93 protein-coding genes and 2 pseudogenes (1 of these 95 cut by a window edge) are annotated in these 115,144 nt (G+C 51.3%); 40 read left to right on the plus strand and 55 right to left on the minus strand.

Annotated features, from left to right (window positions below; all coding sequences use genetic code 11):
- The 3 genes in view from sufB to IPH75_14400 are tightly spaced (at most 35 nt apart) and all read right to left on the minus strand, a layout consistent with a single transcriptional unit that may run on beyond the window.
- Nucleotides 1-137 carry the 5' end (the start) of a Fe-S cluster assembly protein SufB gene (sufB, locus tag IPH75_14390; GenBank protein ID MBK7143259.1) on the minus strand. Its footprint begins 1,300 nt before the window's first position, so the window shows 137 of its 1,437 coding nt (coding positions 1-137); it begins with the start codon at nucleotides 135-137; its stop codon lies beyond the left edge, outside the window.
- Nucleotides 138-140: 3 nt separating this feature from the next.
- Nucleotides 141-911, minus strand: coding sequence for a Fe-S cluster assembly ATPase SufC (sufC, locus tag IPH75_14395; protein MBK7143260.1), 771 nt, complete (start codon nucleotides 909-911; stop codon nucleotides 141-143).
- A 35-nt stretch (nucleotides 912-946) separates the two neighbouring features.
- Nucleotides 947-1,462 carry an Rrf2 family transcriptional regulator gene (locus tag IPH75_14400; GenBank protein ID MBK7143261.1) on the minus strand — a complete coding sequence of 172 codons (516 nt, stop codon included), beginning with the start codon at nucleotides 1,460-1,462 and terminating at the stop codon, nucleotides 947-949.
- Nucleotides 1,463-1,689: 227 nt separating this feature from the next.
- Here IPH75_14400 and IPH75_14405 point away from each other — a divergent pair, with 227 nt between their 5' ends.
- From IPH75_14405 to IPH75_14415, 3 genes are all read left to right on the plus strand, one after another.
- Nucleotides 1,690-2,235 (plus strand): manganese efflux pump, encoded by a 546-nt coding sequence (locus IPH75_14405; protein ID MBK7143262.1) that lies wholly within the window; start codon nucleotides 1,690-1,692, stop codon nucleotides 2,233-2,235.
- A 109-nt stretch (nucleotides 2,236-2,344) separates the two neighbouring features.
- The gene (locus tag IPH75_14410) at nucleotides 2,345-2,872 is read left to right on the plus strand and encodes a hypothetical protein (protein MBK7143263.1); all 528 of its coding nucleotides are present in this window, start codon (nucleotides 2,345-2,347) and stop codon (nucleotides 2,870-2,872) included.
- Nucleotides 2,873-2,969: 97 nt separating this feature from the next.
- The gene (locus tag IPH75_14415; protein ID MBK7143264.1) at nucleotides 2,970-3,242 is read left to right on the plus strand and encodes a hypothetical protein; all 273 of its coding nucleotides are present in this window, start codon (nucleotides 2,970-2,972) and stop codon (nucleotides 3,240-3,242) included.
- Nucleotides 3,243-3,387: 145 nt separating this feature from the next.
- Here the strand turns inward: IPH75_14415 and aceK are convergent, their stop codons facing one another.
- The 3 genes from aceK to IPH75_14430 all read right to left on the minus strand — a co-directional run bounded on the left by aceK (nucleotide 3,388) and on the right by IPH75_14430 (nucleotide 5,927).
- Nucleotides 3,388-5,169, minus strand: coding sequence for a bifunctional isocitrate dehydrogenase kinase/phosphatase (aceK, locus tag IPH75_14420; protein MBK7143265.1), 1,782 nt, complete (start codon nucleotides 5,167-5,169; stop codon nucleotides 3,388-3,390).
- A gap of 90 nt (nucleotides 5,170-5,259) precedes the next feature.
- Nucleotides 5,260-5,595, minus strand: a complete 336-nt coding sequence (locus tag IPH75_14425; GenBank protein MBK7143266.1) for a hypothetical protein — start codon at nucleotides 5,593-5,595, stop codon at nucleotides 5,260-5,262.
- Nucleotides 5,592-5,927: a hypothetical protein gene (locus IPH75_14430; protein ID MBK7143267.1), complete on the minus strand. Its 336-nt coding sequence runs from the start codon at nucleotides 5,925-5,927 to the stop codon at nucleotides 5,592-5,594. The genes IPH75_14425 and IPH75_14430 overlap by 4 nt, the downstream gene beginning before the upstream one ends.
- A gap of 236 nt (nucleotides 5,928-6,163) precedes the next feature.
- Here IPH75_14430 and IPH75_14435 point away from each other — a divergent pair, with 236 nt between their 5' ends.
- Nucleotides 6,164-6,721 carry a hypothetical protein gene (locus tag IPH75_14435; protein ID MBK7143268.1) on the plus strand — a complete coding sequence of 186 codons (558 nt, stop codon included), beginning with the start codon at nucleotides 6,164-6,166 and terminating at the stop codon, nucleotides 6,719-6,721.
- Here IPH75_14435 and IPH75_14440 read toward each other — a convergent pair whose 3' ends face one another.
- The 5 genes from IPH75_14440 to smpB are packed head-to-tail and all read right to left on the minus strand — an operon-like array spanning nucleotide 6,722 to nucleotide 10,841.
- Nucleotides 6,722-7,324: an XTP/dITP diphosphatase gene (locus IPH75_14440; protein ID MBK7143269.1), complete on the minus strand. Its 603-nt coding sequence runs from the start codon at nucleotides 7,322-7,324 to the stop codon at nucleotides 6,722-6,724. It lies immediately after the preceding gene.
- 8 nt (nucleotides 7,325-7,332) lie between these two features.
- Nucleotides 7,333-7,956 (minus strand): YiiX family permuted papain-like enzyme, encoded by a 624-nt coding sequence (locus IPH75_14445; protein MBK7143270.1) that lies wholly within the window; start codon nucleotides 7,954-7,956, stop codon nucleotides 7,333-7,335.
- Nucleotides 7,957-7,966: 10 nt separating this feature from the next.
- Nucleotides 7,967-8,785, minus strand: a complete 819-nt coding sequence (locus tag IPH75_14450; GenBank protein MBK7143271.1) for a glutamate racemase — start codon at nucleotides 8,783-8,785, stop codon at nucleotides 7,967-7,969.
- Between the two features lie 8 nt (nucleotides 8,786-8,793).
- Nucleotides 8,794-10,365, minus strand: coding sequence for an N-acetylmuramoyl-L-alanine amidase (locus IPH75_14455; protein MBK7143272.1), 1,572 nt, complete (start codon nucleotides 10,363-10,365; stop codon nucleotides 8,794-8,796).
- Nucleotides 10,362-10,841: an SsrA-binding protein SmpB gene (gene smpB / locus IPH75_14460; protein MBK7143273.1), complete on the minus strand. Its 480-nt coding sequence runs from the start codon at nucleotides 10,839-10,841 to the stop codon at nucleotides 10,362-10,364. The genes IPH75_14455 and smpB overlap by 4 nt, the downstream gene beginning before the upstream one ends.
- A 185-nt stretch (nucleotides 10,842-11,026) precedes the next feature.
- Between smpB and IPH75_14465 the strand changes: the two genes are divergently transcribed.
- Together IPH75_14465 and IPH75_14470 are read left to right on the plus strand one after the other, a co-directional pair.
- Nucleotides 11,027-11,404 carry a response regulator gene (locus IPH75_14465; protein ID MBK7143274.1) on the plus strand — a complete coding sequence of 126 codons (378 nt, stop codon included), beginning with the start codon at nucleotides 11,027-11,029 and terminating at the stop codon, nucleotides 11,402-11,404.
- A gap of 82 nt (nucleotides 11,405-11,486) precedes the next feature.
- Nucleotides 11,487-11,888, plus strand: a complete 402-nt coding sequence (locus IPH75_14470) for a response regulator (protein MBK7143275.1) — start codon at nucleotides 11,487-11,489, stop codon at nucleotides 11,886-11,888.
- A gap of 31 nt (nucleotides 11,889-11,919) precedes the next feature.
- Here IPH75_14470 and IPH75_14475 read toward each other — a convergent pair whose 3' ends face one another.
- On the minus strand, nucleotides 11,920-12,921 hold the full coding sequence (locus IPH75_14475) for a DUF1858 domain-containing protein (GenBank protein MBK7143276.1): 1,002 nt from the start codon (nucleotides 12,919-12,921) through the stop codon (nucleotides 11,920-11,922).
- A 257-nt stretch (nucleotides 12,922-13,178) separates the two neighbouring features.
- On the opposite strand from IPH75_14475, the gene IPH75_14480 reads away from it, so the two are divergent.
- Nucleotides 13,179-13,667: a hypothetical protein gene (locus IPH75_14480; protein ID MBK7143277.1), complete on the plus strand. Its 489-nt coding sequence runs from the start codon at nucleotides 13,179-13,181 to the stop codon at nucleotides 13,665-13,667.
- A gap of 162 nt (nucleotides 13,668-13,829) precedes the next feature.
- Here IPH75_14480 and IPH75_14485 read toward each other — a convergent pair whose 3' ends face one another.
- From IPH75_14485 to IPH75_14525, 9 genes are all read right to left on the minus strand, one after another.
- The gene (locus tag IPH75_14485) at nucleotides 13,830-14,273 is read right to left on the minus strand and encodes a 4Fe-4S dicluster domain-containing protein (protein ID MBK7143278.1); all 444 of its coding nucleotides are present in this window, start codon (nucleotides 14,271-14,273) and stop codon (nucleotides 13,830-13,832) included.
- Nucleotides 14,270-15,058: a (2Fe-2S)-binding protein gene (locus tag IPH75_14490; protein MBK7143279.1), complete on the minus strand. Its 789-nt coding sequence runs from the start codon at nucleotides 15,056-15,058 to the stop codon at nucleotides 14,270-14,272. Before IPH75_14490 ends, IPH75_14485 begins: the two co-directional genes overlap by 4 nt.
- Nucleotides 15,055-16,914 (minus strand): NAD(P)H-dependent oxidoreductase subunit E, encoded by a 1,860-nt coding sequence (locus IPH75_14495; GenBank protein MBK7143280.1) that lies wholly within the window; start codon nucleotides 16,912-16,914, stop codon nucleotides 15,055-15,057. Before IPH75_14495 ends, IPH75_14490 begins: the two co-directional genes overlap by 4 nt.
- Before the next feature lies 1 nt (nucleotide 16,915).
- A complete protein-coding gene (locus IPH75_14500; GenBank protein ID MBK7143281.1) occupies nucleotides 16,916-17,302 on the minus strand; it encodes an NAD(P)H-dependent oxidoreductase subunit E in 387 nt (128 codons plus the stop codon).
- 80 nt (nucleotides 17,303-17,382) lie between these two features.
- Nucleotides 17,383-17,925 carry a 2-oxoacid:acceptor oxidoreductase family protein gene (locus tag IPH75_14505; protein MBK7143282.1) on the minus strand — a complete coding sequence of 181 codons (543 nt, stop codon included), beginning with the start codon at nucleotides 17,923-17,925 and terminating at the stop codon, nucleotides 17,383-17,385.
- Between the two features lie 17 nt (nucleotides 17,926-17,942).
- The gene (locus tag IPH75_14510) at nucleotides 17,943-18,689 is read right to left on the minus strand and encodes a 2-oxoglutarate oxidoreductase (protein ID MBK7143283.1); all 747 of its coding nucleotides are present in this window, start codon (nucleotides 18,687-18,689) and stop codon (nucleotides 17,943-17,945) included.
- A gap of 13 nt (nucleotides 18,690-18,702) precedes the next feature.
- Nucleotides 18,703-19,791 (minus strand): 3-methyl-2-oxobutanoate dehydrogenase subunit VorB, encoded by a 1,089-nt coding sequence (gene vorB / locus IPH75_14515; GenBank protein ID MBK7143284.1) that lies wholly within the window; start codon nucleotides 19,789-19,791, stop codon nucleotides 18,703-18,705.
- A gap of 12 nt (nucleotides 19,792-19,803) precedes the next feature.
- Nucleotides 19,804-20,037: a 4Fe-4S binding protein gene (locus IPH75_14520; GenBank protein ID MBK7143285.1), complete on the minus strand. Its 234-nt coding sequence runs from the start codon at nucleotides 20,035-20,037 to the stop codon at nucleotides 19,804-19,806.
- The gene (locus tag IPH75_14525; GenBank protein ID MBK7143286.1) at nucleotides 20,037-20,804 is read right to left on the minus strand and encodes a cobalamin biosynthesis protein CbiA; all 768 of its coding nucleotides are present in this window, start codon (nucleotides 20,802-20,804) and stop codon (nucleotides 20,037-20,039) included. Before IPH75_14525 ends, IPH75_14520 begins: the two co-directional genes overlap by 1 nt.
- 237 nt (nucleotides 20,805-21,041) lie before the next feature.
- Between IPH75_14525 and IPH75_14530 the strand changes: the two genes are divergently transcribed.
- The 6 genes from IPH75_14530 (at nucleotide 21,042) to IPH75_14555 (ending at nucleotide 29,911) form a co-directional block, all read left to right on the plus strand.
- On the plus strand, nucleotides 21,042-21,896 hold the full coding sequence (locus IPH75_14530; GenBank protein ID MBK7143287.1) for a hypothetical protein: 855 nt from the start codon (nucleotides 21,042-21,044) through the stop codon (nucleotides 21,894-21,896).
- A gap of 52 nt (nucleotides 21,897-21,948) precedes the next feature.
- On the plus strand, nucleotides 21,949-22,719 hold the full coding sequence (locus IPH75_14535) for a citryl-CoA lyase (protein MBK7143288.1): 771 nt from the start codon (nucleotides 21,949-21,951) through the stop codon (nucleotides 22,717-22,719).
- A 97-nt stretch (nucleotides 22,720-22,816) separates the two neighbouring features.
- Nucleotides 22,817-24,874, plus strand: a complete 2,058-nt coding sequence (locus IPH75_14540; protein MBK7143289.1) for a tetratricopeptide repeat protein — start codon at nucleotides 22,817-22,819, stop codon at nucleotides 24,872-24,874.
- A gap of 6 nt (nucleotides 24,875-24,880) precedes the next feature.
- Entirely contained in the window at nucleotides 24,881-26,971 is a 2,091-nt protein-coding gene (locus IPH75_14545) for a hypothetical protein (GenBank protein ID MBK7143290.1), read from the plus strand.
- Between the two features lie 30 nt (nucleotides 26,972-27,001).
- Nucleotides 27,002-29,071, plus strand: coding sequence for a hypothetical protein (locus tag IPH75_14550; GenBank protein ID MBK7143291.1), 2,070 nt, complete (start codon nucleotides 27,002-27,004; stop codon nucleotides 29,069-29,071).
- 3 nt (nucleotides 29,072-29,074) lie between these two features.
- Complete coding sequence (locus tag IPH75_14555; protein ID MBK7143292.1) at nucleotides 29,075-29,911, plus strand: fibronectin type III domain-containing protein; 837 nt, start codon at nucleotides 29,075-29,077, stop codon at nucleotides 29,909-29,911.
- A 5-nt stretch (nucleotides 29,912-29,916) separates the two neighbouring features.
- Here the strand turns inward: IPH75_14555 and IPH75_14560 are convergent, their stop codons facing one another.
- Both IPH75_14560 and IPH75_14565 read right to left on the minus strand, forming a co-directional pair.
- A complete protein-coding gene (locus IPH75_14560; protein ID MBK7143293.1) occupies nucleotides 29,917-31,098 on the minus strand; it encodes an aminotransferase class V-fold PLP-dependent enzyme in 1,182 nt (393 codons plus the stop codon).
- Between the two features lie 119 nt (nucleotides 31,099-31,217).
- Nucleotides 31,218-34,361 (minus strand): T9SS type A sorting domain-containing protein, encoded by a 3,144-nt coding sequence (locus IPH75_14565; GenBank protein MBK7143294.1) that lies wholly within the window; start codon nucleotides 34,359-34,361, stop codon nucleotides 31,218-31,220.
- Between the two features lie 227 nt (nucleotides 34,362-34,588).
- Here IPH75_14565 and IPH75_14570 point away from each other — a divergent pair, with 227 nt between their 5' ends.
- Nucleotides 34,589-35,686: a hypothetical protein gene (locus IPH75_14570; protein ID MBK7143295.1), complete on the plus strand. Its 1,098-nt coding sequence runs from the start codon at nucleotides 34,589-34,591 to the stop codon at nucleotides 35,684-35,686.
- Between the two features lie 48 nt (nucleotides 35,687-35,734).
- Nucleotides 35,735-35,902, plus strand: a complete 168-nt coding sequence (locus IPH75_14575; GenBank protein MBK7143296.1) for a hypothetical protein — start codon at nucleotides 35,735-35,737, stop codon at nucleotides 35,900-35,902.
- 71 nt (nucleotides 35,903-35,973) lie between these two features.
- On the opposite strand, the gene IPH75_14580 is transcribed toward IPH75_14575, so the two are convergent.
- The 7 genes from IPH75_14580 to IPH75_14610 all read right to left on the minus strand — a co-directional run bounded on the left by IPH75_14580 (nucleotide 35,974) and on the right by IPH75_14610 (nucleotide 43,257).
- The gene (locus IPH75_14580; GenBank protein ID MBK7143297.1) at nucleotides 35,974-37,014 is read right to left on the minus strand and encodes a nitronate monooxygenase; all 1,041 of its coding nucleotides are present in this window, start codon (nucleotides 37,012-37,014) and stop codon (nucleotides 35,974-35,976) included.
- A 690-nt stretch (nucleotides 37,015-37,704) separates the two neighbouring features.
- Nucleotides 37,705-38,118, minus strand: a complete 414-nt coding sequence (locus tag IPH75_14585) for a GNAT family N-acetyltransferase (GenBank protein MBK7143298.1) — start codon at nucleotides 38,116-38,118, stop codon at nucleotides 37,705-37,707.
- A 6-nt stretch (nucleotides 38,119-38,124) separates the two neighbouring features.
- The gene (locus tag IPH75_14590) at nucleotides 38,125-39,354 is read right to left on the minus strand and encodes a right-handed parallel beta-helix repeat-containing protein (GenBank protein ID MBK7143299.1); all 1,230 of its coding nucleotides are present in this window, start codon (nucleotides 39,352-39,354) and stop codon (nucleotides 38,125-38,127) included.
- Between the two features lie 109 nt (nucleotides 39,355-39,463).
- A complete protein-coding gene (locus tag IPH75_14595; GenBank protein ID MBK7143300.1) occupies nucleotides 39,464-39,658 on the minus strand; it encodes a hypothetical protein in 195 nt (64 codons plus the stop codon).
- Between the two features lie 57 nt (nucleotides 39,659-39,715).
- On the minus strand, nucleotides 39,716-40,432 hold the full coding sequence (locus tag IPH75_14600) for a queuosine precursor transporter (GenBank protein ID MBK7143301.1): 717 nt from the start codon (nucleotides 40,430-40,432) through the stop codon (nucleotides 39,716-39,718).
- A 106-nt stretch (nucleotides 40,433-40,538) separates the two neighbouring features.
- Nucleotides 40,539-42,578, minus strand: a complete 2,040-nt coding sequence (locus IPH75_14605; protein MBK7143302.1) for a M13 family metallopeptidase — start codon at nucleotides 42,576-42,578, stop codon at nucleotides 40,539-40,541.
- A gap of 235 nt (nucleotides 42,579-42,813) precedes the next feature.
- On the minus strand, nucleotides 42,814-43,257 hold the full coding sequence (locus tag IPH75_14610; GenBank protein ID MBK7143303.1) for a CoA-binding protein: 444 nt from the start codon (nucleotides 43,255-43,257) through the stop codon (nucleotides 42,814-42,816).
- Between the two features lie 188 nt (nucleotides 43,258-43,445).
- On the opposite strand from IPH75_14610, the gene IPH75_14615 reads away from it, so the two are divergent.
- The 3 genes from IPH75_14615 to IPH75_14625 all read left to right on the plus strand — a co-directional run bounded on the left by IPH75_14615 (nucleotide 43,446) and on the right by IPH75_14625 (nucleotide 48,758).
- A complete protein-coding gene (locus tag IPH75_14615; GenBank protein MBK7143304.1) occupies nucleotides 43,446-47,582 on the plus strand; it encodes a sigma 54-interacting transcriptional regulator in 4,137 nt (1,378 codons plus the stop codon).
- A 261-nt stretch (nucleotides 47,583-47,843) separates the two neighbouring features.
- Nucleotides 47,844-48,092 (plus strand): hypothetical protein, encoded by a 249-nt coding sequence (locus IPH75_14620; GenBank protein ID MBK7143305.1) that lies wholly within the window; start codon nucleotides 47,844-47,846, stop codon nucleotides 48,090-48,092.
- A gap of 48 nt (nucleotides 48,093-48,140) precedes the next feature.
- On the plus strand, nucleotides 48,141-48,758 hold the full coding sequence (locus IPH75_14625) for a hypothetical protein (protein ID MBK7143306.1): 618 nt from the start codon (nucleotides 48,141-48,143) through the stop codon (nucleotides 48,756-48,758).
- Nucleotides 48,759-48,792: 34 nt separating this feature from the next.
- On the opposite strand, the gene IPH75_14630 is transcribed toward IPH75_14625, so the two are convergent.
- A complete protein-coding gene (locus tag IPH75_14630; protein ID MBK7143307.1) occupies nucleotides 48,793-49,917 on the minus strand; it encodes a hypothetical protein in 1,125 nt (374 codons plus the stop codon).
- Nucleotides 49,918-50,120: 203 nt separating this feature from the next.
- Between IPH75_14630 and IPH75_14635 the strand changes: the two genes are divergently transcribed.
- The 3 genes from IPH75_14635 (at nucleotide 50,121) to IPH75_14645 (ending at nucleotide 53,245) form a co-directional block, all read left to right on the plus strand.
- Entirely contained in the window at nucleotides 50,121-50,834 is a 714-nt protein-coding gene (locus IPH75_14635) for a VCBS repeat-containing protein (protein MBK7143308.1), read from the plus strand.
- Between the two features lie 21 nt (nucleotides 50,835-50,855).
- Nucleotides 50,856-51,674 (plus strand): T9SS type A sorting domain-containing protein, encoded by an 819-nt coding sequence (locus IPH75_14640; protein ID MBK7143309.1) that lies wholly within the window; start codon nucleotides 50,856-50,858, stop codon nucleotides 51,672-51,674.
- Nucleotides 51,675-52,486: 812 nt separating this feature from the next.
- Nucleotides 52,487-53,245: a hypothetical protein gene (locus IPH75_14645; protein ID MBK7143310.1), complete on the plus strand. Its 759-nt coding sequence runs from the start codon at nucleotides 52,487-52,489 to the stop codon at nucleotides 53,243-53,245.
- Between the two features lie 65 nt (nucleotides 53,246-53,310).
- Here IPH75_14645 and IPH75_14650 read toward each other — a convergent pair whose 3' ends face one another.
- Nucleotides 53,311-53,784: a hypothetical protein gene (locus tag IPH75_14650; protein MBK7143311.1), complete on the minus strand. Its 474-nt coding sequence runs from the start codon at nucleotides 53,782-53,784 to the stop codon at nucleotides 53,311-53,313.
- 749 nt (nucleotides 53,785-54,533) lie between these two features.
- Here IPH75_14650 and IPH75_14655 point away from each other — a divergent pair.
- On the plus strand, nucleotides 54,534-56,948 hold the full coding sequence (locus tag IPH75_14655) for an SBBP repeat-containing protein (protein ID MBK7143312.1): 2,415 nt from the start codon (nucleotides 54,534-54,536) through the stop codon (nucleotides 56,946-56,948).
- A gap of 112 nt (nucleotides 56,949-57,060) precedes the next feature.
- Nucleotides 57,061-65,100, plus strand: a complete 8,040-nt coding sequence (locus IPH75_14660) for an RHS repeat-associated core domain-containing protein (GenBank protein ID MBK7143313.1) — start codon at nucleotides 57,061-57,063, stop codon at nucleotides 65,098-65,100.
- A gap of 1,130 nt (nucleotides 65,101-66,230) precedes the next feature.
- On the opposite strand, the gene IPH75_14665 is transcribed toward IPH75_14660, so the two are convergent.
- The 9 genes from IPH75_14665 to IPH75_14705 form a co-directional block, all read right to left on the minus strand.
- On the minus strand, nucleotides 66,231-66,710 hold the full coding sequence (locus IPH75_14665; GenBank protein MBK7143314.1) for a prepilin-type N-terminal cleavage/methylation domain-containing protein: 480 nt from the start codon (nucleotides 66,708-66,710) through the stop codon (nucleotides 66,231-66,233).
- Nucleotides 66,682-67,200 carry a prepilin-type N-terminal cleavage/methylation domain-containing protein gene (locus IPH75_14670; protein MBK7143315.1) on the minus strand — a complete coding sequence of 173 codons (519 nt, stop codon included), beginning with the start codon at nucleotides 67,198-67,200 and terminating at the stop codon, nucleotides 66,682-66,684. The genes IPH75_14665 and IPH75_14670 overlap by 29 nt, the downstream gene beginning before the upstream one ends.
- Entirely contained in the window at nucleotides 67,178-67,513 is a 336-nt protein-coding gene (locus IPH75_14675) for a hypothetical protein (protein ID MBK7143316.1), read from the minus strand. Before IPH75_14675 ends, IPH75_14670 begins: the two co-directional genes overlap by 23 nt.
- Nucleotides 67,514-67,548: 35 nt before the next feature.
- Nucleotides 67,549-68,922, minus strand: a complete 1,374-nt coding sequence (locus IPH75_14680; protein ID MBK7143317.1) for a hypothetical protein — start codon at nucleotides 68,920-68,922, stop codon at nucleotides 67,549-67,551.
- On the minus strand, nucleotides 68,885-69,358 hold the full coding sequence (locus tag IPH75_14685) for a hypothetical protein (GenBank protein MBK7143318.1): 474 nt from the start codon (nucleotides 69,356-69,358) through the stop codon (nucleotides 68,885-68,887). Before IPH75_14685 ends, IPH75_14680 begins: the two co-directional genes overlap by 38 nt.
- The gene (locus IPH75_14690) at nucleotides 69,355-69,855 is read right to left on the minus strand and encodes a hypothetical protein (GenBank protein MBK7143319.1); all 501 of its coding nucleotides are present in this window, start codon (nucleotides 69,853-69,855) and stop codon (nucleotides 69,355-69,357) included. The genes IPH75_14685 and IPH75_14690 overlap by 4 nt, the downstream gene beginning before the upstream one ends.
- On the minus strand, nucleotides 69,852-71,009 hold the full coding sequence (locus IPH75_14695) for a hypothetical protein (GenBank protein MBK7143320.1): 1,158 nt from the start codon (nucleotides 71,007-71,009) through the stop codon (nucleotides 69,852-69,854). Before IPH75_14695 ends, IPH75_14690 begins: the two co-directional genes overlap by 4 nt.
- 161 nt (nucleotides 71,010-71,170) lie before the next feature.
- The gene (locus IPH75_14700) at nucleotides 71,171-73,078 is read right to left on the minus strand and encodes a hypothetical protein (protein MBK7143321.1); all 1,908 of its coding nucleotides are present in this window, start codon (nucleotides 73,076-73,078) and stop codon (nucleotides 71,171-71,173) included.
- 13 nt (nucleotides 73,079-73,091) lie between these two features.
- Nucleotides 73,092-74,483, minus strand: coding sequence for a type II/IV secretion system protein (locus IPH75_14705; GenBank protein ID MBK7143322.1), 1,392 nt, complete (start codon nucleotides 74,481-74,483; stop codon nucleotides 73,092-73,094).
- 104 nt (nucleotides 74,484-74,587) lie between these two features.
- On the opposite strand from IPH75_14705, the gene IPH75_14710 reads away from it, so the two are divergent.
- From IPH75_14710 to IPH75_14730, 5 genes are all read left to right on the plus strand, one after another.
- Nucleotides 74,588-75,787 (plus strand): type II secretion system F family protein, encoded by a 1,200-nt coding sequence (locus IPH75_14710; GenBank protein ID MBK7143323.1) that lies wholly within the window; start codon nucleotides 74,588-74,590, stop codon nucleotides 75,785-75,787.
- A 1,989-nt stretch (nucleotides 75,788-77,776) separates the two neighbouring features.
- Entirely contained in the window at nucleotides 77,777-79,894 is a 2,118-nt protein-coding gene (locus tag IPH75_14715; protein MBK7143324.1) for a protein kinase, read from the plus strand.
- Nucleotides 79,895-80,475: 581 nt separating this feature from the next.
- Nucleotides 80,476-81,120, plus strand: a complete 645-nt coding sequence (locus IPH75_14720) for a GAF domain-containing protein (GenBank protein MBK7143325.1) — start codon at nucleotides 80,476-80,478, stop codon at nucleotides 81,118-81,120.
- Entirely contained in the window at nucleotides 81,110-81,889 is a 780-nt protein-coding gene (locus IPH75_14725) for a sigma-54-dependent Fis family transcriptional regulator (protein MBK7143326.1), read from the plus strand. The genes IPH75_14720 and IPH75_14725 overlap by 11 nt, the downstream gene beginning before the upstream one ends.
- A gap of 611 nt (nucleotides 81,890-82,500) precedes the next feature.
- Nucleotides 82,501-82,743 carry a hypothetical protein gene (locus IPH75_14730; protein MBK7143327.1) on the plus strand — a complete coding sequence of 81 codons (243 nt, stop codon included), beginning with the start codon at nucleotides 82,501-82,503 and terminating at the stop codon, nucleotides 82,741-82,743.
- A 472-nt stretch (nucleotides 82,744-83,215) separates the two neighbouring features.
- Here the strand turns inward: IPH75_14730 and IPH75_14735 are convergent, their stop codons facing one another.
- The 11 genes from IPH75_14735 to IPH75_14785 form a co-directional block, all read right to left on the minus strand.
- Nucleotides 83,216-84,229 carry a hypothetical protein gene (locus tag IPH75_14735; protein ID MBK7143328.1) on the minus strand — a complete coding sequence of 338 codons (1,014 nt, stop codon included), beginning with the start codon at nucleotides 84,227-84,229 and terminating at the stop codon, nucleotides 83,216-83,218.
- An 839-nt stretch (nucleotides 84,230-85,068) separates the two neighbouring features.
- Nucleotides 85,069-86,013 (minus strand): hypothetical protein, encoded by a 945-nt coding sequence (locus IPH75_14740; GenBank protein ID MBK7143329.1) that lies wholly within the window; start codon nucleotides 86,011-86,013, stop codon nucleotides 85,069-85,071.
- 108 nt (nucleotides 86,014-86,121) lie between these two features.
- A complete protein-coding gene (locus tag IPH75_14745; protein MBK7143330.1) occupies nucleotides 86,122-88,272 on the minus strand; it encodes an AAA family ATPase in 2,151 nt (716 codons plus the stop codon).
- A 124-nt stretch (nucleotides 88,273-88,396) separates the two neighbouring features.
- A complete protein-coding gene (locus tag IPH75_14750) occupies nucleotides 88,397-89,164 on the minus strand; it encodes a carboxymuconolactone decarboxylase family protein (GenBank protein ID MBK7143331.1) in 768 nt (255 codons plus the stop codon).
- 1,061 nt (nucleotides 89,165-90,225) lie between these two features.
- Complete coding sequence (locus IPH75_14755) at nucleotides 90,226-90,996, minus strand: hypothetical protein (protein ID MBK7143332.1); 771 nt, start codon at nucleotides 90,994-90,996, stop codon at nucleotides 90,226-90,228.
- A gap of 198 nt (nucleotides 90,997-91,194) precedes the next feature.
- Nucleotides 91,195-91,629: a hypothetical protein gene (locus tag IPH75_14760; protein ID MBK7143333.1), complete on the minus strand. Its 435-nt coding sequence runs from the start codon at nucleotides 91,627-91,629 to the stop codon at nucleotides 91,195-91,197.
- A 220-nt stretch (nucleotides 91,630-91,849) separates the two neighbouring features.
- Nucleotides 91,850-92,605 carry a hypothetical protein gene (locus tag IPH75_14765; GenBank protein MBK7143334.1) on the minus strand — a complete coding sequence of 252 codons (756 nt, stop codon included), beginning with the start codon at nucleotides 92,603-92,605 and terminating at the stop codon, nucleotides 91,850-91,852.
- A gap of 571 nt (nucleotides 92,606-93,176) precedes the next feature.
- Nucleotides 93,177-95,666: a hypothetical protein gene (locus IPH75_14770; GenBank protein ID MBK7143335.1), complete on the minus strand. Its 2,490-nt coding sequence runs from the start codon at nucleotides 95,664-95,666 to the stop codon at nucleotides 93,177-93,179.
- Nucleotides 95,667-95,671: 5 nt separating this feature from the next.
- Nucleotides 95,672-96,139 (minus strand): hypothetical protein, encoded by a 468-nt coding sequence (locus IPH75_14775; protein MBK7143336.1) that lies wholly within the window; start codon nucleotides 96,137-96,139, stop codon nucleotides 95,672-95,674.
- A 51-nt stretch (nucleotides 96,140-96,190) separates the two neighbouring features.
- Entirely contained in the window at nucleotides 96,191-96,538 is a 348-nt protein-coding gene (locus tag IPH75_14780; GenBank protein ID MBK7143337.1) for a hypothetical protein, read from the minus strand.
- A 187-nt stretch (nucleotides 96,539-96,725) separates the two neighbouring features.
- Nucleotides 96,726-97,718, minus strand: a complete 993-nt coding sequence (locus IPH75_14785) for a hypothetical protein (GenBank protein ID MBK7143338.1) — start codon at nucleotides 97,716-97,718, stop codon at nucleotides 96,726-96,728.
- An 842-nt stretch (nucleotides 97,719-98,560) separates the two neighbouring features.
- Here IPH75_14785 and IPH75_14790 point away from each other — a divergent pair.
- A complete protein-coding gene (locus tag IPH75_14790; protein MBK7143339.1) occupies nucleotides 98,561-99,184 on the plus strand; it encodes a hypothetical protein in 624 nt (207 codons plus the stop codon).
- 208 nt (nucleotides 99,185-99,392) lie between these two features.
- On the opposite strand, the pseudogene IPH75_14795 reads toward IPH75_14790, so the two are convergent.
- Nucleotides 99,393-100,468 (minus strand): annotated as a pseudogene (locus tag IPH75_14795) (IS3 family transposase).
- A gap of 618 nt (nucleotides 100,469-101,086) precedes the next feature.
- Between IPH75_14795 and IPH75_14800 the strand changes: the two are divergent.
- Complete coding sequence (locus IPH75_14800) at nucleotides 101,087-101,698, plus strand: redoxin family protein (GenBank protein ID MBK7143340.1); 612 nt, start codon at nucleotides 101,087-101,089, stop codon at nucleotides 101,696-101,698.
- 633 nt (nucleotides 101,699-102,331) lie between these two features.
- On the opposite strand, the pseudogene IPH75_14805 reads toward IPH75_14800, so the two are convergent.
- A pseudogene (locus IPH75_14805) lies at nucleotides 102,332-102,535 on the minus strand (MipA/OmpV family protein).
- Nucleotides 102,536-103,069: 534 nt separating this feature from the next.
- Here IPH75_14805 and IPH75_14810 point away from each other — a divergent pair.
- Complete coding sequence (locus IPH75_14810; GenBank protein MBK7143341.1) at nucleotides 103,070-104,710, plus strand: hypothetical protein; 1,641 nt, start codon at nucleotides 103,070-103,072, stop codon at nucleotides 104,708-104,710.
- A gap of 218 nt (nucleotides 104,711-104,928) precedes the next feature.
- Here the strand turns inward: IPH75_14810 and IPH75_14815 are convergent, their stop codons facing one another.
- Nucleotides 104,929-106,206, minus strand: a complete 1,278-nt coding sequence (locus tag IPH75_14815; GenBank protein MBK7143342.1) for a type IV secretion system DNA-binding domain-containing protein — start codon at nucleotides 106,204-106,206, stop codon at nucleotides 104,929-104,931.
- A gap of 359 nt (nucleotides 106,207-106,565) precedes the next feature.
- Here IPH75_14815 and IPH75_14820 point away from each other — a divergent pair, with 359 nt between their 5' ends.
- The 9 genes from IPH75_14820 (at nucleotide 106,566) to IPH75_14860 (ending at nucleotide 114,565) form a co-directional block, all read left to right on the plus strand.
- Nucleotides 106,566-107,180, plus strand: a complete 615-nt coding sequence (locus tag IPH75_14820; GenBank protein ID MBK7143343.1) for a hypothetical protein — start codon at nucleotides 106,566-106,568, stop codon at nucleotides 107,178-107,180.
- A gap of 342 nt (nucleotides 107,181-107,522) precedes the next feature.
- Nucleotides 107,523-108,113, plus strand: a complete 591-nt coding sequence (locus IPH75_14825) for a hypothetical protein (protein ID MBK7143344.1) — start codon at nucleotides 107,523-107,525, stop codon at nucleotides 108,111-108,113.
- 226 nt (nucleotides 108,114-108,339) lie between these two features.
- A complete protein-coding gene (locus IPH75_14830; protein MBK7143345.1) occupies nucleotides 108,340-108,576 on the plus strand; it encodes a hypothetical protein in 237 nt (78 codons plus the stop codon).
- Between the two features lie 342 nt (nucleotides 108,577-108,918).
- Nucleotides 108,919-109,512 carry a hypothetical protein gene (locus tag IPH75_14835; GenBank protein MBK7143346.1) on the plus strand — a complete coding sequence of 198 codons (594 nt, stop codon included), beginning with the start codon at nucleotides 108,919-108,921 and terminating at the stop codon, nucleotides 109,510-109,512.
- A gap of 431 nt (nucleotides 109,513-109,943) precedes the next feature.
- On the plus strand, nucleotides 109,944-111,377 hold the full coding sequence (locus tag IPH75_14840; protein MBK7143347.1) for an HAD family phosphatase: 1,434 nt from the start codon (nucleotides 109,944-109,946) through the stop codon (nucleotides 111,375-111,377).
- Nucleotides 111,374-112,075 carry a hypothetical protein gene (locus IPH75_14845; GenBank protein ID MBK7143348.1) on the plus strand — a complete coding sequence of 234 codons (702 nt, stop codon included), beginning with the start codon at nucleotides 111,374-111,376 and terminating at the stop codon, nucleotides 112,073-112,075. Before IPH75_14840 ends, IPH75_14845 begins: the two co-directional genes overlap by 4 nt.
- A 333-nt stretch (nucleotides 112,076-112,408) precedes the next feature.
- Nucleotides 112,409-113,011 (plus strand): hypothetical protein, encoded by a 603-nt coding sequence (locus IPH75_14850; protein MBK7143349.1) that lies wholly within the window; start codon nucleotides 112,409-112,411, stop codon nucleotides 113,009-113,011.
- Nucleotides 113,012-113,035: 24 nt separating this feature from the next.
- Nucleotides 113,036-114,037: a hypothetical protein gene (locus IPH75_14855; GenBank protein MBK7143350.1), complete on the plus strand. Its 1,002-nt coding sequence runs from the start codon at nucleotides 113,036-113,038 to the stop codon at nucleotides 114,035-114,037.
- 156 nt (nucleotides 114,038-114,193) lie between these two features.
- Nucleotides 114,194-114,565 (plus strand): hypothetical protein, encoded by a 372-nt coding sequence (locus IPH75_14860; GenBank protein ID MBK7143351.1) that lies wholly within the window; start codon nucleotides 114,194-114,196, stop codon nucleotides 114,563-114,565.
- The last annotated feature ends 579 nt before the right edge of the window (nucleotides 114,566-115,144 follow it).

Raw genomic sequence — 115,144 nt, forward strand, 5'->3', positions numbered from 1 at the left:
TCGACGACTTCATGATTCAGGCCGCGCGCTCCCTTGTGGAAGTAGTCGACCGGATCGTGAAAACCGTACTTGGTCGCGTAATCCGCATTAAGCGACGAGAGATCCTGTTTTTGCTGGTCTATATTCAGATCAGACATTCGTCAAACACCTGCTTTCTGAGCAACTTCCGCCTCGACCCAGTCGTACCCCTGGTCCTCGAGCTTGAGCGCGAGATCCGCGCCGCCCGACTTCACCAGTTTGCCGGCCATCATCACATGGACAAAATCCGGCTTGATGTAGTTCAAGAGGCGCTGATAGTGAGTCACCATCAGGACACCGTTGGCGTCCGAGTGGTACTTGTTGATCCCTTCGGCGACGGTCTTGAGCGCGTCGATATCGAGCCCAGAGTCGGTTTCGTCGAGAATCGCCATTTTGGGATTCAGGACCGACATCTGGAGGATCTCGATCCGTTTCTTTTCACCGCCGGAGAATCCTTCGTTGAGATAGCGGGTGGCGAAGACCTCATCGATCTCGAGGTCGGCCATTTTGGCCCGCATCAATTTTCTGAAGTCCGACATTTCGGCATCTTTGCCGCGATGGGCCTGCAGTGCAGAGCGGAGGAAATTGGCGACGGTGACGCCCGGGATGGCCAGCGGATACTGGAAGGCGAGAAAGAGACCGGCACGCGAACGCTCATCAGCTTCCATCTCGAGAATATCCACACCATTCAATTTCGCCCAACCTTTGGTGATCTGATAGTTGGGGTGCCCCATCAGGGCGTTGGAGAGGGAAGACTTGCCGGAACCATTCGGTCCCATGATCGCGTGTACCTCGCCGGCGTTGATGGTCAGGGTGACGCCATTGACCACCTGCTTGCCATCGACCACTACATGTATGTCGCCACATTCGAACAGCGGCTGTTGAGATGCCATTGAAACTCTATCCTTTCGAATCCCGATATTGTTCACTATTCCAGAAAGATGCGGCCACTCGGCTGGTTGAGTTCTTCCTCAAGTGCCGCCTGGCCGACTCGTATATGTTCCTGATTGAGGCGGAGCATCTTGGCCTTTTCGGAGGTCAACAGATCCGCGAGAGTTGTTTGTCCCAGGAATGACTGCACATAGCCGGCCACTCCGCCGAGGACATCCGAGATGGAGCACGTGCCCAGATGGACACACTCTTTTGCATGGCCAGTATACTTCTGGCAATGCTGTGGATCGATCAGTGGTCCGCCAAGTGCGGTCATCACTTCATACAGATTGATCTCACCGGGATCGCGTGCGATGGAGAAGCCGCCGCCACGTCCGCGTTCAGCAGTGACCAGACCTGCTCGACGCAAAATCGCGAGGAGTTTGGATGCATAGGGGACCGACAGTCCTTCTGCCTCGGCGATATCTGAGATCGACAATTGCCCGGAGGTTCCGACCCGAGCGAGTGCCAGAAGGCATCGCAGGCCATACTCTTCAACTGCTGATATTCTCATAGTCTCACAACGAATTAAGGTTTTAATACTCCGTTTTAACCGTCCAAGTATACCTAATCTGTACGGTTCTGTAAACTATCATTTTTAACTCCACTTTAGGTTATTGGTTCCTCTGAAAAGCGAGTTGGGCAAAATAGTCTTTTTTTCGCTTCTCACTTGCGGTTGGGAGTGCCGAACGGTATTCTGTCGTTGAATCTATAGGCTTGAAGGACAATCGTTTACCGACTATGCAACTTCATGATATGCTGGCTTTGGCCTTTGCGCTGGCGCTCGACGCTTTTGCGGTCGCGGCGGCCGTCGGAATAAAGCTTGGGAAGATCGACCGGTGGGTTGTCTTCAGGCTCTCCTGGCACTTTGGGTTTGCCCAGTTTGGGATGCCAATTGTCGGCTGGCTGGCGGGAGAACAGATCTACAAGTATGTCGGATCGTTGGGGAATTGGATCGCCGCGGTCGTATTGCTCATCATCGGCGTGCGACTGATCTGGGAGCAAAGCAAGCCGGAGGAACGGGCATGGCAGGGGGACCCCACACGCGGAGCGTCGCTTTTAGTTTTGATGTTTGCTACTTCGATTGATGCACTGGCGGCGGGGTTGTCACTCGCGTTGATCGGAGTTGAGATATTGCAGCCATCTCTGATCATCGGTGTGGTGGCGGCGGTGATGACGATTGTTGGTCTGGCATCGGGGAGACAGGTAGGGGCGAAGTTCGGGAAAGTGGCGGGGATAATCGGGGGATTGATCTTGATCGGATTGGCGGTGAAGGCGGTAGTGTAGGAATCAGGCAGACGGTGACGTTTGCCGAGCAAGCATTGGAGGGATAGGCATGTCTTCGATTTTCCGTGGTTCTTGCATTGTAGTCGGAGGTTTCTGTCTCTTCATATTGATGAACTGCACTGCAAGCAGAAAGCAGAAGGCCGAAAGCGCAGGCGTTCCGATCGCGCTCATGGAGATTCCGCGATGGTCTGTTGAGATTGCGCCGCCATCAAAGGGCGCAGGAGGAGATTCTGCCGCCGTTTTGTACTCCGGCGCGATCAAGAAAACTTATCCTTCAGATGTGCAGAACTATCTCGAGCATGTTAAGGACCGGTTGATCAGCAAACATAAAGTCGATCTCTCCGAGAATTTTCCGGAACATGGGTACATTGTGATAGAGCTCAAAGGTTCTGAGATCCAATACACTCGGACGGCCGAAGAGCTGGTACTGCATGAGATCGATCCACCAGATGGCGCAGGTCATACACCTCATCGGGAGGCAAACACTACCAAGATGCGGTCCAAGAATCACACTGCAGTAGTTTCTTTCTATGACATGGCGGGAAGGGGAATCTGGCAGTTGACGGTATTTGACGCTAAGAAACCGGGCAAACTGGCTGATCAAATAGCCAAGTGTCTGAAACGGCCCGGCAAATGAGAATTCCGTTTGACGATCAGGGAACTTTGAATAATCCTGTTCATTCATAGTACTACCAGATATGCAAAACGCGAATTTCAGAGTCTTTACTTCTCGCATGACGCCGAAAAACAAACTTCTGGCGGCGTTTGTTATCATTTTCGTTCTCCTGGCGGCGCTCGCCATGCTACTGGTGGTGACGGTCGGGGGGGCGGTTGCGGCGATCGCCAACGGTCTGATCGGTTCGGTCAGGCGGCTGTTCGGATTTGGGCAGAAGAATCCCGAAGTAGGGCAGAGTCAGCAACAGACTCCATACACGAGCCAGCGTCGATCTTCACAGGCGTACGAAGGGTTGGATCCGGAGAAGCGGATCGACCAGCCGCGGGAATAGAGCGTGATTAAGTAATCGCACTTCGACTTCGCTCAGTGCGATTGCTGTGCTGTGTTGCGCGGCAGAGCTCCCGCTCTGCCCGAGCTGTTGACTGAAGAAGGGCAGACGGGGACGTCTGCCGCTCAGTCGCCGCGGGGATAATCAGCTAGACTGTCAGCAGACGGTTCTCGAATTTCTTGCGGCGGTCATAGGGAGTGATATCCGCCAACTCACCCCGTCTGACCCGACGTTTCATCTCTTTCCAGAAATCTGCCGTATAGAGGTCGCCGTGAATTCGGCGGAATATCCCCTTGAGTGGAAAAGGAATCCCGGAATACCGCTCGGTTTCATCGAGGAAGAAATCGTTTGGCATGGCGGCGATCCGGTCGGAATCATCCTCTAACTCTTCCAGTTCGTTTTTCGGCGGCGGTTTGTGCCGGAAATTGACCTGTTCCAGGGGGCAGACATCATCGTAATCAAACAGCACCACTCTGCCGCGTCTCGTCACGCCGTAGTTCCAGATATTAAAGAGGTCTGACGGGAAGATCCCGATCGATGCGAGGTCTTTCAGGAAGTAACCGAAATCGATGACCACCCGCCGGATCGATTCTGCGTCCTGCTCTTCCATCAAATAGATAGGGAGTGGTGTCACTTTGCGTTGCAGGTAGAGATGGTGGATGACAACGTATTCCCGCTCAATACTGACTGCTCCGGACGCAGCGGTGGCGAATTCGTGCAGCAGGTCGGCGGAAAAGCGTTTCCGTTTGAAGCGGAGATTCTCGAACTCCTGGGTGTCGACCAGACGACCGACACGGTCGCGGTGACAAACAAATTCGTACTGTCTGACGATCTCTTCGCGAGTCGTGCGCTTGCTGGTGGTTTCTTCGCTCCGGAGAAAGCACGGGCGGTCCTTGATGATCTTAAAGACATAGCCCAAGTCGGGGAGGGTGAAGCCGATCATGACCGCGCCTTCTTTGCCGGGAGCGATAACAAACTTCTCCCGCGACTCATGCACGAACGAGTGCAGCATGCGATAGAACTCGGTTTTCCCATGTTTGGTGTAGCCTAGCGAAAAATAGAGATCTGAGAGAGGTTTGGACGGGAGGATCGAACGAAGAAACTCAATCAGTTCATGATGCCATTTGACCTGAACATGGAAGTAGCTGAAGGCAAAGCTGAAAACGATGGAAGCATCGACCTCATCCAACAGGGCGGTATCGACATAAATGCCATCGAGACTATTATAGAGCGGGAGGATAAGGGGGAGCAAGTGACCATCAGCACGAATCCGTCCGACAAGATAGGCGACCTTGTTGCGGAAAAACGGCGCCTTGATCATATCGATCTCAAACCCACCGCGATAGTGCATGATCGGCCAGACCCGCAGGTTGATTTCCTGGGAGACAAGTGTTGCATCGGCCTCAAGATCTCTGAATCTGGCCTCGAAGCCGAATTGCCGGAGAATATCCGCGATGACCTTTTCTGTCGGGCCGTTCACGTGGTAGGTGCGGAATATCCGCCTGGACGGGTTCTTCTTGGGATTTGGGGTGCGCTGACTGAAGAACTCAACATCGCGGTTGATACCGACAGTCTGGAGGATCTTGCGGGTGGTGGAATTGAAGTAGGTTTCGGCGAGGTCGCGGTCGTAGCGTCCCCGGATCGCCGAGCGAAAACGTGATTTGATGAGACGCCAGACCTGCGGGTCACGGAGTGAATCACCCAGGCATTGACTGAGCATCTGCTCGGCCAGATCGAGCGAGTTTTCGTAGAGGTCGAGGCGCATGGTGGCGATCCGCTGGCGTTCTTTCCAGTCGCGTTGCTCGAATGTGAGGCGGGACATTCCGGTCAAGCGCTCGAAATCGGCACGATGTTCCTCATGCATGGCGAGGATAAGATGTGCGGCATGGGAGACGGTGGTTGTGGACGGAAACTGCGTTGAGCGCGCCATACGACCTCCTCGACATGGTCAGAAGTGTCCATATTTAATATAGGTCGTTAAGTGTTGCTCAGCAATAGGACTGTGTGAAGAGGGGGCGGGTTAGCGACTTCGTTCCGGGTCCGGGAAATCACGGTAGAGGGCTGCCTGGGTCCGACTACAGGCGGCATACACCGGGATATGGAGCCGTTCGATCTCGCCGGTTCGACTGGCAACGGTGCCGAAGGCGGCATCCAGTTGAGCCAGATCGCGGGTTGCGACGACTATATGAAACTCCCCAAGCGTTTCCGGGCCAAAGCCGAATTTCCGGCGAGTGAGGGTGAAAGACTCGATCTGGCCACGCTTTTGCAGATTTCCGAGGTAAGCGTCGACCGCATCGCAGAACTCGAGGTCTTTGTGGCTCTCTTTGAGGTCGGCCCAGATATGGAGGTAGTTCATCGGACTCTCTCCTTGTCCGGGAAATCACGGTAGAGGGCAGACCGGAAATCGGTCACGGCGCTATAGACCTTGCGGTGCAGGTCCTCAATCTCTCCCGTGCGACGGGCCACTACGGAGAAGGCGGATTCCAGTTGGGGGAGGTCACGAACTTGGATCACAATATGGAACTCTCCGAGATCCGATGGTCCAAAGCCAAACTTGCGCCGGGTGATAGTATATCCCTCGATGGCCTGCTGTGATCTCAGCGCCCCCAGATAGCCATGCACATTGTCGCAGAACTCAAGGTCGCGATGGCTGTCCTTCAGATTGACCCAGATATGGTAGTAGTTCACCTTGTCCTCTGTCGGTAGTGTGTGAGGAGGGAATATGCGATAAAGAGGGGAGGTTCGTCCAGTGGTTTCAACGACAGATTTAATCTTGATTGGGCAAGGGGGTTGCGCCAGGTCCGCGGATGTGTATCTTGTAGGTGCAATATCTTCGCACGCAAAACGTAACGGCTCAGGCCGCTTGATATAGAAGGTTCGGGCGCAGGAAAGCGCCAGATTGGACAGATACTGGGAGGTATCCGATGCGTGCGTTCTCCATTCTGCTCTTTATGTTTGCTCTGTTGATGGTTTGCGCCTGCCAGCCATCGCTCCTGCCATTTTTCTCCACCCTTGATGAGGTCGGCATCCCCAGCATGGTCGGATCATGGGTGGAGGTTGGTGACGATGCACCACCGACGGTCTGGTCGATTGTGGGGGATTCCAACGGATATCAAGTGACCGCGATCGAGGACAGTACACAGAAGGAGTATGAGATCCACGCCTTCAAGTTGGGGGATCTCTATTTTCTGGATATCGTGCAGGAGATGACCTGGTCGCAGGATGCGCTCAATGGTGATCTCTTTTTGCAGCAGCATCTGGTCGCCCGGGTTATTCCGTTTGCTGACAGCATGCAGATCGGCATTTTGAATAGCGAGTGGTGCGCGGAGATGATCGACGAGGAGGAGATACGCGTCCCGTTTGTGGTGATGGAATCAGGCTATCTGTTGACCGCTAGTGCTGAGCAGATTCGTCCGATGCTGATCAAATATGGGGATGATCCGGATGCATTTCCGCTGGTGACTATGTATCGCCAGCCGTGATCAGCTCTGCTGATTGAGTCGTGCGATGATCAGATCGCGGGCCGCCTGGAGGGCCCGTCCGCGATGTGAAACCTGGTTCTTTTCGTCGAGAGACATTTCCGAAAAGCACTTATTGAGCGGGGGATAGAAGAAGACAGGGTCATATCCAAACCCTCTGTCGCCAATCACGGTAGTCGTGATGAGTCCTTCCGCGACTCCTTCGACTGTGTCGACTGAACCATCTTCCCAGATTATGGCAATAACGCAGCGGAAGCGGGCTGTCCGCTTTTCCTGTGGGACGCCAGCCAGTTCAAGCAGCAGTTTGGTGTAATTATCTTTGTACGTAACGTTTTCGCCGGCGTAGCGGGAGGAGTAGACGCCGGGGGCGCCATTGAGCGCGTCAACTTCAAGACCGCTGTCATCGGCCAGAGCCGGAAGTTCGCAGAATTCGGCGATAGCGCGCGCTTTGAGAATGGCGTTTTCAATTAGCGTGCTGCCGGTCTCTTCGGGGTCAGGAAAATCAAGGAAATCGTCAGCGGTCAGGATTGTGACCGGAAGCTCTTCCAGCAGATGTTTGATCTCTTTGACTTTGTCGCGATTGTTGGTGGCGAGGACTAGCTGCATATCACTTTTCAGCGTTGAGTGACGATCGTGAGAGTTGGCAGGTCAAAGATATCCGATGGGGCGATGACTGGTTCTTCAAGTGGGACGTTGTCGCCATAGCGACGTCTGAGCTGTTCTTTGACGATCGGATGGTCGAACTTGTATTCTTTCAGTTTACGCAGTGTGCCGAGATCGATCCCGACCGCATGATAGATCTTCCAGACCAGCTCCGAGCAATACAACTGGTCATCGGACCAGTTGAACTGACCATCGTAATTCCGTCCAACAAATCTATCGGCGGCGACGCGCATGCTGTCGATCTTCGCCCTGGTCAAAATCGAGTCTGCACTTGCAAGACGTTTGACGACGAACTTTTGCTCAGCGCCCCGGGCGATGAACTCTTCGTAGGTTGAATAGCGGACTGTCCCGCCCGCCTCGATCACCCACGGTTTGCCATCGCGAATAAAGATCAGCCCCATGTGGGTGATCTCCGAGCCGGTGACCAGTGAGATCGCCTGACTCAAATTGGAGAGCGAACGGTGGAAAACGATATCACCATCACGAAGAACCGCTGTTGAGTCAGCGGCCGAACCGGATACAACGAGAGAGAGGAGAAGCAGGAGAGAGAAAAGGGAAAGTCTGCAGTGTTTCATCTAGGCGTCCCTAGTACCTGCTGATATCCACGCGGGTGATATTGTCGACTACTTCGCCAAGGAAACGGGTCGCTACAGAAGAGAATTTCTCGGGGACATCGGAGACGAAAAACTTGTGCTCGCCCGGAAGGTTGTGCCCTTTGTCTGTGGCGGCATTAAGCAGATGTTCACTCTGCATCAAGTCGCGGGCAACGCGGGCGGTCTCCTCGCCGGAGTCGATCAGCATCACTCGATCCCCCATAACATCGGCGATCACATGCTTGAGCAGTGGATAATGGGTACAGCCAAGGATCAGGGTGTCGACATCAACATCCTTCATAGTTTTGAGATAATCTCTGGCGATCAGGTAGGTTGCTTCTTTGTTGATATACCCTTCCTCGACCAGCGGGACGAAGAGGGGACAGGCGAGGGAGAAGACCTTGATCTTGGGGTCGATCTCATGAATGGTCCGTGCATATGAATTGGAGCTGATCGTGGCGACCGTGCCGATAACGCCGATCCGCCCGGACTGAGTTCGCGCGACTGCCGCTTTTGCGCCCGGTTCGATCACGCCGATCATCTGAACATCGGAGCCCTTGCGGACTTCGTCGAGGGCGACCGCAGAGGCGGTATTGCAGGCACAGATGATGAACTTTACATGGTGCTCCATCAGGAAGGCGACATCCTGATGCGTGAAGCTGGTGATGATCTCTTTGGAACGTCCACCATAGGGGGCCCTGCCAACATCGCCAAAGTAGATGACATCCTCATGCGGGAGGATCTTGAAGAGTTCGCGGGCAACCGTCAGGCCGCCGACGCCGGAATCAAAAACACCAATTGGTAGTTCCATCTGGTCACTTACTCTTTGTCTGCGGGGCCGTTATATTTGGCGGCAAATTCCTTGATTGCCTCGAAAACTCCGGTCGCGACTTTCTTTTGGTAGGCCGGGCTTTTCAGTAGTTTGACCTCGGCTCGATTTGAAATGAAGGCTGACTCCACCAGCACGGACGGCGTGAAGACTTTGTTCAGAACGAAAAATCCAGCCTGGTCAACGCCGCGTGCAGGAGTCTCCAACGATTTGCGGAACTGGCGGTCGATCATCAGGGCGAATTCGTGTGATTCGGCCTGGAATTCGGTCATCAGCATTTCATTAAGGATCCCCATGATTGGATCCTCGAGCGACATTCCGCTATCCATCTCTTCGGCTTCTTCATTCTCTTGCGATTCTTCGCCAGGGGTAGCCTGCATTTCACGAACGAAATAGCTGTTTTCCAGTTGTTCGACTGCCCGCGCGGAGTCGTTTTTCGCCGGCGCGAGGAAAAAGACATTCCAGCCATTCGCTTTGCGACTGGGAGAGGCATTCGCGTGGATAGAAATAAACAGGTCAGCACCCGCGCGATTGGCGATATCAGCACGTTCCTGAAGAGTCAGATAGGTATCGGAGTTGCGGGTCATAATCACTTTGAAACGACCATCGGCGCGGATCAGATCGGCTAGTTGGCGGGCGATCGCCAGAGCAACATCTTTTTCCCGCGTTTTGTCCGGACCGATCGCGCCATAATCTTTGCCGCCATGTCCGGCATCAACCACGATGACGTCAATTGTATTGTCGATAGTGGGAGTTTTCGGTTGTCCTGATCCGCCCGGAGCTTTGGTGGAATCGATCTGGAAAGTGACATCCGGAACGGATATCTGGATGCGGGTCGGCTCCTGGACCAGTTTGTGATGGGTCGTTTTGACTTGTTGCAGACCCTGGCGAACCTGGAAGCTGATCTGGGCGACGCCGTCTTCCTGGATCGCCTGAAGCTTGACCAGCAGGCGCGAGTCGAGGCGGGATTCGATCTTTCCGATATTCAGCTTTCCATTGCGGATCGAGACATTGATCCAGTTTCCTTCGGTCACAAAGACGCTATAGGCGAGTGGGTCGCTCAGCATGATCTCGATCAGCAGTCCGTTCGCTTTCGCCGAGAAAGCAATATCAGTGATATTGTATTTCCCCTTTTCCAGACTGACTTTGGAGTCCTTTTTGTCGAAGCGGATCCGTTCGGCAGAGATGCGATCGACAAACGGCATAAAAGTCTCGGCAGGGAGGTAGATATCTCCCTCCTTATATTCTGTGGCGTAGATCAGGTTGAAGAGGGAATCGTTCAGCCGAAAATAGGGAGAACCGATGAGAAAGGCGAAGCGGTAGCTTCCGACGACATAGCCGACCTCGTGTCCGGGGATCTCCCAGTCGACCACTCCGGAAATGACTCGCGACAACGAGACCAGGGAGAGGTATTCGACGCCGTCATGATTGTACGAGGCGATCTCAACCTCGCCTTCGGCAGACGCAATCTTGATCTTGGCAGAAAGCGATACTGTCAGCAAGAGGATGACGAGCAACGTGACCAGTGGCAGGGTCAGGCGTAAGCGAGAGGGGATTATCATTCGGGTCGTTTCAAATTCCTGAGAGTTGCGCGGTTGATCCTGCGCTTGGCATCGGCTTCAGCGATCGCCTGGCGCTTGTCATACGTTTTACGTCCAATCCCAAGGCCAAGTTCAACTTTGGCGTGCTTTCCCTTGAAGTAGAGGGAAAGGGGGACTAGGGTCATCCCTTTCTGTTCGGTGCGGGCGAACAGCTTGCGGATCTCTTTCTTGTGCAGCAGCAACCGTCGTGGCCGGAGGGGGTCGATCTCCTGGTGGGTGGACATTTTGTATGGGTTGATGTGCATACTGATCAGCATAACAGACCCGTTCTGGACGATGGCGTAGGCCTCGTTTAGGCTGACTTTGCCCTCACGAATCGACTTAACCTCGCTCCCCCGAAGCTCGATCCCGGCCTCGTAGGTATCGACTATCTCGTACTCGTGCCGTGCTTTACGGTTACGGGTGACGATCTGGATGTCATCCTTGTCGGTCTGCATAGCGGCAAGAATACCGGGCAGGCAGGCCATTGGCAACGAAAAAGACCAGAACCGACAAGATGGGGTATCCCACTGTCGTTTGGGAAAATAGGGGATGGTGGCTTCAAAAAACCGGACAAACTGACGACATTAATAGTACCGGGCGAACAGAAACGCCTTTTGGTAAAGGGGTATGGAGGAGACGCATGACTACCGGTTCAGGGAAAAAGATCCTGGTGGTAGATGACGATCCGGCAATCAGTGGATTGATTTCCGCGATTCTTGGCAAGGATGGATATTCGGTGATAGTCGCGAATTGCGGCTCCGATGGGGTCCGCAAAGCAGGCGAAGAGCATCCGAAACTGGTTTTGATGGATATCACGATGCCGGATATGGATGGATACGAGGCAACTCGTCTGATCAAGTCGGCTCCGGACATGAAGGATATTCCGGTGATATTTTTGACGGGACGGTCGGCCAGCGAAGATGGCGGCCGCGCATTTACGTCGGGCGGATTGACGTTCATGCGGAAGCCGTTTACCGCCCAGCAGTTGCGGGACCTGGTCTCGCTGGCGGTGCAATAGTCTGCAGCCATGAGGCTAAACCAATGTTGGCTTCGTGCCGATACTTAATTCATGCAGCAACTGACAAGGACGGTCCCAGAGCATGTCGTATAAGATAAAGATTCAGACCGCCAAAGTGCTTGTCGTGGATGACGAGCCTGAGATCACCGATATCGTCGAGACGTTTCTTGCCGAGGCGGGTTACACCGTCACCGTGGAGAATCACTCGCGTCAGGCGATCGCGAAAGCGAAAGAGTTCAAGCCCGATGTCGTGATCCTGGATATCATGATGCCGGACATCGATGGTTACGCTATCTGTCAGGAGATCAAGCAGGATCCCGCGCTGGCCAGCGTACCGATCATTTTCCTGACCGGTAAAGACCGGAATGATGACATGGGCCGTTCGTTCAAAGCCGGCGGAGACATGTTCATCAAAAAGCCGTTCTCCTGCGAACGGCTCCTTGAGATCGTTAATCTCGTCGTTATGTCGACCTCGCGCCACTGATCGCGGGGTCGTTCAGTTTCCCACCGTAATTCTATCTGACAGCATCTGCCAGCTCATCGAGGAATTTCTGTTCTTCGACGCCGTGCATTTTACAAGCCATACTGACTGATTCAAACGCCTGTCCCGGACAATCAAAACAACCCGAGCCAAAGTATCGCTGAAAGACGGCACGTGCTTCCGGATAGTTCTGCAGTACTTCGCCGATCATGGATGATCCATCAACCTGCGGCGACCCTGTTTTAGTTATCTTGATCCCGGCCTCTTCCAGATGGCGTTCGAGCGAATCGATCATTCCAGCCATATCGAGACCGTGATTCCGGCAGGCCATGCCGATCGTTACTCCCATCATTCTCACTTTGTCTATATGGCCCGGGAGCGCCAGCGAGGATAACCCTTTTGCAATGAGCAATTCTTTGACCGAGGGGACCAGATCGACCAGATCGGATACGCGTGAATGTTGCGACACGGTGACAGTTACTGCGGGCCGGGCTTCGGGTAGGGGTGTCCGAGTCGGTGGCGCCACGGCCACTACCTGCGGGGACGGTGACTTTTGCACGACTATATTCGGTTGGAGTGCCGGTGCCGGTTTTTGCTGGAGAGTTGCCCAGATATTGATGACAAACATCAGGATCGAAACCAATTGCAGTGTGGCAAAGATCTCAAAGCCGATTTCAAGCGATCGATTGTCCATTTGCAGCGCGAATCCCTTGGTCAGGACCATGCCGACCAGGCTGAGATTGCCGAGCCAGAAATGAACGGCGATCCATCCGGGGAAGCGAATGTCCGCGCCGTTGAATCGCGGGAGGATGAAGTAGCCGATGCCGAAAACCATCATCGACATAAATCCCGCAAGGTTAAAGTGGGTATGCGCGTACTTGGCAAAATAGGCGAGACTGGGCAATGAGTTGAACATCGCAAGAATCGAACCGATCGCCAGGTAGGCGACTGAGGCGTAGATAAACCGTTTCATATACGGGGTCATGCTGATCTCCTGAATCGTAACGTTGAGCGGAAGATCGGATGGTTGTTGCACGAAGTCCTTGATTTAGGTCAAACCGGGCGGTTATAGGCGCAAAAACAGGGAGTTAGCCTCAGTCGCAGAGGGAAATGACGGTCAAACATAGACTTAACTGGGCCAATATTTTGTTTAAGAACGGCGCCCCGCCGGTCGAACAGGTGTATAAGGATTAGTCACGACAATCGCTCGATTAATCAGCGTTTCTTGGTAATTGTGTATTCTCCCAGCAAGTCCGGGTACTGGTTCAACCGCCTTTTAGCAAGGAGGAAGGAATGAGGTCATTGACGAAGCGATTTGTGGGGCTTGGCCTGTTGGTACTTCTCTGTACCGGCACGGCTCTGGCTCAACCGGTATCGTCGCGGCATGGAGTCGGCCCGTACTTTGGATTTGGGGCTGATCCAGACCAATTCATAGTGGGAGGTCAGGGGATAATCGGACTGTCTGGTTCGCGGGTACATTTCAGTCCGAGTATGGATTTCGGCATAGGTGATGAGATCAATGCAGTCACGATCAATTTTGATGTCACCTATGACTTTTTGCCGGCCAGCTCGAGAGTGGCGTTTTATGCCGGAGCCGGCCCGACCCTGGCATTTCTGTCATCGGACCGTTACGATGACGACACCGAGGCTGGATTGTCTTTGGTCACCGGTGTGAAACTCCCGGGCAAAACGGGGAATTCGTTTAATATCGGTATACGGGCAGGACTGGGGGACATCCCTGAAATGCGGATGACCGCGGCCTATATCTTCAATATGCGTTAAGTGGCGATAAAGGGAGATTCCGGAAAGTCGGAACACCGGCCGTTGGAGTTCAAGGAATAACTCCGGCGGCCGTTTTATTTTGGGATCAGATGGATTGCTGATAAACGAAAAACGGCGGGGTCTCAAACCCCGCCGGCGAGTTGAAGATAGATCGGCAAGTGTTTAGACCGCCGATTTCATTTTTTCCTGCGGCAGGACGATCTCTTTCCATTCCAGCGCCTTGGTCGGGCAGAAATGAGCGCAGACCGGATCGCCACCACAGAGATCACACTTTATGACGAGGTTGTGCAGTTTGTCATGGAGCGAGCAGCCAAAGGGACAGGCAGCAACGCAGGCCATACAACGGACACAAACTTTCGGGTCTATCTCATACGCGCCAGTCACCGGGTTAAGAGTGATGGCGTTGACCAGGCATGATTTGACGCAGGCCGGGTCCTCACACTGAAAACAGACGACCGGGACATAAAGGTCCTTAAATCCACCAGCGAGCGGATAAATTCTGCTTCGTCCCGGTTTGCCATCCACCTGATGAGTGAACGAGCAGGCCAGTTCACAGGTCCGGCAGCCGGTGCAGAGGTCGGGTTTGACCATGAAGCGGTGATTCATTTCAGATCCTCCCGACTCCAGGCAGCAATGGCGCCCATGTTGGTTGCGGTCTCCTTGCGATGTGATTCATCATTCAAGTCGAAATAGTCTGCCGGGATATTCCGGTGCGCAATCAGGTACTCGGCGAATTCGCGGGTAATGGTCGGCGCGCCGGTCCGCTTGTCGGTCACCATCTCAAACTGCTTCTTCCAAATAGTTCTGGTTTTGCCCGAATCGGTGAACTTGATGTAATTGGTTGGGCAGTTGAGAGCGCAGGCGAGACAGCCGACACAACTCTCCGGAGCTTCACCCAATGGCGGGGCGATCTCACGACCGTGGCCGCGATTGACGGTCGAGATCGCATGGAAACCCATCGTATCGCAGATGCGGGTGCAGATGCCGCAGAGGATACAATCGTTCGGTTCCGGGACTGGCTGGAAGCTGGTGGAATTTATGCCGTAATCCGCGGCGAGCTGTTGAATCAAGGGTGTGTGCGGATTACGGGCTAACATCAGGTCGATAATTGTTTTGCGCAGTTCGATCACCTGGTTTGAATGGGTCTGAACGATCAGACCATCGGCCACGGGGTAGAGGCAGGAGGTGACCATGTCGGACCAGCCGTTCCATTCCGCTTTGGTGATCTCCACCATGCAAACGCGGCAGCCGCCATAGGGTTCGACAGCGTCATGCTGGCACAGGGCAGGGACATCGATCCCTTCGCGGCGAAGGACCTTGAGGAGGTACTCGCCTTCAGTCGCCCGGACCAGCTTGCCGTTGACGGTTATCGTAACAGTTTTCATACTCATTTGACCTCGATCGCGTCGAACTTGCAGACCGCCACACAGGCGCCGCACTTCTCGCATTTATCCTGGTGGATGAAGTGTGGCTTTTTCTTTTCACCGGTGATGGCATTGTAAGCGCAGGCCGTGATACAGGCGACACAGCCGGTGCACTTGTCTTCAAGAACGGTATAGGTGATGAGCGATTTGCAGACGCCGGCCGGGCAACGTTTCTCCCGAATGTGCGCCAGGTATTCATCACGGAAATATCGGATAGTCGACAGGAATGGATTCGGACCGGATTTCCCCAGTCCACAGAGCGAACCAACGATGATCGACTCGGAGAGCTTCTCCATTCTGACGAGATCTTCTTCGGTTCCTTCGCCATTGCAGATCTTGATGGTCAATTCATGCAATTGGTAAAGACCTTCACGACAGGGAACGCATTTGCCGCACGACTCAGATACCAGGAACGACAGGAAGTAACGGGCGACATCCACCATGCAGGTTTTGTCATCCATCACGATCATGCCGCCGGAACCCATCATTGAACCGTTTTTGGTCAGGGAATCGAAATCAACCGGAAGGTCCAGCATTGATTCAGGGAGACAACCGCCCGAGGGTCCACCGGTCTGAACGGCTTTGAACGGCCGATTCTCCAGAATGCCGCCGCCGATCTCATAAATGATCGTGCGTAGCGTAGTCCCCATCGCTACTTCGATCAGGCCGGTATTGCGGACTTTACCAACCAGCGAAAACGCCTTGGTCCCGCTGTTGTTCTTGCAGCCGATGGAGGTAAACCAATCGGCTCCTTTGAGCATAATGATCGGGACATTGGCAAAGGTCTCGACATTATTCAGCACGGTTGGCTGATCATGCAGACCTTTCACCACCGAGCGGATATATTTGGCGCGTGGTTCGCCGACTTCGCCAGCCACCGAGCGCATAAGGGCCGATGATTCGCCGCAGACAAAGGCTCCGGCGCCGCGATTGATCCGGATACGGAAAGAGAAGTCGGTGCCGAGAATGTTGTCGCCAAGCAGACCGTTGGCTTCGCATTCATCGATCGCCTTCTGCAGATGAACGACCGCCAACGGGTATTCATCGCGAACGTAGATATATCCCTGCTTGGCGCCGATCGCGAAGGCGCAGATCATCATCCCTTCAAGGACGGAGTGCGGATCGCCTTCCATGATAGAGCGATCCATGAAGGCGCCGGGGTCACCTTCGTCACCGTTGCAGATGACGTAGTGAATATCCGACTGCACGCTTTTGCAGGTGCGCCACTTTTTGCCGGCGGGGAATCCACCGCCCCCACGACCACGCAGGCCGGACTTAATGATCTCATCGATGACCGTGTCGGGGGTCATGGTGGTCAATACCTTGGCGAGCGCCTGGTACCCCTCGACAGCGATATATTCGCGGATATCATTCGCGGCGATCTTGCCGAGATTGCGGAGAGCGATTCGCGACTGATGCGCAAAGAAATTAACATCGTGATACCGTTCGATTCGATGTTCCGTCACCGGGTCTTTGTAGAGGAGCGGGGAGAGGATCTCGCCGTTGGCGATCGTCTTATCAACGATGGCGGCGACATCTTTCGGTTTCACGCGGGTGTAGAATGTCCCTTGCGGTTCGATCACGACCAGTGGTCCCTGCTCGCAGAAACCATGACAGCCGGTCTCTTTGACGGCTTCGACGGTGAAGTCCTTGATATTTTTTTCGGCCAGATGCGCATGGAAGGCATCGACAATCGCGCGAGCGCCATTGGCCAGACAGCCGGTACCGCAGCAGACGATCACCTTCTTGGGGAATCGTTCCTGTTTTGCCGCCAGTTCAACGTGGCGTTTCTTCAGTTCCTGAGGATTGGCAATGATGCACATATTAACTGTCCTTCAGGATCTTCTTGGCGGTGTTGACTTTGACGCCGCCATGGTATTTTTCGTTGACGATCACGACCGGGGCCATGGCACAGGCGCCCACACAGGCGACGACTTCGATGGAGAACTCCATATCCGAGGTCGTTTGTCCTGCCTTGATCCCCAGATGATTTTCTATCTGATCCTGGATCAGGGCAGCTCCGCGAATATGACAGGCGGTACCGGTACAGATCCGGACGATTCGTTTTCCTTTCGGAACGAGGGAGAAGGCATTGTAAAAGGTCGCGACCGAAAAGACCTTGGAGAGCGGTACATCGAGCGCTTCGGCGGTCGCTTTGAGCGCCTCACAGGGCAGGTAGCGGTATTCGCGCTGGATCTCCTGCAGGATCATGATCAGCGAACCCGGCTCTTGCGGATGCCGCGCGATCAGGTCCGGCAATTTGGAGAAATCGTGGCTGACCGAAGGTGTGCTCACGCATGGCTCCTTTCGGCGAGGGCGGCTTGCCCGAATTTATAGCCGGCTTCGAAAACTTTCATATTGGTCTCAAGCAGATTCTTTTTCGATCCAAGTTTCTCTTCGAGAACTTTGAGCACGGTCTTGTATTCCACGAGTCCAGTCGCCGCAACGAAACATCCCAGCACGGCGACATTGGTTGATTTCACCGATCCTCCCTCCAGCGCCATTTGATTGGCCGGGATCAGTATCTGGGTGATATCGGTCCGGTCGCTACTGACGCTTATGAGGGATGAATTGACTATCAGCAATCCGCCAGCTTTCACGCGAGGAGAAAACTTGTCAAACGATGGGCGATTGAATACGCAGCATGCCGATGGGTTATTGATAACCGGGGAGCCGATGCGGAGATCGCTGATCACGACGGTGCAATAGGCTGTTCCTCCGCGCATCTCCGGGCCGTAGGAGGGCAGCCAGACGACATTTTTCCCCTCTTTAATGCCGCTGTAGGCGAGCAACTGTCCCGCGACCATGACGCCCTGGCCGCCGAAACCGGCCATGGTGACTTCGTACTGCTTCACTTCACCTCCTCAGGTGTCTTGTAGACACCGAGCGGGAAGTAGCTCTTCAGATTCGCTTCCACCCAATTGGTCGATTCCGCGGGGGTTTTTCCCCAGTTGGTCGGACAGGTGGAGAGGACCTCGACGAGCGAGAAGCACTTGTTTTCGATCTGATACTGGAAGGCCCGACGAATCGCCTTCTTGGTGCGAATGATCTGTTGCGGATTGTGCACCGCGACACGCTCCAAATACGACGGCGTGACCAGACCGGAGAGCAGTTCGCACATGCGAATCGGCATACCGGTTTTGGCAGTGTCGCGACCCAGTGGGCAGGTGGTTGCGACTTGTCCGGACAGGGTAGTCGGGGCCATCTGGCCTCCGGTCATGCCATAGATGGCGTTGTTTACGAAGATAGTTGTGAACTTCTCGCCGCGATTGGCGGCGTGAATGATCTCGCTCATGCCGATCGAGGCCAGGTCACCATCGCCCTGATAGGTAAACACGATCATATCGGGGCGGATCCGCTTGAAGCCGGTCGCCAGCGCAGGGGCGCGACCATGCGGTGATTCCAGAAAATCAGTATTGAAGTAATTGTATGCCAGAACCGAGCAACCGACCGGCGCAACGCCGACAGTCCGCTCGCGCACGCCCAGCTCATCGAGAACTTCCGCCACCAGCCGATGGATCACGCCATGCGTGCAACCGGGGCAGTAGTGCGTCACGACATCCTGGAGCGACTCCGGCCGTGCAAATGTAGTAGTCAAAGTATGCATAACGTCATGCCTTCGCTTTCGCCGGCGTTCCGGCAGCGAGCAGTTGCTTGATCTGATCGATCACTTCTTCCGGAGACGGAACTATTCCGCCGGTCCGGCCAAAGAACTTCACCGGTCTCTGTCTGGCGACGACGCGTTCGACATCCTCCACCATCTGTCCCATACTCATTTCCACGGTCAGGACTGTCTCGATATTCGGCTTAGTCGCTTCCGCGTACAATTGCGATTCGGGGAAGGGGAAACAGGAGATCGGTCGGAAGAGACCGACTGAGATCCCCTCGGTCTCGAGTTCATCGATGGCGGTCTGGCAGATTCTCGCCATTGTGCCGTAGGCGACGAGCAGGATTTTGTTTTTGGGATTGGTCTTATAGCACTCGTAACGGATCTCGTCGCGCTTCATCATCTCATATTTCTGGTGCAGGACGATGTTGTTTTTCTCGAGCGCGATCGGATCGAGGAAGAGTGACTTGACCACAAGCGGACGTCGCTCGCTCGCGCCGGTCGCGGCCCAGGTTTTGGCGGGGAGAGGCGGTTCAGTATGTTCGTCCGGGAATTCAACCGGTTCCATCATCTGGCCGATCATGCCATCGCCGATGATCATCACCGGATTGCGATACTTGTCGGCGAGGTAGAAGGCCTGCATGGTCAGGTCGACCGCTTCCTGAATGGTTGATGGGGCAAGAACCAGCAACCGGTAGTCACCATGGCCGCCGCCTTTGGTTGCCTGGAAATAGTCTGACTGAGCCGGGAGGATGCCACCGAGTCCGGGTCCGCCGCGCATGATATTCAAAAGGACCACGGGTAGTTGAGCGCCGGCCATGTAAGAGATCGATTCCTGCATCAAAGAGATGCCGGGGCTGGAGGATGTGGTGAAGACCCGTTTGCCGGTTGAAGCCGCGCCAAACAGCATATTGCCGACAGCGACCTCGGATTCGGCCTGGAGAAAAACTCCGCCGACCTCGGGGAGTCGTTTGGCGAGGTATTCGCCGACCTCGTTCTGCGGGGTGATCGGATACGCGAAATAGTAGAGGGCGCCGGCCCGTACTGCCGCTTCCGCGATCGCCTCATTCCCTTTCATCAATATCTTAGCCATCGTTCACCACTCTCAATAATCGTACAGCACGTACATTTGCCCGTGATGGTTCACCGAGATGGCGGCATCGGGGCAGGTTATGGCGCAGATCCGGCAGCCGATACAGCGGGACGGGTCATGCATCTGCGCATGAAAATAACCGCGTAAGGTGATCTCTCGCGACATCGAGAGGATCTTCTGCGGGCATGCCTTGACGCACAGCTCGCATCCCTTGCAGTGGTTGGTGTCGATCACAACTCCAGGCATCAGCGTATCCTCAGTCGTTTGTCAGTCCAGGTATTGCCGATATGTTCCCATGGTTTGACCAGTGCGCGGTCCAGGACCAGCATGGGAAGATCCAGGGTGGCCGGGTTCATTTGCGCGGCGATCGCTTTCACCGCGCTGACAAAAGCAATGGGAAGTGTACTTCGCTGGCTTACCCGGCGAGCCAGCGAAATACCTTCCTCTATGATCTCGACAGTAGTTTCCTGCATCAAGTGGGTATTGGAGATGATCCCGGTGAAGTGGAGGCGCGAAGAAGCCTCGATCTCGTTCATCAATTGCAGTGTCCCCTCCAGGTCAGCCGTAAAGGGGCGACGGGCATTCAGAACCAGCAACATCTCGTAGCTTTCAGGATGGATTGCGTCAGCCAGAGAACTGAGGACTCGCGCGCCGATGTCATCACCGCCGACATCAAGGATCAACCACCCGTTGGGATTCTCCAGAGCGGTGCGAATTTCGGGAATGATGATCGGCAGGTCGGCGTGAACATGCGGACCGGCGGGGACAAGTGACTTGACGCCGAAGGACTCCAGTTGCAGCGCAGCCTCGCGTGAGCGGAAATAGGGATTCACGACATCCAGATCGGCAATGGAGACAGGTTCGGTGCTATTTTGCGCAAGCTGTTTGGCTAGGTTGACTGAAATCTCCGACTTGCCCGAGCCATAGCCGCCGACGATGATAATCGTCCGATGGCGAAAGGAGGGGGAGGCAAATGTCGAAACTTCGTGCGCCATGGTCCAGTTTGCTTTCATCTATCGTCCCTCCAGAAAAAGAGTTAGAGGTATTCGATAGAAAATTAGTCTTAATTGTCCACTCTTAAAAATATCGCCAGATTGGTCCGTGAAGTCAAGGCGAATTGTGAAAAAAATAACGATGAAATGATATTTGACATCCGTTCGCTACACTCATTATATTCTTGCAGAATAGAGGCTTACAGGTAAAGCGGACGTTTTTAGTAATAATTAAAACACACCGATAAGTATGATTTTATGAGACAGACTTTTTGCCGTATTTTCTTGTCCGGTGCGGTCTTCGCTGCCGTATTCATGACCAGTTGTGGCAACCAAGAGAAGAGCGAAACAGCGCCTGATTCCGGAGCGGACAGCGCCGTCGTCGGTACCAGTTCTGCCTATCTGACCCGCCCGTGGGAGGACCCCAAGTTTGCTGGCTGGCAGAGGACGGAATTTGAAAATGTGGTGGTTTATTATCCGCCCACTCATCAGCATCAGGCAGACATGGCGCAGACGGCCAAGAACTACCGGAACGCGATCACCAAGATCAGTGGCACAGCGCAACTTCCGGTGCCAACCGACACGATTCGGGTCTTTTACTTCACCGGTCCCGGGCAGGGGTTTGAGTTGACGCAGCGACCATTCCCGTACGGAGATTCGATTGCGGTCTACTATTGGCCGAATTACTCCCACGGGGTATCGCTGATGCAGCGACTCTTTTATAGCTATTTTGGCGGCTGGTCAACGCAGCAGATCATGCATCACGGCCTGATCGCCCTGTTCGACTTTTCGGGAGAGAATCACCACGAGACCACGCTGGAGTTTTTGCGGGACACGTTTTTCATTCCGCTATCCCGGCTGGCGAGTGACACGGCGATGGATAGCGATTATGAACGCTATCAGTCCGGCGAGGCTGGTTCGCTGGTAGCGTATATCCTGGCTTCACGAGGTAGTACGGGGGTTGAGGCAATGTATCGTTCGACTCTCCCGTTCGACCAGGCCGTGCAACAGGTGATGGGGATCACGCTCGATTCGCTACAAAAGGAATGGATCAGTTTTATTGAGGCGAATGTCGGGCCTATTGACACGACGAAAGCAAAATCCGGGTCCTGAACGGGGTTCGGTCAGACTAGCGACCTGTTCTAATTATAGAGGTAACGCGATCATGTCAGATGCTGAATGGAAAACTGCGATAACTGATATCGGCCCCGGGAAGATCCGGGTGCGGGGGTACGATATTGCCGATATCATGGCCAACTTGTCCTATGCCGAGGTGGTCTACTTGATTCTGAAGGGGGAATTGCCGACCAAGGCCGAGGCGGCTTTGATGAATGCCATACTGGTTTCATCGATCGACCACGGCGCCTCGCCGCCCTCGGTTCTCGGCACACGAACGGTTCTCTCGGGCGGAAATTCGCTCAACGCGGCGATCGCTGGCGGAGTACTGGTTATCGGTGATACTCATGGCGGCGCGATCGAGCAGTCCGCGAAGATCCTTCAGGAGTGGGCGAAAAAAGAGGGAGAGCCATCTGTGCTCGCCGCCCAGATCGTCGATTGGCTCAATCAAACCAAAAAGCGAATGCCGGGATTCGGCCATCGCCTGCATAACGTTGACCCGCGCACGGGGAAACTGTTTGAGATAGCGGCGACACATGGCTACAGCGGCCGGCATATCGAGATCTGCAAAGCGCTGGAGACGGCCCTGGCGCAGAAGACGGGGAAGCAGCTTCCGATCAACGTGGATGGCGCTATTGCGGCGGTGATCTCCGATATGGGGTTTGACTGGAGACTCGGCAAAGGGTTCTTTATCATCTCCCGCACACCGGGATTATTGGCGCACGCTTACGAAGAGATGACCCGGGAGAAGCCGATGCGGAAGCTTGGGCCAATGCCATTTGAGTATGATGGTCCGGCCGAACGGAAGATCCCGAAGTAGATTTTTTATCCAAAATTACGTATCTTGTCAACCGGCATCCAGTATTGGGTGCCGGTTCTGTTGATTCACTGCAAACAAATATCCAGATCAGGGAATAATGGCCAAGGCACGTCAGTCATCCATTACGGCATCGTCATTTGGAAAGCCGGGGCAGGTCGCGATGGTGATCTATGCGTTCGCCCTGGTCGCATATGCGATAGCCGCCTTGGTCCCGACTGCCCGGATATGGGGGATCAACTGGTGGGGGTACTTTCCGATTTGGTCAATTGGGATCTGGCTGCTGCTAGGTTGCCTGCTCGCTGTTGCTGCTGTGAGAGCAGCCGATCGAGGCGGTTCTGCCGCAGGCGACAGAGATCTCTCTTCCAAATTCTACTGGATAGCCAGTCTTGGGACGGTTGGATCGATTATTCTAGCGTCTTTTCTTTTTCCAGCTACCACACACTTTTCCGGCGATGGCTACCAGTTGTTGAGCAGGCTTGCGGATGGTCGCACGATCTCCAAGGACTGGGATATAGGCTCGACAGCGCTGATCGAGTGGGTAAACAGGATATTTGACTGGAACAACGGCCCCGGCGCGCTCAGAACCTATCAGGTGGTCTCACTGGTAGCCGGTATTCTGGCGACTTTTGGATCGATTCTGTTGATTCAGCGACTTCAAGCGAACCGACTTCAGCGGTTGCTCTTTCTATTGGGGATGGTGACCGGTGGATATCTCTTGCTGTTTTTCGGACATGTGGAGAATTACGGCCTGCTGGTCGCACTGGTGCTTTTGTATTCGCTGGCCGGATATCTGGTCGCGGTGAATCGACTTTCCATAGTTTGGCTGATCCCGCTACTAGCAATCGCGCTGTTCCTTCACTTGATAGCCGTATCACTGATCCCCAGTTTTCTCTATCTGGCTACGCGCAATAGCAGTCTTCACGCCAGGCTGGAAGCGATCATCGCTCCAAGGCGCAGAGTGGTCGCGATCGTGGCCACAATTGTTCTGGCTGTTGTCTATTTCGGGATCCAGCAGAATCTGCTGTTCCTGCAGTTCGCTCTGTTGCCGTTACTCCCTGACAGATTTGCAGTCGAAGGAGAGTGGCTCTTTTCGCCGAAACATCTGATCGATATGCTGAATCTGGTGCTATTGCTCAGCCCGATGTCGCTTTTGCTTTTGATACAACGTTGGGGTGGAGAGGCAGACAATAGGGAAGCGACCATCTCGCGCTATCTCGGGCTCCTGGTTCTGGGGACACTGGGCATGGTGTTTCTGATGCGGTCCGGGATCGGGATGCCGCGCGATTGGGATCTTTTCGCGATAGCCGGTCCGCCGCTGGTCTTGTCGACACTGGTGGTCCTGTTTCGCTGGGGGAGTGATAAGCGATGGTTGGTGCCGGTGATCGGATTGGCGATCTCGCTCAATCTGTTGATGTTGATCCCAAGGCTTATCGTCAATGTGCAGGGGGAGATAGCGGTACAACATTTTCGCGCATACCTTGATCTGGATTTTCTGCGCGGGCGGAACGCGCGAAAGCTGTTGGTGAATTATTACCGCGAAACGGGCAAGGTAATGGCGGCGGAACGTGAGCAGTCGCGAGCCGAGTCAGATTATCCGGAGAGTCATTTGTCCAGACAGGCGGCGACGCAATTGGCTAGTGGCAAGTATGCCGAGGCGGCATCGACCTATTGGCGGGTTATCGAAATGAATCCGCTTTATCCTGATGGTTGGGCCAATCTTGGCGCAACGTACATGAATTTGGACAAACTGGACAGCGCGCATCATCTGCTGATGATCGCCAATCAAATGAATCCGAATAACCAGCAGATCATCAATAATCTTGGGGTGGCTTCCACGAAATTGCAGCGACTCGAGGAAGCCGAGCGGTGGATACAGCGCGCGCTGGCGATCGACAGCAATTACTGGCGGGCACATGGGAATTATGCCTATCTTCGATTGAGACAGGGGAGAGTGCCAGAGGCAATCGAATATTTCAGAAAGGTCTCAACCTTTGAGGGAGTGCCGGGGGAGTATCTCCGGACGATGGGCGATACGCTCGTCAGTATGAATGCGCCTGACCAGGCGCTTGAGCTTTATCGTATGGCGCTGGAGATCGGACTCGACAGCACTAAAGGGACCGACCTGCTGAATCGCTATCCGCAATTGCGCAATTGAGCCAAGATGGAAATACAACCTTCATCGAACAATCAGCGATCACTGCCTTGGTGGGCAATTCTGATGCTCATTCTCCTGACCGGGGTGAGTCTGCGAGTCGCGGATCTCACTGCCGATCTCCCCGGATATTTCGCCAGTAAATCACAGGACCTGACCACTGATGGATCGTTCCTGACGCTGTATGCCCGGAATCAGATCGAGCAGGGGAGTTGGGATCCGCTCGGCTATACTCCCTGGCGCGAATTTAAGCTGTCGCTGGTGACCGGCGTAAGTTACCTGACGTATACTACAATCGGCGTAAGCAGGTATGCATCAAATCTGGTCGGTGTGATTCTGAGCGCGGTCGGACTGATCCTCTTCTTGTTCGCCCTGGCACCATCGCTTTCTCGGAGGGGGATGGCGTATGCATCGGTAGCGCTGGCGGTCAGTTATCCGCTGATCATCTACTCCCGCACCCCCCTGTCAGAAAACAGCCTGATCTTCTTTCTGGGCCTTATCTATCTGGTCTTAAGTCGCTTTTCCAGATTCTGGTGGGGAATTTTGCTAGCGGGAGCACTTGCGGCTCTTGCCGGATTATTGGGGAAAAGTAGCGGGTTTCTCCTGCTTGGACCATTGCTGATCGTCACACTTGCCCGATCCGAAAATCGTACGCGCAGTAGTCTTCTGGTGGTTGCGTCATTCCTGACAGCCAGTCTGGTATACAGCCTCCTGTTTCTGGGGGAGCGTGGTCTGCTACAGTTCATCCTGGCTCACACGGTCGCGCAACCTGGAGCGCCGGTCGGACTCAGTTCGCCGATCGGGTTTATTGAGACAATCATTTCATTTGGACGATCACGAATTCATCAGTTAGCTCCGGTCGAGAGTCTGCTGGCGTATCTGGGCGTGTTGTCCGTGATCCTGAGAGGTATGCCGCGAACCGAACTGGCCAGAACGGCTTTGCTGTTTAATCTTGGATTAGTGTTGCTCTGGATATTGGGAATCGCGCCGTTCAACTATCTGCCGATGCGCTATGCTCTGCTGATCCTCCCATCCTTGACTGCGCTTGGCGCTCTCTGGCTTGACCGCGATGAATCCCAGGCACGCGTAACGCTTCGACAAATCGGCTGGTCGCGGCGACTCGCGCTTCTGCTCCTGAATTGGTACCTGTTATTCGTCCTGGCGAATAGCCTGATCAGCGAAACGATGGTGTATGACGTTATTCAGCGGCAGGTCTGGTACGCGCTGGCAGGCGCAGTCTTGGTGACCATCATTCAATTGCTGATCACCGGAAAACTGAGCAATCTCTTTTCGGCCAGTTATCGCGGTTGGTTAATGCCGGCATGCGTGGTCGCAGTGATAGCTATCTCGTCTTGGCAGGTAGGGAGTTGGTGGGGGAGACGGACACACACTATTGATGAGGCAGTGAGAGATATCGCGGCGGTTGTCGGAAAAGACGCGGCGATCGGCGGCCCGTATGGCCCGGTACTTGCCGATGGAAATGGACGGCAGGGATTCCCATTGTTCATCGCCGAGGACTTTGATAAGTCGCGCGATATACTCAAGAAGTATGGGGTGACCCATCTGGCGCTGCTCAATGAGGATTGGCAGCGGCTCCAGAGTACTATCCCGGAAATGAGAAAAAGTTCGGTGGTCGCAAAATACTGGCTGCGGGATAATACTATCGTTCTGGTCAGGGTAGCTGGACTGTTCGGCGGAAGTGCCGCGACCTATAAGATGAGTTCGTATGAGTTGGCGCTTCTGGCAACCGAGCATGGGGACAACAACACTGCGCTTGCTTTGCTCCAGTCGGCAATGGCGGAGTACCCGGATGCAAAGTCTCCCGCGATCAGCTATTACCATCTGTCGGTGACGCCGCAATCTATCGCCGGACTTGAGCCGACAATCCAACGTTTGCTGGCGGCCAACGGGTCGGATTTCACGATCAATCTTCTCGCCGCTGTCTATTACCGGCATCTGGCGCAGATCAGCGGGGCGAATCAGTACAGTGACCGTGCGGAGCAGCTCAGGGCCGAGGCGGTCCGACTCTGTCCGGAGAATGAAACGGTTGTTCAAAACGGTTTTCAGCATTATGATCCGACTGTCCGGATCCTGCAATAGATCAGGTCGGACAGACGGGATCAGAACGAGATGAAAAAGCGCGCTTTATTTTACCTGGCATTGTTGGCGGCGTTCGCCCTGGCGGTTGGCCTTCGAATTACTGACATCACGGCAGACCTTCCGGCCTATTTTAGCGGCGGTGGACAGGACTTTACCACTGACTCCTCCTACCTGACATTGTATGCCAAGACCGCAGTTCAATTCGGCAGTTGGGATCTGTTTGGATTTGAGCCCTGGAGCGCGTTTAAGATCTCGATGATCTCAGGAGTCAGTTACCTCCTGTTTCTCGTGCTGGGAGTCTCACGGGCAACTGCCGCTTATGCCGGGACAGTTCTCCAGCTCTGCAGTCTGGCGCTGATAATAATCGGGTTGGCTCGGTATCTGAAACCTCGGTCTCTTGTCATGGTCGCCGTGCTATTTGCCACTAACTATCTGCTGGTGTTATACGGACGGGTTCCGTTCTCAGAGAACGGAATGCTTTTCGTCGCTGCGCTCACGTTTCTGGTTTACGCATACTGGTTTGATCGGCTGTGGGGGAAGATCGCGGTTGGAGTGTTGATCGCATTGACCGCGCTATTGGGAAAAAGTTTCGGTTTCCTGCTCGCAGGCGGGCCGATCCTCTACTTGTTGATGACTGAGCGAAAGAAAGCAATCATGCCGGCGATATGGGTAATCGCGCCGATCATCGCCACCACGCTTATCTTTACGTCGATCTTCCACGGCGAGTCCGGGCTGTTTGGATTTATTTATGAGTACGGGGTTGGTGAGCATGGCACGCCTCACGGATTCAGTTCACCGCTTGGATTCTTTGAGTCATTGATCTCGATCTCCTCCACCGGGCTGCATGAATATACGCCGGCGCTGAGTATTCTCTTTTGGATTGCCGCGCTCATCCTGATCTGCACTACTCGCAAGCCCGATCCGTCCTCCAAGATCATGCTGTTCATGGTCGGTTGGGTAATCTCCTGGCTGGTGGCGCTGTCACCATTCAACTATCACCCGGTCCGCTATCTGTTTGTGGTGATGATCCCGATCACAGTGATACTTGCCCTGGCGATCGAACGGCTGCAGGATGGCGGGTTGGCGCTGGTCAAGAAATGGCCGGTATGGCGAATGGTTCTGTTGCTGCTGGTCAATTGGTACGCGGCATTTACGCTGGGCAAAGGGATCTTTTACGATACCCGCGTGCCGGAAGTGATGCATCCGTTGGTCTGGAAGGCGCTGATAGCCGGCCTGTTGGTCAGTGCAGTTGTCTTTCTATTGGCGAGAGTTTCAAAATGGAAACCGATCATCGCGAACTCTGTACTAGTGCTGGTCGCGGTTGGGGGGATAGTCATGGCGACTGATCTCTGGCAGTTCGGTCAGTGGTTCAGGATCAGGACGCACATGATCGATGATGCCGCGCGCGACACGGCGGCCCTTCTTGGTCCGGGAGCAGTAGTGGGGGGGCAGTATGGCCCCGCGGTTACATCGGACTCGAAATTCGGCAGTCTGCGGCTTTTTCTCCGGGATGATATACAGACGTTTCGTGAGCAATTACGGCAATATCCAGTGACGCATATTGCAGTTGGAAACAATAGTTTGGCCGACCAGATCGGCAATAGCGAACTGCTTAAGCGGGCGCCGGTGCTGACCACATTCTGGCTTCGGGATAATTTCGTGAAATTGCTTCGAGTAAATCACTTGAGCGGCAACGCTGAGGCGGAAAGATATCGGCCGAGTGAGTTTGAAGTGGCGATCGATCTTATGTATGCCCGACGGTTCGAAGAGGCGGAACAGATGCTGGGGAGATTCATCCGCCAGCACCCGAAAAACAAGGCCGCGCTTCTCGAACAGTATTATCTAGTACAGTTCGTCCGGGGGCCAGCGGCCGCCAAGGATGCGCTTGACGCCTTGTACGCTAATTTCCACTCCGATTATGCGATCGGTCTGACTGCCGCGATCTACTACAAGCAGATGGCAGAGCAGACTGGAAGCGCGGAAGCGCGGGCGAAAAGCCAGCGGTATCTTGAAGAGTCTGTTCGACTCAGTGGAAGTCAGGCGGAGAATACCCGCCGTATGTTTAGTACCTATCTCCCTTCAGATCGTGTGGTGAAATAGATTATGACCAATCGAAATCTCTTTCTTCTTTTGGCGGCAATGGCGACAGGATCGCTGATTCAATGTAGCTCGCCCAAAAAGGTGACTGTGGCCGATGAAATTCCGGCAGAAGCACCCGCCGTGATCCCGGTAGATCTGAAGGTCGAGCCGGGCAATGAACGGATGACGATCGAATGGAAACAACAGGGGGACGGGCTGATCTCGGGGTACAACATTTATATCAGCGAATCACCGATCTTGTCGGATACTGCGGCTCCGGTCAATTTCGCGCCATATCCCGGCGATACAGACCCCGATGATGGCGTGGAGCGTTACGAAGCGGGTAGTCTCGAAAATGGGAAGAAGTATTTCGTGACTGTCAGGGTGATCAATCCGGATCGAACCCTCTCGGCGCCCTCCAATCAGGCAATGACCATTTGCGGGCCGCGGGGCGAGATCTTGCTTGATTCGCGATTTGCCGGAGAACAGGATGGATACGCACTGACCCGAGCCGCGTACGTCCGCTCCCAGAGTGATCAAAATGATCTCTATTTTTATAACTCAGGGGGAACTGATTATCTCGCCTCGCCGGACCGGCTTGATGGTTACAATCGAAAGAGCAGGTTCAATAAGCTGTCGTTGAAAGGGAGTCTCGCGGAGATCCGCTCGCGCGTGAGAAGTGTCAGTGAAATACCCAAGGCGGATCGCATCGCGGTCAAAGTCGGTGATTGGGTCCACGTGCGGACAGCGGATAACCGGAATGGTCTGCTACATGTGATCGGGTTTGCTGGCGAAGGGAAAGCGCGCGGTATTCGACTGGAGATTGCGTTTTGTCCGGCCGAGAATGAGATGATCTTCTGAGCGGATCAGCGCATCCGCTTTTCGATCGCGTCGCCAAAACGCTCGATATCGGTCATCTCCAGATAGACCTGTCCGGAGATCCGCATCCATAATTGGCCATTCCAGCCATGTATCTGGGCCTCGATCTTTTCCTCAAACAACATTTGGTCGCGCAGCGCAAACGCATCCGCTTTGGTACTTCCGAACGAGAGTGGCAGGGGGAGAGTCGCCATCGTCCCGATCATCTCTTTCGGAGTCGTGAGCGAAGTGCCAAATCGCTTGCAGAGACGGTTGGCTCCTTCCCATGCCACCGAATGGTTGTATTGTCGCATTTCGGCAGCGCCAAGCGAACGTATAAATTCAATACCCGCAGGTGCGGATAGGAAGTTGGTCGGATCTTTGGTGCCGACCCAATCAAATTCTTCGGTCATCCCTTTGTCGAACCCCCAGGAGATGACGGGTGAGTGAATAGAACCCTGGTGTTTTTTGTCGGCCCAGAGGATACCGCATCCACGCGGGGCAAAGGCCCATTTGTGGAGATTCCCCACATACCAATCGACTCCGAGCGAGGAGATATCCAGGTCGATCGCTCCCGGCGCATGCGCACCATCGATCAGGATCGGAACAGCATGTCTCCTGCAAACCGAGGCGATCTCGGCGATCGGCATCAGGAGTGCGCTTTCGGACGTGATATGGTCGATGAGGGCAAGGCGGGTTTTCGGGCCAATCCCTTGCTCGACAGCCCGGACGACCTGCCCGGGGTCGGTGATCGGAATCGGCAGGGTGATGATCCTGACTTTCGCTTTAGTCAATCTGCCGACGTACTGCGCCGTGTAGGCGATCGAACCATAGGCATGGTCGAGCAAAACGATCTCGTCATCGGGTTGAAAATCCAGTGACTGGAGAATGGCGTTAATACCGGTGGTGGCATTGTCGACAAATACCAGATCATCGCCGTTGGCGCCAAGGAACCTGGCCACATCGTCGGCCGCCTGACGGATTAGCGATTTCGGATGGAGCGGTCGGCCGTGCTGGAAAGTGTACTCCCGAAACATGAACTTGGCCGGATCGGATTCCATACGATCGCGAAGGAGTTGCTGAGCATCCAAAACCTTACGCGGGGTGGCCCCGACTGTCCCATGATTCAAGTAGGTGATATCCGGGCTCAGTTTCCACTCGCTGAGCATCGCGTGGCCGAATTGCGGCATCGGAGCGTTTCCTCTCTGGTCGAAAGTCAGTACAGACAGATTGAAGTGAGAATGCAGTGATGAAAGGAAGATGACAAGGGGAAATTGACCGACCGACGCGGCAATTGCCGGGTTTATTGTCACCGTAACAAAACCATCTTGCGGGCGGTCACCCGATCTGCCGCCTGGAGGCGGTAGAGATAAACTCCGGAAGCCACCTGATTGCCGGATTGATCGGTCCCATTCCAAACAACGCGGTAGTCGCCGGATGGCTTTTCTTCATCGAGCAATCGTCGCACACGCTGGCCAAGAATGTTGAACACCTCGACTGTCACCCGACTGCGTTCAGGCAGGGAAAACGCTATGACTGTGGTCGGATTGAAAGGGTTGGGGTAATTCTGTGCCAGGAAAAAGCCGGGTAAGGTCGGTGTCACAGGCGCGAGGGAATCGATCAGGTTCTGGGCTTTCTTGTAGATCCATTCAATCAAACTCCGCGCGCCAGGTTGTTCAAGATACCAGAGGTGAAACCCAAACGTGAAGGTCAGGGTGCTGTCTACCTGCTTCATCAATCCGACCGGTTCAGTCTCGACCAGGCTGGTTGCCGGCATGGAGGACCCAAACTGATAGATCACTGTTGTCAGGCTGTCCGGGCGGAATGCGGATACATGCGAAGGGGTGGCAGATGGCCAGGCGTTCGTCAGGATCGACTGAAACGTACTTCTCGTGCTGTCGTATCGGACCTCGGGGGCATCGGCGACTGGCACCACATACGAGAAAGCCAGCAGGCTATCGACATATGGCGCGACGGCACGGTTGCGATAGTAGGCCCAACCTATGGCAAAGATCGAGTCAACTCCAAAGTACTGATTCACCAGTGCAGAATTCCGCGAATACCATTGTGGCATGGTATAGGAATTGAATTCCGGACCACCCAGATTGGCGAACTGGCCGCAATAGACCAGCACTCCCTTGTACCCCAAAAACCTGGCAAAGCCATGTTCTTCGTCCTCATACCAATTGCGCAAGACATGGTCCCGAATGTTGTCATCGACTATGACAATTTTGTATCGGGTGAAGAGCCGCCAGTCGAGACAGGCAGGTAGAGTCGGATGACATCCGGCGAGGCTGTCTGCCAGGGAATAAATATCGTAATCGTACCCTTGCAGAACACGTTGATAGAACTGGTCAATGGAATCCTCAACGGTATAACTTCCAAAGCGAAGACCATGCGTCAGGACCAGGAAATCCTTTTGTGGTTCATCGACCGTCCAGACCTGAACATGGCTCGCATGGTCGCTCTCGAAACCGCTGGAATCGATCGCTGTCACCAGATAGAGACTACCGCTCGACGGGCCATTATCGACAAATTCGGTTTCATCGGAACCGACAGTCGCGAAGGGGGTGATCGCATAGAAGTAGTAATCGATACCGCCCTCGGAGACTGTGTCAATCTCATCTCCAGTCGCATTGGTTGAATAATGCGGGGGGTACCAGTTGTTGGCTGCCACAGTGTCGGGAAAGCGATAAATGTTATACTGGCGCACGGCCGCTCCGGCGGAGGCGGACCACCTCAGTCTGGCTGACTCGTCGCTTTTGACATAGAGCATCGTGTCGATCGGCACAGGCGGAGTGAGGGCCGTGGGAACCGTCACCGCCATTGTCGGTGAATTCAAGCGTGATTCACCTCCAACCATGTGTCGGACCGCGAATGTGTATCCTCCCGAGTGAGGGAGAGAATTGAGCGTAAGATCATTTTCCTCAGTGGTGACGATTATCGGGAGCGAATCAGGGGAGTACCAGGGGGGAGACACCCCTGCATGGCGGTACTCTTCCAGGGGAATTGGCTGTCCAAGCAGTTGGTAACCGTCGATTCCACCGCCTACCCAGGGATCCCAACTCACGATGATTGAATCGCCGGTGACGACCGATGTTCGCAAGTTGGTCGGGGGATAGGTTGGATCACGAAGCAATGAGGCGAGTGAATCGGCGATCCGGCCGTGAGCGATCAGGCCATCCAGATGAAGGGACTGCACGTATAGCTCAGGCGCCAGTTCCAGGAAGTCCTTGATGTGTGGGTCTGTGTGAATGTCGGCCGCAGTCAGGAGCGCGTATTGGATTCGGACCGAGGAATCGGGAAGGAGATCAAACGGACCGGCGGAGAGCAGGAAGCGAACATCCCATCCATTAATCAGGTCATACGCTCGCAGAGTATCGGATTGCGGGAGCCACTCCGCATTACCCGCCAATCTGCTGGTCATGACCTGGTCGAAATCCCACTCCGGTGCACTCAATACATGATATTTGTTGCGGTCACCCAGGGGATAGCCGGTTCCGCCGGTACCAAAATCGCGCTCGTTGGCGCGAAGCATTGGCCCATAATCAAGGGCACCGAGTCCACCGCCTCCACCAACATACCAGTTGAAATTAGCACGCCCACCGAACGAGGTGTAAAGCACTTTGGCCGCGAAACCTCGCTCAAATGTGACACTATCCTCAAGGTCGCCGTCTATGTCGACCACATAGCCTATTCGCTCAGATGGAATGCTCCCGGCGACATCATTGAGATAACCCGCTGAATTGAGCAGACCGATATCAGGATCAAAATAGAAGCCCACATATCCCTGTCGTATTGTATCAGGGCAAATATTCGTGATCACCAGATCGTAGACGAGACAATACTGGGCGTCTTCGCCGTCCCAGACGTAACCTCGATTGGCAAACAGCAGGTTGAGCGGCCGGTATCGCGTGTCATCAAAGTGGTCGTTGGTGTAGGCAGTGCCGGAGTGAATGGTATCATCGAAAATCGCGCTGACTCCGAGTTGAGCAGGTGAGACGCATCCATTCAGAACCCCTTTGTAGCCGGGGGAAGGAAATCCGACTGGGAGCAATTCTCGAGACGATAGCCAGCCGTCAACAGCGATTGAAACCAGGGTATCCTGTCCGACTATTCCGCCTACCCAGATACCTCCGCCAAATAAATACTCTTTTTCGCTCCCGGCAGGCGACTCAAACGAATGTACCTTGACCGAGCCCGGTACCTCGGTACTATATGGCCTGCCAATTTGTCCAAAGCCGGTCATATTGGATCGGAATTCGTTCGTGGAGAACTCGAAATTCGGAGCCGGCCATTCAAGCGTTTGGGATGCGGAAGCGTTTAGTACTAATCGACCCGAGTCGGGGGGATTGTATCGCTCTAAGGGTCGCGCCTGGGCATGGCAGAATCCGAGGACCAATAGACATGAGATGAACGTCGGCTGAAATGTGCTATACCGATTCAGTACCATGTTCCCTCCCAAGGCGTGGCGACACCTTGATTGGCACTAGGACGTAGAACGTCTGCTATTAATCTAATCTGTTTTGTCTGGCTAACAAGGAGTTTGCAGCCGATACCATTGGTAACCGGTGAAATACTACAGGCATAGAGGACAAGTAGGGTGGCGATTTTAGGTGGTAATCACACATTTGTCAAAGTTAATTGTAGAATGGTAGATGCTCGGCAGGTATGCTCAAAATGATGAATAGACAGGACAATCTAGCGATATATCGCTTCATCCTGCTTCTGGCGGTTGTCGTCGTCGGGGCATCTCTGGCCATGGCCGGTGCCAAGATCTGTGCCAAATGCAAGAAGCCGATTGACTCCGGGAAATGGTTTGAAATAGACGGTCGCACTTACCACTACAATCATTTTGTGTGCGAAAACTGCGGCAAGCCGATCGGCGAAGAGAACTATTTCGCAAGAGACGGGAATTATTACGACTCGCTCTGTTTCGTGAAGCGCTTCGCCCGACGGTGCGCCTATTGTGACCAGCCAATGATGGAATGGGTCACGGTGGCCGGCCGCGATTACCATGATGCCTGCTTTACCGAACATGTTGCGGATCGCTGCGCCATATGCGGCAAACCGATTCTTGGCAATTATCTCTACGACAGCTATGGGGCAAAAGTCCATTCGGAACACAAAACCGAGGCGAAGCAGTGCGACTATTGCAGTCGGTTCCTGACCGCCGAATCAGAGGGGGGAGAGCAATACCCCGACGGTCGGACCGTCTGTGGACTCTGTAAAAAATCAGTGGTTAGTAGCCAACACGAGGCTGACTCGCTCTTATTGGTCGCCAAGGCGTTGCTCCGGATGCAGGGGATCGTGATCAAGCAGGGAGATTTCGACCTGGAACTGGTGAGTCGGGAGGGGATGAGTGCGCTTTCGGATCGTCCGGGCCCGGAAAAGGCCGGATTCACCCATATTCAGCAGTCCAAGTACCTCGGCGGACTTTTTAAGGATACCGAGGTGAAGATATACATTCTCGACCGAATGCCGCGCATCCACTTTATCGCCACCGCCGCCCATGAGCTGATGCATGTCTGGTTTGGCCTCAATGATCGGTTCCACACTGAAGATATTCTGGCCGAGGGGAGCTGCAATTATGCTTCCTACCTGGTATTGCTGAATTACCCGAAGGAGGTGGACCATGTCATCGACCGGATGATGGAGGATGACGATCCGATCTATGGCGAGGGATTCCGGCGGGTCAATCGGTATGTTGAGGAGGTGGGGATCGCGGCCTGGTTGAATTATATCCGGGAGTTTGATCATCCACCCTGGCAGAAGTAGCGATCCGTTGAATTCGATGCTGAAAAAACTTGCGTCCGGATTACTGAGATGACCATACTATCTGTGGTCGGGCGGAACGCCGCCGCCGGATCCAGAGCATTAGGCTCACAGCGCAGTGCGTCGGCGAACAACACTATCCAGCAGGAGGCCGTCATGGCTAAGGGAAAAGACAAGGGAAAAAAGGAAAAGAAGAAACCGCCGAAAGCCAAGAAGTAGGCATTTCTCATTCCCGTTTCTCTTACAAGCGGGATGTATTCCGAAGATGATAAGCCCACCACCCGGTGGGCTTATGCTTTGAGGGTGGAAACCGTCGCTCCATCGGGAACCTCATTGAAGTCCGATTCCAACTGATTCATCAATTCCGCCACCGAAATTATCTCGGTGATCCGATAGGCATTGGCTCCCGCGAAAGCGAAGCCGTGGGCCAGCTTTCCTTTTTGTGCATTGATCAGCGCCTGGGCGATACAGTAAGGCGTCGCAGCAACATCGCATGTCGAGATGCAATGGTACGGGCATTTGTACGGCTTCTTCATACCGGACTCGACATCATTCAGATAGTCATTTCTGATCGCCCGTCCGGGCATGCCGACCGGGCTCTGGATGATCACAATATCTTCTCTTTGCGAGTCGACATACGCTTGCTTAAACGAGGGGTCGGCATCGCATTCATGAGTCGCTACAAAGCGAGTCCCCATTTGAACTCCCGCTGCCCCACGATCCATGATCGACCGGATATCCTGTCCGGTATATATTCCGCCACCGGCGATTACCGGGATCGGTTTGCCGGCGGATGAGCCGTGGCGGTCGGCAACCTCGAGTACGGATTCGACCAGCAGTTCCAGAGAGAATGCAGGGTCAAATATCTGATCTCGGGAGAAGCCAAGATGTCCGCCCGCTTTCGGGCCTTCGACAACTATGGCATCGGGCAGGTAGTCGTATTTATGGAGCCATCGCTTGCAGATCAATTCGGCCGCTCGGCCAGAGGAGACGATTGGCACCAACTTGGTATGCGTACTTCCATTGAGGTACGAGGGGAGGGTCATCGGAAGGCCGGCACCACAGAAGATGACATCGACCTTCTCGTCGATAGCCGTGGTGAAATACTCCCCATGATTTGTATTGGCCATCATGACGTTGAGGCCGATCAAGCCATCGGTCGCAGCCTTGGCTTTCCGGATCTCCCGGCGGAGGGCACGATTATTGGCTTCGATGAAGTTTGTCTGGAAGTCCTTTTCCCGGCTGCCGATGCCGGTCGACGCAATGACGCCGATTCCGCCAGCGAGTGCGACTGCCGAGGCCAGGCCAGCCAACGAGATGCCGACCCCCATGCCTCCCTGAATGATCGGAAGGGGAGCTGTTTTGTCACCAATGGTCAGTGGATTCTGTCTGAGGGAGAACACTAGAGTATTTGTCTCACTTTGCTGTCTAAACCGAAGATAGAATATACCGCTTCAGACTGAACAGCCGGCTCCAGTGAGAGGGGGAAATATTCGCGAATGAGGACCGAATGTATGATCAGGGTCATCTTGATAATTGTACGATAATTCTTGCCCTCCTGAAAGCCCTAGTTTGAGTATTATCGATAAAATGGTCCAGTCGGGGGAAAATACTCCGGAAAGAGCTGCTTGGTCTTGCTGGTAGTATCATGTAGTGCAAATGGTTATGGCGACAGGTCGGAGCATGGGGCAGGCGAAACAAATAGTATCCGGTGAGTTGGAGGGGGAGTTACTGTTGGAACGGGTCGGTTTCGGATGTTAAGGGGAGTCGGATTCGGGGGACAAAAAACCTGACGGTCCGGTTAGGGAGACGTCAGGTTCGGTTGATCTGTTGGGATTTAGTTAACTTGGCCCAACAAGTCTGTTGGGAGAGGCTAACTATCAGCCACCTCACGTGTGTCGCATTTCAAAACTGGACCACCTCCTTTCCCGTGTACTCATAAAACAATAATCTGAGCCGATGAGTTCAACAAAAACTTTGGCCCGGCCTCGAAAAAGTGGGGCCAGGTATGGCTTATCCGGTCAGCCGCGCCGTCCCGACTGGCAGTCAAAATTCCGGATCATCATGGCAGTCATTTTCTGGAAGCCGAGCTGCCGGTATCCCTTTTGGAGATTCGGGTCGCAGGTCAGGTCGATCATATAGAGGCCATCGAGCTGGGTCAGCATTCGTTCCATCAGCTCCCGCCCAATCCCGCGAAATTGGTACTCCGGGAGAACCTCAAGCAATGGGATATAGGCGCTGAGGATTTTATCCGAGATGGCGGTGACGAAGCCGACGACTTGATTGGTCTCGTCATCAATCGCCAGGACCACATAGTCGCTCTGCTGGAGAATACGAAGGTGCGTTTCCGGCGAGGGGGGATTCGGCCAGCCGACGAAAAAGCCAGTGAGTTGGGAAGAGCTGAGGGCAATACAATCAATTCGATAGCGAATCATATGTGCCTAGTACGTGGGACATGAAATGGGAATGTACCAGAAAGTGAGATACAATATTAGCGCAGACAGATCACTGATATCAATCACGCCCACACCGTTCATGTTTGCCTCAGTAGGGCACTGTAGTATCGGTCGTGGATTCATCGTAAGGTATCCTATCAACATAGATAGGTCAGAAAGGTCAGGAGTTTCGTATTGACTCATATTAACGTTTCCCCTTGGTCCAGTACAGCAACTACACTTCACGCCAAACGGCCCGATCTGAACACCACAGCTATTGTTCGCCGGGGCACAGGGGGAGTTGTCACGGATATAATAGTTACCGGTATCCGCAAAACAGAAGAGCGGGTCGGCGGAGAGATTGCCCTGGACATCGCCGGCGGCACCCTGGACTCCCAGATAATTCGCGCTGTCGTTTCCCCAGGAATCGCTGCATTCAACATACATTTCACCGACCCAATAATTAGACAACCCGTACCGTCCATTTCCGAATGCAATGGTATTGGACACATAGGAATCCTGACCGGCCGGATTGTCGGGAAGGATCTTCGGCATATCAACGAATTTGAAAATTCCATCCACGCCGTTGTTGCCGATCAGGCAGTTCTCGATATAATGATCACCATGATCGAACAATTGGATGCCGCACGAATCATTATCCAGCACAAGCGTTCTCACAATTCGCGCACTGGCTCCACTAAACATCGGCACTCTGCCGACTCTGATGCCGTTCAGATTTCTCTCGACCCGACAACCCGTGATCATCGGATTGCCATTGTTAAATGCAGCGATTCCATGGTGGGCGTTGTCAGAGACTGTGCAATTGATGATCTTCGGCGAGGTTCCGTCGCAATGGATTGCTCCGTAAAATCCCGGCATGGGCAACAGCAATTTGTAGGCGCCAGTGATCGTGAAGCCATCCACGACTGTATTGCTGTCCTCACCAGCGTGAATCCAGATACCGATATGCTCATCCAGATCCGTCCCACCACACTGGATAATCACATCCGAGCCATACTCTCCGCCACCTTTTAAGTAGACGGACTTTCCAAGGAGATCGATATCCCGATTTCCATCGCCGCTATATGTGCCGGGAGCTACCAGCACAGTGTCAAAATCATTAGTGGCATTGATGCCAGCCTGTATTGTCGGTTGATCAGCTGGGACATTGATGATCGCTGCATCTGATAGTGAAGCAATCAAAACTAGTGCAGTGCAGAATGATGTGAGTTTCACGGGTACCTCCGGGGACAGGTATGTCCACTAATCGTAAGGTAGCCGACAGGCAGCATTCTTGCAAGATTAGATTGCAAACGGAGATAAGTCTGGTATGGAATAGTACCGATTACCGGCGGCTGCCCAGCACACGAGCCGGAAAAAGAATCAGCGCACGCAGAAACTCGATCAGACCGTCGACCGCAATTCCGACAATCCGGAAAGGGAGGAGGACCAGCCAGACGATCGGAAAGAGCACCAACGCCAAGAGCGCCAGCGGCCAGGCGAGAAAAAGCAAAATCAACCAGAGAATGAATGTAGCCATATCGAATGATTCCTCTCCCCAATTATACGATTTCGAGATCAGGGATGTTACCAAAAACTAGTCGTCTGTCTTCAGAGAAAACGGCGTGAAATTGGTCTTCCAGTCAAAGTAATCTTCGCGCTCGATCCGTTTGAGGAAATTGACCACTTTGTACGTGAAGGGAGTGGCGATCACTTCCCAGAGGACTTTGAGTGTGTAGTTACCCAACATCACTGAGATGACTTGCTCATTGCTCCAGATACCCAAAAACGCAACGGGATAAAAGACGAGCGTATCGACTCCGGCGCCGACAATAGTAGAGCCGATCGTCCGGACAAAAAGGAATCGTCCTTTGGTCAGTAGTTTCAGTTTTGCCAGGACAAACGAGTTGGAGAATTCTCCCACCCAATAGGCGGAGATAGAGGCGAAGATGATGCGCCAGGTCGATCCAAAGACGGCTTCCAGCGAAGACTGGCCGTCCCATCCATCCGCCGGCGGAAGGGCAAGCACGACCCACGCCATAAACGACGCAAAGACCAGCGCGCCGAAACCTGCCCAGACGACTTTGCGCGCGCGGGCGTAACCGTAGACCTCGGTCAGGATATCGCCAAACAGATAACTGATAGGGAAGAAGAGAATACCCGCGCCAAATGAAAACTGCCCCCAACTCCAGATCTTACTCGGGCCGATCAGATTGGAGCAGAGCAGGACCGTGACAAAAAGCGCCATGATGAGATCGTAATAGCGATAGTGATGGTGTTCGTGCGGTGTGGGTTGCGGTAAAGGGGTCGTCATGGTATGCCAACATAACTAAAGTGGACTAAGCAAGTCAACCAGCAGAAACAAAAAAGAAAGGGGTGGCTGCAGTCAGCCACCCCATAAACGCTCTGATGAATCTTGGTTACCAGATCTTGATCATCGCATCGGGCGAACGAAGCATGGCGGCCTCGGACGCACAACCGAACGCTTTCTGGAACTCAACCATGTTCGCCAATGGTCCGCGGAGGCGGAACTCGGAGGGCGAGTGCGGGTCAGTATTAACCTGCAGTTTGAGTGCTTCCGGACGCATCATCGTGCGCCAGTCAGAAGCAAAGGCGAGGAAGAAGCGCTGTTCCGGAGTGAAACCGTCGATCTTCTCGCGCGATTTCCCTTCCAGCGCCTTCTGCAGACCGTAGTAGGATACCAAAAGACCGCCGAGGTCGGCGATATTCTCACCCAGCGTCAACTGACCGTTGATCTTCAAGTCGTCAACGACAACATAATTGCTATACTGCTCGACCAGCTTGTCGGTACGAGCCTTGAACTGGGTCATGTCTTCTTCTTTCCACCAGTTCTGATAAGAACCATCGGGGCCGAACTGCGCGCCCATATCGTCGAAGCCGTGAGTGATCTCATGGCCGATCACCGCGCCGATAGCGCCAAAGTTGGAAGCATCATCCGCGTCCGGATCAAATGCCGGCGGCTGAAGGATAGCGGCCGGGAAAACGATCTCGTTCATCAGGGGATTGTAGTAGGCGTTGATCGTCTGCGGCGTCATTCCCCATTCATTCCGGTCGACCGGCTTGCCGATCTTATCGAGCTGGCGCTGGGCTTCAAACGCCTTGCCGCGCTGGATCATCTCGAAATAAGGCATGGCCGAGGTGATCTGCAGTTTGGAGTAATCACGCCAGATATCGGGATAACCGACTTTGACCACAAAGGTGGAGAGTTTCTTGAGTGCGGCGGCTTTGGTCTCCGGAGACATCCAGTCAACCGCGTTGATCCGGTCACCCATGGACGCGAGCAGATGGTGGACCATCTCTTTCGCTTTTTCTTTGGCACGCGGCGGGAAAGTCTTCTCGACATACAGTTCACCCAACGCCTCGCCGAGTGCTCCCTCAAGATGAGTCAGCACACGCTTCCAGCGCGGGCGGAGTTCCTTCACGCCTGACAGTGTCGCAGAGTAGAAGCTGAAATTCTCATTGATGAATTCGCTGGAGAGATACGGGGCCGCCTGGTGAACCAGGTGCCAGCGGAAATAATCCTGCCAGTCGGCGATCGGGAGTTCGGCCAACATGCTGTTCAGGTCGGCGAAAAACTTGTCCGGGAAGATGGAGAAGCTGGCGATCTGCGGCTGGTCCATCGCTTTAAAGTAAGCGGCCCAGTTGAAATTCGGGGTCGCCTGATTCGCCTGTTCGATTGTCTTGATATTGTACCAGGCGGCCGGGTCGCGAAGTTCCACACTGGTCAACGACGCGTTGGCCAGGCGAGTCTCAAGCGCCAGGATCTTTTCGGCAGAAGCTTTTGCGTCAGCTTCGGAGTCACCAAGCAGCATGAGCATATTGGCAACATGGGTCACGTACTTGGCACGGATCGCGATCGTCTCGTCATCGGTACGCGTGTAATAATCGCGGTCCGGCAGACCGAGGCCGCCCTGCGACGCATAGAGAATAATATCAGTCGGGTTCTTCATGTCCTGATCGACAGAGAGGTCAAACAGGAAGTCGTAGCCCTGGCGATGGTATTTCATGATTGCGGTCTGGATATCGGCCGATGTTTTCAGCGTCTTGAAATATGCCAGATCGGCGGCAAGCGGGGTGGCGCGGTCGGCTTCAATTTTGGAAGTGTCCATCGCCACTTTATAGAAGGAACCGATCTTCTGACGGGCAGAGCCAGCCGCCGCTTTGGAATCGGCGGCGGCGGATTCGCAGATTTCGCGAAGAACGGTGTTATTGCGTTCGTACATTTCATGCATCGGCGACCAGGAACCGTATTCCGCGGGAATTTCTTTACCTTTGAACCAGTTGCCGTTGGCATAGGCCCAGAAGTCGTTGCACGGATTGACCGTGGTATCCAGTGCCGTGATATCAACCGCCTTTTGGGATTGATCGACGGCTGCAGCAAACTGCGCCAACATCAATGTGGCCGCCAGCATGACTGCCAGAGAAAAGATTCTCTTCATGATAAACCCTTTGTCTTGAGTGTCTCGAGCAAGGGGCGCGTCAATCTGATGCGCCCGGAATCCAACAAGCTACTATACGCGAAAGGGTTGTCAAATGTTTATTGGTGAAATCAGGGGCGAACGATTTTCTGCCGGAAGTTTATATCTACTTAATTGACAATCGTTTGCGATTTCGTCCGTCGTTACCTGTGTGACCGCAAACAGGTATTGGTGAACTCACGATGCAATTTCCGGCCTAGTACCTTCCGAACATCTTGGCCAGGAAGCGATGGAAGGCGTGAATCCCGGTGATCTCGCCCGCATACAGCAGAATGCATTTGTCACTGACCGTGTGAATACCGGCGTTGCGCGCCGTCGATTCTGCCTGACTGAAATCCCGACCGCGCTGAAACCAGAGATGTGAAAAACCTGCAGAGATCGCGTCCTTGACCACCAGTTCGGCGGAATGGGGCGCGACGGCGATCACCGCCGATTTGACTTCTTCCGGAAGGCCGACCAGCGAAGGATAGCAAGGATCATCGGCGAAAGTTGTACGCGCCGGGTGGACAGCATACACAGCAAATCCCCGGTCTTTCAGTTCGCGATAGATGATGCCGCCAAAGTCTCGATCTGAGACGCCCACGACAGCGATAGCTTTGGCCAGGCAGAACTGCTGGATATTTTCCGCTTGCGAGCTCATTCTCGTCCTCTCCTGAAAGTCGACAATCGAGGCAAGATTACAGAATCCGGGCCAATTTTCCAGCGAAAAATAGGCGTCGGCGACAGAGCAGCGAAGTTTCCGCTACCAGATACCGGGCCGTCTGGTTATCTTGCTACCGCGAAACGACCCATGATCCTAACCCGCAGATAAATCGGGGAGTAAATCTTATGCCTGTGTCGCGGTCCGGCCAGTACGAGCTTCAATCCCTTCTTTCTGCGCACCCACCTTTTGAGGTATGGCGCGCCAGGCATCCCCTGACAGGGTCAACCTGCCTGCTTAAGTTGTTGAAACAGGATGGATCGCCCGAATCGAAGGCTGCCTCGGATCTGGTAATCGCTGCAGTTAATCGTCACGCTATGATCCGAAATCGGCGAATTATTACTGCCCGACGGCTTGCTTCGCACAACGGCAACTTGGTTGTGGAGTACCCCTTTCTTGAAGGAGGGGACTGGCGGCCAGTTACTCCGACACTTCTGGCACAACACTGGTATCAGCTGATCGGCCAGATAGCACTGGCAGTCGATTATTTGCACCTTCGTGGGTTGGTCCATGGTGACCTGAAGCTCGAGAATTTCCTGGTAACGGAAGTAGGTGGCCGGTACGATCTCCGCATGATCGATCTGGATTTCCTCCAACTGGACAATTCCAAACCGCAGGGGATACTGTTCGGCACTCCCGGTCATATCGCTCCAGAGGTCACCGCCAATGATCGGATAGTGGCACAATCAGACTGCTATTCACTGGGTGTTTCTCTGCGTAGACTGTTGGAGTCGGTCGATGGTCAGCCGATCGCGCTGCCGTTCGACAAGTCGGCACTTGCAGCCTTAGTGAGCGATCTCACGATCGAAGATTATGTGATGCGGCCACGTTTCCTTTCAGATACGCTCCATCAGCATGGATTGCTGTCGTCTGACAAAGCGCCGCAGTCTCAGTACCAACTTCTCGCCATGATCGTCGGCGGACTCATGACTTCGCGGACGCGGCGGGCGCTTCGCTCCGGTCAGTTCAATCGGTTTATGGCCGCGGATCTTCATCTCTTTGGTCTGCCCGGTGAACTGTTGAACGCAACCTCGACCGCGGCGGGAGTTTCTCTCTCAAAAACGCTGCGAGTATGGAGGAGTTGGATCACCGGATGCCCTCTCGGGCGGCAGGCAGAGTTCTTTCATTTATCGCCTTCCGATCAACATCTCTTTGACGCGCTGGATGCTCTCGACAGAATAGTCGGGCACCAGGAGGCCCCGATCAGGTCGACAACAGCAGAGGATGTTCTGCAATCTGCAACGCGCTACCTGCAAAAGGGAGAACCGATGCGCGGGCTGAGGCAATTGCGCGGTCTATTGGACAGGGTCAGTGAATTGCCTTCATCGGATGGAATCTCTACCGCCAAAATACTGGAGAAGTCCGCCGAGTGCGCTGCGGAAGCCAACCGCCATTCTGAGGCGGCAAAGTTTTATGAAGCGGCGGCGCAGAGTGTGAACGGACCTGAGCATTTGACGTATCTGGGCGAGGCACTGCAGAGTGTGGGACGTGCTATGGACCTCGCCGAAGTGAAGCGGTTCATTGCTGAGATAAAGACAGGGCCGGGATTTCAGGCAAAAGATGCAATCGGCCTGTTGGTCAATCGTATCCAGGCATTTGTTGATCAAAATGAAGGACGGCTGGAAGAGGCTGAAGCCCTGCTGGTCAAAACGATCGCGGAAGCCGAACGGCAAGGCTTGCATGACGCGCTGACGCTGGCGACATACACCTATGCCGTTGTCGCCTGGCGACGCGGGGACTTTCCGACTGCTGAAGCCAGGTTGGAGCGGACACTCGCTTTCTGCCGGCAATTTCAGTTACCCCATCGATCCACTCCCGCGCTTTCTGTCATTTCACAGATCTGTCTTGATTCATCCGATTACGTGCGTGCGGTGATGTACGGCTCAGCGACTCGTCGCCAGGCAAAACGATCGCGCCTTCCGATCACTCTATCGGCGACCAGCGCATCGTTAGTCGGTTCCTATGCACGTATGGCGAAAGCGGCCAAGGCTCGCTTCTGGCTCCAACAGCTGTTGCGTGACTGTCAGGACGGACCGGGTCAACAACCGGCGACACTCTATTACTCATTGAAGGCCTTCGCTGAGATGCTAGAGGGGAAACTTGATGCGGCCAAGCTATCGGCCGGTCAGGTGATCGCACTGGCCGAGGAGAATGATTTCCGCACCCCAATGAAGGCGCGTCTCAATCTTGGTGAGATCCATCTCTGGCAAGGAAAACTCGATCTGGCGCGTACTCACTTAGAACAAAGTATGATGTTGGCCGAACGGATCAATGACACCGGTATCGTTTTAGAGAACAGACTTTTCCTTGAATGCCTCAAGAGTGATTTTTCAGAAGCAACCGGTCAGAAGATCCAGTCGCTGGTGGTCGAACTGGCCGCGGTTCGCTCGTACTATCGGGCCGCCACCGGGATCTTTCTTTTGCTCTATCATGACTACCCGCTTACCGATCATATCAAAGAGATCGTAGCTCAGATACACAAGCGCCGGGGAGCCCGCCGCGTCCCTCTGTTTGCAGCTCTGTCGGCATTGGTTGTGCAGACTGATACAGCTCAGTCAGGCGATTCGGCAGTCGCATTAGGATGGAAACGTGCTTATCAAATTCTCTCCAACTCCCATCAATTCTGGCTGGCGATGCTGGCAGCGCAGAAGATCGCCAGTTACTATCTCATGGCGGGATCGCACAAGCGCGGGAAGAACTATCTTCTTCAGGCACTTCGTCACTCCCAGACATTGGGAAACCGGGCCGCGGCTAGCCGACTCGAGGAACAGATCGCCGAACTGGAACGTCAGTCCGGTTCAGAGCGCTCCTGGATCGACTCGCTGTTGACTGTCAGTGGCTTGATGAAGGATCTCGGGTCGTATCATCAACTGTTGGACCGCCTACTTCGATTTGCGGTCGATCAGACCGGTGCCGAGAGAGGAATCATCTTTTTGCGTCGTGTCGATCGGCCAGGTCTTCAGCCTGCGGCGGCCTACAACTGCGATGAACAGAGCGTGAAAGAGCTGGGAGATTTTTCCGCCACAATTCCTCTCAACACGATTTCGCAGGCGACCCCGCTGTTTATCGATAATGCGCTTCTTGATTCCCGGACCAGTCGGTACCAGAGCGTAGTGGCACATAATATCATGTCGGTTGCCTGTATCCCGCTGATCCATGGCGACGCCGCTATCGGCGTTCTGTACCTGGATCATCACGCGTTGCCGTCGCTGTTCGGGAGTGAGGATCAGAAGTTGATGGCGGCGATCGCCAATCTGCTGGTGGTCACCATCGCCAAAGCGAAAGACCTCCGGGCGACCTCCGAACGAGCCAACCAGTTGCAGACTGATCTCGGCAAGTTCGGCGTATCATCCAGATTGATCACCCGTGATCCGCGTATGCTCAGCCTGCTTCAGATGCTGCCCAAGGTTGCCCGAAGTTCCACCAGCATCCTGATAGTTGGTGAAAGCGGTACCGGTAAAGAGGTGTTGTGCGACCAGATCCACCGTGAGTCGCTGCGTGCCAAGGAGACTTTCATCAAGTTGAATTGTGCCGGACTGGCGTCGACTCTGATCGAATCAGAATTGTTCGGTATTGGCAAATTAGTCGCAACTGGAGTGGCCGAACGTCCGGGGAAGTTTGAAGTAGCCGATGAAGGAACGATGTTCCTTGATGAGATCGCTGACATGCCGTTGGATATTCAAGCGAAAGTCCTTCGGGTGATCGAATACCAGCAATTTGAGCGGGTTGGCACCGCGCGGTCGATCAATGTCAATATTCGTTTCATTTTCGCCACCCACCAGGATCTTGATAAACTGGTCGCCGAAGGGAAATTCCGCGAGGATCTCTACCACCGGATCAGCCGGGTAGTGATAGAGATTCCACCCTTGCGCGAACGGCGAACGGATATCCCCCTCCTGATAGAACATTTTCTCAGCCTGTTCTCAGCGGACAAACTTCCGCCGCGCATTTCGCCTGAGGCCTATGAGATCTTGATCGCCCATCCCTGGCCCGGAAATGTCCGGCAACTTCGCAGTACGATTGAGGCACTCTGCCTTTTTTATCCGGGTGAAGAAGTCGCCCCGGCACAGCTTCCGGCCAAGATCCTTCGTGATCGGAGCACAGAGCCAGTCCCGCCCGAAGTGATCGACCTGGCTGAACGTGAGCGGTTCGAGGACGCTATGAAGAAGTGCAAAAACAACCAATCAAAAGCGTCTGCGCTGTTGAACATGTCTCTTACAACTTTTCGCAGAAAATTGAAAAAATACGGACTCGACCATCTCTGATCATACCCCGAGATTTGCCATTTTGCCGGTTTCGGCCGGTCGAGTGGCAAACTGCTAATTCCTTGATTCACACAGAGTAAACTTCCGGTCTGCCATCGCAAGCCTTCGCTTGCGGCAGATCCGGCGCTATCACGGCGCGGCCCCTCGCGCCGTATTCCCATTCCACACAACAAGATACTGAGCCGGCCCGGTCGTTTTCGCAAAGGGCATCCAATTTGACATCACCTCCCGTAACGCTCACACCTCTACACGGGAGTAAACATGCATTCGCACAATGGTCGGATTCGTCCGGGGGGCTCAGTTCTCGTTCTCGTTCTGCTTCTTTCACTTTTTGCCGCTACTCAATCATTCGGCGACGGAGCCTCGGTCAATCCGCCTGTCACGATAACCGGAATGTCCTCAGACACGACTACTGTCCCGGACAGCCTTGCTGGTCCTGAGTCCATAACGCAGCCCGAAGAGATCAGTCTCTGGTGGTTGGCCATGCTGTTGCTGTCAACAACACTCTAACCCAGAAAAGTGGGGGAGAGTGGTCTCTCTGCCCAAGGAGACAAGACAATGCCAAAACCAGCCCGCATGCTCATGATCCTTCAGCTACTGAGCCACCGGCGAGTGGTTAGTCTCGAAACGATCAAATCGGTCTGTAAGATTCCCGATCGGACCGCGTACCGCTACCTTAATGCCATGTCGGAGGCAAACATACCGGTCTATTTTGACAAGGTGCGCGGCGGTTACAGTTTGACAGCGCCCATTGATATGCACTTGGACGATCTCTCATTGCAGGAGATCGTCCTGCTGGTCACCAGCCTGCGATTGGTTCAGGATCATGTCAACTCATCGTACCGGGCCGAACTGAATCGGCTGGCCGAACAACTGCTCGCGCGCCAGCCGTACTCGGTCGACACGGTCACCGGTGAAAAGTCGGATGGTGATCATCCGAATCAACCCATCCCGGATTTTTCGGCCGAGCTTTCGTTGGCGCTGGCACAAGCCGCGATCGCTGAAGGGAAAAAGCTCTCAGTCCATCTGTCGGTCCCGGATGGTGAGGGGAGGAGTGTAGTAATGATCGAGGAACCTCGCCTTCAATTCGACCGAAGTTGGGGAGTGACAGGCATTGGCGAGGAGAAACCGGCGTTGGCCCGTTTCGAGGAGATCGCGCAGGTGAAGATCGAATAGTCAAACGGCAGCGAATGGAGTTCGCGGGAGGAACTTACTTGTACTCTTTGCCGGCGACAATATAACCGAGTCGGATAAGACCATACACGGGGAGAAATGGCAGGGTAGCGCCCCAGGCCGGGAGCTTTCGCCAGAATGGGCGATCGTCTGTGCGACCAATCTCTTCTGTCATACCATCGGCATATCCACCACCGTCGAGAACTAACGCGATGCGCAACATCCGGAAATCCCGCTGGATATAGTATTCGTAAAGCGATCCGATGCGATTCAGTCCACCGCTCCGGATCGTCGATTGGTATCCGAACTTGTGATAACCATCCAGGCTGGTCACGTAGTGATAGGAAAATCGTTCGAAGGGTCCCTCAAGTGTGACGCCCGCCTCTAGGCCGAACTTTGTTTGCTTCGATTCGCCGACAGCCTGCGGCAAACTTAGTGTGGTAAGGGCCAGCCCAAGCGACGGCGCCGGCATGAAATTAGTGCGGGTACCGGTGTACCAGGTGAACCGCCCACGGATCGCTTCAGAAAATTCAAGGCGATTTTGTGGGCTGTCAAAACTGGCGGTATGTCGGAAGAGCAAAGAGGTTTGAGTATGATCACGCTCATAGGCCGCGCCTATTCCGATGCCGCCAATCCACCAGTCATGCTCGCCATTCAGTGCTGAGTCGGCAGTTGCATACCCATAGGCTAATTGAAAGTATTGAATCGAAACGGTATTAAATCTCACATGTTGCCAGATGTAATCCACAACCACGCTGTCATTGACAAATGCTACTACGGAGCCGTGGCATTCAGATATCTCGGCCGCCTCCTGCTCGGACAGAGCGACAAGTCCGGTCCAGCGGTAACCGTCGGCAAGGGTATCGATTCGCTTCAATATGATCTCGGGTGAGACGGACGGCGTGAGTTGAAACTTCTGAGAGAGCGTACTGAATTCGAGAGTGTCAACGCGGGTCGCCTTAACGCAGAGATCGAACTTGAGATAGGTTGAGTCACCGATATATCGCAGTTCAAAGTCGCCGGTCAGGGCTCGTTTTGTCCAAACGGTGGCTGAACAGCTTGTGCAGAATGGGACCGACAGGATAAAATAGAGAAGTCCGGTGAGCAATATTGAGCTGAACGGCCGGAAAGAGAACTGGTGATCTGATGCGAGGTTAAGCATGCTGTTTATTAAACCACGAGATTTAGTCGCAGACTGTGTTCCCCTCAAATGTAGCAGTATCGAAAAGCTTTAGCAATACAGGACTTGAAGACAGTGGAGTTTGTCAATCATGGCAGAATCACCCTACTTTTGACTGGACATGCAGTCATTTGCAGCCGTCATTGTACTGATATAAGTGCAATAAGACGCACTGGTGGGGTTCTATGTACCGTATTCGGGTGTTCTGTCTTCTCTTATTGATGGCATTGGTTATTCCCGTTGCCGCTTCGCGCGCTTCCACCCCAGAGTTAATCGGAACTATCCACGCCGATAGCGCCAACGTGCTGTTTGGCCAGTACCTAATTCCGCTTTCCGACCAGAACGGGGATGGTTGTAGTGAGTTGCTTGTCGCTAACGGTCGCTTCTCGACCTACATGTACTTTGGCGGACAGGCACCGGACCCTGTTTATAATCTCCGATTCGACAGCACCAATACGTGGGGATCTGATATTGGTGATCTCAATGGAGACGGTCGTCCGGATTTCGTCATCTTGGGAAGGTCTCCGTATGGCTGGAAGCAGAACCTCTACTTCGGTGGCTCCGCTCTGGACACCATGAGGGATGCATGGTTCGGAATCGACTCAGTGCCACCGTGTTTATTCCCAACTCGAGCGACCGATTTGGACGCAGACGGCACCGATGAGCTGATTGTCGCCTCATGCGGTGGCGACTACGTGCAGATTTATAATTTGAGTGAAGGATTCGATTCGCTGCCAGATCGGATCTTACGCGATCTCGCATTGCCGCCCGCGCAATCGGCAAACTGGGCACGGCAACTCGCACTTGGTGATTTCAATGGAGATGGGCAGCAAGATCTTGTCGTTTCTCAAACCCCGCAAAGTATGTCGGGTCTCAATGGTCGCCTGCACTTCTTTTAGAATGGAACCGACTTCGACAGCGTGCCCGATTTCACTATCGTGCGGCAAGGTGCTAACTCCGATGACTATGATCTCTTCGGCTCGGTAATGACCTGCCCAGGCGACCTCAACGGCGACGGTTATGACGATGTGTTCGTGGCGAGCGCTGGGATTGATGACACTGCGTGGGTCTACTTCGGCGGGTCGAACATTGATACGATTCCCGACATCAAGATACCGCTATATATCAAACACGCTGTTTCGGCGGGCGATATCAACGGTGACGGATACGACGATCTGCTGGCTAGTTATGATGTCTCCTTCTCTGGCGACGGACGGGTTTACGTTTTCTATGGTGGGCCACAGTTTAACGGCCAATGGGATATTCGCTTTGCCAATTGGGAGGACAGCATTTATCAAACGAACTTCGGCATGGCAATAGCCGGATTGGGGGATTACAACGGCGACGGAGTTGACGACTTCGCATTCTCTGCGATGGGCAGCTCATCAAGAGGTGTAGTTCACATTTACTCTGGCACGGGTGTGCCAGTCGATGTTCCTGAAAATGATCACGACTCGAACGATAAGGGGATCAGTTTAGATCATAACTATCCTAATCCTTTCAACCATTCAACCACGATCGACTTCAGTATTCCACGTCGCGGACATGTGAAGTTGACCATTACCAATGTTCTCGGGAGAGTTGTCTCTACACTGTTAGACGAATCTCTATCATCTGGAAAGCACTCCGTAGAATGGAACGCAGGGCCTGCCGGAAATGAATTTGCGTCGGGGGTGTACTATTGTCGTCTGGAATATGAGGGGAAAAGGGTTGGACGGAAGATAGTCCTGCTGAAATAGCCAACTCTATGAAAAGAGGGTACTTCTACACGAAGCAGTTGACAGGTTAATCTCACTCTGTCTGGTGCGCTATTAAGCGGGCACCAAAAAATACCCCCGACAGGACTCGAACCTGTTACCCTCTGCTTAGAAGGCAGGGGCCGTATTTTCGGGTCTCCCCGAACATATTCCCGTTGCAGGACAATAACTTACAGGGACCGCAAAAGCAGTATCCACGGAAAAGTCAGAGGCCCTATCGCAACGAAAAGCGGCACGGCCTCTGATCGTCACCACAGCGTTTCCGGTTGAGTACCTCTGAATGGTCGTGGATTTCATGAATGCAAACGTACCTAGAGCCTCTGCCGATTTCAACAAAAATCTCAACCTTGCCCTAACTCTGCTATCGCCTTCAAATACCCGCGGAACGAATAAGATGAGAGCGCAGGTCATGAGGTCAGTATGGCCAAGAATCGTGATCCGACAAAGGGTTGGACATTCGAGATCGTCGAAGTCGAGCGAGAACCAAATGATCAATTAGACCTCGAACAGTGGGTGGTTGAAATACTTCTCCGCAACTTTCTTGAGCAGCGGGGACAATTCAGAAAGGCACAGCCTGCATCTCCCGAATCACCACGAGAACAGACATCGAAAGACTAGGAAGCACCTGCTACCTGGGAGACGCATCTGAAATGAATGTCATCATTGGAGCTTTTATTTGACTACCGCCTTCAGTAGTTTGACTATAGTCTCGAAGCATTCGTGGTCGCACGGTGCTTGCTGTTCAGGATAGAGCGCAGAACATGGACCGTATCATAAGCCAGGGAGTTGCTTGAATGCTCACACTCTGCCTATTCCTTGTCGGTGCAATCGCCGTGAGTTGGTCGCTATTTTACATGACCGGACACCTTCCTCTATTGTCAAAGCGAAAGCAGTTCCCCGATTGGATTCAACGATTTGTACCAGACATTGATATGGTCGACACACTGACGATCGTCGGCGTTGTATTCGGTATTGCCGTACTCTTCAAAGTCGCACCTGACTTTGTCCGGATCGAGAAAGTAGAAGAAGTGCATTTGGACCGTTTCGAGGCGAAGCAGTGGTTGACTACCAAGCCGGGCTTCAGTGACAGCACGCTCACCCCTTTCTACGTTCGTGGTTTTATTGTCAATGATGGAGACAAGATTGGTATGAGCTACGCCGTGGACTTTTCAGTGCCAAGAGTAGGGGTTCGTGGTGGGGTACTCAGACCCTATTCGGCGTTTGTTACGGCAAGCAACAAGTCGCTCTTTCCTCAGCTTTCGTCACTGGACTGGTATCATGCCCATCCGATGGATGGGGTAAACATAGATTATGATGACTCATGTCCTCGAGTTGAGCTTCCGCCGATTATTCCGCAGGGCCAAATTGGTATCGCCCTCGGCCTGGCGAAGCAGAGCTCGCATCCGTGGTGCACAGATCGAATCATCAAGTCATTAGCGAAACCCCTTACCATCCGCCTCCTGAAGTTTCGAAGGGGAGCGTCCTCATACGAAATTGTTGATAGTATGCAGGTAATGATTGATACGATTAAGTATCATGACGCGACGTTGTGACTTCGGTAGGCTTGTTATCCTTTGAAAGACGTTTGTGTCCGCCACATTTACGATTCCACAGTTCGCTATTGACGGTGCATCCAGCTCTGCACCTTTGTTTCAACACTCTGTCTCGGTTGACAGTAACGTTGTCGCGTTCGTGCGATGATATATTCTCTGTTTGACACGTGCATGCACTTAAGCGCGGGGAGTGTCTCGGCGCTGAACGGGTCGGAGGTTGATCCGTTTACGGAGATTTTCATGTAGGTGTTGTATTTGGGGAGACCGAGCAAATCGTTCGAGTTGAATACCGGGTAAAATTCTCTTGCCAGCATTTCCGCATCCTCGGAACCGCAAGTGAACGCGATGAGCGTTCCAACGTTTCCGAGTATCGCAGAAGCGAGTTGCGACGGCAACTGAGCGATGAATTGATTGGCCATCCCTGCGATGTTCAATCGGAACTTCCCGGCTTCGGACAGAATAGTGGGGAAGTCCTCGATTATGATCGTCTGCAAATGATCCATGTAGAAGTCGAAACCTCTGGGTTTAAGTTCTTCCATCTTTGCCCTTCAAAGCGCAGCAAGATGTGACTGCATTGCCGTGACTGAACCCAGATATTTTGGTGTGTAATCCCATATTCCGTCTTTCGAGAATTTCATCAGTAGAATTCCAATAGTATCCAAGAGCTAAGGCAGGTCGAACTTCCGTTTGGTCTGACCGATGATCTTTCCTATTGCCGGACAGGGCGGAAACTGCCCGGCCAAGCAGGGAGAAATGTCTTGACAGTCTGTGGGAAGATTCAGTGTCTTGGAAGTGCTGCGCAATCGTCTCCATACACGGACACGCGTTTGTGTCTTGATCTGCGCGCCGGTGCCTTGCTCTCGCAATGTACTTAACCACACTCAAGTCGGCTTGCTCACTGCAAATGCAAATTGAATCAGCGCACTTTCTAGCAACAGACGGTTTGAATGCCAATTTCAAGCCCTCACTCCTATACTCTGGACTCAATTACAATCAGTAGGAAAAGTACGCCAATTCGCCTGCAGTCCTGCTCCACATAGTGATTTAGATCCTTTACGGACAACTATGTTGCTGTCGATATATTATAGTTGTGTTGGGGTCATGTTAAGTACTCGAGATTGATTAATCTCTCGTGCCGAAAATATCACTTGACCGCGGTGCGCTTACAATCGATATTGTTGTCGATTATCTTAGTTCCGTGCTTCCCCGGCTTACAATCACTTGAACGGTTGAGTACTGCGGGGTCGGAGGGACTGCCTTTTCAAGCATGTATTGGGAGGTTGGGTTTGTGCTTGTCGACGCGATCTTTCGTCGAATCATTGGCAGTGTAATAGTGTTGCTCGGTGTTACCGTGCTTACGGCTGGTTTATCGACTACTGTGAGGTCGACTGAGCCGTCAGTATCGGTGTCCTCAATTTCACCTACCTGTTTTATCCAAAATTGCGGCCAATGGCCGGATTCGATTCTCTTCCAAACCAAAGTCAACGGTGCAGTCGTCTGGTTTGGTCGATATAGGCTCTACTATCAACTGTTCAATCGCAATGAGGCAAAGGCAGATTCCGCCGATCAGTTCTTAACTCGACTTGTGTATGAAGAGCTTGTAGGTGCCAATCGGAATGCAGAAGTGGTTGGCGAGAATGAATCAAATTACTATTGCAATTACTTCCTGGGCAATGATTCTACCAAATGGACAACCGATGTCCCGACTTTTTCGTCTATCAGATACTATGATATCTATCCCGGTATCGACCTCCGGTACTACTACCGAAATGGGCATTTGGAGTACGATTTTCTGCTGTCGCCGAATGCCGACCCTCTGGCGATTCAGATAAAGTATCAGGGAATTGATTCTCTCATTACCGGCGCCGACGGCGAATTGATAGTAGCGACTGACTGGGGGAAGATCATACAGCAGCCACCTTTCGTCTATGAAGCGTCGTCCGGCCAACTCGTAGGGTGTGAATATCGAATTGAAGGCAATTCTTTGGGATTCGCCGTTCAGCTAAGACTTGATGAACTGGCGATCGTGATAGATCCTGTCTTGCTTTTTTCCAGTTATCTTGGTGGCTCCGAAAACGATCAAGCCTATGATGTGGAAGTGGATGGACGCGGAAATGTGTATGTGGCAGGGCAAACCATGTCCAGTGATTTTCCGAACGTGGGATTTCCTATCACGATTGTGAATTGGGACATGTTCATTACCAAACTCGAACCGCGAGGTCGGGATTTCATTTATTCTACATTCATCGGTGGTCAATACGACGAACATGCTTCGTCCATTAAGGTTCATACAAAAGGCGACTTGCTCGTCGGTGGGCAGACAAGTTCTTATGACATTCCTCTCTATAGGCCGGTTCAGACATCGCGAGATGGTCCTACCGAAGGTATATTACTTCGCATAAACGATCGAGGTAACTTGATTCGGTTCTGCACCTACTTTGGTGGATCAGTTACCGACACTATTGCCGACGTGGGATTCGACAGTGTGGGTAACGCCTATTTCTGCGGACATACCTGTTCTCCCGATCTGCCTTTGAAGAACGCATTCCACGATTTTACCGGACTTGAATGTGCATCTTTTTTGGTGAAAATGCCGCCATTCGGTGACTCTCTGATTTCCTGTACTTATGTAGGTTCGAGTGCGTATCGTCTGAGAATGGCTGTGGACAAAATTGGCCAGGTGCATCTGGCAAGTATGATTTGGGAGCAATACTATCCGATGTATCGGCCTTTTCAAGTGAGACATAATGTATCCGGCTCCGCTGACGGTGCGGTTACCAAGTTTGCCCCAGACCTAAAGAACTTGGTATTTAGTACTGTGCTAGCCGGTTCCTATGGAGGATACTTCAACGGAATCGCATTCGACCAAGAGGGTCGCGTCTATGCTGCTGGAGGTACATCCTCGAATGATTACCCAGTTATCAACAGGCTCAAGAATATGTCCGGGAATTATGAGGGCGTGATCAGTATTCTCGATTCAAGCGGTCAGCATCTGTTGTTCAGCACTTTCTGGGGTGCAGGGCCATGGGCCGGGCTTGACGAAATCAGAGACGTGGCTGTGGATTCTCAAGGATACATTTATGCATTGGGCATAGTGAACGACTGGGACTTCCCTTTGAAGAACGCATTCGATTCGCAAACAAATCATGCGGCGGAGGTGACCATCACTAAAATTGCCCCTCTCGGTCAAGAGATTGTGTACAGCAGTTTTCTGGGCGGAGCGGGCAGCGACGGGGCGGTTTCCGTTGCAGTCGATGATGCTGGCAACGCATACATAGCAGGTATTACTGGCTCGGGTGACTTTGCGATGGTGAATCCCCTCGACAGCACCATTGCAGGTGGGGATTGGCCCTCGGATGCCTTTATTGCCATCGTGAGCGACGAATTGACTAATATTGACGATCCGATTCAGCCGACCCTTCCTAGTACCTTTGTGCTCCACCAGAACTACCCAAACCCGTTCAATGGTGAGACTGTTATCGAGTTTGATCTGCCACGAACAGCAGACATAGACTTATCAGTTTACAACGTGTTGGGGGAGAGGATATGTACGCTGGTGGACGGGACACGTAACGTCGGAACACATAGTATCCGTTGGGATGGCACAGACGATGCCGGACAGTCCGTTGCGTCTGGAGTGTATTTCTGCCATCTGTCAACGGAAATGGTCTCTTTTAGGAGAAAAATGGTACTTCTCAAATAACACAGAGCGAAATACAAGTAAAGCTTTGGCAGACTTGTCCAACATAGACGGGTTCTTTTTTTGCTGAATTTGTGATTGACGAAAATTTCTGACACAAATAGCAGGGGTATGTATGAAGTCGCAAGCGTCAACCTGGATATCGGTAGTGTTGCTGACGATTGGCTTGGCTATCGGTGCCTTCGGACAGGAAGTCAAGTATTCAATCGTCGGGACAGCGGCATCCATCAACTATGGAGCAACTTCGGCAAGTGAGTTTAAGTCAGTTTTTGACGCTGGTGCGGGAGCTACTCCGGCCGGCACGGTGGACAACTTTACCGGTCAACACAAGGAGTCATTTCCACTCTGCGCTCTTTCAGGAAGGGGAGGAATCGGCATTTCGTTAGCGTTGGACTATGACGGGAATGTATCACGAATTGCGAAGGAAGAGAATCGTCTGGCACAGGCCTCTCCATTTGGCCTTGGCTTTTCGATGGGGATTCCTTCAATACTATCCGATCAAAGGGGAACGACGGACATCTCAGATGATTTCTATTTCCTTATTGAGAATAATAATAAGATACCTCTGACGCCGCTTGATGATTCATCGTACATTCTACAAGATGCCAGACCTTGGGTCATCGTCAGACATCACGGCAATGTACATGGCATCACTCAGGTTATTGGCTGGACGATAAAACTTCCGGATGCTTCGCTATTACGCTTCGGTGACTATACTACCGCAAGTTCTACCTGGAATGCGACAAGAAATATTCTCTTTTACGGGAACTATGTCGGCACCGGGATCACTCCATCAGACGAACCTTATGCATTTCAGTGGGACCTCAAAACAGTTTCCGATGTGGAGAGCAAAAATGTACTGACATTTAGTTACCTTCAGGAGCGAGCTCACCTTCGAGTGAACAATAACGGTGTCTCCGACACTTCAATACATAGGTATACTCAGGCATCTTACGTTGAATACATTGGGGCCCCAGATGGCGCAGGATTGTTATTTCTCTATTCGTCCCCCAGGAGCGATGTTCAATCCTTTTACGGTTCCAATAACTACGAATTCTATCACAAGAAGCATTTAGCAGAAATCCGCGTGTTGAGCGCTTCAGAAGTGGTTTCATCGCGTCTTAAATTCGATTTTGGGTATTTGAATCCGGAGCGCGGATCAGCCTTAAAGAAATTGCTTCTTACCGGCATAACACAGCAGTCTGGCGACGCCACACAGAATATGCCAGCAATCAGATTCGAGTATGTTACCGATTCAGCTTCTTCTGTCATTGGCTCTATTCGTCGCATCTACTACCCGAGCGGTAGCTTCAAGAGCATCCACTATTCAGCACTGCACGAAAGTGAGAACTACAGTCAACTGGACATGCAAGTCGTAGATTCGGCACATTATGACTTTGGAACGCAGGGAGATCTCAGCAGCATTTTCGTGAGCGACAATCAGTTTCTGCAAAGAGATCTCTATGGTGCTCGCCCTGTACTTTATGGCCGCTGGGATGGTTACTGGCATATCGACTCGATGCCATGGTCTGTCAACATGTTACAGGGCTCCATACCGGCTGTTTCGCCGGACGGTTGGTTTGCGTTCTGCCCTGCGGACAGCAACAGGATAATCCTGAAGCGATGGATGGATGGCTACTGGCGAGATGAAACGGTGGTTGATACTATTTGGCCACGAGTAGACCGTGTAGGCACGACAAATGTTCCAGTCATTGTGCCAGGCAAGAATAGCTTTCTGTACCTGACGGGAAGTTGGGATGACCATTATAACCACCGACATTTGCAGACGGCACATTACTTTAGATGGGATGGAAGAGTGTGGAAAAGGGTCTGGGTGGGGAGTGGGTATTTTATTCCAGAAGATGGGTACGAATTTGACAGTGATCGATTTATCCTCAGAACGGAGTCTTTTTCTGACGTTTCATATGTCTTGGGCGGGTACAACTACTCTTTACAGCAGCTCGTGACCGATACAGTGGACGTTGAGGATGGACCAATGGCATTCGATCCGGGGCCTACTCATGCTTCTGGTTCTTCTTACTTTGCATTTGGAAACGTCGATTCACTCTACATTGCGGACTGGTCTGGCACCTCCTGGGCATTACAGACTTTGGCGCCATACCCTGATAGCACGACACTGCAAAATGTATCGGCCACTGCGAATGGAATAGCCTATTCATTTGTGGAAAGAGGGTTTGACTATCCTTTACATTACTATTCAGGATTCGCCTCTACTGACGGAACGACCTGGGTTATGAAGAGTCTTCCGGACCAAGGGACAAGTGAAACGAAGCTGTTCTCCGGGAGTAACCACTACCTGTATCAGCAATTGTCTCCAGGTGGCGCCAAGATATTCGAGTGGCGCGACACCGGTTGGGCGATTGACGATACAGTTCCTGTACTTCCGGATCATGCACGACCATTTGCAAATGGAGAAATGTACAGCATTGCCTATCCGCGTGAAGTGTACTCTTCCAATTATGTCAAACGATATGCTGGCAATGGCGCATGGGACGACACATATTGGTTCAGCCAAGATGTGGCCGAAATTGGAGCCACTGATGATTATATCGTGTATGCCCAAGATCCCGATATTTGGCTCCGAAGTTACAAATCTTACTACAAAGGCACCAGCGCCATAACTCGCAAGATAGACACGCTGCAGTTAAGTGGGAGTGTGTGTTATAGCACTCCGGCGCGACGCGCACAATTCTATTGCCTTCCAGACAATTTCTATAGAGAGATGCGATACATCAAAGATATTGATCCTGGTCTCGGCCAAACCTGCCAACCATGGAAAGATGTCTTCGCCCATAAACTGGTAGACACGCTGTTTAATGGCAAACCGGAGGCCATGGTAGTCAGTGAAGTAAGAAGCTACAGGTATATCGGGGACCCGAACCCGGTGAGGCAGCAGTACAACTATTATGCAGGACTCCTGGATGCCTCCGCTCGCAACATGAATTTTGGGAAAGTGCGAGTGACGCTGCCTTATGACGGCACCTATCCGGAAGCATACACCTATCACTATTATTACAACGATATTGATTCAGCGCGTTTTATTGATCCGGGAGTCTGGTCTAAAATTCCGCGCAACATGCTCAATCTGGCGGACGCCAGTCGATTCGGAGTTGACAACGGAGGGTACTCGCTGGACGGCGTAGAATACCTTAGCCATGCCTTTACAGTGGGTGACTCAGAAGCGAGGTGCCAGGATACCAGCATCTCATATTTCTCAGTGGTAAGACCTTTCGACACACTACCTGATGTAGAACGAATGGTGGTTGACTCGACTCATGCGATCCAGGATAGTCTACCTAGCGATATGCGGTTTCATTATGACTCATTCAGTGGCCAAATCACTGCGACCTGGAGGCGATATGTGCCAGCGGGAACTTGGCTGATCGATTCCATACAATACGGAATTCATGGCGGAGATTCCGCAGTTTTCAAGTCGGACAATGCGCTTTCGACGGTTATCAGCCGTAAATCATACTTGAGGGCCGTGGACAGCTCGTACACCTTACTCAATAGAGACAGTACGACGTGGTTGAAGAATGGTAGCTGGCGGCCAAACGAAAGCTTCGTTTGGCGAGATCCGAACACCGGTTCCGGGATTTCCACTGGCTCTTACCCGACTAGTGGAGCATTTGATGAGTATGGCAATGTTATATGCCGAGTCAGTACTGACGGAACTTATGAGGCATCGAAATACGCGGCCAACGGGACATATGCAACGACGACAGTATTAAACGCTCGACCAGAAGAATTCGTTGTACAGGACTTCGAACAGCCTTCTAACTGGGACAACTGGTCGATTGGTACTGGAGCGTACGCTTATTTCGTAGGCGACACCGTTGTTCACTCAGGCTACAAGGCTTTCAAAATACTGGACAACCCTTCCACAATTGAAAAGAATTGGGGACCATCCCGGATCATTTCGAGGGCCGATCTGACTGACAGCATGTACTTTTTTTCAGGTTGGGCCAAGGCAAATCACGCTGTCTTGGTGTTCTGCTTTTGCATGGATGATGCTGGCCAGACCTGCTCCGGTGGCTATAAGTACCTTACCTTCGACAGTGCCAAATTCGGTGGTGGTCAGTGGACAAGAATTGAAGGATTGTTTGACTTACATGATCAGATGGCGCCGGGGAGCACCTGCTTCACAAAGCTAAGATTCCAGGTCGTGCTTGCGGATGATGGTTCTGCTGTGACAGGAGACTATGCTGTCTTTGATGATCTTCGATTCCATCCGTACAGGGCGAGCGTGTCAACTAAGTGGATTGACTTGGACAGTGGCTTATGCATGGTAGCTGCCGGCTCAGACAATCTTCCTGCGACCACTAACCTTGACCGGTTTGGCAGAACGAAGGAGGCATTGGATGCTCGGGGAAAGAAGTTGTCTGCTTTTGAGTATAGCAACACGATCTGGCGTGATTCCATCGAGCTCAAGGTGGAGCAACACTATCCTGAGACTGGAAGAAAAGACACGACGATATTTATGGATAGCGCACAGACGATTGCATGGAGCGTTCACGCCGAAGAGGGTTACGCCGACAGACGGATTCAGGCAGCCTTACTGCATAACGGTACAGTGATACGTAACTTTACTTGTCTGACGGACTGCTATCAGAATGCCACAGGCACGTTAACTGTACTGCCGGGCGATGCGCTGAGAATCATTGTCGATGTGGAGTCAAATGGTAATATGCGGTCGCCAGACCCCGACTGGGATCTGGTCGTAGCACTCTCATATTTTCGACCGTACTACGACCCTGATTCACCGGAATACGTGCGTACATATACCTTTGGCGAAAGTAAAGATACCTTGAGTAGTGTGTCTTTCTACGATCCGTGGGGAAGATTACTGCAGGCACGTGTTCGAGATTCGATTAATTCGCAGGAGCGTACAACAGTCTCCGGGATATCTACAGTAAATGCAAGAGGGCAGACGGTAAAATCGTTCAAAGCCTACCATGACCTTATTGCACCGAGTGCATTGGATGATTATTCGCCGTTCGAAGAGGCAGTCACTGAAGTGCGCCACTTCTACAGCGATACGGCAAATGAGGGACCCAATTGTGAAGGGTATCCATATGTCGAGTCAGCATACAGCAAGCGTACCAGGTCACGCGTCGACAGCTTAGGGAGAGCAGGTGCAACACTGCAGATTGCATCGACTCGCCCAACAAAGATTCTATATGGTGTTGACGGTTCAACTGCCGACACTCTGCGTAGTTTCAGTCGCACAATTGATCCCGACAGCGTGGTATCTGAAGGGATTGCAGACCATTGGGGTCGCTACGAATTGAAACGCCAACGCTTTGAAGACTCGCTAGGCAATGAACAGTGGATATCTGTGTCCACAGAACGAGATCTACCAACACGACTGTCAGTAACGAAGTTCAACACGGGGGCATCTATTGTCTCGCTGGATTCAAGTCACCAGAACGCTATTGGTCAGAATGACTGGACCTGGAAGGTTGACTACGGCCAAATTCGTATGCTATACGACAGGTCGGGCAATCTGCGCTTCATGCAGAATGACAAGCGACTTGCCGAGCACAAAGCAGTCTATTTCAAGTACGATAAGTTGGGAAGAAAAGTGGAAGAGGGCTTGGTCTCGGACACCCTTTTCAGCCAGTCGAAAGCCGATGACCCAAATGCCCCAAGTAGTCAATCTACCGTTGCCTACCGGTGGTTCTACGATTACTACAAGCGGGGAACAGGCGCCGCAATAGTGGCCCCCGGCAGGCTGGTGAGGGTTGAGAGTGGTGATACTCTCTACTATCGCAACTACAGATTCTTCCCAAACGAGAACTACGATGAAGAAGTTGTAAAACTACCACAGGGTGCAGTTGGCAAGAAAAAGATCATCCGGCATTTCTACCATCCGGACGGAAATATCCGGAAGTTGGTGGTCTATACGGACTCTGCGTCTTCAACGTCGTGGAGAGCATTCAATTACACCTATGATGCGCTGGGGAGACTTCAGTCCATTCGGAAGGCGTCGCTGCTTGACGGGTTGCCTAGTGAGGATACGCTCACCTATGTAACCTACAACTACAACCCTGACGGTTCATTTCGCCAGGTAGTCTTGGGACGCTATGACTCATACGGTGACACACTGCGCCATGACACTGTCCAGACGCTCGACTATCGATACACTCCTACGGGCTGGCTTGAGGCGATCAATGACCCTTCAGGTGTCTCGGCGAGCATGAGCGGATCCAGCGATCATTTTGGAATGAAGTTTAGCTACTTTCCAGATTCAATTCAGGTAGGCTATTACAATGGGAGGGTTCGTTCCATTACCACAGCAAACTCTGCAGGGGTGTCGCCCATACAACACCTATGGAAGTACACTTACAACGATCTTGGGTGGCTCACGAACGCAGACGATACTGCAGGAGGGAGCAATTCAGATCGGGCCTATAACTACAATACTCTCGGACAGCGTGTTAGACAGATTGCCGGGGGCTCAGGTGCAACAGACTACACATACGATTCCTCTCCCGGTTCATCAAAGCTACTTTGGATCACTGGATCGGCAAGTACCAGGACCTTTGATGTGCTAGGCAATCTTACGTCCGATGTCTCTAGGGGGGTCAACAATCTGATTTACGACTACCGCAATTTGCTGGTCAACAGCTATTCCGCGCCGAACATCCCCGGAGGCGCGCAAACCAACGTAGTTTGCGTATACGATGAAACCGGGCAACGAATCAAGAAAGGATACAGCTACAATTTCTGGGCTGATTGCCCAGGCCCGGACGGCGGATTGGAGCTACAGGGAATGGGCGGCGAGACCATATCCCTGACTGAGAGTCAGGACACGCTTGGCACTCTGCTCGTCAACGATACCTCTACATCCGGAGAAGGGACAAATTCGTCAATTCCTAGCCAGTGTCTTTATACTGCGGCTGCTGCAACGTTTTATCTGTATGATGGCGGTGTCCTACTGGCTACTTTTGACCAAACTGACAAAGTGATTGATATGTTTGTCAATGGTTCATCGGGACGAATTGCCAGCTACTATCAGAATAAGGACTCGCTACTTTACTACTTTGTGGCAGACAATGTAGGTTCCACTAGGCTTGTTGTTAAGGGAGTGCCGAAACAAGCGCCGCAGGTGGCAGAATACTACAATTACTATCCGTTTGGAGAAATGCAACAATCGTGGGGAAACTATCCGACCGCATTCAAGTTTTCAAGTAAAGAGCATGATCAGCATGGCGGATTCAACTTCCACTATTTCGGTGCCCGTTATTACGATCCCGCGCTTGGGCAGTTCTCGTCGATCGATGCGGCAGGCCAGTTTGCAAGTGGATACGTATACGGCGGGAATAATCCGATTTCCACAACCGACCGTGACGGAAACTTAGCATGGTTTGTGGCCGCCGCACTTTGGACTGCAGCGGATTACGGCATTGAGGCTTTTACAACCGGAAAGCTTCCTGATTGGACACTCAGAGACTTGGCGATCAACTACGTCACGAATGTTGCCACAGTAGGAATAGGAAGAATGAAAGGTGTCAAGGATGGAGCGAAAATAGTAGCAACATCATTAGTTGATACGGCGAGCGAGTATTTGAAAGATCTTGGCGACGGAAAGGTGAAGCCAATAGGAGATTACATCAACAAAGCAGGTACTTCTATTGCTTTTGGATTTGCAATGAAGTGGATTTCGAATCGGGCCAAAGAGACTGTCGATGATACTGCTGACAAGGCTAAGCAGAAGGCAGAAGATGAGCTTTCAAAGTCTGCTAAGAAACGAATGAAGGAAGTTGGGTTATCGCCTGCCGATCTTGAGGATCTTCCACCTTCACAGATGGACCGAGCACTCTCTAGAAAACCAAGCGTTCAAAAGTATGTTACAACTGCAAATAGAGTTAATAAGATCCAAGAAGGCAGTCATGTGGCAATAGATGCTGCCGCCGAGGTTACGACAAGAGCAGGTGAAAGGGGTATGGAACTTCTGTCACGGTGTCCGGGTGAGATGGTAGTAAACAACAGCGAAATCGGCCAAGCTGCGATTAATTCGATGAGTACATCCATTCAGATATTTGATCCGAAGTCTCTTCTCAGGGGACAGAGCTTTTACGTCCCTTATACGAATTTTCCAGATGCAACTTCCACAAACTACATTTACTAGCGATTTGACAACATGAATAATCCTACACATCAGAAAGAAAAACTCAAGAAAGTGACGAGGGGGCAACTTGGCTCTTTATGTTTCATAGTAGGTTGGTACATTTACATGTGGTTTCAGGAGTGGCGTGGAACGATGTTACTGTCCACGTGGGGTTCGTTGCCGATCATTGGACTGTGTCAGGGGGCATTGATCGGAAAGTTCGCGTTGTTGACGGTTGGCACGAAAGAACGAGTGATTGAACGCCAGATGCTGATAGAGCATAATTTTGGATCACGTATGAGGGTTGTCGGGTACGGAGTTCTTGTCTTATTGGCAGCATTACATTGGTATATTGTCATTCATAGTCCCGAGGAATTGAGACCTGTACAGCTTCGTACCATTGTTTTTCTGACCATATTAACAGCAGGGTATAAATTCTGGAATGAGAGATAGAGAGATTTATTAAAGTTTGGGCATGTGCTTGTTGACGGAATCATAGCGGAGATGACGATGGTATACAAAGAGTTTTGTGATATCATCGTGAATACGGTATGACCGACAATCGTATTGGCTGTAGGTGGCGGGAGCTATTAGTGAACCTCGCCCACCATGGAACGTTTCGGGTCGGGCCCGTGGTCTCCAGCGCCCTACCTGTATGTTGGGCTTCTTATAAGCCGCTGTACCTAAAGGGTGGCCCAGCACCGCCATTCCTTGTGTGAGAATCTCTGCCGGCAGATCCTTGGCTCAGCGTGACCATGCCTTCCAAATCGGTTGTACAGCCCGGACCGTGGCCCGGTGGGAGAGGTGACTCTTCTGGTCCCAGCATCGGCTTGTCTGTTGCGAACATTCAGTAGCTGGGCTTGCCGTAGCAGCCCGGGAGGGAGCCGTACAACCGCCCGTTGCTCCTTGCGCTGCTCTGCCTGGTACAGCCGCTTAGCTCGCGCACTGGCTGCATCCTGCATTGCTTCTTCCTGAATGCGTGTGAGCGTTGCGCGAGGGTGGGCTCTCCCAAGTTTTCCTGGTAGTAGTTTCGAATATCCTAGATTCGAGTGAGACAGATGCTCCTCTATAAGGGTGAGCAGCACTCTGGTACAAAAGAACGCTCAATGATTTGCTACCAATTGAAGTCATAAATATGAAGTGAGGAAGGATTATCGCGTAATTGCGTCATCGATAATGGCCTTGAGTTCTCCCGTCTGGTCAATTTGCCACTTGTCAATTGCCGGATCGTCGTCGAGGCGTTCAGCAGTTGCCATGGCCGTGAAGTGATCCAGATCGCCGGTGATTTCGTAAGTATAACGAGCTGACTTCATGATCTCGACTCCGATGCTGTCAAAGGCATAAGGATTATCTTTACTCGCGGCGAATCCGGCGGCCGGGATCCAGTAGCGGTCGTTGTTCTGGAAATGCGAACGCTCCATCAGATATATCTGATGGAGCAGTTCCTTGGCTTCGGTCTGCTTTGCTTTAGTTGTTGAACTCATGTACATCGGGATGGCAATCCCGGCCAAAATGCCAATGATTACTAATACGATCAGCAGTTCGACCAGCGAAAAGCCACGCTGATTGCGCCGAAGTACTTTCCGGGCACGTTGTGGTTTGTTAATGAGAGGAAAGTTTGAAGTATACATGGTCGTTCCTCAGGATGCTAATCAGAGAGTCGCTCTTTTCTCCCCGAGAGGTCACTACAATTCTCAGTCGGTACAGACCGTGTGGGTCTGTTATTCCATTTGTGGATAAGATACTATCTGCCTGTGCTGTTCGCAATCCGAATTCGTGAAGAGCCAAGGCTGTCACGGACACACCGGAGCGCCCGAAGCGGATACCGTTCCGCATGAAGATGCCGTCTTTCCAGCTATAGGTGATTTGCCGACCGCTAGTATTAATCACCAAGCTGTCCTGAAACTGGCCAATGTCAGACGCCTGGACGGCGGACTTCTCCAGTTCTCCGGCGAGAAAGGCCAGTTCTTCGGAGAGGATATCCTGCTTCTCCCACCCTGCCAGGTAGCGCTGGAGAAAGATAGTTGCCGAGACGATCGCAACCAACACGACCCCCGAGATTGCCATAGCAACCAGGAGTTCAGTGAGGGTCATTCCTTTATGGTTTGTAAGATAACGCATATTCACCATAGAAATCGGCCAATAAAGAGCCGGTTTTGGTTCGGGTGACAGTCACATGGACTTTGGCCAACCGGCCGTCCAGTTCGATGCGTCTGGCCACGCTGAACTGTAATCCAGACATCTGTACGGTGGTATCTCCAGAAAGAGTATCCAATCTAGCTTGCGAAAGGGTAACTGTTTGCTGCGCCAAATATCGCCCAAGGGTCAACTCCCTCGTCGAGAACTTGGCGGTGCTATTGCTGACCAAGGCTATTAGGAGCGAGAACCCGATCATGAAGACAGCCGCGGCGACCAACACTTCAATAATGGTCATTCCGTGTTGATTCAATCTCTTGGCTATGGGTGGTGTCATCGCGCCACCATCTGTCGTATTAGTCGAAGACGACTACCATCAGACCTGCCCAGAACCGGAAGCGCCGGCGGATAGTCAAGTTGCCTCCGGTCGATGCGACAGTCCTTCAACCAATTGATATAGGTGTTAAGTGGCTGTTCATACAGAAAGTCTTCGGTGATGATCGTTCCATTCAGCCGTCCGCGCAGTTCCGAGTAGCCATCGCTCATGATAGCTCCGGTAAAGACAGAGCCAGTATCGAGATAGATCTTGGCATTGAGAGTCTGTAAGAATCCGTTCGATGACAGGAAGCACGTTCCTTCGAGCGTTCCTTTCCCTCCGATCCAGATCCCGCAGGTATCAGTTTCGGTCGAGTCGTTCAAGTGAACCTGTAGCAGAGCGGGGAATTGAAGATTAGCTTTCTCCGTAATGGAAATTCGTCCGTTGCTCAGAGCCGTCCCCGCCAGAGTTGCTTGTCCTTTCAGCAATATGGAATCCGGCGTGAAGAGAAGTGCATCGACAAATGCCGAGTCGCACAGCAGAATGGGACCATCACTGCAAATTCGAAGCGGCCCCAGGATTCGTGTCGAACCTTTGATGGTTACTCCTCCCTGGACAATTAAGGTCGTGACGACATCGAGATGATCAATAGCCAGGCCGTCTATCTCAAGGTCACCATCAATTTGGACAACCCCTCCAACCTGGAAGGGGAGTTTTTCGCCACCCCTCCAAATCTGACTGCCATGCATGAACCTATCCACCTGTTGTCGGACACGAGCCAGGTCTGCGTAGAAGCTTTGCAGCAACGTTGTATCCACATGTGGTGGTTCAAGCTGTTGGTGTTGTCGTACTGCGCCTGTATGGAAATACTCGGAAGTGATGTCCTCGCCCTGAATTCGGCCGCTGGCCATCCCTTGTGGGCCAGTGTGCACGTCACCCCGAATACTGCTGTGCCCGGCAACCATTAGCGGGTACCGTTCATCGCAAACAATGATGGCGGCATCGAATAGAGAGGAGGGGCTGGTACCCAGGAAAGCGAAGGCGGTGACTTTTTGGTTGGCCTGTCTTCCGATTGAACTGACGAGAAGACTCGCTCCCCAGGGGTAACTCTCTACTTCAAAATTTCCGCCATTGGGAGCTATCACTGGTCCTATTTTGCACAACAGTGAATCGGACCTCGCAGTAGCCAGAAATCGCTGAATCCCTGCCTCAGCCAGCAGCTCCGCACTTTGGTGGTTACGAGCTTTGATATGCTGGCTGTAGCGGGACAAGCTATAGGTGAGCACCGCCAGGAAAGTAACCATCAGAAACAGAAGGATTGCCAAAACCGGCACCAAGACTGTCCCGACAGACTTACTTGCGCTCGATACCGCGAAGCCAGAGCGTATCACGCCAATTCTCCTGAGATGCAATTGTGTACTTATCGGTAATCGTCTGGACTTCCCACCTACCGAGACTGTCTCCGACAGCACACACTGTCGTTTTCCCCTCATGGTTGCTGAACACGGCGGTTGAGCGTTTCTTGGTTTTCACGATTCCGACCAGTTGCCAGACTTCGTGGGCAGACTCCGGGACTACCGGAGATGGCAACGCCTCGAGTGTGTCGGCTTCGTTTATCTCTTCTACCTGTCGCAACACAAACGGGTTAATCTTGGGTGGCTGATAGACAAGGGCCCGTTTGGAGTCGACAGGTGGCCGTATCGGCTCAACAATGGCAGCTTCTTCAACACTTTGCGATGTGAGCAACTGCAGGTTTCCCCACCAGATATACAATGCTACCGCCACAAGTGCGGTGAGAAGGATTTTCTTGATTCGATTGGCGGTCATGGCGCCGCGACCTCAATAGAGAGAGACAAAATAACTGTTTGCCCTGAGAGGTTGGTCCGCTGCAAAGTTGCCTGACTGAGCCGAAGTTGAAACTGATTCTCCAACTCGTGGAGAAAGGGCACAGCCTCAAACACTGATCCGACCATTGATACATTATAGGAAGGGTTAGAGGTTAATCTGTCACGTCCGGTCAACATGACACGTTCAATTCTTCGGGTGTCCAGATTGTGCTGCCAGGCAAGTTCTTCAATTTGCTGTAGAGTGGGGGGGATGCCGGATCGGGATTGCGTAAGAATCTGAAGAGTCTTGAGAGAATCCGTCAATTGTTCGATCCGTCGTTCGAGTTGTTGGCTGTCGGCCAGCGCTGATTCAGAAATTTGGTGTAGCTGCCACTGCTCCAGACTGGCCGTCGCGGTCAGGTGAATGCAATAACCAATTCCCACTGCGACTATCATACCTGCAGTCAGCGCCGTTGCAAGGATTCGTCCCGAATTCATTGACCACCTCGTGTGACCGTGAACTTGAAGGCCATCAAGGTATCAAGTAGCCCATCCTGCATCATAGCCTCAGGGCGAATAGAACTGACCTGAATATCCCAGGGGGCACACGTGCGGCGCATAGACGCCAACAAGTCAAAGGCGGCAACATCATCCTGTGCAGTTCCACTGATTTCGGCGTAAGCGCTGTCATTCTGCGGTCGTACCAGAACACCGGTCAGTGTTGCGCCAGGCACAGTCTCCTGACAGAGTGCGGACAGGAGGGCGCTGGATCTTTCGGCTAACTTACCTCCATCAGTCAATCTTGTCTGACGTGCAAGACTGTCGACCTGAATCTGAAGCAGGAGGTGATTCGAATAGAGCTGCTGATACTTGCGAATCGCTGTTTTATCTGATGACAGGAAAGCAGCCGAAAAGCCAATCCATGCGAGTAAGGCAATCAGAATACTGCAGCCTATAAGATCAAGCAGCTTGAGACTCCCGAGTGCGACATACAGGAACCGTGCAGTCGCCGAATTTGCCAGTGAATACTGCAGTGTCGATGCCGGTCGGCCCAACATTGGTCTGGAAGTAAGCCAATTCACCTGCGACGACTGTTTGTGAGTCTGCAAGATAGGCGAGTACGTCGACACCGGGATGACTTCTTCATCCGAGTGTGAAAACAGCCGTTCAACATTATTCGATTTCTCGGCGATTGACCTCGTGTCCCCGCACAAGAAAGCACCGGAAAACAGCCCCCCCTTATGATTGATGCCAACAAAAGTTACTTTGCGTTCCGACCAGGAGCAGAGCACGGCAAATTGCTGCCGGGAGAATTTCTTGAGGTTGGATAAGAGTGTATATCCTACCAGCGTCCCAATGAAGAGCGTGGCGATATCTCGGGACTTTAGTACTTTTCGCAGCGCATCGAGAAAATCGCGTTGAATTCCCTGGATGAGAAAGAGCTGAGTACCATTAGATTCGGCCAAAGTCTGAGTGATCTCTGCCGCCTCGTGTCGTACCGAGGTCGCGTGCTGTACGATCTGTTCGCGCGAAAATGTGGTGTCTCGCCAACCTGCAACAAAGCAGCGCGGGCCATCGATGAGGACGGCGATCGGAATAACCGGCAACTTGCCGGTCTTTCGAAGGCTGTCAACAAAAGTCTCGATGGCCAAGTGATCGGCGTTTCCAACTTGATCCGCAATTAGTACCTTCGTACCATAACCAATCCGAAGCAATTGAAGACAATCAGAGTGAATGAGCAGGTAATAGCCAACAGGCAGTGGAACGAGCGTGTCTTTGACTACACGTATGAGGGAATGCCAAGAACCTGACATTACTTCTTAAGCACCTTTTCCAAATCTACTGAGCCTTCGGAACCGAAATAAACGTGAGGCGTGATATAGATCATCAGCTCCTGCGATGAATTGTCGGTCGAACGATTCTGAAAGAGTCGGCCGAGTATAGGGAGGGACCCGAGAATAGGGAGCTTTTGAATGGTCTCAGACTTGTTTTCTGTGACCAACCCACCCAACACAATCGTCTCGCCATTCTTGAGCCGCACCGTGGAATTGAGTTCACGACGATTGATTGTCGGCGGAATGTCGGGATCAAAATCGAACGCTGGACTATTAAACTCAGGTTTTACCTCGACTATCAAGTCGCCGGAATCGTTGACGAATGGTGTTACTTCAAGCTTCATGTCCGCCTCGATCTTCTCAAATCGCTGGCTGGTCTGAGTCGAGAGGTTGCTATTGTCAGAGGGGTAGATTGTACTGGATTCGAGCAGGTAGTATTGCGTGGTACCAATGCTGATCGACGCTGAGTGTCCATTCAGTGCTGCAATCTGAGGGTGAGAACGCATGCGAGCCTTGCCCTGAGTGACTAACCAGTTGAGTTGAACGTAAAAGTCGTCGGGCAGTTTGCCAAGGTTCGAGACTCCTAAATGGCGAGACAAGGAGTTGAGATCGTCGTTTAGATCCTTGCCGCTGGCCTTCAAATTTACCTGAGGGAAATAGTCCTTTTTGCCATCATCAGTCGTATAGTTGGTGGCAGTAATCCTGAAGTCACTCGCTTCACTGTTCTGGAATTCGACGACCAGCACTTCAAACAGCACCTGTGCTGTGGGGACATCAACTTCGTCGATAAGCGCCTCGACTCGGGCTATTGAGAGGCGAGGGCCGGTGAGGAGCAGACCATTATGCTCCTTCACCACCTTGATGCTGACCTGCTTAGTAAGCGTTGCTGGAATGAGAGGCTCTATAGTGCCGGCAGTGAGATGGTCGAGTTTGACTAACTGAGTGACGAAGAGGTCTTCCGAGTCCCTGTTTCCTATGAGAACAGTCCCATTATTCTCTCTGAACGTGTAGTTGGTGTTCCAAAGCAACGTAATGAGGGCCTGCTCCAACGGGAGATTCTCAAATGATGAAGTAATTGTCCCTTCCATTGGGGTGGTCGCCATGATGCCGATTTGGCACTTGGCCGCAATGGTGTTGATCGCGTCGCTCAGCGGCGTATTGATTACATTTACCGACACCAAACCGCTGTCACAGCGGATAGCAGAACTGGTGATGATGCCGTTTCTTCCCTTGGTCTCGACAGCGGAAGCCGCGACATAGTAGATACTATCGACATGTTGTACGCTAAAGCCATTGGCCGCCAGAAGCGCCACTAACGCCCTCGCGGGTTCGACTGCCGTGAGTTTGCCAGTCACACCACCGCGTGTTCCTGCCTGGACGACAATGTTCAGCTTCGCCTTTTCTTCGATAGCTCGCACCAGTCGCTCGATATCGGCATTGACTACATCAATGGACAATAGGCCGTTTTCGGAAGCGACATTCAGTGGTGCCGGCGCCACAGGAGGCGGCTTCGACCGAAAGATCTTAACGATGCCGCCTGTTCTCTCCCATGACAGCCGATATTCTTTGATGATGTAATAGAGAGCATCGTTTAAGCGCACATTGACAAGATGTAGCGTGAGCGCGCCGGTTGCCGAGGAATCAATGGCGACCGACAGATTATAGGTTCTGACCAGCGCTGTCAACGCCTCATACAACGGAACCGAACTGAAGTCAAGTTTCGGAATGAGAATACTTGAGTCTGCGAGGAACAGTGTTGGAGCGGAGTCCGCAATGACAGAATCAGTGGTCCGGGAAAGACTGTCTGGTGAATCAATTTCTGCCGACCGAACGGAAGCGCCAAGCAGCACTGCACAAATAGTCACGAAAATTACATAGTGTCGCATCGCACGTATCCTATCAGCAGTTAATCTCTCGAACTACCTCGCCAAAAGTCGTTTGCCCTTGACTGACCAATTCATAGCCGGCGTCCATGAGAGTAGGAAGTTCATTTGTACGCATATACTCAACGAGTGTTGATTCCGACGCTTTAGAATGGATGAGGTCACGCACTTTATCAGTAATAGGTAGTAACTCGTAAAGCGCTTGACGACCGGCAAATCCAGTCTGGTTGCATTTGTCGCATCCAATCGACTCAGCTTCCGTGCCGTGAAACTGGTACCCAAATCGAGTTGCCAAGGCCAGTTCGGCCTCATTGGCCCGTTGCCGTTTGCAGTGCGGACAGTTGAGTCGCACCAATCGCTGGGCGACAATCAGGCGCAGAGCTGAGCCAAGCAGTGATGGCTCTGCACCCATGTCCAGCATCCTCGCGATGGTTGCGACAGCACTATTGGTATGTATGGTCGAAAGCACCAAATGCCCAGTCATTGAAGCGCGCAACGCGATCTCCAAAGTCTCGGCGTCTCTGATCTCCCCGACCATAATAATATTGGGGTCCTGACGCAGGAGTGCACGTAACATAGCAGAGAAAGTCAGTCCGATCTCCGGCTTCACTTGGGTCTGGTTTATGCCGGGGAGATGATACTCGATTGGGTCTTCCACAGTCGAGATATTCACCTGGGGAGTCTTCAGCCGGGTCAAAGTGGCGTATAAAGTCGTGGTCTTTCCGGAACCGGTCGGTCCGGTTACCAGGACAATCCCGTTGGCCACCGATGTTCTCTCGGTGAAGAGTGCGAGCTGGCTTGGACCGAATCCCAATCCGGCCAAATCGAGGCGAAGTTGTGCCTTGTCCAGAAGTCTCAGGACTGCCTTTTCGCCAAATTCAGTCGGGACGACGGAGACTCGAATGTCAATTTGACGGGTCTCGAAAAGGAAGCGAATGCGGCCATCCTGGGGCCTGCGTCGTTCAGCGATATCGAGCCCGGCCATTATTTTCAGCCGGGACAGCACTTCGGGAACAAGTGCTCGCTCGATTATCTGTCGTTGTACCAGCATGCCGTCGATTCGAAAACGACAAACCAAATGCTGTTCCCCAGGTTCAAAATGAATGTCCGAGGCCTTGCTGGCAATGGCTGCACTTATGAGGTCGTCTACCTGTCGGACAACTTTTGAATCAGACACGACTATCTCAGTGCGTCCGACTGAAGAGTGGTCATTAGTAGACACATTGTCCTCAGGAGCGGAATTTGAGAGCTGTTCCAATGTGCCATCAACGACACTTTCAACTGTAACCTGCACACCGGCACAAAATTGAGCAAAAGAGAGCAAGGCAACGTCAGTCTGATCGTCAATCAGAATTCGCACATCTCTTTCAAGGTTGTCCTGAACGACAATATGCCTTGAACGAAGCATTTGCTGAATGTCGGTATTGCGGTACAGCGGTATCATAAAAATGCGGGCGCAGACGCGTCCCCTTGGTTATATTATAGTTAGTTAGGAAGGATTTGTAAAGCGGCATGGCACGATTTCGGTATACCGGCACCCTACCGGATGGCAATCCAGTGGCAGGGGAGGAGTCAGCGCAATCTGAGGCTGAACTGGCCGTCAAATTGCTCCAGAGAGGGGTCACTCTGGAGCAGACCTTTCCGGCTTTGAGCTTGCCCCAGAAACTTGTAATCCGGCTATTCAAATCCGCAGAGGTCACCCGCATTACTCGCCAAATTGCCTTACTGCTGGAGAATCGGATAAGTGTACTTGAGAGTCTGGAATTAGCGCGAGAAGGGACGAGTGACCGGCTCTTGTCACAGGTGCTGTTTTCTCTGTCGGAGAAGATTCGCCAGGGACGACCGGTGGCCGAGGCATTCGCCCAATTCCCGGATATCTTTGATTCACTTTATGTCAGTATGTTGTCAGCGGGTGAATTGTCAGGGACGCTGGAGCAGTCGTTCACCCGGTTGGCGGGCTACCGGGAACAGCAGGAGACCGCCATGAAGAAGCTTCGGGGAGCTATGGCCTACCCGTTGCTGGTTTCGTTGGTAGCGGTAGCGGTCGTCATTGTCTTGGTAGTATATATTGTCCCGGTTTTTGAGAGTATGTATGCGAATTTTGGTGCTCAGTTACCAGCGCTGACCGCAAACGTCGTGGAACTGAGCCGAACTGCTAGGGAGTATGCACTACTGTGGGCGACCCTGTTGGTTATGATACTCGCGATAGTTCCATCACTTCTGTTGTCTTCTCAGGCCCGAATCTATTGGCACAGACTGCTCCTTCAAATTCCGATCCTTAAAAACCTGATAATCAAATTGGTTACCATGCGTTATTGCCGCACACTCGGCTCCCTGTTGACAACCGGCGTGGACATACTGCTGGCAACCGATGTTGCGGCCCGAAGTTGTGGTAATCTTATCCAGCAACGCCTGCTCCTGGAGGTCCCTGGCGATTTGATGTCGGGACAAAGCTTATATGACTCGCTCCTTACGCATGCTGCTTTTCCGAAACCGGCACTACGCCTCGTGGCAGCCGGCGAAAAGACGGGACAACTTGGGCAATCACTTCTTCGCGCCGCAGATTTTTACGAGAAAGAGACCACAGCCTCAATTGCCACACTGACCAGTCTGATTGAGCCGATCATAATCATTCTCCTGGGGATTGTGGTCGCCTTCCTGCTCGTGGCGTTGTATTTACCACTCTTTGATCTTGTTGGTTCTATACAATAAAACAGGGAATCTGATGGCCATTAATGCATTTTCGCCGAAAATGAGCCTTCAAAGGGCACTTTACTTGGTCGAGGTACTCGCCTATTTTGATTTCATCTGGTGTACGGTGGGGTTACCGATAGGTTATACTGCTCCCCATCTGCTACGCACTAATGGGGAGCAGTATACTTCCGATATCAAGGGAGGCTTGACCATAATTGTAGGACTTTATCGCCACAAAGACTCCCATATTGAGTGCCCACATCTTCTTGACGTATTCGCAGAGATCCACTCTAAATGCGTGGAGCGCTTACGGCTAATGTTCAGACTACCACAGAAAACCTCAAGTGAATTGCGAGGGTGCTTCATGGTGTAGATACTAGGTGCTCTGCTATCATGTCGGAAAGTATTCTACTCTGAGGCGCAGATTTCCTATTTCGGAGTGCCAAAAAGTGGCACCAGTATGTCACATATTGAAGGCAGTGGATATAGGGCTTTGGTGGAGTGAACAATTCTGCGATCAAGTTGCCGCCTTGGGTCGCGCTCGCCACGATCCGGGCGGTTTTGGTCGCTGTGGATAGGAAGTAAGGAGTGCCTCAGAGGTAGATTATTAGTACTTCCAATCGTACGTTTCTGTTAAAGGTCTTAATAGGATTACTGGTTGCGATTGCCAGTATTGCCGGGGGCGTCTACCTGGGTAATGCGTTATCGGAATCGTCGCCCAATGAGTCATTTACTCCGGTTGATGGTCAGACACCGAGCGTTGGTCCGCCCCAGATGAATCTACTCCCTGGCGATTTGTTTCCCGCTGAGCCGGCGAATATTGGCCAGCTGTCTACAGACTTTTCTGCAATTCTGAAAGATCGGGAGGCTCTCGTCCTATTTGTCTCACTTGAATGTGGTCCCTGTTTAGAGTTGATGCAATTCTGGAAGAATGTCAGCTCTCACAATGTGCGTCCCGAAGTACTGCAAATCATTGTGCTTTCGGATAAAGCATCAATTCCAGCCGAGTACGCGGGACTATTTGAAGGGCTCGCAACGGTACGTTATAGTCAGTCGGAGTGGAAACTCCGTTATAATCAAGATTTCTGGCCCACAATTGTGGGTGTAGACAATAGCGGGTTCATAACACACGTCCAGTATGGTTTCGAAAATGCGATTGATCACCAACTGGTCAGTCGTTTCTATTTGCTAAACAAGCACTGAGAGCGAACGAAGGAGGTGAAGACTGCATGCTCAAACTATTGTCTGCAATAGTCTGCGTCGGCTTTGTCCTGGGAGTAAGCCTTTCGGGAGCTACTGTCACCGCGGGACCTGATCCTTGTGATAGTAATTGCTTCATTTACACCTGCGGGGAATGCTGTTACCCGTCACCGGCGAATTGTCCGCCTGTCAAGCACTACAAGTGCTATCAGTATTATGGGCCCATTGACTGCACAGGGCCGTTCAACTGCCGGTGCACGCTCATAGGATGCGGAGGATTGTGCGGAATACAATTGACTCTGTAGGCGTTTGGTGATCGATTCCTAATTTCAACCTCAGGGGAGGGGAGATTCAGGGTTCTGAATCTCCCTATGTATCTGCCAGTTGTCTTGCGAAAGATAGCCGCGGTAAGCGTACCTCTTGGGTGTCAGCAAATAGGACGCGGTACTGCTATAATTCGTAGTGATTTCCGAAGTAAGCGATACGTGTTAATCTCCATTGAGTATCCCAACACAGTATTCCTGCACTTGTCCAATGCTTCTCATCATTTCAGTTTTCCACTTGGTTGAGGTATGAGCAAGCCGAACGGAGGCGTAAGTCGCTGTGCGATAACGCAATACGATCACCGGGCACTTCTTGTTTAGTTTCTTAGTAAGGTGGCGCTTGTGGACCATATTCACGGATTAACTAAGTGACACGAAGCAAGCAGGACCAGAAGTATTGTCTACCCTGTTGCACGAAAAATCAGTATCTTTGAATTGAAGCATCTGGAGCCTTCTTACTCAAAAGTCTAGGGGGTTGTGGTCTATGGCAATCCAACGAGATTTGCCCTATCACCTTGATAAACTACTGTCAAAACACTCTCCATTTGAAACCTGGATGGGGAGGGACAAATTAAGCGGCCATCGGTGTATTCTTAAGATCCTCGATAAAGCAGATGAAACAACCGGAAAGGCCGCTGGCAAACTCATAGAAACCGCTATTCAACTTCAAAAACTGATACGCTGCAATTGTGCGGTCACGGCGAAGCGAGTGATTGAAGTTGATGGATTTCTCGTCACAGAGTACCCCTATCTCGACCTCGCAGTATGGGAGAATGTCAATCGCGAGAAACTGATTTGTCATTGGAAGTCAATTCTCCAAGAACTCTCACTAGCAGTTGATTATATTCATTCGAAAGGTCTAGTACACGGGGACCTCAAGCTTGAGAACCTGCTTATCTGCTTCAAAGAAGGTAAGTGCATTCTTCGACTAATTGACTTGGATTTCCTGCAATATGAAGCCGCGGAGTTGGACACCGTAGTCATTGGGACCCCTGGACTTATTGCCCCAGAAGTAATAACAAACCATAAACTACTCTCTCAGTCCGATCTCTATTCTATGGGCACGTCGCTGCGACTCGCTGTGGAGAAGCCCCAATCCACTAATGACCAGAGAGAGGAATATGCGAAAGACCAAATCCTGTCGGTTGCAGAGTCTCTGACTAGAAATGACTATCTGCATCGCCCTCGTTCCTTCTTGAGTGCATTACAAGAATGCAGTGTCGTCGACAATGATTCCGCAAGTACCTTGAACAAGCGATTGCTTGGCATGCTTGCTGTCAGTGCACTCCGACTGGACGAACGTCGCGCGTTAAGGGAGCGAGATAGCAGTACCTTCCTTTTGACATCGCTGCACCTCGTTGGAGTTCCGAAAGAAATACAAATGGCAACGAATTCTGCTGCCAGAGTGTCGCTTAGGCATACTTTCAGAGCCTGGCGAGCTTATGTAAGCAGTTCACGTATGGAAAGATATGCCGAGTTTCTTTGCCTGATGCCACCAGACGAGGCGACCCTCGAGTTTCTTCAAAGGCTGGATGCGGCGATGCAATTGCCTGCCGCTAGAGTCGAAGAGGATCAGCTTGGTCAAGCGGAACTTGTAGAGCTCGAGAGGCTACTTGCAATGGGGAGACCAACACAAGCCTTGGTACTATCACAAAAGTACCTGAGTAAACAACCGAATAATCCACTAGTGATGAACCTTCACAGTTTGGCCGCCGCATGTGCTTTGGCAATAAACCGGCAGGCCGAAGCTCTAGGGCATTTCAAGCACATGACAGCATTTGGCGCGGAGGAGGAACGCTACCCTGCTATGCTCGAAGCAATACAATCGGCTATGCGTGCCGGTGACTTAGCCGAAGCAGAGCGACTATTGCATCTCGCTCACACGGAGGGGGCAATGGAGAATCAGTCTGCAATTGCACTTCGTTTGCGTCGATTTGAATGCTGGATGCTGCTCTCTCGGGGAAAGTTAGACGAAGCAAGGGGGGCAATTTCTGATCTGGAGCAGCGCTCCACGGTCGCGGGTGATCTTGAGATTAAGCAGATCACGCTGTATCTAAAGGGCATTCTTAGTTGGCGAATGGGGGCGATGGAGGCGGCAGCTAGTGCACTAAACAGCGCGTTGGATACGGCTGAGCAACATGGGCTCGCGGCTAAGTCCGTGCCGGTGCTGATAAGTCTGGCATCTATGAGTTGCGAACAAGCACAGTATCTTCAGGCGATTGCACACGCGAAAAAGGCAATACAGCTAGCGCGAACGACTGGGCAACCGGCACTCCTTCCTCCAGCCTATATGGCCATTTGCTACTCGTGCGCCAGGCTTGCAAAGTTTGCAAAGGGCCGATACTGGCTTCAGCAGTATTTGTGTGATTCGCAAGCTCAAACGTCGTCAGGTTCTTTGCTTGGTTACTTTGTCTTGAGGGGATTCTTGGAACTACAAGAGGGAAGGTTTGAGGACGCAGAGAAGTCACTGGGATGGCTTATCGAACAATCCAAAAAGTCCTCAGGATCTCCGTTTCTCCTTAAGGCATATCAAAATCTTTCAGAACTAGCTTGGTGGCGAGGGAACCTACCATTGGCTAAGAAGTTTCTGAGCTTGCGATAGAACTTGCTGCAAAGATTGGCGACAAGACCGCGAAGGACGAATCAACCCTTGCTCTGGAACTGGCGCTGTTGTTGCCAAAGCAGTCTGATCTATCTGAGATTTTTCGGATTTGTGAGGATCTTTCGGGCGAGCAGGCAAACTATCGAACAGCACTGACAGTGTTCTTCTTACACTGCAACGGACACGTTCCGTCGAAGGCAATGCAATCCTTGGTGCGACAAATGGTTAAGGTGCGAGGGAGTGAACGGGTTCCGTTGTTGGCGGCGTTGTCCGCGTTGGGTTACCATTCGTCCGAGCCGCTAAAAGATAGTGAGGCTTGCTGGAAGAACGCGTATCAGGTGCTGTTAGACGGGCATCAGCTCTTCCTTGCGACATATGCGGCCATGCGAGTGGCCGATTGCTATATGTGTTCCTCAAAGCGTCGACATGCATTGACCTACTTGCACCAAGCGGCAGGTCACTCGCGAACTCTGGGAAATAGAAGCCTGACTGAAGTTCTTGAGGGTAGGATCGCAAAGCTACATGAGAGCGGGTCAGACAATGCAACACTGGTGGACTTATTGTTGTCGGTATCGACACTCATGACTGACCTCCATTCTTATCATCAAGTGCTTCAAAAACTGCTCCAATTTGCAGTCGATTACACAGGCGCCGAGAGAGGATTACTACTCATGGTGAAGCCGGATCGGGCTGCACTTCACCCCATTGCGTCTTACAACTGCGATGAACAGAGTGTCCGCGAATTGACCGAATTCAGTAGCACTATTCCGATGGCTAGTCTTGAGGATACAACTCCTGTGTTTATCGACAATGCGTGTAACGACGCCACGACCAATTGTTACCACAGTGTTGTGACTCATAATATACTGTCAGTTGCCTGCGTACCAGTGGTGTCCGCTGGAGAAGCCGTGGCCGTGCTGTACTTGGATCACCATCTGATACCAGCATTATTCGGGAGCGATGACCGCAAGCTAATGGGGGCAATTGCGGGCATAATGTCAGTGACGATTCTAGCTGCTCGCGAATTGCGGTCGATGGCCAGTCAGACAGTTATGTTAAGAGAGAGTTTGTTGAGTCATGGAACAGGACCAAGCCTGATCACAGGCGACTCAAGAATGCTGAGAATGCTGGAAAAACTACCACAAGTAGCGGCCAGCGCGGCTGAGTGTCTTACTGCTTGGAGAAAGCGGAACTGGCAAAGAGATACTGTGCGATATGCTCCATGAGCACAGCCTACGGTGTAAAGAGCCGTTAGTAAAAGTCAACTGCGCCAGTTTTTCGGCTTCAATGGCCGAAGCAGAATTGTTTGGTGTCGCAAAAGGCGCTGCAACCGGAGTAAGAGAGCGCGCAGGCAGATTTGAGGCTGCAAATGGCGGTACGCTCTTCCTCGATGAAATTGCCGACATGCCTCTTGATTTGCAGGCAAAAATATTGCGTGTCGTTGAGTACCAGCATTTTGAGCGGGTTGGCTCGGTGCGAAGCATTGGCATAGACGTGCGCTTCATTTTTGCTACCCACCAGAACATCGAGCAGTTGGTGCGCCAGGGACGGTTTCGGGACGATCTATATCATCGTATTAGCACTGTAACGATTGAGATCCCTCCGCTGCGAGAGAGAAGGGGAGACATCCAGCTGCTTACAGAGCATTTCTTAAAGTCTTTTTCTACCAAAGCGAATCCTCCGCGATTTGAGAGCGCAGTCCTTGATTTCTTTATTCAGCATGCCTGGCCCGGCAATGTGAGACAACTCCGGAGTGTCATCGAGTTCTGTTGCCTAATGTATCCTGGAGAACTAATTGGTCTGGACCACCTGCCCTCTCGGCTAACTCAGTCTGTTGAGAGTGATCCCACCGAGAATCCAGCCGGCAATCAGGAGCGAGAGCTCATACTCCGCGCCATGCAGGCAACCCGCGGCAATAAGACAAAGGCTGCTCTGCTACTGGGCCTAAATCTCAGTTCACTTAGACGTCGGCTAGCGAAATATCACATACGTTGATTCTATCGCGCATTCGTTCAGCGATGTCGATGTGTCGCTACTTGTCGACACTCGCGACAAGTGCTTATCCTCTTACACACCTGATATATACACGCATTGTCCCCATGTCGGAGACTCTTAAGTCGATATGCGTGCATTTGTTGAATGTGAAGGGGGGTCGTGCTGTAAGTCAGTGTGCTGCAGCTCCATGAAGCCAGGGAGGTGATTAGTCTGAAGTTGGCATGTCTTCTGATATGTGTCTTGTGAAACTCATAAGACCATAGGAGGACTTCATGAATTCCATCCCCAACAGAAAGGCACAGCCTTTGGCCGCCGTGCTCCTCGTGTGCCTTTTCTGTCTACTTGTCAGTACATCATCAAGCGACACCGGTCCAGTCGACCCCCCGATTTCGGTGGTTCCCCCGCCTGGCTCTGTTTCCGGTAACTCGGTACCCTCTGATTCGACTCAGTCAATCGAACCTGTAGCCTATACACCGGAAATCGACTTGATCTGGTTGATTTCGACTTCGGCACTATGGCTGATCTAAACTTACGTTGCAGTGGCAGTCGGTTGTGCCCCCAATTTGGTAATGAAGATGCCTAGCTCAGATCGGCTCTTACGGTTATTGCACTTGTTTAGTCACAGGAGGGCAGTGAGTCTGAAGATGATTCGCGAAACCTGTGGAATCCCCAGACGCACTGCCTTTCGATATCTAAATGCGATTTCTGAAGCGAATATACCAATTTATTTTGATCGCGAACGTGGCGGCTATTGTCTGGCAGCACTCTTGAGTCGCTGTGTCCAGAAATGCAAAAAGGAGCAAGCAGGGTTAAGGCTGAAGTTGATTACTCCGAAGATCTCACCTTGGCACTAACACAGGCGGCAATATTGCATGGTCGCAGCTTGCTCGTTCACTTCAAATCGAGAGATAATCTACATTCTACCGAGGTACACTTTCAATTTCCTGGCCTTAGGTTTGACAGTACATGGGAGATTGGGGAGCGCGGCTTTCCAACTGACCGCTCTGTGGAGCTTACCCAGGTGGAACAAGTCACCATTGCGGATCCCTGATAGTAAGTGGATGCGATTGAGCTGCCCATGAATCAGTCGTCCCAATATTACATTTCGATATGACTGGTTTCCAGTTAACCTAAGCTCGGAGTGTTACTAGTTACAGACCGAAGCAAAAGAAACGGCAGCGATTTCGTTTCTTGCGATTGCCTCAAGAAGACAAGTCAGACAACTTAACTGACATCAAGAAGATGTAGTGCAATAACCAAAGTCAAGAGCAAAAAAAGGTCGATTACCCACGGGCGACTTTTCATCCAATTTGGCCAGCCTCTGTGTCAACGTGTTTTTTTCTTCCTTACTTGGGGAAAGAAAAATAAGTCGCGACTCTGCAAGAAGTTGCCTGGAAAGTATTTGTCCTGCCATGAATCCGTTTGATCTAGCTTCACAAATGCCGATTGATTGCGTCTGTCACTGGACGCACTGTTGAGAAGTTTGTATCGCCAATTATAGTGATTTACGACATCGAGCACATGCGCAGCGAACGCTGTGGCTATGGGCCGGTTTCCCTTGATAATACACAAGTTCTCGTCATTTGAGTAGGAAGCCTTAAAACCCAGATTGTGGCTTCCCGTCACTACCGCGCAGTCGCGGCCGAATGGATCAATAACGAGCACCTTATCATGTATTACGGCGTGGCCGAGTCGTTCCAATTCTCGCTCCCAAATGGAGAACGGATCTCGGATCCCGCCAACGCCAGTGATCAGTCTATTTGGCGCGGTAAGAACGGAGTCATTGTAAACTCTTGTAGCAAACTCCCGTGCAGTCCTAGTGTCTGAAACCGCGCCTCGCACAAAAAGGGGCTTATTGGCCTTTAGGCGGCGTTCAGAGAGAGCCTTCAAGTGGTGTAGTATGCTCGGTGCTCCCGCGCTAAAGAGCAGGAACAGTATTCCTGACTTTGCTGAGTCGATCAGTTCAAACACTTCAGAAAGATCCGGAGGAGTTGTTGGATTCTCAGCTGGTTTGGTCTTTCGTTTAGTGTTCGGAGCGAACCAGACTTTCAGATTGCCTTGGTCCCTGCCGAGCGAGATTGGTTTAGAGTTGGTTGCGTTCACCTTTCGTAATTCTGCGCTTTGGTTTGCATCGTCTGTGAGCAAGCGGTGCCAGTAGTCGTAGTACCTTTCTGCAATCTGACGATTCTCCAACACGATAATGTTGTTCGTCTGTGAACATAGTCCGGTCGGCGACCAGTTTGTGGAGCCGGTCATTACTGACTGTGGCACTTCGTCTTTGTCCACGTAGACTACAAATTTATTGTACCCGATATAGTTACCCCTTTTAAAGACGATCATGCAGCGCTTCGTCAAGCGCGCTTTTCAACTCTGAGACGCGGACCGTTATTTGTGCCATCATAGACCTTCACCGTTTTGCCAGTTTTGTCTTTTTTTGTAGTATCCGCATTCGCCAAGATCACACTTACGCGCCCCCTGCTCCGAACAATAGCCTCAATCAACTCAATATCCGTCAGCTCATAAAGAGCGCAATAGCAGCGACCACCCTCTTCTTCTGCTCTCTTAAACAGAGAAGTGAGTGCTTCAATTGACTCTCCTGCGAGCCCGATTCGGATCTTATCCTGTGGCTTGGAAATATGCTTTCGCAATGCAGGCGCGCTTGGAGTGCCGCCCTTGCCCTTGGGGAGCCGACGACTTAGGGACTGCGTAGCGATTATTCCCCGATTGAAAATCACTCGCGCATTTCCATAGGTGTCTGTGGCTCACAATAGAGGTCTTCACCTTGAGATTTGGCAGTTCTTTCAGATTGCCAGGCGTGCCAACAAGTGGAACTATCTCGTACGACACGTCCGTCTCTTCAGGAACAAAAAGGTCCTTCCATTGGTACGCCTGCACCGGCCACATGTCAGTCGTGCTTCGTAACCTCGTACTACCAGGCTGTTTGTTCGATAACGGTAAAGTGAAGCCAACAAAAGCAGGCAGGGCTCGGGTTGGTACACCTTTCTGAAGTCGTCGTACGCTAAATCCGAGACACCCTGGAATCTTTTCTGAATATGTCCACCACACGTACACCATGTCGTTGTTTGCGATTGCCATTGCTTTGCGGGTCATGGTTTGGTCCCTCTCGAAATCATTTATTGTTGAGTGTCCGATGCTTACTTAACCTGGGCGCTACATCTTTACGGGATTCGTGAGACCGACCGATCCAAACAGGCGCAGACAGCCGCCTTGAAATGCGGGTGGTCGATGAAGTACTCGGTCTTCATCCTGAGATTAACTTTGTTGGCCGTTGCCTTGTTGAAGGCAATTAGATTCATTTCCTCATATCGCAATCCTGCCTCGAAAATACAAAGCGCGCGTTCAATTGCATTGCGACGCTCAATTCGCAACTTCTCTGCGCCAAGGTCGAGTGTTTCTATTGTGGCTTGCCCGCGTATGGATACTGCGCCAGTCGAGTCGCAGCGAGCAAGAACGCCACCAAATTCGTCGAAGTCTATGTGATCCTCCGGATTGTCCACAAATGGATGCAGCAAAGGACCCTCAAGGTCGTCAAGGTCTTCTGGCGACAAAGTAGTAGCCTGATGCCACTTGTTGCTCGCTATTGCCGTTGCTTTTAGGTTCGTTAGTGAAGCGTCATCAAGTGCCACTATGAATGCGTGAGCGCGCGCAACTGGGAATCTCGTGCGCTTTCCTCGTCCGGTGTTGCACATTTCGCATGCGGGAAGCAAATTTCGCCAGTGCAAATCGAGCCAGAAGTACCCCGGATGTGGTACTGTTGTATTGTCAGGCAATCGAACGATAGCTTGCTGTTCGGCAACTTTACCGCCTCCAGATATGACGGTGCTTGTCACCTTTCCTTTCGGCCTGAAGTGCTCCGCATGTGCCGATTGCCTTGACAGCGGCGACTCACAATACGCACAATGACCGTGAAACACATGCTCGAGAAGCAATTCTTTGAATTCGCCCCACAGCCGATTGTGACTGTCCTCTATAGGCAATCTGCCTCCTTGTTCAAAAACTCGAACCGATTGCTCTGCCATCGTACTAATTTTGTCAGCCCAAGCTCTATATAGGGACAGCAGCGGCTCGGTCAGTGTAGCTGGATCAAAGTCACGATGGACCATTGGGCAGATTCTCCCTTTGCTGCTGGGCACTCACTTCATTTAGCAGTACCTGTGCTCTCATTTTTAACTCTTCCTGCACCTCAGGATACATTGTCGCTAACCGCTGCTTCAACAGGGCCGAAACCAACCACGCAGCTGCACTCTGCACTGAAGTCGGCTCAGGGGACCTGAGTCGAAACTCCAGAATTCGCTCCAATTCGATGATTCTTTGCTTTTCGAATCAGATATCGACTCGCCCTTTTGGAGTAATAACTGATACTCGGTGTAATGCCGTCTTGTTTCACCTGAATCAAGTGCAGTTCTCAGACCGAATAACCGACTCGTGAGCTGCAAGTCAGTGCCCCCCATCGTTAGCTGAGAGTCCAAGGACTCTTGGTAGACCATCCCGGTTGCTTTGTCACGGGAAAACTTAATGATTTGGGATATGTCCATGCCGCCGACAACAAGCGGTGAGTGAGTGGAACATATGAACTGAGTATTTGGAAAGCACTCTGTCAGTTTTTCGACGATGGACTGTTGCCATGCCGGGTGCATGTGAGCATCGATTTCGTCGATGAGAACGATCGCACTTTCTGAGCGAGGATTCGGCGATTGACGATACATCTCGTAAAGGCGTTGTAGAAGGACACCAACCCAGCCTAGGAGCGATGTCGCACCTTGACTTACTTGTTCAAACGCCACGAGGCCATCTTCAGTTCTGACGAGAATGCGCCTGTTCTCCAGGTCTATGCCACCAAACTCTATCTTCACGTCACCAGTAAGCCTGCCGATTACGTCAAAGAGATCGTTCAGTAATCGCTGGTACCTAGGGCCATCTGAGGCAGATTTCGATTGATATTCAACGGTTAAGATCCATTGTTTAAGTTTGTCGATGCGGGGATCAGGCTCATTCGTCACCAACGGAAGTAAGTCAGTCACCAGAGGCCTGGAAGACGATTCGTCCCAAAAGGTGCCAGTGGGCATTTTCCAACTGACCGTCCGCAGAGGCGGAAAGCCCAGAATAAGGGTTCCTGCGGTGTCCAGAGGACGACCTGGAAGGGAAAGCACGTTGACCCCAACGCTCTTGCGGGAAATCTCAAATGCATAGGAGTAGGTGCCGCTATTCTGAAATTTGAGAGTTATCCGTGATTGGTCTTTGCCTGTACGTATGAGTCGGTCGGCATATGTAGCTGCATCTTCGCCACACAGCGCAGATGCAATGCCTCTCAGTATTGTCGATTTCCCAACGCCATTGTCTCCCAAGAGCACAGTCCAGCGCTTATGAAACCGAACTTCCATTTCTTCGAATGCTCCGACATTCTGCAGATGGATACTCTCGAGTACGGCTCCGTGACCAACTTCAGTTTCGGAAGAACTGGCAAAAACAGATCGCACTCTACTATCGTCTCTTGAGGCAGCCTGGTTCTCATGGAGACCGTGCACAAATTGTCTGAGCAGAGAAAAATCTGGACTACCATCAAAGGGCAATACATCGATACCATATCTTCGAGACAGAAGACCAACCTCAGCCTCGCGAAACTGGGCATCGATATTCACTAAAGCATAGTGGCGCTTCGATTTAGAAATTTCGCCTAGTCGCGCGTTTTCCAAGTAGAAGCGAATTCCGCCTAGGCTCGAACCCATGAAGAGAACGGTCCTCGTCAGGAACAGGCTCGAAATAAACTGCCTAAACTCAATGCGGCGGTCCATTTGGTCTCGAAGCTCAGCAGGAGAGAATGTGATCGTATCTGGTAATTCAAGTCGTCCGAAGAGCTTGAGAAGAAACGGTTCGCGCCTATTGAGTCTTCCGATGAGTTGCTCAGTGTCATTGGAGGTAAAGACAGGAGGGGACAGTGGAGAAAGGATCGGCTCCAGCGAACGGTCAAAGGAAGTAGTGACAATTGCTGCAAATCCTATTTCGTGGATTTCTCTGAAGAGACTTCCATCAGTCTTTTGGGGCATACTGTACTGCTCACGCAAGAAGGAGAGTATAGAGCTCAGCACATTTGCCTGCTTAAGTTCAGCGGTTAGTAAATCAGCTGCCAAGTTCGGCTCAAGTTGAAAGATGTCCTGATTTGACTTATGAGCAAAGTCCTTTCCCAACACGCCTTCTCGAAGACACCAGTTTACGGCGTTACTGACCAATTCGCTCCATGTAGGATACCCGGCTTGAGCACCAAGACCCATACCTGCAAAAAGTACACAGTCACCGCTCTCAATCGCCTTGAAGAGATTGGGCGGAACGCTAATAGGCCCGTCTTTGTCCTGTAGATGTTCCATAATATCGATTTATTTCCAATAGTGAGTGACTTGCGTAACAAAAACTGCTCAATTTATCGCCTAGAAATAGGAAGCTACGATAAACCGTGGTTCCTTTGTTGCAGTTGCTTCTTCGTCGGGTATTCTAGAATCCTCCTTCCAGGATTTTCTCGTTCCTCTCTCGTATATCCGCTGGAACAACCTGTTCGTAGAGCCCCAAGAAATTATCCTCGTCTGCCGAAGACTCGTCGGGAACCTGAAGCACCGTAAACCATCGGTTGAGCAGGCAAAAGTGACCGATGAGCCAAGTCAATTCCACAATCTGCGAATCGATAAAGCGCGACAATTCAATGGAGACTCGTTCCTGCCTTTCGGCGTTTCCTGCTGCGGCGATTCGCAGTGCTTCGCGGAGGGCTTCAAATTCGACGTCAGTGACTTGGTGCGCATCCGTTGTAACTTTTGTGGTATAACCCAAAATGATCCGTTCAAGGTCGGTGTAGGCATTTGGGTGTTTCTCGACTTCATGTAGATGAAGGAGCTTGCGGTGTCCTTCTGCCTCTCTACCTGCATCGGCAAAGAGTCGATAACCAATGAAAGAATGATGGGTCACTGAATATCGCGATCGATTCAAAAGGGATGTACGAGAAATTACGAGCTCTCTTATGAAGCGATCGAGAAATCCGGCTTCCTGAACAGTACCACGAAAAGTAGGCGGGTCAAAGATGAACGTGTTGCAATACTCCACTTCGGTCTGGAGCAGACGAGGAGTATATGCCATTACCTTACATAGATTGTTTCTGAATCTTCCCCACGTAAGTTCACCGGCGACCATTCCTGCTTCGGTGTACGCTGAGATCTCGTCGCGTTGTAGCGGTCGAATTCGTGTCCATTTCCCTTGAGATATCTTTGTCATATCCACCTCTTTCTTAACCCCCTATATTCGCCAGATTACAAGAACTGAATCTTATTGTTGGGAGAGCGACTTGAATGCCACTCGATTTCTTCTGGTGTCGAACTTGTGAACTCGTCGACTCTCGCTTATTCCTGGTTATCTCTTTTTCTGGAGTCCTCTGAAGGAGACATGCGCCGGTTGTTCCACAACCCCCCCCATTCCTTCCTCCCGCAAGTCCCAAAGTAGCCAATCGTCATTCGGAACCAGTCGCTTAGAGCGTGAGTCCCACTTCTTTGGTATCTGATTGCGCAGACGCTCAAGATAGGGAAGTAGCGGATTCTGGATCTTGTAAGATGCTTCTCTGTCGTCCAATTGATTCCGTTTCCAATTGAACTGAGACATATATTGTGCAAATCCAAAACCATCAAAAAAGCATTCACTTCCGATCAGTGGCATATACCAAAGGCTCGGTACTCCCTTTGGGTTCTCCTTTGCTCCGGTTTCCAGCAGAAGCCGCTCGGAGAGCGGCACGCGAAGCAGGGTCCTTTTGCCGTCAGGTTTCGTAACTCTGCCAAACTCGGAAAGGTTACGGGAGGACTTACGAACAACACAGGCTTTCGCTGCGACCGACAGAGTGCGATTTCATGTGGTGTGCCAACGCTGTAGATGTTAGGTGGGGCAATATGCAACAACAAAATCAGAAGTATCTACCATTCGAAGGTCAATATGAAGAGTTGCCCAGAATTGTCTAGTGATTTCACCCCGCTGCTGCGCACTCTTAGCGTCCCTGCAAAACGTCCATTTGTTTCGTGTTTCAGTGGTCTCTGTGCCTTCGCGTCCATATTCATGCAGACCGCGCACACTAGGCTTGTTCCAAGGGTCAAAAACAGTTGCTCCTAGCGACCGGAGGAATGTTCCGACACGTGTGCGCCATCCATTCTGCTTTTCCTCTGTGCGAGAGGCCACAAAATCCATTGGACCAGATAGGTATACTCTGGCACCTGTAAGCAGACTAGGCCTAGCGACTTTCTTGCTCATATTCTAGGTTCCTCTCATTTCCCTTACTTTGCGCAGTCTGTATGCTAATGGGACCCCTGCGAAACTGACCCGCAACTCCAGGCATCGGCGACCGCTGTCCGGACACGCATAAAATGTTCCTTGATCAGGTTGTGATAACTCAAATAGCCAGCGTCGAAAGCGTCCCATGCGGCCTGGTAACGAGCCAGGCTACTTGCTGTGTGATCGATTTTCCAGAATTGGAGTTCACTCATCATTGCAATCAGTAATTCGTTAACGACCCCACGCGATTTGGACAATGCAATTCTTAAGTCGGGCAATTCACCACCATACTCCTCGAGGTAGCGAAGCCACCCTTCCACTTTCGCGTGGGATTCAAATCCCCGATTAACTACTGCCAAGAAAGGCGATACGATTGCGCTTCTACTTAGCTGCAAATCGGCAGTTTGCTTAAGAGTCTTTGTCGACAATACTCTCTCGGTCTCCGCAGTCCATATTGCAGTAGCAGGGTTCTTCCCGTGCTTGGCTGCATCGTATGTTACTTCACTCATGATTCGAAACAGCTGGGGAGTTTCGACGGACCCTGCCTGTCCAAGGAGTATTCCAGCTTCTCGCGCAAGTCGCTCGCATTCCATAAACTCCGACCAAGAGAGGAGAGGGATAGCGCTATTATTCGTCCTGTACGGTATTCCATCGACACTTTCTTCTTGATGAAATTCTTCACGTGGGTGGGGTTCGTCATGGTTGTTTTTTCTGCCGAGAAGTACCCAGTGTTCCTTATGACGGGTGTCAGTCAGGAGGGAAGTCATACCAAGAGCCCTTGCTTCCTCAATCATAAATTTCACCTTCGCAAAGGGATCAAGAATTGGGCGCGGAGTCTTGTTTGTCTTGCGATTGTCCACGAAAAGCGTTCCAGGGCTCGATTATCCCAATGGGCATGAGCAGCATGCGTTCCGGAATGTGAGGGTTCTTACAAATCTCAGACCAGACCACTCTTGCAGCCATAGCATCCAGGCATAGCCACAGACCCATCTTCAAAATGTCCACCCCAGTGTGGAGTATACCGATTGAATCCTCTGAGCGGATGTAGCGGCAGTATAAATCGGGTCGACTGGTCTTCCATCAATAACCACAACTCCCACGTCATCGCTATGGTCCGCAATAATATCTAACTCCCAGGGCTCTAAGTATTCTAGGAGGTTTGGCAACCATTGGTCTTCCTGGTCATCAGAAATCGCTACGGCAGGCAGATGGAGCTTGGCAGCACAGTCAACTATTTCCAAAATGCGGGAGATGCGATCTTTCCCCGTCGATTCAATGTTTAAGTGAAGTGCGATATTCGGCAACATTTGAGGATGATCAATTTTGGCCAGTGCTTCATTTACCCAATGATTGACCTTGGCAGCTGACATGTCGGTCACGTCTATGACAATGTGAATGTCTTGTTGGCCCCAGTTGCTTTGGTTCATACTACTAGGAGCGCTATCGGTCTTTCGGGGTGCAGCTGCGGACGTTCTTAAGTGCCTTGAGCGCTGTTGCAGTACCTCATCAATCAGTGCTTCGATTGATTCAAGCCTCCGAGGCGACTTGCTGACTCCTGCGCGAATGGGCTGCAAATCGCTGAGATGGGGTGGATGAGGAAATTACGCATGGGTATGGACTGCACTTCTTCAGAGATGTTTGAGCTTGTCAAATCCCAGCAGAAAACATTCGCGAAGACATTGCAAGTGTGGGGGGGATCGGCGAAACCGCCTGACCCGGTACGATCAACTCACCGTCCAGTCCAAAGCTGCCATGGATGTCCCGAAGTGCTTGACATTCAGGTGAAAGGGCAATGCCTAAAGTATAATTGAAGCCTCCGTCCAGATCACTTGCGCTCACAAAGTGAAGGGAACCACACGGAGAGCTCAATACACTGCGAATTTGTTCTTGACCCGATGGTGTGATCGGGAATGTTCCCCTCTTGATGATGGCGAGCCATCCAAAACTCAAGATTGCACGTGCCTCCTCATCACAATTGACTTCGATCTCGGTCAACGGTGGAACATCAAGTAGAAGACAGTGAATGCTATTGACTAATTCGACTGCCAGGAGACCCATCCTGTCGAGACTGTGGTTGGCAGTCAAATTGCTACTCCAGTCGAGTAAGTCGTTGGTAGATGAACTTGTAATCAATTCGTGGCGTAAAGCGGCACTAATGTTAGCTTCTGTAGCTGCACTCTCCAATTCGTCATGCGAGATCATGCAATTCAGAATATTGAGTTTGAGGGTTGATAATTGTCCTGGGAGCGCTTTCGCCTGAACTTGAGCTTGTCTAAGCTTCAAGTCACTATCGAGCTTAGTCTTCTCATGACCAGGTGGTGTTGGCCTGAATTTCAACTGACCACTCAAAGCTAGTCGAACAAAATTGGAGAGTTCCGAGATGCGTGTCTTCGGATGTGTCATGTCCAAAGTCTCCAAGAGTCTATTTAAGGGTTTACATCTATTCGCTTACTTGCCGGACCTAAACTCAAGTCTCGGTCGAAACGTCGACAGGAGCATGTCCCACAAGATGTTGCCAAAGCAAGAACACATCTTATGTCATGAGTGAAATGCGTTACACTCATCAAATCATTTGTGAAGGTGGCTAATATAGCCGTGGGCTGTCGTCGCCCCAGGACAAAGTCATGCTATGAGCCAGCTTTGGCTCATAGGCGTTTCAGTCTTGATAGTCACTTCAGTGCTCAATGGTGTGAGGGCACTTCATTAAGTGCTCGTGCCTCAAACAGGGAGACAATAATGCAGTTCGGTGTCACTTTACGGCACTCTGAGAGTGTGAGATTCGTCTCAACTCCAATTATATATTACTTGTCCGTGGATTTGTTCAGGTCAGGCAAAGATCAAATTGGCCTCGTGTTGACTCAAAGTACCCACGATCTTGAGTATAGGATTAAAGCAATCTTTGGCATTATTTCGCCGTGAATGTAATGTCGCTGCAATTGCGTTGAAGAGTAGTCAAGTTAGGTTGCGAGCTTCTTTATTGAGTAGTCGGAGGTCTGAAACCGGGCAAAGCCATTGCCCTTCTGCGCAATCCATCGGCGAGTTGCCAATGGTCCTCTACTTCGCTGACTATCCACCCAGGCTGACCCTCTTCCATGGCCCTTTGGCATGCAAGCGACAGCAATTCACATGCTTTTTCCAGAGACGTGCTTGGGGCGCTGTCTCCAAGTTGATATCTGTACTTCTGTAGAAATACGAATCCGGCCGTGTCAAGAAATTCACTCGGCCAACCTTGTACATCCGGCCTAGCCACAAAGAGCCGCTCTACTATACGATTAGCCTCGTGGACATTGCTATCGTTCAGTGATGCACGTTCCACATGATAGAAGGCGATATTGTTAAGGATAAAAGGAAAGAGAACATCATGTTGGCTGCACAGTTCGAGTGCAAGGTAAAGGTTTTCACGAATTTCAAGATCTGACAATCCCAGATCCAATCCCCGTTGTTGAGAAATTAAGCCAACTGTTGCTACAAGGTGTGGACGAATTGGGTCTGGTATGCTGGAAAGGCTCGAAAATGCCCGTGCTGCCTCTAGCGCCATTGCTAACCTTGTGGCGTCTGCCGATGAAGCCCCAGAATAGAGAAGTGCAAGACAACGGAGGTACAGCAGTCCACCAAACCACTGGGTCTGCCTTTTCTCCCTTATCGAGTAGCGTTCTGATAGGTCGATACAGCGGTCATAGTTCCTAAACGCAAACTGCAGTAACACAGCAAGTAATCTTGACTGTTGTCCGCCATGTTGGCGATCTGCAACCTTGATGAGTTCTATTAGACTATTCACTGCCTCCTGCAATTTGTCATGATCGTCCTGTGAATCTCTGATCGTCGTGATGTGCCTCCGAATTTCTGGCCGATCGAATCTTAATCGCTCTCCGTGCCGTGCCACAACTCTGAGTTGCCAACGCACTGCTTTGATAACCGACGGTGACATGTAGCGGACAACCGAATCCCGCATGCTATCCCAATATGAGGTCTGAGCTCCGAGCGTTCTTAGCTCACTCTTGAAAAATTGCTCTATCGATTGTCCTTCACTTTGCATCAGCAAGCGAAAGCGTTCCAATACTGCGTGTTCTTCACCTGCAATAGAGACCTCTTTGAATGTACGAACAGCTCTAGCGAAATGACGCGTACGCGCGAATAGTCGCGACGACGCGAGATTACTCTGCCAAATCTCAAAGTCTGTGATGGCTGTCTCTGCTTCTCTGAGTATTTCGAGGTTCGATTGACTTATACAGGGGGTGCCAGATGAGACGGTATCGTTATTAGGATCATAGTGACAGCACCTCGCATCCAGAATTGGCTTGACGTACGGTGCAATCCAAAGATGAAAGCGATCCGCTATAGAGCGACGCTCTCTAACACTCTCAAGAACCGCACGCCATCTGTCTCCCTTCGATGTAGTATCTTCAATACAGTAGAGATACTGCAGAACAGTATCAACCGTTCTCAATAAGCGCATCGGTCCGAATGGCCCAGTTGTCGTGAGCCCGCCACCGCTAAAACCCCTGTCTTCTTCCTGATTTAGGAGGGAGACCAGTTTTCCTACAGCTGCAGCGTGAGACTCTGGCAATTCGACGTGACGCGGTGTTTTCATTTGTCGTAACAGCGAAAGAAGGAGTAGCGGTTCGTTGTCCCAATTCGTTACCAAAGCACTTGACAGAGTACTTGATAACAATACGATTACTTCTTGACGTCCCTGTTGCCTGAACCACTGGTTTATAGCTTCGACCTGCATAATGGCGAATGCGTCGCGAAAATCGGGATCCCAATGATTACGCAGGGCTCTGAATAGTCGGTACCATTGACTTTGCACTACTCTGATCGGGTGAAGTCGAAGCACATCATCCGGAAGGTCAGTAAGCACCTCAGTCACATAACGAATACCAGGAGTGTTCTGGTTAGTGAGCCGCTTTAATTGGTTCTTGCTTCGGCTATTGGCATATGTAGCAGCCAGGAAGAACGCGTTCAGTTTGTGCTTCAGTTTAGTGACTATGGCACTTCTTCTATTCGCATCAGCTAGAACGTCCGGTGCTGCTAATTCAGCCGCAAGGTGACGATATTCTTCAACGGTTAGATTTGATGACGTGGCAAGACGAAATAGCTCAGGATCCAAGATGTAGTGGAATGCGCCGGCGAGGCGCTTGGCCAAATGACTATTAAATTCCAGCGCGTATGGACTGAGTAATATCGGCGGGCCGACATCCTCGAGGCCCTCGAAGAAAAAGGAACGGGCCGCGTAGCGCGCGGTTGCCGTCCTAAGACTTCCTTCATTGGGTCTGTGTAACGAACTGTGGATATCATACAGAGGATAGAGATATTTGTGCACATCAAAGAAATCCACGGCGAAATGCAGTTTCCAGCCTGCTAAAAGCAGTTCATGATCTGCTTCGATTGCATCATAGTGGTATCTCCAGCTCGTCAATGTGTCGAGACAGCCGCAATAGACGCCCACAGATTGGCGATTCAACTCCGCTAGAAGTTCTCATCAAAAGATGCTCCTGTTTGCTGACCGACGGGATCCATTCTTTCAACAACTTGCTTACTTAGCCTTCTGAAGGTCTTCGGGTCGAATGTATTGTACTGGTGCGCTTCCGCCGCCTGAAAGTGATGCGGAAGTGCTTTCCGCACTCTATCCATTTCTTGCGCATTATCTTGGATCATGTTTGGAATAGCGGTAATGCTACCAGAAGTTTCATTTCGAATGATCAACAAGGACCTTGCAACCGAAGCCTGGACCGATTCTCCGTCGGCCCAGCTGATTACAAATTCTGACGAAGAAGCATGCACTACAATTGACATGCCTATGTCCGAACAGTCCCGTAGGAATCTATCTAAGTATTCTGGCACGGCCTGAAACAAGGATATCAAAATGTAGTCAAATCTTTCGGCCAACCCTGCCAGTCCCATGGCATCGAAATAGCGACTAAGGGCCGATTGCACAATTCCTGAACTGAGCTGGATTCTTATCCACACACGCATAGAGGTGTGGAATCAGTGAAACCGCTTCCGTGTATCCATTGTTATTATTTCGGTAGCAACTCTCAAAACCACCACCATTGTACGAACATCGTGAAGATCGCGAATCAGTACTGTATGAAGATCAGGTGCATGACTCAGGCCAACAAGGACCCGCAATAACAGGACATGGAGAGTCTGTCCGGCAGAAAAGACTATTTCCAGTCGCCGTTCTTTCGCCCACTTCAATAGGATTGGCTCGACCTCGACCACACGTAAGTACGCGACAGCGAAAAGCAACTGCTCCATGAAGTTGGCGTGGCTCTGCTTAGGCTGGATATGACCAACAATGGCCTCGAGAGCTCGACGTATCTTTGCTTCCATAATGGGAGAGTTCAGAGCGTCAACCAGCTGATATAGTACTAGCGCTGGTCCCGTCTCTGCTACTGACAATACAATAGGTTCGGAGTAATTCTCAGATAGGAAAGTAGTCACCCACGACTCCATCTCTGGTTGAGAAAGGTCCAAAAGCCATTGAGATTGTTCTTCGAGGTCGTAGAGTAGTCGCAAACTATGATCCTTCGTTTACTGACTTCACGTTACCGAATAGACTGTCCAGATCTTCAGATAAATCTGGGTATTCGGTGCACAATTCTTTCCATATGGTCGAAACAAATCGTTCCCAATCGGATCTCTTGGGTAACAAGCCTCGCGAAGGTCCAATAGGCCGATCAACAACACCGCCGTTTGGCCATGCCAACGTGGGATGCGTCGCTTCTCGTAGCTCTTGTGTCCAAGTAAGCGTCTTTCGGGTTCTTCCCCATCCGTCCACTGTTCCGGCTGGAACGTAACACAAGTTTGGTGTCTCCGCAAGCGCATCAAATAGTGTAGGCCGTCTTGAAAAGCTCAAAATGTCCTCCGGGATGCGTAAGAGCATGAAGAACTTGCCGCCAAGGCACGTCATACCAAGTGAGCCCAGAATCACGTTTGCGTCAGAAAATCCAACAGAAGATTGATAATTGAGGTCCGAAGACGTAGTAAACCAAAAAAGTGGAAGTCCAGATCGAAGCTCAAATCCGCTAGCGGCACCAGAGGTGAATTCTTTATAGACTTCCTCAGCAGCTGCGATGGAAGTTATTGGCGCGGTGAGAGGCCGATTCAATGCGAATTGGTTGATGGCATCACATTCGACACATCTCACACAGGGGCCCAGTTTCGAGGCATCCACTCGGTTGCCCTCCAGGAGGCTTTTGACATCGGGGCTGGAGAAACCTTGTGCGCGTCGAAGTGGACTCTGGATCGATTGGCGCTTCGCGAGGTATTTGCCAAAAGATGTAAGCAGGCTTGGCATGTCTGAAACATTTGAGAACATTATCTCAGCAATCAACTTCAAGCCGTAGAGCTGCCACAAAGGCTCACCTTCGTAGGGTGGCGCGCCCACCTTACACTTTTCCGGTGGCAACAGCTCTCCGAAGCAATCTCGAAGCCAGGTCGTTACGGCCCCGGTGGCTTCCACTTCATTTATGTCCTCAATAGCCTGAGCGATCTTTGCGCATCTGCTCATGTGCCTCCTCTAAACGGAGTTATCTCCAGTCATACCTATTGATAGCAAAAATTTGGGTCTTGTTCATTTCGGACATTGATACTCCAACTAAGTGCCATTTAGTGGCACTCTGAGCGGGCTAATAGCGACAACAGCAGATGTCTCATTTGATACATTATGGCATGTCATAAGCCGATTCAGCAGCTGTTAGCTTCGACGTGAAACACTCACTCAGAGACCTCCTGAGCGGCTGCCCTATAGTTGACCTCCGAAAAAGACTTAAGACACCGCGTCGTGGTCAATTTCTCGTGGTGTGCCTGCTTGCGACACACTGTGCCGAGTATGCGAGTGAAGCAGATAAACCTTAATATCGCACACAGATGACAACCCAAGAAATGCTTCAAATGACCGACATTGTCTCGTTCGCCTGTTCGCCTGTTCGCCTGATGTTGTAGAATATCGGTGAAACTAACACAACATTTGCCAAGGATGGATGAACCGTTGAAACCGAGCGCAGCAAGAATTATCTGCACATGTATCTGCTATCATCTGCAAATCGGAAGGCACCGCAATTCCTTGCGTTCAATAATGAGACTTCTATTGCTTGCCCAGTCGAGTAAGTAGACGCGTGGTGTAGACAGGCTGGTCTTGACAAAATCCGGAATTGGAGATATGATAAACTTCTATTTCGCTCTTTATAAATATCGGCAAAGTCAGTCCAAACGTCACCTTTGCATTTGAGTACTGCCTTTCGAAACCTCTGAAATGTCAGGGTTTGGGAAGGCAGTTTCTCAAGTATGACAGGTCATTTTGAGACAACAATTGTTTCTCGATGAATCTGCTAATAACCAAAGGAGGACGACATGGCCACAACCATTATCACATCTGCAATGACTGATGAACAAGTCAATGGAGGTGTCGAGATATTACTGGTTCAACTCAAGAGGAACCAAAGGGAATTGTCATTTGAAGCGCAGCAGTTCGTCTTCGGACACTCTGACCTTGAATCGCTATGGTCCGAATTGTTAAACCAGAGCGCAAGAGCCATAAGTAACATGCTTGTTTGCCAGGTCAAGGCGGACAGCACCCGCTCTGCTCAGGCTGCTCTCGATGCTACTCGTCGAAAGCAGTACACCAATAAGGACATTGTCGCGTCAATGCCACGGAGTGAGTTCGAAAAAAACACGGTCTTTTTCTTCAATATTGGTCGCTCCATAGGCGACATGGAACTCGACCATGAGTTTGCAGTGCGCAACCTCATCCCGGCTGATGCTTTCTCCCTGGCCGCGGTAAATGAGGCTGACCCTACATTTGCCGATCAGTATCCCAACGGGACGCATTGGAGAGACACGAGTGGTAATTGGTGCTTCGCCAGGTTCAACCGATGGGGCATTGAGCGTGATGTGGATGTCTTCTGCAACGAAGACGGTTGGGAAGACTTCTGGTGGTTTGCTGGTCTGCGCAAACAATCTTCGTCTTTGGCTTGACCATTGGGACACATGCAGTACGCTCAATATTCCCTCTGCACGAGTGTGACTCTGCAGAGGGATTTCCAATCGCGCAATACCCTGTACTTCTGACCTTCCCCAACTCATTGTTCCAGTTATTACCTCAGGGTTCCAAGTTGTGACTTTACCCCGTGGACTGGACCAATTTCTGGTTAAGGAATTCGACTGTTTGCGAGTTGTTTGATCTTCACTTGGCCGCAAACTCCGGAGGGGAATGTCCTCTCAGAGAACTGTGCGGCCGGTCCTCATTAATATCTAATTTCTACTCAGGTAATTGCTGTCGGACATCCTCCTGTGTCAAGAACAGTTCGGCATTCAGGCACTCGTCTCTGAGCCGTCCGTTGAAGCTGTCGATGTGCGCATTCTCTGCCGGTCGCCCCGGTCGAATGAAGTCAAGCTGTACGCCTCGGCCATAGACCTAGGAATCCATCTCCTTGGAGATGAACTCGGTGCCGTTGTCCACGGTGATGAACTTGGGCAGCGCTCGGGTCAAAGCAAAACGATCGGGCATGGCGGTGACGCGTCGGCCCTGCAGGGAGAAGTCAGTCTCAATCGCCAAACATTCCCGAGTGAACGGGTCAACGACGGTCAACGCTCAGAAGCGCTGCCCGTCATCAAGCGTGCCGGCAACAAAATCCATGCTCCAGCGATGATTGGGAGCCTCGGTCAAAACAGGGGGCACCCGGCAGTGACAGGCCTGCTCGCGACGGAAGTTGGTGCGCTCGCACAACCACTCTTCTCCGTACAGTCGATAGATCCGCTTCTTGTTCACCAATCAGCCTTCTCGTCGCAATAGCACATGCGGCAGCAGATAGCCAAACCGTGGCCTGGCAACTGCCAGTTCTCGTAATCGCAGGTTCAGGGCCCGGTCATCCTTCCGGTGTGACGCACAGTAAAGTGTGGAACGATGCGCCTGAACAAGCTCTCATACTTGACGACTGCTCACCCCGTACTGATCGGTCAGGGCCTGTAACGTCTGACGCTTGCGCACGGGCTTTAGAGACTTTTTGAAAGCACGTCCTGCAGCATCTGCTTGTCCAGGCTCAGGTCGGCCACCAGTTGCCTGAGCTTTCGGTTCTCCTATTCCAGTTGCCAGACTTTGCGCAACTCAGTCGCTCCCATGCCAGCATACTCTTTCTTCGAGGCGCAAAAGGTCGGCTCAGGCACCTCGAGCTTCCGGCACACCTCGATCGCGGATTTGCCAAGCTCAGCCAGCCGCAGGGCCTAGGCTATTTGCTGTTCGGTGAAACGTGACTTATTCATGCTAAATCCTCCTTCACAAAGACTCGTACTCAGTTAAGGCCTTACCTTGCACATTATCCAGTTTCTTGGGAGAGAGTTACTGTCATATGTAACTGGGCTTCAAGCCATTGGACAAAATCAGTCGCCGCGAGCTATTTCAGGAATACCTTGATGATCTGTAGAGACTTGGACAGCAGCAGGTTCGAACGATGCGTGCTTTCAAATCCAGGACGGGAGCATTTCAATCGGTAACTAAGAACGGGTAGAATCGATTTCTCGGCGATCCTGTTGACAGTGGAAAAATGAATTAAGTCGAAAATTGACAAGACAATAGGGCGTCGAACAGATATGACAATTGGGGATAAGAATTGAATTTCGCAGTGACACAAGAGTGTGATCGAGTGTAGAGACTCCAATAACAAACAGACAGGAACGACAGCCCTGTGGGGGGGAGGGGGAACACAGTAGCTGAAGCCCCTGCCTGATAACTTTCGACCAGTCTCGTTGAGAGTTAAGCCGGTGCTAACAACTTATGGCATACTACACATCCAAGATATCCAGAAATTGGACTTGGTCAAGCCATATTTGCGTTGACGCCCCGTTTCAAATGTCATAGCTTTGAGTATGACGAGCGCTACTATGCTCGTGGAAGCAACCTCGGGGGATTCTATGTCGCGGCCCAAAAACATCTTGTTCTTTAGTCTGGTCACTGCTCTTGCCGTGTGTTTGGCTTGGATTCTTGGTGCAGAAACAGGCAAACTACTTAGCCGAGACAAATCGCGGAGCCAAGAGTTCACTCGCTCCGTGCTGACTACGCAGCTCCTGCAGGAAATGCCCTTGTTGGTTTTGGGTGACACGATTCCTGATCATTCGTTCTACATGCTTGACGATTCTCCTGTCAATCTCTCCGAAGTGCTCACTGAGAATACATTGATCACTTTTTTTGATCCAACCTGCGACCCGTGCATTCGGGAAATTGAGGCTCTTGCTCCACGACTTGTCTCATCGCCTACACTTGGCAAGCGGATGATACTCATATCGACGTCCGACAATATCAGTCTCGCAGCCTTTCAGAAGGAGTTCAATTTTCCAGGGACTATCTTGCGCGACTACGGTTCGGCTTATAGCCGAATGCTGAATATCAAAGGAAACCCATTAAACATTGTCGTGGACTCCCGTCGGACCCTATTGCGTGTTTACGCAGGTGAAATCTCGAATGAGGAATTTGACTCACTTGTAAGAGACGAATAGACCTACTAAGGATGGTCAGGTCCTGCGCATTAAAGAGGTCGAGTGAGTGAGGAGAGGAGGTGATTCTTATGAAGCGTGAAGGCGTGGTCGTGTCAATATTGCTTGTGCTTGTGTTTACGTTTGCTCTCGCCATTGGTCTGCACACCAATGTCGTAGCATCTGACATCCCGTTCTGCTGCAATATTCCGGCCTCGGCTGAATGTAGTGCTGGTAAAGGAGAATTCGTGTGGTCTCCTCAGGGCACATTCTGTCGTTGCAATGTCTACAATTACCCACAGTGTCAGCATCTTTGTCCTGTGTGTTGGTAGACTGCTTAACGAACTCAAATGGTCAAATCGCTGTCTGTGTCATTTGTGCTGGCATATAAGAATTTGACTATAGTGTGGTGACTGAATAATCAGAACCTCTAAAGCGCAAAGCGAACCGGCCGACGGACACTTCAGAAATGAAGTGTCCGTTACTTTGTCGTCAAACTGAAGAGCAAGTACGACAGGACTGGGGTATAGATTGACCTGACGATCTCCCAAGCAGCTGGAGAATTGTGAGCGTTGTGGTTCGACCGTCACGGCCTCTCCCGTGGACTATACAAAGGAGTGGGGAATGATGGGACTACCGGGTGTCTTTTCCATCAAGTCAGAATTTGTAACTCAATGTCAAAAAGGTAGATGGCTGAAAATCCTTCTTTGTGAGCGGGCTGTCTGCCGCATCGCCAAGCAACTGGTCGGCCATAACCATGAACATCAAATCGATTTCCTTCGTAACGGAATAGAAAGCCCCGATGTTAAAGCCGACTGATTTGAAACCGGACTTTGCCTCGTAGCGGTTGTATCCAGATCTTCCTCAATGCCAAACGTTGGGTGAACCGGAGTGCGGTCAGGTTACTGACATCTCCAAGAACATATGCAGTCTATTGTTTTCGGCAAGCACTGTCAGTTTCTGACAGTCATTCCACTCACAATTCCAAGTCGCGAGAGTGTTGTGGAATCCTGCGGGGAATCACTACCTCTTGCCGCTCCTAATCCTTCGCCTTCACTGGCTGCGCCAGGAAGATATTATCGAACGCCTTGAGCAACAGCTACGTCCGCTGGGCTTCTTCCCGGACGGTCGGGAGGAGGCCGTACACCAACAGGTGGAGGGCGTTGAGGACGACTAAGGTCCGTTTGACCTCGTTGGACGGGAACGCTATGTCTCGTGAGCCCACATTGTAGCTGGCAAAGCGAGGAAACGTGTATTAGCTTGAATTGAGCTTCCCCGATTTTGCTCCTTTACACGGAGTGAAGTAAGCACCATGCAGGGGGTAAAATCTTACCCGGACAAATTTGTAGGGGGAAGACCAGCTGGCATAGGGCAAACTAAAGGAAGGGAGTGGCAATGCAAGATTGGATAACATTAGAAGACTTCGGGAAATTGGTTCTTGGAGCATTGCTCGGATTGATCTTGCGCGGCTTTTTCGAAAAACTAGTCAGGAACAAACATTTCTGGAAACCAACATTACTCTTGCTATGTACAGTGGCCTGGTGCTCCTACATCTTCGTTGTACTAAAGGTCCATCTCATTGAACAGAGTTCGTTTAGTCCACCGTACATGTTCGCGGTCAGGACAATCGATGACCGGGATCACTTAGATCCGAGAAGAGCTCGATTTGAAGCCATGGCAGACATGTTGTCGCAAAAGAAGTCGCTTCCAATAATCTTATCGCTACCTGTTGATGGTGAAGGAAATCCACGGATTGTCACCTTTAATCCATCGAACAGATTGGACTCAGTCGATAGGAGTCTAGCTACCTTGCAACAAATTGAGTACAAGAGAACACTTCCGCTCACTGAAGACACGATTCCACGCCGGCTCTGGGGCCTAGGATCAACGGCGTTAACCTCGCCCACACGAACTCAACTGTGGGCCGTAAAGACTTCCGACATAGAACTGGACTCTGTTATTGGAATGCCAAAAGCTGTAGCCGACACTCTTCTCGGTGGGAGTGAAATGCTCAATATTAGACTCCAGGGTGTGGTTCGCTTAAATGGAGTTGCCGTGGGACATGGATCGTTCAAGGACTCCATATTTCTGCTAGGATTTGACGGCGGCCTCTATATCGGTAGAAAGCCGCTCGATTCCTTAGGTGGACCGAATCTGTCTCCGACCTCTATCAATGTCACAAGACTTTTCGATGTTAACTCGATCATCAGTCAGGGCCTCGAAACTCCTGATTGTGACGCAGCCACCAAAGAAGCAGTAAAAGATATTGCACAACTTTCATATGGATGGCAGAGTATTGAGTGCCTCAGAGAATTCAAGGACTTTCGATCTCAATCGGTCGGAAGCAGATCACTGGCTTTTCTCATTCTCAATGGTTACGCTTCTACATATTTGATTGTTCAAATGGAATGGACTGCTCCGACGACATTGCCCCGGGTGACAAAATTATACGCACGTGAAATCGCCAACAACCGTGAGCACCTTAGTTGGTGCGAAGGTGTTGCTTCGTTTTCACACGGCATTAAGCCGAGCCTGATTTGGATTGATGCTGCCTCGGGCACAGTGGCTGGTCAAATCCTCGAGGGAGGTGAGTTTATCTTTTCACATTATATGGAGGAACAACAAAGAAGATCGTACCTTGAGGGTGTCGCAATTGCTGCCGATATAGAAGCCGATACAGCACTCATTGTCAGTGATCGCGACGGACGACTTTATAGTCATGATCAGATAAGTACTTGTCGGGGCAAGTATCAGCCATTCGAGCATTGGAGCGTAATGGATTTGTTGGTTACGCATAATGCAATCTTGCATGCACAAGGCCTTGCCTTCGATCAGCAGCGAAAGGGTGTTTGGCTTGGGGCGGAAAACCACTTTCGCTTTATAAGTCGGAAGGTTCTTTCACAAAAATACAGAGTGTATGTCGGAATAAGGCGCGTACTCCTGCCGACTGCTCTGTCGATAACCGGGATTCTCATTTTCATGTTCCTTTGGTATTACCTGACAAAACCTGAGCTCGCTTCTAAATCAGTCGTATAGAAGGTCGCGTAGCTAGTGCAACTATAGATGATTCTCAATCTGTGGCACCTTGGCCCAAACACAGCCTGGATCCTTTCCTTTGAGCCATCCTTTATCCTGGAACTGGAGCCAGAGTAGCAGGAGAAATTGACCTATGTTGTCACAAAAACGTGCGAGTCATGTCTACGGAGGCTTCAATGTCGCTAAAATCCATCCAATAGGGCGAAGTTACGCGTGTTTCAGTTCAACCATCGCATAATTTTGTCTTCGATTGTAGTTCGGGGTGAGCAATATCTCTGCCTGGTCTGCCGTATGACTTTATCCCGCGAAGACAGCGCGTGACTCTCAATAGGCGGAAGGGTCTCTGCACTGAAGGGAACTGAGGTCGATCCATTGATGGATAGCTTCATGTATATATGGTGTTGTGGCAGGCTTTGCAAGTGATCGGCCCGGATATCAGGATAAAACTCTTTAGCCAAAAGCTCGGCATCTTCAGAACCTGACGTGAAAGCGATCAACGTTCCGACGTTTCCCAGGATTGCTGACACCATGTTTTCCGGAAGCTGGGAGATAAACTGATTGGCCATGCCCGCAATGTTCAGCCGATACTTCCGGGCTTCGGACAGTATGGAAGGGAAGTCCTCCGTAATGAACGACTGAAGTTCATCGATGTAGAGGTAGAAATCTCGGCGTTCACTTTCTTCCATCTTTGTCCGACGCAATGCAGCCAAATACAGTTGCGTTACCATGAGAGACCCAAGTAGGCTTGAGTTGTCTTCACCAATCCTGCCCTTGGAAAGATTCATGATGAGAATTCCGCCGTTGTTCATGATCTCCGATAAATCGAATTTCGTTTTCGGTTGGCCAACAATATTGCGAATCAAGGGGTTACCTAAAAACTGCCCGACTTTGTTTTGAATTGGAGAGATCGTCTCAGTTCGGAAGACTTTCGGATATCCTTCAAATTCCATAACCCAGAAATGTCTCACCATCGGATCCTTGATGCCTTTAACAATTCGTGCGCGGAAGTCGTCGTCGACGAGCATCCGCATGACGGCAAGCAATGTGTTGCCCTTTTCCTCCAGCAGAGCCAGTAACGTATTGCGCAGGACGTATTCCAACCGCGGCCCCCAGGAATCACTCCATATCTTCTTGAACACCTGCACCAACCCCGACGCGACCAAATTTCGTTGTCTATGATCAGACCATGACAACGGATTGAATGCAATAGGGAACTCAGAATCAGACGGGTCAAAGTAGATAGTCTCATTAATTCGCTTTGCCGGGATGTAGTCGAGAACGCGTTCTGCGAGATCGCCATGTGGATCGAGTAACGCAACGCCGTTTCCGTTCCAGATATCTTGCGCAAGGCAATTCAAGAGCATGGTCGATTTCCCTGTACCTGTCTTGCCCACGATGTATGTGTGCCGACGACGGTCGGCTCTCTTGATTCCAAACCGGCGTCGGACATTTCGATAGTTGGTCTGGCCAAGTATGGTGATTTCCTCAGATTCCATGGTCGCATAATACCCGAGGAGGTGATAGTGCGGCAGGAGGAAAAGTTGCCTCTTTCGGCAATTGATTGCGTTTGCAGCTTTCCTAGGATCGAAGGGCAATTGCTTTCGGCTCGCCAAGCTCTTGGCGACCAGAGCTCGCAGAAGCCCTTTCCCAATTAAATCAAAGTGAAGCAAACCAAAGGAGGTCCCATGAAGAACGGGAATCTTGTCACCACAATCGAGATCAAAGACAAGCAAGGCAGGGTCGTGGCGACCAAAGAGAGGTTGTCACGTACGCTGGCTTGCTTAATCGAGCCCATCAGGAAGGACTGAAAAAGGTAATAACCAGGCTGGTTCAGGCCCCTTCCAAGGACAACGAAATGACTGCGATTTCTATGGCAAAAGTAGTGACTGATAAGGGAGTGTTCATTGAATGTGGTGATGCCAATCCAGGCAACGTCGACACAAAGATCATTCCCCACATTATCCGTATGTCAGTCACCCGGGCCAAGTCTCGCGCCATGAGGGACGCGGTCAACATTGGCGCCCTTTCCCTTGAAGAAATGGCCGAGGAATTCGGGAACGGCAGTGGCAATGGAAACGGTAGTGGGGATGGAATGCCGAGTCACACCTCACCGCAGTCAGAGGTGAGGTTCATGACCCCGGAGCAACGCAAGTTCCTGTTCAAGCTGCTTGCTGAAAAGGGCGTAGCCGCTGATGACGGCCATGCCTGGCTCTGCAAGGCAGCAATCGTCGAGGACGTGAAGTTCATCACCAAGAAACAGGCGAGTGAACTAATCGATCACTTGCGAAAGGAAACATCAATCCCAAAACCCCAACAAACTGAAGAAGGGAAAGTGTCACGACTAACCTGTATGACGCACACAAACAGTGGCTCGTTCGGCCACCGGATGAGCGGTTTCCGGACATCCAATCGCTTTATGAGTTTACCAGCAACCGACGTCTGGGGTCAAGTGAGGATTCGAGAAACCTGAGCCATGTTCACCTGACTGTCACCCCAGAAAGTGCGGTCGCCATGAACGGCCAGGAGCCTCCGGCGTATCTCACCAATTGGGCGTTCAATCAACTCTCAATTGCTGTCGGTGCACCAGCCAGGTACTTGCGGTCCCTCACGCCTGAGCTTGCGAGAGACTGTCTTACCCTAGGACTCCAGAGATCCAACGATCGTCGCAAAGGTTCTCATCCGCGAAGAAACCACTGGCAACGGTCAATCCACGGCTGTTGCCGCAGCGTTCACAGGTCCGACCTATGGCAGAATCTGGGATGCAGACGTGATCGAAAGCTTGTTGCGCTCCATTGAAGGATCAGGATGGCACGTGCCTCCGGCGCATTCGAGCCATGGCAATTCCAATGCCGGACTCTATGCATCAGATCGTGATATGTTCGCGTTCTTTGTGAACGACGAGAATGTCGTCGAGGTAGGAAATGCCAAACTTGGTCGCGGGTTCTTCATATGGAACTCCGAGACAGGCTCTGCTACCTTCGGCCTGACCACGTTTCTGTATAACTATGTCTGCGGCAATCACATTGTCTGGGGAGCAGACCAGGTGCAGGAACTGAGGATTGTCCACCGACATGGCGCACCTGACCGGTTTTGCAATGATGCAATCCCGGTCCTCAATCGCTTCGTGGAAAACCGAGGAGTGTCAGAATCTGTCACTAACCGGATCAATCGAGCGATGGACATCAAGGTCGGGGACGCCTGTGGCGAGGTCATCAGCTACTTTGAGTCAAAACCGTTCACAAAGCACGAAGTCATCGCGGGGTATCAGGCGGGATTGAACGCTGGCGATGATGTCTCCACCCTCTGGGGCATGGTTCAGGGCTTTACTGCCGCGGCCAAGTCGATTCCGTATGCTAACGGCAAAGTCGACCTGGAACGCCGCGCCGGGGCATTACTGTCCTGAACCCCATTCAAATCCAACACACAGTTCGTTGAGAATTTAGAGTAGCCGGAAAGGGCTTCTTGCTGCTTGCGAGGGTCTGCAACATCACGTTTCAGACCCTCTTTCTTCTGCTGCATACTACGAACTTGCCTGTGGCGACCGACCGCGACACGATCTGGTTCGCGCAACTAAGACCGATCCGGAGAAATTTCGACGGTCGGGTAAGGAGAATTCAAAGAGGAGGTTCATGCTTGGCCAACTGAGTCTTGCGGTAAGCCGTCAAGAGAAGACACTTGAGGGAACTGAAGTTTCTTGGGAGAACGTCACCAGCGAAGGGCTCGCGGCCCAAATCGATGGCCCGGGTATCTTTTTGGAATGGTCTGCCGATTTCACGAAGGCACTGGTAGATCATTTCGGTCACAAATTTGCCTCACTAAGTTTCCTTTCAGTGAGATACGCTATTGTATACCAGCTGGTTACGTAGCTTCACACACCGCATTAGTCTTTCTTGCGCTGTACCGTCCTGTAACATAACTTGTTGCACGACTTACGATTGCCGAGGTGGTGAGATTGGTAGTCCCGTTGCATTCAGGGCGCCTTCCGGGGGATTCTTCAAGTGATTGAGATTTAACACAAAACGTGATTATACTTTGAGTTACGGCGATTTTCGATTCGTGTGAGTTCGCATTGATTTTGATGGTTTGAGACGCTGAGTAGTCAAAAACTGGTCACAAACAACTCGCCTTAACATCTATCACTTTGGTAACAGCTCCGGCCATCTATTGTTGTGTACCAGTAAGCGGATTACTACTTTAGCCAACATGGCATGCATATTGCGATGGGGATCGTGAACATGGAGTCTTACAACGCAGTCGCGAGTTGGACCGGCTGGCCGCCGCTATTTGCGCTCATGTTGCTGCTAGCTGGTTTTGCCTACTGGATGCTGCAACGCCACATTGACATTTTGAAAGAGCAGAAGGCAAGTCTGCATAGCCAGTTAACGCTTGCCAAAGATCATTCCCCAGACGCTCTTGCCAAACAACTAACGGATCGACTGCATGCGTACGAACATGAACTTGCGCTCATGCGCGAGGACAAACAGACTGCTCAGACGTCACTGAAAGCTAAGGAGTCGGAAATTGAAGCAGTGCAGAATCAAATTGCAGGACTCAGAGACCAGATCGTGAAAGCTAGTAATTTACTGCAGAAAGTCACTGACTACAACTTGGTATGTCCTCACTGTGGAGCGCCTCTGATTATTCGCGATGGACATTCCGAGTTGGGGGAGTACGAAGGTAGGGAAATTGAAGTTGATCACGAATATAGCCAGTTTGAATGCGGCTTTGAGATCTTTGACGGCAGTGGAAGGGGCAAGTGCCCGAGAACTACGTCAGCGAATATGGAAAACCAGGAAGACTAATAACTCATGAGGTATACTCTGCTAATGTAACGGCAGTGAAGAATGGCTCACTTGCCGAACCGTTTTCATTCGCTGATTTTCAGGCAGCCTGTCACGGATTCCACTACGGTTTGTGATGAAGTTGTTCATGTCTGTGCATAAGTTGTCCATGTCGACTCGATCTGAAACTTGTGCCCACAGCATATTATCGCGACACTTGGCTCAGAATCGCTTGGTGCAGGCGGTGAATAGGCCGTCACTGAGAGTTAAGAATAAGTATCCTTTGGACAAAAATGTAAATGTCGATTTTGGAGGCACTTCCTATACGCATTAATAGCATTGCATTGCTATCACCTTCACGTTACATTTATTACTTTGTAGTCGAACTATTTGACAGTGAATTGACCGGGTAGTTAAGGCCTTAACCTCTTGGGGGACAGACAATGAAAAGCGTGAAACGGATCGGAATTCCTGAACAATCTTGGTGTAATAAGTATGCACGCACAGTTCTAAAGCTCAAAGGTCTAAAGAAAAGTCAAATTTCACAAGGACTTGAAAGACAGGTTTCGGGGTCATTGAAATCATTCAGCACAATTTACAGGGCAGTGGCATTCGATATAGATGGAACTCTAACGAAGCGAAATAGCCCTGAAATCGATGATAAAATGTCAGAGGTAATAGCTTTCTTGTTGTTGAGAGGGGTGCCTGTTTTGCTTATATCTGGCAGAGGTAGGAAATCCTGTCGCGTTGCTGCTGAGTCAATAGCAAGAAAGACAAAATTATCAGAGTGGTATTTAAGAAGATTACGCTGTATTACACACAATGGCCTCATAATGTTATCAACACCGACTCATTCACCAGGGGCATTTCTAAGAGAGGAAACAGTATTATCTGATCCGCTAGCCAAAATTGATGAGATCCATACACTTCTTTGCCAATCACTTTCTTCACTTGATCTTGAACAAATTCCCGAAAGCACACTTGAGCCTTGCACAGGTGATATGGATCCCCACTCTATACGAATTGCAATTGGTAGGTCCGCTCAACAAAGAGATGAGGTTGTCAAAGTTGTTAAGAAGATTCTAAAACAATGTGATTTGAAGTTGCATCGACCGCGGATTCAAACAGGGTCATACGGGAAAGTCCATAGCCTAGATATCTCACATGCCAACAAGATAAGAGCGTTGAAACGCTACGCTTACGAAATTGGTGTTTCTTTAGATCAAATTCTTCGAATAGGAGATCAAGGTCAGGAAGGTGGGAATGATTATGATCTACTTAATTCTTTTTCGGGATTTTCGGTATCTCTTCTTAGTAACAAACCAACATGCTGCCTTCCAATTCTCTCTGACGATCTACGGACACAACTTTTTGGTTCTAAAGCGACCAGAACACTACTTGAAAGAATTATGCTATTCCCTCGATTGTCAATCTCAAAATCTCATAGAGTTGCCAGGATTGAGGCCCTGAGGTCTTTTGAGAAGATAGCACTACAAAGGTCACGGATCGAAACCCAGACCGTTGAACAGCGGTTGAGAGTTAGATTGAGGTATCTGCTTGATGACCAACACGGCAGTAGCCTTCTATCTCATCTTGACGCATCGGATATATTCGATCCTCATTCTGGTGGAGTAAGGTTAAAGGACTGGGAGTTGGATGAGTTTGGTGATACGCATCCAGCGTTGATGCTGTTTGGGCTGGTAGAACCTCGTTACAAGAATTATCGCTCACCCAAGCAGAAGTGGTGTATGTTCACTGACACTAGTATTTTGATGAGGGGGCCAAACTACTATTACCCTCTTGTTAGGCGAGAAAGCGAGATTAGCAAGCAGGAGTATCTTGTCCTTTGCCTTGAATTTATGACAAAAAGAGTAGCGCGGTTTTGAAATTTATGAAGCAGGATTCTCCATCATTACCGCGATTTAAGATTGTGATGGCAATAGTTGACAACATTCGAAATATGCTGCTGTTATGTTCGCATGCCGCATTTAGCATTGAGCGAAATGTTCGTGATTCATCATATCACGTCACCTCACGGCTTTTCACAAACCTCGTCGTGCCACATACTGCACTCAACTATAACTTTCTTCTGAATCCTGATGTAGGTTGGAGAGGTATGCTCAGCAGCTACATCAGATTTGTTGACACTGCAGTCTTGGAGCTGGAAGAAGTAGCAAGTGAATTGCGAAAAATGCCTAGCCGCGCCCTAAGACAAAAGAGACTCTTGAGGAAATGGAGAGAATGCGACCATTTCCTGGAAAACATTGCAGCAGTTCAATTAGGGTTGCATGAATTGAAAATCCTTGAAGATTCTTCAATAGCCGGTTCAACAATTGCGATGGGAATAACATATGGTGGCATTGAGATGCCAGCTATTGCTCGGGCTGTTGCCAAAGCGCATCATGTAGATCTGAGAATTGGCCTTGCTCATGTCTCGATATATAGTACTAAAGAGGTGAGAAAGCTGATTCAATCAGGAAAGTGGGGGGTAGTTCAAGAACGACTCCTAAAGAACGCACCAGTAGTCGTATTTGACGATCGAGGAACATCGCTGAATATGAAGAAAGAAGCTGATATTGCTTGACGACAATGCTCTTACGTGTGTGACGCTTCAGTTGGCACGTGATGTACTTTCGCTAAAGGGAGGCGACGTACTTGGCGCCATTGTGGTACGGTTTCCGGGTGTAAATCGATTTGTCCAAATGGCACTTAATAATCATGGTTTTCCAGATAGTGATATGCTATTCTCATTTGTAAGAGGACTCATCTCACCGTCACCATATACTCGCTTATTTTTCCCCGGTAAAGCAAGAAAGCCTTATCTGGACCAGACAGGGATATTCAATAAGGCCAGAACTCGAATTGAACGGTACCTACTTAAAAATGGAACGCCAGCTAAATAATATTTGATCAAAATATGGTACGATTCATTGGATTCGGCGACGTCATTCTTGACCATGTGTTTAGAAACCGAGGCACTGAGGTCATCTATCTTGGTTCACAAGGTGGAGGACCAGTTTGGAATATGCTATGTAATTTGTCAAGACTCGGATCCAAAACAAAGGCAATTGGAGTTGCGGGTAAAGACAGCTTTGGCAAATTTGCAATAACAGAGCTCAAGCAATTAGGTGTTGATACCGAAGACATAAAGTCAGTTGAAGGCAAACGAACAAGAATTATTTTTCAGCACAATGAAGAGGCGCAGCCTGATCTCTTCAGTGGTCCCGCACATTCTTTCTCCTCTAGATGCTTGATTTGTGAAGAGAGAAGCGTCGATGACAATCTTGCTCTTGTTAGCTCAACGAAGGAGGCTACCCAGCATCGGTGGGACAATTTCGATGTACTTTGTATGGATAGAATAAGCAGGGATAGAACCGTATTGGTGGATGATGCTGCGCGGGCCGGCGTTGCGTCAGTTTTGGATCTGGGTCAAATCAATTATCTCAGATGGATTCCCACTGCACGAAGTTCTTTCCTTCTTATCGAAATTTCAAATTGTACAGATCCCGTTGTCGGTTGAAAATCGCTCAAAAGGCGTGGGGGATTGAAATCCATAGACGAAGTGTTGAACATTGGTTCAACAAAGCTACTCATTGTTACTGCAGGGGCCAAAGGTGCTCGCTTATATCTCAAAGCGAGTAAAGGGCGTTCGGAGCGAATTGAGATCATGAGTCCTTCTGTAGCAGTAACTGGCGACACGGCTGGTGCCGGGGATGCATTTCTTGCTGGAATCGTTAACCGATTGTTTACTCACGCTGATGACGCTGATGATGGCATGAACTGGAATAGAGATATTGTACAATATGCAGCGAATGATTCTAAGGAGTTTGTAAGAAAAGTTCTAGTGAATTCCGGTGCTAGGGGGCATTTGGTTCCATTTGAAATTCCTGAAAATGAAAAGTTTCTGGGAAAGTATAGAGGTTTGTCGATTACCGAGATAAGGGCAACTACAGACAAATTGCAGAGATGTCCCTTTTGTGGTAGTTTGAAGCAAGAAATACAACAGCCAGTGGTAAAAAAACGAGATATTCGAACTCAACAATTTGGAATGCGCCGGAACCTCGCATTACTGCTGAACAGAGTGTTTTTTTCAGCGGAAGAACGACGTGCAATTGAACAATGCAGGCAAATAATTAAAGCGGGTCAAACAGCGATTGTTGTAGGGACGGGTGGCTCGTATCCTGCAGCTGTGTTCATTTCAATGATTTTGAATTCAGAATCAGAACTTTTCGCACAGGCTCAAAAGCCATTTGATTTTTGCTCGTTGAGAAAGAAAGTCGATATTCTCTTGGTAGTCACCTACTCCGGCTCCACACAGGATTGTGCGCTTGTTATCGATCATGCGTGCAAAATTGGGATTGAGCGTATAGCTTTGGTAACTGGTAGAAAGCTCCCCAAATTGCATAAGAAACTTCCGCTGAAGGGGGGAGCATTAATCTCATATCGTGGAGAAACAGAGAAGAGGAGTAACGGTGATGAGATTAGGCCAAGACCAGAGCGTGGATTTGTCTCTATGGCTGGAACCATCGCGCCCTGCGCACTGTGAGCATCAGTGTTTTTGAGCATACTGAGGTTGGCCGAAACTCGCCACGGATATTGAGAAGCGAAAAGTTCTTAGCAACTCCAAGCTCTTAAATGTTGCGAAGTTTGCTCAGGAAAAAGGATCATTCATGTATTTGGAAGCGGCTATTCATGGCCAGCTATGCTTGATTTCGAGAGTAAGCTCACAGAGGGAGGAGTTGGTACTGTACATCTTCATGAAGCAAAAGACTTCAGTCATGGTAGGTTTATCTTAGCCCTTGGCAAAGAATATGCGGCAGATCCGAAGATCCTTTTTGAGACGGAACAATTCGTCGACTACACATTCGAACTTAAGAAGATACTGCAATCAAAAGGTGAGTTGCTTGTTTTAAAGGCGAAAAGCAAGGGAGCATTGGCAGGGCTCGAATTGCTTCTTGAAGTTCAATACGTCGTGACCAAGATTGCTGAACTTCTAGAATTGGATATTTCTAAGCCAAAGTGGAGTTTGATCTCGAAAGGAATGAAATTGTACAGATGGAAGAAGAAGGATTGAGCGACGTCATTGATTAGCCATATCTATAGCATAACTATTGGCCCTGTTTGACAATTGGCGGACCAAACAAGATGATTAGAGAGTTAATGATGCCGAGGGCTATTATGCCTACATGAAGTGCAATCCAGAGCTTGTGTAATCGAATGCGTGAGATACGAGGATAACTCTACATGGTGCTTACGATCGGCATCTTCGTTCTTTTAAGTTTTGCTTCGGGTGCCAACTCCTGAAGTCTCTCCATTAACCGTCCCATTCGACAGGTTGCGAGCCTGAATCGTTCGTAATACTTCAAAGATGCTAAGCTACCCGAACACCAAGAAAGCCAATAACGACTACCGAAGTGCCAAAGATGGATCGGATCCGCGTTGAACAGAATCCTTGCAATATTGCATAAGAAATATGAAATGAGTCAAGGGATCGCGATGACTTCAGGTTAGCGACTTGGGCCCATTGTTCAATAAGTGTGAAGAAATATCATTAGCATCTGTCATATACTTATTTCCATATGTCGGTTCAAAAAGTTGTCTCGCATTTTCAAGTGATGATATTAGTTGCAGAGCTATATTTGTTTCAAATCAA

This window comes from bacterium (genome assembly GCA_016708025.1).
Taxonomy (GTDB): Bacteria; Zixibacteria; MSB-5A5; order GN15; family FEB-12; genus FEB-12.

What these genes read in the sequence shown, in the direction of transcription:
- IPH75_14630 (MBK7143307.1), bottom strand. Translation starts at nt 49,917, where the DNA reads ATGCTTAACCTCGCATCAGATCACCAGTTCTCTTTCCGGCCGTTCAGC.
- IPH75_14605 (MBK7143302.1), bottom strand. Translation starts at nt 42,578, where the DNA reads ATGAAGAGAATCTTTTCTCTGGCAGTCATGCTGGCGGCCACATTGATG.
- IPH75_14610 (MBK7143303.1), bottom strand. Translation starts at nt 43,257, where the DNA reads ATGAGCTCGCAAGCGGAAAATATCCAGCAGTTCTGCCTGGCCAAAGCT.
- IPH75_14525 (MBK7143286.1), bottom strand. Translation starts at nt 20,804, where the DNA reads ATGAAAGCAAACTGGACCATGGCGCACGAAGTTTCGACATTTGCCTCC.
- IPH75_14645 (MBK7143310.1), top strand. Translation starts at nt 52,487, where the DNA reads ATGCTCACACTCTGCCTATTCCTTGTCGGTGCAATCGCCGTGAGTTGG.
- IPH75_14570 (MBK7143295.1), top strand. Translation starts at nt 34,589, where the DNA reads ATGATGAATAGACAGGACAATCTAGCGATATATCGCTTCATCCTGCTT.
- IPH75_14435 (MBK7143268.1), top strand. Translation starts at nt 6,164, where the DNA reads ATGCGTGCGTTCTCCATTCTGCTCTTTATGTTTGCTCTGTTGATGGTT.
- IPH75_14425 (MBK7143266.1), bottom strand. Translation starts at nt 5,595, where the DNA reads ATGAACTACCTCCATATCTGGGCCGACCTCAAAGAGAGCCACAAAGAC.
- IPH75_14780 (MBK7143337.1), bottom strand. Translation starts at nt 96,538, where the DNA reads ATGGAAGCAAAGATACGTCGAGCTCTCGAGGCCATTGTTGGTCATATC.
- smpB (MBK7143273.1), bottom strand. Translation starts at nt 10,841, where the DNA reads ATGCAGACCGACAAGGATGACATCCAGATCGTCACCCGTAACCGTAAA.
- IPH75_14685 (MBK7143318.1), bottom strand. Translation starts at nt 69,358, where the DNA reads ATGACCGCCAATCGAATCAAGAAAATCCTTCTCACCGCACTTGTGGCG.
- IPH75_14675 (MBK7143316.1), bottom strand. Translation starts at nt 67,513, where the DNA reads ATGACCATTATTGAAGTGTTGGTCGCCGCGGCTGTCTTCATGATCGGG.
- IPH75_14415 (MBK7143264.1), top strand. Translation starts at nt 2,970, where the DNA reads ATGACGCCGAAAAACAAACTTCTGGCGGCGTTTGTTATCATTTTCGTT.
- aceK (MBK7143265.1), bottom strand. Translation starts at nt 5,169, where the DNA reads ATGGCGCGCTCAACGCAGTTTCCGTCCACAACCACCGTCTCCCATGCC.
- IPH75_14725 (MBK7143326.1), top strand. Translation starts at nt 81,110, where the DNA reads ATGCTCCATGAGCACAGCCTACGGTGTAAAGAGCCGTTAGTAAAAGTC.
- IPH75_14450 (MBK7143271.1), bottom strand. Translation starts at nt 8,785, where the DNA reads ATGGAACTACCAATTGGTGTTTTTGATTCCGGCGTCGGCGGCCTGACG.
- IPH75_14600 (MBK7143301.1), bottom strand. Translation starts at nt 40,432, where the DNA reads ATGACGACCCCTTTACCGCAACCCACACCGCACGAACACCATCACTAT.
- IPH75_14800 (MBK7143340.1), top strand. Translation starts at nt 101,087, where the DNA reads ATGCTCGTGGAAGCAACCTCGGGGGATTCTATGTCGCGGCCCAAAAAC.
- IPH75_14455 (MBK7143272.1), bottom strand. Translation starts at nt 10,365, where the DNA reads ATGATAATCCCCTCTCGCTTACGCCTGACCCTGCCACTGGTCACGTTG.
- IPH75_14615 (MBK7143304.1), top strand. Translation starts at nt 43,446, where the DNA reads ATGCCTGTGTCGCGGTCCGGCCAGTACGAGCTTCAATCCCTTCTTTCT.
- IPH75_14830 (MBK7143345.1), top strand. Translation starts at nt 108,340, where the DNA reads ATGCTTGGCCAACTGAGTCTTGCGGTAAGCCGTCAAGAGAAGACACTT.
- sufC (MBK7143260.1), bottom strand. Translation starts at nt 911, where the DNA reads ATGGCATCTCAACAGCCGCTGTTCGAATGTGGCGACATACATGTAGTG.
- IPH75_14765 (MBK7143334.1), bottom strand. Translation starts at nt 92,605, where the DNA reads ATGACACATCCGAAGACACGCATCTCGGAACTCTCCAATTTTGTTCGA.
- IPH75_14540 (MBK7143289.1), top strand. Translation starts at nt 22,817, where the DNA reads ATGGCCAAGGCACGTCAGTCATCCATTACGGCATCGTCATTTGGAAAG.
- IPH75_14465 (MBK7143274.1), top strand. Translation starts at nt 11,027, where the DNA reads ATGACTACCGGTTCAGGGAAAAAGATCCTGGTGGTAGATGACGATCCG.
- IPH75_14620 (MBK7143305.1), top strand. Translation starts at nt 47,844, where the DNA reads ATGCATTCGCACAATGGTCGGATTCGTCCGGGGGGCTCAGTTCTCGTT.
- IPH75_14545 (MBK7143290.1), top strand. Translation starts at nt 24,881, where the DNA reads ATGGAAATACAACCTTCATCGAACAATCAGCGATCACTGCCTTGGTGG.
- IPH75_14530 (MBK7143287.1), top strand. Translation starts at nt 21,042, where the DNA reads ATGAGACAGACTTTTTGCCGTATTTTCTTGTCCGGTGCGGTCTTCGCT.
- IPH75_14440 (MBK7143269.1), bottom strand. Translation starts at nt 7,324, where the DNA reads ATGCAGCTAGTCCTCGCCACCAACAATCGCGACAAAGTCAAAGAGATC.
- IPH75_14690 (MBK7143319.1), bottom strand. Translation starts at nt 69,855, where the DNA reads ATGAATTCGGGACGAATCCTTGCAACGGCGCTGACTGCAGGTATGATA.
- IPH75_14485 (MBK7143278.1), bottom strand. Translation starts at nt 14,273, where the DNA reads ATGAATCACCGCTTCATGGTCAAACCCGACCTCTGCACCGGCTGCCGG.
- IPH75_14635 (MBK7143308.1), top strand. Translation starts at nt 50,121, where the DNA reads ATGTACCGTATTCGGGTGTTCTGTCTTCTCTTATTGATGGCATTGGTT.
- IPH75_14490 (MBK7143279.1), bottom strand. Translation starts at nt 15,058, where the DNA reads ATGAGTATGAAAACTGTTACGATAACCGTCAACGGCAAGCTGGTCCGG.
- IPH75_14535 (MBK7143288.1), top strand. Translation starts at nt 21,949, where the DNA reads ATGTCAGATGCTGAATGGAAAACTGCGATAACTGATATCGGCCCCGGG.
- IPH75_14400 (MBK7143261.1), bottom strand. Translation starts at nt 1,462, where the DNA reads ATGAGAATATCAGCAGTTGAAGAGTATGGCCTGCGATGCCTTCTGGCA.
- IPH75_14500 (MBK7143281.1), bottom strand. Translation starts at nt 17,302, where the DNA reads ATGATCCTGCAGGAGATCCAGCGCGAATACCGCTACCTGCCCTGTGAG.
- IPH75_14820 (MBK7143343.1), top strand. Translation starts at nt 106,566, where the DNA reads ATGACTGCGATTTCTATGGCAAAAGTAGTGACTGATAAGGGAGTGTTC.
- IPH75_14750 (MBK7143331.1), bottom strand. Translation starts at nt 89,164, where the DNA reads ATGACAAAGATATCTCAAGGGAAATGGACACGAATTCGACCGCTACAA.
- IPH75_14860 (MBK7143351.1), top strand. Translation starts at nt 114,194, where the DNA reads ATGCTTGATTTCGAGAGTAAGCTCACAGAGGGAGGAGTTGGTACTGTA.
- IPH75_14790 (MBK7143339.1), top strand. Translation starts at nt 98,561, where the DNA reads ATGGCCACAACCATTATCACATCTGCAATGACTGATGAACAAGTCAAT.
- IPH75_14810 (MBK7143341.1), top strand. Translation starts at nt 103,070, where the DNA reads ATGCAAGATTGGATAACATTAGAAGACTTCGGGAAATTGGTTCTTGGA.
- IPH75_14760 (MBK7143333.1), bottom strand. Translation starts at nt 91,629, where the DNA reads ATGAACCAAAGCAACTGGGGCCAACAAGACATTCACATTGTCATAGAC.
- IPH75_14815 (MBK7143342.1), bottom strand. Translation starts at nt 106,206, where the DNA reads ATGGAATCTGAGGAAATCACCATACTTGGCCAGACCAACTATCGAAAT.
- IPH75_14785 (MBK7143338.1), bottom strand. Translation starts at nt 97,718, where the DNA reads ATGAGCAGATGCGCAAAGATCGCTCAGGCTATTGAGGACATAAATGAA.
- IPH75_14520 (MBK7143285.1), bottom strand. Translation starts at nt 20,037, where the DNA reads ATGCCTGGAGTTGTGATCGACACCAACCACTGCAAGGGATGCGAGCTG.
- IPH75_14585 (MBK7143298.1), bottom strand. Translation starts at nt 38,118, where the DNA reads ATGATTCGCTATCGAATTGATTGTATTGCCCTCAGCTCTTCCCAACTC.
- IPH75_14470 (MBK7143275.1), top strand. Translation starts at nt 11,487, where the DNA reads ATGTCGTATAAGATAAAGATTCAGACCGCCAAAGTGCTTGTCGTGGAT.
- IPH75_14410 (MBK7143263.1), top strand. Translation starts at nt 2,345, where the DNA reads ATGAACTGCACTGCAAGCAGAAAGCAGAAGGCCGAAAGCGCAGGCGTT.
- IPH75_14595 (MBK7143300.1), bottom strand. Translation starts at nt 39,658, where the DNA reads ATGGCTACATTCATTCTCTGGTTGATTTTGCTTTTTCTCGCCTGGCCG.
- IPH75_14405 (MBK7143262.1), top strand. Translation starts at nt 1,690, where the DNA reads ATGCAACTTCATGATATGCTGGCTTTGGCCTTTGCGCTGGCGCTCGAC.
- IPH75_14625 (MBK7143306.1), top strand. Translation starts at nt 48,141, where the DNA reads ATGCCAAAACCAGCCCGCATGCTCATGATCCTTCAGCTACTGAGCCAC.
- IPH75_14745 (MBK7143330.1), bottom strand. Translation starts at nt 88,272, where the DNA reads ATGGAACATCTACAGGACAAAGACGGGCCTATTAGCGTTCCGCCCAAT.
- IPH75_14665 (MBK7143314.1), bottom strand. Translation starts at nt 66,710, where the DNA reads ATGTATACTTCAAACTTTCCTCTCATTAACAAACCACAACGTGCCCGG.
- IPH75_14755 (MBK7143332.1), bottom strand. Translation starts at nt 90,996, where the DNA reads ATGATTGAGGAAGCAAGGGCTCTTGGTATGACTTCCCTCCTGACTGAC.
- IPH75_14660 (MBK7143313.1), top strand. Translation starts at nt 57,061, where the DNA reads ATGAAGTCGCAAGCGTCAACCTGGATATCGGTAGTGTTGCTGACGATT.
- IPH75_14710 (MBK7143323.1), top strand. Translation starts at nt 74,588, where the DNA reads ATGGCACGATTTCGGTATACCGGCACCCTACCGGATGGCAATCCAGTG.
- IPH75_14700 (MBK7143321.1), bottom strand. Translation starts at nt 73,078, where the DNA reads ATGCGACACTATGTAATTTTCGTGACTATTTGTGCAGTGCTGCTTGGC.
- IPH75_14575 (MBK7143296.1), top strand. Translation starts at nt 35,735, where the DNA reads ATGACCATACTATCTGTGGTCGGGCGGAACGCCGCCGCCGGATCCAGA.
- IPH75_14445 (MBK7143270.1), bottom strand. Translation starts at nt 7,956, where the DNA reads ATGAAACACTGCAGACTTTCCCTTTTCTCTCTCCTGCTTCTCCTCTCT.
- IPH75_14550 (MBK7143291.1), top strand. Translation starts at nt 27,002, where the DNA reads ATGAAAAAGCGCGCTTTATTTTACCTGGCATTGTTGGCGGCGTTCGCC.
- vorB (MBK7143284.1), bottom strand. Translation starts at nt 19,791, where the DNA reads ATGGCTAAGATATTGATGAAAGGGAATGAGGCGATCGCGGAAGCGGCA.
- IPH75_14715 (MBK7143324.1), top strand. Translation starts at nt 77,777, where the DNA reads ATGGCAATCCAACGAGATTTGCCCTATCACCTTGATAAACTACTGTCA.
- IPH75_14740 (MBK7143329.1), bottom strand. Translation starts at nt 86,013, where the DNA reads ATGGTCCATCGTGACTTTGATCCAGCTACACTGACCGAGCCGCTGCTG.
- IPH75_14480 (MBK7143277.1), top strand. Translation starts at nt 13,179, where the DNA reads ATGAGGTCATTGACGAAGCGATTTGTGGGGCTTGGCCTGTTGGTACTT.
- IPH75_14555 (MBK7143292.1), top strand. Translation starts at nt 29,075, where the DNA reads ATGACCAATCGAAATCTCTTTCTTCTTTTGGCGGCAATGGCGACAGGA.
- IPH75_14565 (MBK7143294.1), bottom strand. Translation starts at nt 34,361, where the DNA reads ATGGTACTGAATCGGTATAGCACATTTCAGCCGACGTTCATCTCATGT.
- IPH75_14580 (MBK7143297.1), bottom strand. Translation starts at nt 37,014, where the DNA reads ATGGGGGTCGGCATCTCGTTGGCTGGCCTGGCCTCGGCAGTCGCACTC.
- IPH75_14560 (MBK7143293.1), bottom strand. Translation starts at nt 31,098, where the DNA reads ATGCCGCAATTCGGCCACGCGATGCTCAGCGAGTGGAAACTGAGCCCG.
- IPH75_14850 (MBK7143349.1), top strand. Translation starts at nt 112,409, where the DNA reads ATGGTACGATTCATTGGATTCGGCGACGTCATTCTTGACCATGTGTTT.
- IPH75_14505 (MBK7143282.1), bottom strand. Translation starts at nt 17,925, where the DNA reads ATGGCCGGTTTCGGCGGCCAGGGCGTCATGGTCGCGGGACAGTTGCTC.
- IPH75_14495 (MBK7143280.1), bottom strand. Translation starts at nt 16,914, where the DNA reads ATGTGCATCATTGCCAATCCTCAGGAACTGAAGAAACGCCACGTTGAA.
- IPH75_14705 (MBK7143322.1), bottom strand. Translation starts at nt 74,483, where the DNA reads ATGCTTCGTTCAAGGCATATTGTCGTTCAGGACAACCTTGAAAGAGAT.
- IPH75_14835 (MBK7143346.1), top strand. Translation starts at nt 108,919, where the DNA reads ATGCATATTGCGATGGGGATCGTGAACATGGAGTCTTACAACGCAGTC.
- IPH75_14720 (MBK7143325.1), top strand. Translation starts at nt 80,476, where the DNA reads ATGACTGACCTCCATTCTTATCATCAAGTGCTTCAAAAACTGCTCCAA.
- IPH75_14650 (MBK7143311.1), bottom strand. Translation starts at nt 53,784, where the DNA reads ATGGAAGAACTTAAACCCAGAGGTTTCGACTTCTACATGGATCATTTG.
- IPH75_14735 (MBK7143328.1), bottom strand. Translation starts at nt 84,229, where the DNA reads ATGATCGTCTTTAAAAGGGGTAACTATATCGGGTACAATAAATTTGTA.
- IPH75_14670 (MBK7143315.1), bottom strand. Translation starts at nt 67,200, where the DNA reads ATGCGTTATCTTACAAACCATAAAGGAATGACCCTCACTGAACTCCTG.